The organism is Pseudomonas sp. NFACC04-2, assembly GCF_900119265.1.
In the GTDB taxonomy this organism is placed as follows: domain Bacteria; phylum Pseudomonadota; class Gammaproteobacteria; order Pseudomonadales; family Pseudomonadaceae; genus Aquipseudomonas; species Aquipseudomonas fluorescens_AA.
Window position 1 is genome coordinate 1 of sequence record NZ_FPJC01000003.1, and the last position, 115,343, is coordinate 115,343.

The 115,343-nt window shown below is 61.6% G+C and carries 93 protein-coding genes (1 of these 93 running past the window's edge); 54 read left to right on the forward strand and 39 right to left on the reverse strand.

What is annotated here, in order from left to right; genetic code table 11:
* The 3 genes from BT125_RS04640 to BT125_RS04650 form a co-directional block, all read left to right on the forward strand.
* On the forward strand, positions 1-6,068 hold a 6,068-nt coding region (locus tag BT125_RS04640), incomplete at its 5' end, for a non-ribosomal peptide synthetase (RefSeq protein WP_139271680.1).
* A gap of 78 nt (positions 6,069-6,146) precedes the next feature.
* The gene (gene macA, locus BT125_RS04645) at positions 6,147-7,298 is read left to right on the forward strand and encodes a macrolide transporter subunit MacA (protein WP_072405395.1); all 1,152 of its coding nucleotides are present in this window, start codon (positions 6,147-6,149) and stop codon (positions 7,296-7,298) included.
* Positions 7,299-7,300: 2 nt separating this feature from the next.
* Entirely contained in the window at positions 7,301-9,262 is a 1,962-nt protein-coding gene (locus BT125_RS04650; protein ID WP_072405396.1) for a MacB family efflux pump subunit, read from the forward strand.
* 85 nt (positions 9,263-9,347) lie between these two features.
* Here BT125_RS04650 and BT125_RS04655 read toward each other — a convergent pair whose 3' ends face one another.
* Positions 9,348-10,688 (reverse strand): diaminobutyrate--2-oxoglutarate transaminase family protein, encoded by a 1,341-nt coding sequence (locus BT125_RS04655; RefSeq protein ID WP_072405397.1) that lies wholly within the window; start codon positions 10,686-10,688, stop codon positions 9,348-9,350.
* A 330-nt stretch (positions 10,689-11,018) separates the two neighbouring features.
* Here BT125_RS04655 and BT125_RS04660 point away from each other — a divergent pair, with 330 nt between their 5' ends.
* Genes BT125_RS04660 through BT125_RS04670 form a run of 3 tightly spaced genes read left to right on the forward strand, consistent with a single transcriptional unit; the run spans position 11,019 to position 16,584 of the window.
* Positions 11,019-12,413 carry an efflux transporter outer membrane subunit gene (locus tag BT125_RS04660; protein ID WP_256573723.1) on the forward strand — a complete coding sequence of 465 codons (1,395 nt, stop codon included), beginning with the start codon at positions 11,019-11,021 and terminating at the stop codon, positions 12,411-12,413.
* A complete protein-coding gene (locus tag BT125_RS04665; protein ID WP_371857789.1) occupies positions 12,410-13,513 on the forward strand; it encodes an efflux RND transporter periplasmic adaptor subunit in 1,104 nt (367 codons plus the stop codon). The genes BT125_RS04660 and BT125_RS04665 overlap by 4 nt, the downstream gene beginning before the upstream one ends.
* On the forward strand, positions 13,510-16,584 hold the full coding sequence (locus tag BT125_RS04670; RefSeq protein WP_072405399.1) for an efflux RND transporter permease subunit: 3,075 nt from the start codon (positions 13,510-13,512) through the stop codon (positions 16,582-16,584). The genes BT125_RS04665 and BT125_RS04670 overlap by 4 nt, the downstream gene beginning before the upstream one ends.
* 69 nt (positions 16,585-16,653) lie before the next feature.
* On the opposite strand, the gene BT125_RS04675 is transcribed toward BT125_RS04670, so the two are convergent.
* Positions 16,654-17,520, reverse strand: coding sequence for a helix-turn-helix domain-containing protein (locus BT125_RS04675; protein WP_072405400.1), 867 nt, complete (start codon positions 17,518-17,520; stop codon positions 16,654-16,656).
* A gap of 29 nt (positions 17,521-17,549) precedes the next feature.
* Positions 17,550-18,323, reverse strand: a complete 774-nt coding sequence (locus BT125_RS04680; protein WP_072405401.1) for an acyl-homoserine-lactone synthase — start codon at positions 18,321-18,323, stop codon at positions 17,550-17,552.
* A 625-nt stretch (positions 18,324-18,948) separates the two neighbouring features.
* On the opposite strand from BT125_RS04680, the gene BT125_RS04685 reads away from it, so the two are divergent.
* On the forward strand, positions 18,949-19,548 hold the full coding sequence (locus tag BT125_RS04685) for a LysE family translocator (protein WP_072405402.1): 600 nt from the start codon (positions 18,949-18,951) through the stop codon (positions 19,546-19,548).
* Positions 19,549-19,621: 73 nt separating this feature from the next.
* On the opposite strand, the gene BT125_RS04690 is transcribed toward BT125_RS04685, so the two are convergent.
* Positions 19,622-20,350, reverse strand: a complete 729-nt coding sequence (locus BT125_RS04690; protein ID WP_072405403.1) for a helix-turn-helix transcriptional regulator — start codon at positions 20,348-20,350, stop codon at positions 19,622-19,624.
* A gap of 387 nt (positions 20,351-20,737) precedes the next feature.
* Entirely contained in the window at positions 20,738-23,395 is a 2,658-nt protein-coding gene (locus BT125_RS04695; protein WP_072405404.1) for an excinuclease ABC subunit UvrA, read from the reverse strand.
* Positions 23,396-23,589: 194 nt separating this feature from the next.
* On the opposite strand from BT125_RS04695, the gene BT125_RS04700 reads away from it, so the two are divergent.
* The 9 genes from BT125_RS04700 to nahK all read left to right on the forward strand — a co-directional run bounded on the left by BT125_RS04700 (position 23,590) and on the right by nahK (position 36,931).
* On the forward strand, positions 23,590-25,068 hold the full coding sequence (locus BT125_RS04700; protein ID WP_072405405.1) for a hypothetical protein: 1,479 nt from the start codon (positions 23,590-23,592) through the stop codon (positions 25,066-25,068).
* A 209-nt stretch (positions 25,069-25,277) separates the two neighbouring features.
* A complete protein-coding gene (gene nosR / locus BT125_RS04705; RefSeq protein WP_072405406.1) occupies positions 25,278-27,428 on the forward strand; it encodes a transcriptional regulator NosR in 2,151 nt (716 codons plus the stop codon).
* Between the two features lie 53 nt (positions 27,429-27,481).
* Entirely contained in the window at positions 27,482-29,401 is a 1,920-nt protein-coding gene (gene nosZ, locus BT125_RS04710) for a TAT-dependent nitrous-oxide reductase (RefSeq protein WP_072405407.1), read from the forward strand.
* Positions 29,402-29,427: 26 nt separating this feature from the next.
* Complete coding sequence (locus BT125_RS04715) at positions 29,428-30,738, forward strand: nitrous oxide reductase family maturation protein NosD (protein WP_072405408.1); 1,311 nt, start codon at positions 29,428-29,430, stop codon at positions 30,736-30,738.
* Positions 30,735-31,652: an ABC transporter ATP-binding protein gene (locus BT125_RS04720; protein ID WP_072405409.1), complete on the forward strand. Its 918-nt coding sequence runs from the start codon at positions 30,735-30,737 to the stop codon at positions 31,650-31,652. Before BT125_RS04715 ends, BT125_RS04720 begins: the two co-directional genes overlap by 4 nt.
* The gene (locus tag BT125_RS04725) at positions 31,649-32,479 is read left to right on the forward strand and encodes an ABC transporter permease (protein ID WP_072405410.1); all 831 of its coding nucleotides are present in this window, start codon (positions 31,649-31,651) and stop codon (positions 32,477-32,479) included. Before BT125_RS04720 ends, BT125_RS04725 begins: the two co-directional genes overlap by 4 nt.
* Before the next feature lie 31 nt (positions 32,480-32,510).
* Positions 32,511-33,038, forward strand: coding sequence for a nitrous oxide reductase accessory protein NosL (locus tag BT125_RS04730; RefSeq protein ID WP_072405411.1), 528 nt, complete (start codon positions 32,511-32,513; stop codon positions 33,036-33,038).
* A 157-nt stretch (positions 33,039-33,195) separates the two neighbouring features.
* Entirely contained in the window at positions 33,196-34,359 is a 1,164-nt protein-coding gene (nosP, locus tag BT125_RS04735) for a nitric oxide-sensing protein NosP (protein WP_072405412.1), read from the forward strand.
* Positions 34,289-36,931, forward strand: a complete 2,643-nt coding sequence (gene nahK / locus BT125_RS04740) for a hybrid sensor histidine kinase/response regulator NahK/ErcS' (protein WP_083564455.1) — start codon at positions 34,289-34,291, stop codon at positions 36,929-36,931. The genes nosP and nahK overlap by 71 nt, the downstream gene beginning before the upstream one ends.
* Before the next feature lie 86 nt (positions 36,932-37,017).
* Here the strand turns inward: nahK and BT125_RS04745 are convergent, their stop codons facing one another.
* The 6 genes from BT125_RS04745 to BT125_RS04770 form a co-directional block, all read right to left on the reverse strand.
* On the reverse strand, positions 37,018-37,683 hold the full coding sequence (locus BT125_RS04745) for a response regulator transcription factor (protein ID WP_072405723.1): 666 nt from the start codon (positions 37,681-37,683) through the stop codon (positions 37,018-37,020).
* 60 nt (positions 37,684-37,743) lie between these two features.
* Complete coding sequence (locus tag BT125_RS04750; protein WP_072405414.1) at positions 37,744-38,277, reverse strand: PQQ-dependent catabolism-associated CXXCW motif protein; 534 nt, start codon at positions 38,275-38,277, stop codon at positions 37,744-37,746.
* Between the two features lie 189 nt (positions 38,278-38,466).
* A complete protein-coding gene (locus BT125_RS04755; RefSeq protein ID WP_072405415.1) occupies positions 38,467-39,258 on the reverse strand; it encodes an ABC transporter permease in 792 nt (263 codons plus the stop codon).
* Positions 39,255-39,986 (reverse strand): ABC transporter ATP-binding protein, encoded by a 732-nt coding sequence (locus BT125_RS04760; protein WP_072405416.1) that lies wholly within the window; start codon positions 39,984-39,986, stop codon positions 39,255-39,257. The genes BT125_RS04755 and BT125_RS04760 overlap by 4 nt, the downstream gene beginning before the upstream one ends.
* The gene (locus tag BT125_RS04765) at positions 39,983-40,972 is read right to left on the reverse strand and encodes a YVTN family beta-propeller repeat protein (protein ID WP_072405417.1); all 990 of its coding nucleotides are present in this window, start codon (positions 40,970-40,972) and stop codon (positions 39,983-39,985) included. The genes BT125_RS04760 and BT125_RS04765 overlap by 4 nt, the downstream gene beginning before the upstream one ends.
* A gap of 27 nt (positions 40,973-40,999) precedes the next feature.
* Entirely contained in the window at positions 41,000-42,166 is a 1,167-nt protein-coding gene (locus BT125_RS04770; protein WP_072405418.1) for an ABC transporter substrate-binding protein, read from the reverse strand.
* Between the two features lie 428 nt (positions 42,167-42,594).
* On the opposite strand from BT125_RS04770, the gene BT125_RS04780 reads away from it, so the two are divergent.
* Positions 42,595-43,848 (forward strand): HAMP domain-containing sensor histidine kinase, encoded by a 1,254-nt coding sequence (locus tag BT125_RS04780; RefSeq protein WP_072405420.1) that lies wholly within the window; start codon positions 42,595-42,597, stop codon positions 43,846-43,848.
* Entirely contained in the window at positions 43,848-44,486 is a 639-nt protein-coding gene (locus BT125_RS04785) for a response regulator (RefSeq protein ID WP_072405421.1), read from the forward strand. The genes BT125_RS04780 and BT125_RS04785 overlap by 1 nt, the downstream gene beginning before the upstream one ends.
* Before the next feature lie 74 nt (positions 44,487-44,560).
* Here BT125_RS04785 and BT125_RS04790 read toward each other — a convergent pair whose 3' ends face one another.
* Both BT125_RS04790 and exaA read right to left on the reverse strand, forming a co-directional pair.
* The gene (locus BT125_RS04790) at positions 44,561-45,205 is read right to left on the reverse strand and encodes a pentapeptide repeat-containing protein (RefSeq protein WP_072405422.1); all 645 of its coding nucleotides are present in this window, start codon (positions 45,203-45,205) and stop codon (positions 44,561-44,563) included.
* A 147-nt stretch (positions 45,206-45,352) separates the two neighbouring features.
* Complete coding sequence (exaA, locus tag BT125_RS04795; protein ID WP_072405423.1) at positions 45,353-47,218, reverse strand: quinoprotein ethanol dehydrogenase; 1,866 nt, start codon at positions 47,216-47,218, stop codon at positions 45,353-45,355.
* A gap of 253 nt (positions 47,219-47,471) precedes the next feature.
* Here exaA and pedF point away from each other — a divergent pair, with 253 nt between their 5' ends.
* From pedF to mqo, 10 genes are all read left to right on the forward strand, one after another.
* Positions 47,472-47,933, forward strand: a complete 462-nt coding sequence (gene pedF / locus BT125_RS04800) for a cytochrome c-550 PedF (protein ID WP_072405424.1) — start codon at positions 47,472-47,474, stop codon at positions 47,931-47,933.
* 5 nt (positions 47,934-47,938) lie between these two features.
* Positions 47,939-48,814: a substrate-binding periplasmic protein gene (locus BT125_RS04805; RefSeq protein WP_072405425.1), complete on the forward strand. Its 876-nt coding sequence runs from the start codon at positions 47,939-47,941 to the stop codon at positions 48,812-48,814.
* A 10-nt stretch (positions 48,815-48,824) separates the two neighbouring features.
* Positions 48,825-49,580, forward strand: coding sequence for a quinoprotein dehydrogenase-associated SoxYZ-like carrier (locus BT125_RS04810; RefSeq protein ID WP_072405426.1), 756 nt, complete (start codon positions 48,825-48,827; stop codon positions 49,578-49,580).
* Between the two features lie 16 nt (positions 49,581-49,596).
* On the forward strand, positions 49,597-50,535 hold the full coding sequence (locus BT125_RS04815; RefSeq protein ID WP_072405427.1) for a quinoprotein relay system zinc metallohydrolase 1: 939 nt from the start codon (positions 49,597-49,599) through the stop codon (positions 50,533-50,535).
* Between the two features lie 304 nt (positions 50,536-50,839).
* Positions 50,840-52,615 (forward strand): PQQ-dependent methanol/ethanol family dehydrogenase, encoded by a 1,776-nt coding sequence (locus BT125_RS04820; RefSeq protein WP_072405428.1) that lies wholly within the window; start codon positions 50,840-50,842, stop codon positions 52,613-52,615.
* Positions 52,616-52,882: 267 nt separating this feature from the next.
* Entirely contained in the window at positions 52,883-54,403 is a 1,521-nt protein-coding gene (locus BT125_RS04825) for an acetaldehyde dehydrogenase ExaC (protein ID WP_072405429.1), read from the forward strand.
* 251 nt (positions 54,404-54,654) lie between these two features.
* The gene (pqqA, locus tag BT125_RS04830) at positions 54,655-54,726 is read left to right on the forward strand and encodes a pyrroloquinoline quinone precursor peptide PqqA (protein WP_003243383.1); all 72 of its coding nucleotides are present in this window, start codon (positions 54,655-54,657) and stop codon (positions 54,724-54,726) included.
* Positions 54,727-54,858: 132 nt separating this feature from the next.
* Complete coding sequence (ercA, locus tag BT125_RS04835) at positions 54,859-56,016, forward strand: alcohol dehydrogenase-like regulatory protein ErcA (protein ID WP_092200644.1); 1,158 nt, start codon at positions 54,859-54,861, stop codon at positions 56,014-56,016.
* A complete protein-coding gene (locus BT125_RS04840; RefSeq protein WP_072405431.1) occupies positions 56,000-57,370 on the forward strand; it encodes a hybrid sensor histidine kinase/response regulator in 1,371 nt (456 codons plus the stop codon). Before ercA ends, BT125_RS04840 begins: the two co-directional genes overlap by 17 nt.
* Positions 57,371-57,857: 487 nt before the next feature.
* Positions 57,858-59,501, forward strand: a complete 1,644-nt coding sequence (gene mqo, locus BT125_RS04845; RefSeq protein WP_072405432.1) for a malate dehydrogenase (quinone) — start codon at positions 57,858-57,860, stop codon at positions 59,499-59,501.
* 113 nt (positions 59,502-59,614) lie between these two features.
* Here mqo and BT125_RS04850 read toward each other — a convergent pair whose 3' ends face one another.
* A complete protein-coding gene (locus BT125_RS04850; protein WP_072405433.1) occupies positions 59,615-60,082 on the reverse strand; it encodes an Rrf2 family transcriptional regulator in 468 nt (155 codons plus the stop codon).
* A 147-nt stretch (positions 60,083-60,229) separates the two neighbouring features.
* On the opposite strand from BT125_RS04850, the gene BT125_RS04855 reads away from it, so the two are divergent.
* Positions 60,230-61,123, forward strand: coding sequence for an NAD(P)/FAD-dependent oxidoreductase (locus BT125_RS04855; RefSeq protein WP_072405434.1), 894 nt, complete (start codon positions 60,230-60,232; stop codon positions 61,121-61,123).
* Positions 61,124-61,203: 80 nt separating this feature from the next.
* Here the strand turns inward: BT125_RS04855 and BT125_RS04860 are convergent, their stop codons facing one another.
* Together BT125_RS04860 and BT125_RS04865 are read right to left on the reverse strand one after the other, a co-directional pair.
* Entirely contained in the window at positions 61,204-62,055 is an 852-nt protein-coding gene (locus BT125_RS04860; RefSeq protein ID WP_072405435.1) for a CAP domain-containing protein, read from the reverse strand.
* Between the two features lie 194 nt (positions 62,056-62,249).
* Positions 62,250-63,023, reverse strand: a complete 774-nt coding sequence (locus BT125_RS04865) for an L-iditol 2-dehydrogenase (RefSeq protein WP_072405436.1) — start codon at positions 63,021-63,023, stop codon at positions 62,250-62,252.
* Positions 63,024-63,277: 254 nt separating this feature from the next.
* Between BT125_RS04865 and BT125_RS04870 the strand changes: the two genes are divergently transcribed.
* Positions 63,278-64,198 carry an AraC family transcriptional regulator gene (locus tag BT125_RS04870; RefSeq protein WP_072405437.1) on the forward strand — a complete coding sequence of 307 codons (921 nt, stop codon included), beginning with the start codon at positions 63,278-63,280 and terminating at the stop codon, positions 64,196-64,198.
* A 207-nt stretch (positions 64,199-64,405) separates the two neighbouring features.
* Here BT125_RS04870 and BT125_RS04875 read toward each other — a convergent pair whose 3' ends face one another.
* Positions 64,406-66,181 (reverse strand): sigma-54-dependent Fis family transcriptional regulator, encoded by a 1,776-nt coding sequence (locus BT125_RS04875; protein WP_072405438.1) that lies wholly within the window; start codon positions 66,179-66,181, stop codon positions 64,406-64,408.
* Between the two features lie 285 nt (positions 66,182-66,466).
* Here BT125_RS04875 and BT125_RS04880 point away from each other — a divergent pair, with 285 nt between their 5' ends.
* From BT125_RS04880 to BT125_RS04905, 6 genes are all read left to right on the forward strand, one after another.
* Positions 66,467-67,939, forward strand: coding sequence for a benzaldehyde dehydrogenase (locus BT125_RS04880; RefSeq protein ID WP_072405439.1), 1,473 nt, complete (start codon positions 66,467-66,469; stop codon positions 67,937-67,939).
* A 70-nt stretch (positions 67,940-68,009) separates the two neighbouring features.
* A complete protein-coding gene (locus tag BT125_RS04885) occupies positions 68,010-68,777 on the forward strand; it encodes a coniferyl-alcohol dehydrogenase (RefSeq protein ID WP_072405440.1) in 768 nt (255 codons plus the stop codon).
* Positions 68,778-68,868: 91 nt separating this feature from the next.
* Complete coding sequence (locus BT125_RS04890; protein WP_072405441.1) at positions 68,869-70,518, forward strand: DUF1302 domain-containing protein; 1,650 nt, start codon at positions 68,869-68,871, stop codon at positions 70,516-70,518.
* 15 nt (positions 70,519-70,533) lie between these two features.
* Complete coding sequence (locus tag BT125_RS04895) at positions 70,534-71,895, forward strand: DUF1329 domain-containing protein (protein WP_072405442.1); 1,362 nt, start codon at positions 70,534-70,536, stop codon at positions 71,893-71,895.
* A gap of 69 nt (positions 71,896-71,964) precedes the next feature.
* On the forward strand, positions 71,965-73,068 hold the full coding sequence (locus tag BT125_RS04900) for a WD40/YVTN/BNR-like repeat-containing protein (RefSeq protein WP_072405443.1): 1,104 nt from the start codon (positions 71,965-71,967) through the stop codon (positions 73,066-73,068).
* A gap of 52 nt (positions 73,069-73,120) precedes the next feature.
* Positions 73,121-75,541: an efflux RND transporter permease subunit gene (locus tag BT125_RS04905; protein WP_072405444.1), complete on the forward strand. Its 2,421-nt coding sequence runs from the start codon at positions 73,121-73,123 to the stop codon at positions 75,539-75,541.
* A 56-nt stretch (positions 75,542-75,597) separates the two neighbouring features.
* Here the strand turns inward: BT125_RS04905 and mhpT are convergent, their stop codons facing one another.
* A complete protein-coding gene (gene mhpT / locus BT125_RS04910) occupies positions 75,598-76,821 on the reverse strand; it encodes a 3-(3-hydroxy-phenyl)propionate transporter MhpT (protein WP_072405445.1) in 1,224 nt (407 codons plus the stop codon).
* A gap of 312 nt (positions 76,822-77,133) precedes the next feature.
* On the opposite strand from mhpT, the gene BT125_RS04915 reads away from it, so the two are divergent.
* The gene (locus tag BT125_RS04915; RefSeq protein WP_072405446.1) at positions 77,134-78,441 is read left to right on the forward strand and encodes an OprD family porin; all 1,308 of its coding nucleotides are present in this window, start codon (positions 77,134-77,136) and stop codon (positions 78,439-78,441) included.
* A gap of 75 nt (positions 78,442-78,516) precedes the next feature.
* Here BT125_RS04915 and BT125_RS04920 read toward each other — a convergent pair whose 3' ends face one another.
* Complete coding sequence (locus tag BT125_RS04920; protein ID WP_072405447.1) at positions 78,517-79,002, reverse strand: MarR family winged helix-turn-helix transcriptional regulator; 486 nt, start codon at positions 79,000-79,002, stop codon at positions 78,517-78,519.
* A gap of 213 nt (positions 79,003-79,215) precedes the next feature.
* Here BT125_RS04920 and BT125_RS04925 point away from each other — a divergent pair, with 213 nt between their 5' ends.
* From BT125_RS04925 to BT125_RS04935, 3 genes are all read left to right on the forward strand, one after another.
* Positions 79,216-80,046: a p-hydroxycinnamoyl CoA hydratase/lyase gene (locus BT125_RS04925; protein ID WP_003202420.1), complete on the forward strand. Its 831-nt coding sequence runs from the start codon at positions 79,216-79,218 to the stop codon at positions 80,044-80,046.
* 105 nt (positions 80,047-80,151) lie between these two features.
* Positions 80,152-81,600, forward strand: a complete 1,449-nt coding sequence (locus BT125_RS04930; protein WP_072405448.1) for an aldehyde dehydrogenase — start codon at positions 80,152-80,154, stop codon at positions 81,598-81,600.
* Between the two features lie 141 nt (positions 81,601-81,741).
* Positions 81,742-83,619, forward strand: a complete 1,878-nt coding sequence (locus BT125_RS04935) for a feruloyl-CoA synthase (RefSeq protein WP_072405724.1) — start codon at positions 81,742-81,744, stop codon at positions 83,617-83,619.
* Between the two features lie 132 nt (positions 83,620-83,751).
* Here the strand turns inward: BT125_RS04935 and BT125_RS04940 are convergent, their stop codons facing one another.
* Positions 83,752-84,069 carry an ElaB/YgaM/YqjD family protein gene (locus BT125_RS04940; RefSeq protein ID WP_072405449.1) on the reverse strand — a complete coding sequence of 106 codons (318 nt, stop codon included), beginning with the start codon at positions 84,067-84,069 and terminating at the stop codon, positions 83,752-83,754.
* Between the two features lie 165 nt (positions 84,070-84,234).
* Here BT125_RS04940 and BT125_RS04945 point away from each other — a divergent pair, with 165 nt between their 5' ends.
* The gene (locus BT125_RS04945; RefSeq protein ID WP_003181187.1) at positions 84,235-84,489 is read left to right on the forward strand and encodes a hypothetical protein; all 255 of its coding nucleotides are present in this window, start codon (positions 84,235-84,237) and stop codon (positions 84,487-84,489) included.
* Between the two features lie 3 nt (positions 84,490-84,492).
* On the opposite strand, the gene BT125_RS04950 is transcribed toward BT125_RS04945, so the two are convergent.
* Complete coding sequence (locus BT125_RS04950; protein WP_072405725.1) at positions 84,493-85,401, reverse strand: LysR family transcriptional regulator; 909 nt, start codon at positions 85,399-85,401, stop codon at positions 84,493-84,495.
* An 85-nt stretch (positions 85,402-85,486) separates the two neighbouring features.
* Here BT125_RS04950 and BT125_RS04955 point away from each other — a divergent pair, with 85 nt between their 5' ends.
* On the forward strand, positions 85,487-86,410 hold the full coding sequence (locus BT125_RS04955; protein ID WP_072405726.1) for a carbon-nitrogen hydrolase family protein: 924 nt from the start codon (positions 85,487-85,489) through the stop codon (positions 86,408-86,410).
* A 1-nt stretch (position 86,411) separates the two neighbouring features.
* Here the strand turns inward: BT125_RS04955 and BT125_RS04960 are convergent, their stop codons facing one another.
* Positions 86,412-86,882: an LEA/WHy family protein gene (locus BT125_RS04960; RefSeq protein ID WP_072405450.1), complete on the reverse strand. Its 471-nt coding sequence runs from the start codon at positions 86,880-86,882 to the stop codon at positions 86,412-86,414.
* A 292-nt stretch (positions 86,883-87,174) separates the two neighbouring features.
* Between BT125_RS04960 and BT125_RS04965 the strand changes: the two genes are divergently transcribed.
* The 4 genes from BT125_RS04965 (at position 87,175) to BT125_RS04980 (ending at position 90,186) form a co-directional block, all read left to right on the forward strand.
* Positions 87,175-87,891: a helix-turn-helix transcriptional regulator gene (locus BT125_RS04965; RefSeq protein WP_060742566.1), complete on the forward strand. Its 717-nt coding sequence runs from the start codon at positions 87,175-87,177 to the stop codon at positions 87,889-87,891.
* Between the two features lie 51 nt (positions 87,892-87,942).
* On the forward strand, positions 87,943-88,284 hold the full coding sequence (locus tag BT125_RS04970) for a nuclear transport factor 2 family protein (RefSeq protein WP_003202401.1): 342 nt from the start codon (positions 87,943-87,945) through the stop codon (positions 88,282-88,284).
* Between the two features lie 228 nt (positions 88,285-88,512).
* On the forward strand, positions 88,513-89,634 hold the full coding sequence (gene zapE / locus BT125_RS04975) for a cell division protein ZapE (RefSeq protein ID WP_072405451.1): 1,122 nt from the start codon (positions 88,513-88,515) through the stop codon (positions 89,632-89,634).
* Between the two features lie 57 nt (positions 89,635-89,691).
* A complete protein-coding gene (locus tag BT125_RS04980) occupies positions 89,692-90,186 on the forward strand; it encodes a GNAT family N-acetyltransferase (protein WP_072405452.1) in 495 nt (164 codons plus the stop codon).
* Between the two features lie 24 nt (positions 90,187-90,210).
* Here BT125_RS04980 and BT125_RS04985 read toward each other — a convergent pair whose 3' ends face one another.
* Entirely contained in the window at positions 90,211-91,950 is a 1,740-nt protein-coding gene (locus BT125_RS04985; protein ID WP_072405453.1) for a phosphoethanolamine transferase CptA, read from the reverse strand.
* Between the two features lie 251 nt (positions 91,951-92,201).
* Positions 92,202-92,375 (reverse strand): DUF6026 family protein, encoded by a 174-nt coding sequence (locus BT125_RS29420; RefSeq protein WP_013693491.1) that lies wholly within the window; start codon positions 92,373-92,375, stop codon positions 92,202-92,204.
* Between the two features lie 251 nt (positions 92,376-92,626).
* Here BT125_RS29420 and gnd point away from each other — a divergent pair, with 251 nt between their 5' ends.
* From gnd to BT125_RS05000, 3 genes are read left to right on the forward strand one after another with little or no spacing between them, the layout of a single operon-like run.
* Entirely contained in the window at positions 92,627-93,631 is a 1,005-nt protein-coding gene (gene gnd / locus BT125_RS04990) for a phosphogluconate dehydrogenase (NAD(+)-dependent, decarboxylating) (protein WP_256573725.1), read from the forward strand.
* Positions 93,628-95,148, forward strand: a complete 1,521-nt coding sequence (gene zwf, locus BT125_RS04995) for a glucose-6-phosphate dehydrogenase (protein ID WP_072405455.1) — start codon at positions 93,628-93,630, stop codon at positions 95,146-95,148. Before gnd ends, zwf begins: the two co-directional genes overlap by 4 nt.
* Positions 95,145-95,966 (forward strand): Cof-type HAD-IIB family hydrolase, encoded by an 822-nt coding sequence (locus BT125_RS05000; protein WP_072405456.1) that lies wholly within the window; start codon positions 95,145-95,147, stop codon positions 95,964-95,966. The genes zwf and BT125_RS05000 overlap by 4 nt, the downstream gene beginning before the upstream one ends.
* A gap of 150 nt (positions 95,967-96,116) precedes the next feature.
* Here the strand turns inward: BT125_RS05000 and nhaB are convergent, their stop codons facing one another.
* The 3 genes from nhaB to BT125_RS05015 form a co-directional block, all read right to left on the reverse strand.
* Positions 96,117-97,619, reverse strand: coding sequence for a sodium/proton antiporter NhaB (nhaB, locus tag BT125_RS05005; protein WP_072405457.1), 1,503 nt, complete (start codon positions 97,617-97,619; stop codon positions 96,117-96,119).
* Between the two features lie 95 nt (positions 97,620-97,714).
* Entirely contained in the window at positions 97,715-99,004 is a 1,290-nt protein-coding gene (locus tag BT125_RS05010) for a hypothetical protein (RefSeq protein WP_072405458.1), read from the reverse strand.
* Between the two features lie 184 nt (positions 99,005-99,188).
* Positions 99,189-99,455: a hypothetical protein gene (locus BT125_RS05015; RefSeq protein ID WP_013693488.1), complete on the reverse strand. Its 267-nt coding sequence runs from the start codon at positions 99,453-99,455 to the stop codon at positions 99,189-99,191.
* A 341-nt stretch (positions 99,456-99,796) separates the two neighbouring features.
* Here BT125_RS05015 and BT125_RS05020 point away from each other — a divergent pair, with 341 nt between their 5' ends.
* Entirely contained in the window at positions 99,797-101,122 is a 1,326-nt protein-coding gene (locus BT125_RS05020) for a sigma-54 dependent transcriptional regulator (protein WP_072405459.1), read from the forward strand.
* Positions 101,123-101,281: 159 nt separating this feature from the next.
* Here BT125_RS05020 and BT125_RS05025 read toward each other — a convergent pair whose 3' ends face one another.
* The 9 genes from BT125_RS05025 to BT125_RS05065 all read right to left on the reverse strand — a co-directional run bounded on the left by BT125_RS05025 (position 101,282) and on the right by BT125_RS05065 (position 109,539).
* Complete coding sequence (locus BT125_RS05025) at positions 101,282-102,565, reverse strand: transporter (protein WP_072405460.1); 1,284 nt, start codon at positions 102,563-102,565, stop codon at positions 101,282-101,284.
* A gap of 46 nt (positions 102,566-102,611) precedes the next feature.
* Entirely contained in the window at positions 102,612-103,358 is a 747-nt protein-coding gene (locus tag BT125_RS05030; RefSeq protein WP_072405461.1) for a hypothetical protein, read from the reverse strand.
* A gap of 58 nt (positions 103,359-103,416) precedes the next feature.
* Positions 103,417-104,097, reverse strand: a complete 681-nt coding sequence (locus tag BT125_RS05035; protein ID WP_072405462.1) for a C39 family peptidase — start codon at positions 104,095-104,097, stop codon at positions 103,417-103,419.
* Positions 104,098-104,236: 139 nt separating this feature from the next.
* On the reverse strand, positions 104,237-105,220 hold the full coding sequence (locus BT125_RS05040; protein WP_072405463.1) for a heme utilization protein: 984 nt from the start codon (positions 105,218-105,220) through the stop codon (positions 104,237-104,239).
* Positions 105,221-105,279: 59 nt separating this feature from the next.
* Positions 105,280-105,873, reverse strand: a complete 594-nt coding sequence (locus BT125_RS05045) for an adhesin (protein ID WP_072405464.1) — start codon at positions 105,871-105,873, stop codon at positions 105,280-105,282.
* A gap of 1 nt (position 105,874) precedes the next feature.
* Complete coding sequence (locus BT125_RS05050) at positions 105,875-106,321, reverse strand: hypothetical protein (RefSeq protein WP_072405465.1); 447 nt, start codon at positions 106,319-106,321, stop codon at positions 105,875-105,877.
* Positions 106,322-106,641: 320 nt separating this feature from the next.
* Positions 106,642-107,166, reverse strand: coding sequence for an AAA family ATPase (locus tag BT125_RS05055; RefSeq protein WP_072405727.1), 525 nt, complete (start codon positions 107,164-107,166; stop codon positions 106,642-106,644).
* Positions 107,163-107,726, reverse strand: coding sequence for a nicotinamide riboside transporter PnuC (gene pnuC, locus BT125_RS05060; protein ID WP_072405466.1), 564 nt, complete (start codon positions 107,724-107,726; stop codon positions 107,163-107,165). The genes BT125_RS05055 and pnuC overlap by 4 nt, the downstream gene beginning before the upstream one ends.
* Before the next feature lie 178 nt (positions 107,727-107,904).
* Positions 107,905-109,539, reverse strand: coding sequence for a methyl-accepting chemotaxis protein (locus BT125_RS05065; protein WP_072405467.1), 1,635 nt, complete (start codon positions 109,537-109,539; stop codon positions 107,905-107,907).
* 273 nt (positions 109,540-109,812) lie between these two features.
* Between BT125_RS05065 and BT125_RS05070 the strand changes: the two genes are divergently transcribed.
* Both BT125_RS05070 and BT125_RS05075 read left to right on the forward strand, forming a co-directional pair.
* The gene (locus tag BT125_RS05070) at positions 109,813-110,643 is read left to right on the forward strand and encodes an undecaprenyl-diphosphate phosphatase (protein ID WP_072405468.1); all 831 of its coding nucleotides are present in this window, start codon (positions 109,813-109,815) and stop codon (positions 110,641-110,643) included.
* A complete protein-coding gene (locus tag BT125_RS05075; protein ID WP_072405469.1) occupies positions 110,640-111,068 on the forward strand; it encodes a DUF1294 domain-containing protein in 429 nt (142 codons plus the stop codon). The genes BT125_RS05070 and BT125_RS05075 overlap by 4 nt, the downstream gene beginning before the upstream one ends.
* Positions 111,069-111,138: 70 nt before the next feature.
* Here BT125_RS05075 and BT125_RS05080 read toward each other — a convergent pair whose 3' ends face one another.
* Positions 111,139-111,489 carry an MmcQ/YjbR family DNA-binding protein gene (locus tag BT125_RS05080; RefSeq protein ID WP_060742546.1) on the reverse strand — a complete coding sequence of 117 codons (351 nt, stop codon included), beginning with the start codon at positions 111,487-111,489 and terminating at the stop codon, positions 111,139-111,141.
* The gene (locus BT125_RS05085) at positions 111,486-112,394 is read right to left on the reverse strand and encodes a LysR substrate-binding domain-containing protein (RefSeq protein ID WP_072405470.1); all 909 of its coding nucleotides are present in this window, start codon (positions 112,392-112,394) and stop codon (positions 111,486-111,488) included. The genes BT125_RS05080 and BT125_RS05085 overlap by 4 nt, the downstream gene beginning before the upstream one ends.
* Before the next feature lie 130 nt (positions 112,395-112,524).
* Here BT125_RS05085 and BT125_RS05090 point away from each other — a divergent pair, with 130 nt between their 5' ends.
* Both BT125_RS05090 and BT125_RS05095 read left to right on the forward strand, forming a co-directional pair.
* The gene (locus BT125_RS05090) at positions 112,525-113,133 is read left to right on the forward strand and encodes an FMN-dependent NADH-azoreductase (RefSeq protein WP_072405471.1); all 609 of its coding nucleotides are present in this window, start codon (positions 112,525-112,527) and stop codon (positions 113,131-113,133) included.
* A 184-nt stretch (positions 113,134-113,317) separates the two neighbouring features.
* Positions 113,318-114,355, forward strand: a complete 1,038-nt coding sequence (locus BT125_RS05095; RefSeq protein WP_072405472.1) for an alpha/beta hydrolase family protein — start codon at positions 113,318-113,320, stop codon at positions 114,353-114,355.
* On the opposite strand, the gene BT125_RS05100 is transcribed toward BT125_RS05095, so the two are convergent.
* Positions 114,349-115,343 carry the 3' portion of an MFS transporter gene (locus tag BT125_RS05100; RefSeq protein WP_072405473.1) on the reverse strand. Its footprint extends 199 nt past the window's final position, so only the last 995 of its 1,194 coding nucleotides appear in the window; its start codon lies off the right edge, out of view — the gene reads right to left on this strand; its stop codon occupies positions 114,349-114,351. The genes BT125_RS05095 and BT125_RS05100 overlap by 7 nt on opposite strands.

Here is a 115,343-nt window from a genome sequence, read left to right on the forward strand (position 1 = left end):
TGCGCGAAGTGATCCAGGCCCAGGGCATCACCACACTGCACTTCGTGCCGTCGATGCTCGATGTGTTCCTGGCCCATGGCGAGGCAAGTCAGTGCGAAGGTCTGGTGCGGGTGATGTGCAGCGGCGAGGCATTGCCGGGGCATCTGGTGCGGCGCTTCAAGACGCAATTGCCGCACACCAGCCTGTACAACCTGTACGGTCCGACCGAAGCGGCGGTGGACGTGACGGCGTGGGACTGCGCGGGGGCGGAGACGCCGGACAGCACGCCGATCGGCAAGCCGATAGCCAACACCCGGATCTACCTGCTCGATGGCCATCGACAACCGGTGCCCATGGGCGTGGCCGGGGAGATTTACATCGGCGGGGTGCAGGTGGCACGAGGTTACCTGAACCGTCCGGAACTGACCGTCGAGCGCTTCCTGCGGGATCCGTTCAGCCGTGGGGCGAATGCGCGGATGTATCGAACCGGGGATCTGGGTCGGTACTTGCCGGACGGCAATATCGAGTACCTGGGGCGCAACGATGACCAGGTGAAGATTCGCGGTTTCCGCATCGAGTTGGGCGAGATCGAAGCCCGGTTGGCGCAGCATGCCGCGGTGAAGGAAGCTGTGGTGCTGGCCCGTGAGGATGCACCGGGCGAGAAGCGCCTGGTGGCTTATTTCACGATGCATTCTGCCGATGAGACTGCCGACATCGAAACCTTGCGGGCCCATTTGCAAGGGCAACTGCCGGAATACATGGTGCCGACCGCCTACGTGGGGCTCGATACGCTACCGCTGACCCCTAACGGCAAACTTGACCGCAAGGCGCTGCCGGCGCCGGACCTGGACGCGGTGATCACCCGCGAATACGAGGCCCCGCAGGGCTCCGTGGAAACTACGCTGGCACAGCTGTGGGCCGATTTGCTCCAGGTCGAGCGGGTGGGGCGTCACGACCACTTCTTCGAACTGGGTGGGCATTCCCTGCTGGCGGTCACGTTGATCGAGCGCATGCGCCAGGTGGGCCTGAGTGCCGATGTGCGCGTGCTGTTCGGCCAGCCGACGTTGGCGGCCCTGGCGGCGGCTGTAGGCGGCACAACGGAGATTGTGGTGCCGGCCAACGGTATCCCGGCCGGTTGCACAGGCATCACGCCGGACATGCTGCCGTTGGCTGATCTGTCGCAAGGGGAGATCGAGCGAATTGTCGCGGCGGTGCCGGGCGGCGCGGCCAATATCCAGGACATCTATGCCCTGGCGCCGCTGCAGGAAGGCATCCTGTACCACCACCTGGCTTCGCAGCAGGGCGATCTCTATGTGCAGCAGGCCACCTTCAACTTCAAGGACCGTGCCCGGTTGGATGCCTTTGTCGATGCGTTGCAAGGTGTCATCGACCGGCATGACATCTTGCGCACAGCTGTACTTTGGGAGGGCTTGCGCGAGCCCGTGCAGGTGGTCGTTCGCCAGGCGCAACTGATTCTGGACGAGTGTGTTTTCGAACCGGGCCACGACGTCACCGCGCAACTGCTCGAACGTTTCGAGCGGCAACATGTGCGCCTCGATATACGCCAGGCACCGCTGATGCGCTTGGCGTTCACCCACGATGCCGCCAACCAGCGTTGGATCGCCACGCTGCTGTTCCATCACATGGCCCTCGACCACACGGCGCTGGAGGTGGTGCAACACGAAATGCAGGCGCACCTGTTGGGTCACGCCGATCAGTTGGGCGCAGCGGTGCCGTTTCGCAACTATGTGGCCCAGGCCCGCTTGGGCGTGAGCCGCGAGCAGCACGAAACCTTCTTCAGCGACATGCTCGGCGATATCGACGAGCCGACGTTGCCGTTCGGCTTGATGGATGTCCGTGGCGATGGCAGCGATATCGAAGCCGCAGGGCTCAACCTCGCCGCCGACCTGAGCCGCCGTCTGCGGGCCCAGGCTCGTCAGTTGGGCGTGAGTGCCGCGAGTTTGCATCACTTGGCGTGGGCGCAGGTCCTGAGCAAAGTGTCCGGCAGGCAGGATGTGGTCTTTGGCACCGTATTGATGGGACGGATGCAGGGCGGCGAGGGCGCCGACCGGGCGCTGGGCATGTTCATCAATACCTTGCCGTTGCGGGTGGATGTCGGTACCCAAGGCGTGCGTGATGGGGTGAAAGCCACCCATGCTCGCTTGACCGATCTGCTGGGGCACGAGCATGCCTCGCTGGCGTTGGCCCAACGTTGCAGCGCCGTCGCCGCGCCAATGCCGCTATTCAGCGCCTTGCTCAATTATCGGCACAGCGCAATGGGCACCGCTTCGAGCGAAGCGTTCGCCGCTTGGGAAGGCATCGAGGCCCTGGGCAGTGAGGAGCGCACCAATTACCCATTGACCTTGTCGGTGGATGACCTGGGCGAAGGTTTCAGCGTATCGGCGCTGGCGGTGCCGCAGATCGGTGCGCAGCGGATGTGCGTCTACATGAACATTGCCCTGGAGCGGCTGGTGGAGGCGTTGGAGCAAGCGCCGCACACACCTTTGAACAGCGTCTCGATCCTGCCGTCCGCCGAGCGTCGGCAATTGCTGGTGGATTTCAATCGTACGGATGTGAATTACCCCGATCCCGTGACGATCCATCAACGATTCGAAGCGCAAGCAGCCATGCATCCCGAGACAGTGGCGGTGGTGTATGGCGCGCAACAGTTGACCTACGGTGAGCTGAACCGCCGGTCCAATCGCTTGGCGCACCACTTGCTGGCGCTTGGCGTACAACCTGAAGACCGTATTGCCATCTGCCTGCAACGCAGTCTTGAGACGTTGATCGGCCTGGTGGCGATCCTGAAGTCCGGAGCCTGCTACGTGCCGCTGGATCCTTCCTATCCCATGGATCGCCTGGCCTACCTGCTCAAGGACAGTGCTCCGGTAGCGCTGCTGACCCAACAGGCCCTGCAAGAGCGGTTGCCGACCTCGAATATGCCGGTGCTGTTGCTCGACACCGATCTGCCTCAGATAAACGCTTGTTCAGAAGACAACCCGGTGCTCGCGGCGCTGACGCCGCAATGTCTGGCCTACATCATCTATACCTCTGGCTCCACCGGAGCGCCCAAAGGTGTGATGGTCGAACATCGTAACCTCGACAATCTGGTGAACTGGCATTGTCAGGCCTTCGACCTGAAGCACGGCAGCCGTACTTCAAGCGTGGCCGGTTTCGGTTTCGATGCGGCGGCCTGGGAAATTTGGCCCGCACTGAGTTGCGGCGCCACGCTGTTGTTGCCACCGGCCCATGCGGGCAGTGAGGACGTTGATGCGCTGCTCGATTGGTGGCAAGCCCAGGCGTTGGATGTCTGTTTCCTGCCTACGCCCATTGCCGAGTACGCGTTTGGCCGCGATCTGGGGCACGATCACTTGCGCACGCTTTTGATTGGTGGTGACCGCCTGGGCAAGCGGCCTGTCGAGCTGTCCTTCAATCTGATCAACAATTACGGCCCGACGGAAACCACCGTGGTCGCCACTTCGGGACTGATCGAGGCTTCGCAGGCGGTGTTGCATATCGGTAAACCGGTGGCCAACACCCGGGTTTATTTGCTCGATGAGCAATTGCAACCGGTTCCGCTCGGCGTGGCAGGGGAGCTTTATATCGCCGGGGCCGGGGTTGCGCGGGGCTATCTGAACCGTCCGCAGTTGACCGCCGAGCGCTTCGTGAAAGACCCGTTCAGCCCGGTAAAAGACGCCAGGATGTACCGCAGCGGTGACCTGGGGCGTTATTTGCCGGACGGCAATATCGATTATCTGGGGCGCAACGATGCTCAGGTAAAGATCCGCGGTTTGCGTATCGAGTTGGGTGAAATCGAAGCCAGACTGGCTCGACACGAGGCGGTAAGAGAGACCGTGGTGCTGGCCCGTGAGGATGTACCGGGCGAGAAACGCCTGGTGGCTTACTTCACGTTGCATCCTGCGTACGCGACCACCCGGATCGAGGACCTGCGTGGACATCTGCACGCACAGTTGCCCGACTACATGGTACCGGCGGCGTACGTGCGACTCGATGCACTGCCGCTGACCGCCAACGGCAAGCTCGATCGCAGGGCGTTGCCGGTACCGGACCAGGATGCCGTCGTCAGCCGTGTCTACGAGGCCCCTCAAGGCGAAGTCGAAACCCTGTTGACGCAGATCTGGCAGGAGGTGCTGGGCCTGCAACAGGTCGGTCGCCACGACAACTTCTTCGAATTGGGTGGGCACTCGCTGCTGGCGATTCGTTTGCTGGGGCTGATGGCCCAAGCCAACTTGACGATGTCGCTGGCCGAGTTGTTCCAGCATGAAAGCGTCGCGTCCATGGCGTTGTTGTTGCAGACCCGCGGCACCGAAGTCCAGGCACAGGAAGCTTTTGTACCGGTACGCACCACCGGCCAGCAGAACCCGCTGTTCCTGGTGCACGAGTTCAGTGGCCTGGATCTTTACTTCCCGATGCTGGGCAAACACATCGATCCGGATATTCCGGTCTATGGCCTGCCGGCCATCCCGTGGGGTGAGCCACAGTTGCAGACGATGGAGTGCCTGGCCTCGCGGCTGGTGGGTGTCATCCGTTCGGTCCAGCCCCAAGGCCCTTATCGCCTGGCCGGCTGGTCGTTCGGTGGCGTGTTGGCCTACGAGATCGCCATTCAGCTCATTGGCCTGGACGAAGAGGTCGAGTTCGTCGGCCTGATCGACAGCTATCTGCCGCGGTTGGTGGACCAGGGCCGGGAGCGCTGGTCACCGGGTGAGGCCCACACACGGCATCTGCTGGACCGCTGCGAGGTGTTCTGGAGGGCCGGTGCCGTGGGTGAGGCTGACCTGGCGTCGGTACTCGAAAAACTGGCCCGCCTGCAGACCCGACTGAGGGACTTCGGCTTCGAAAGCCTGGTGCAACAGTGCGCCGACGAAGGCTTGCTGCCGCCTGAGCTGGCTGAGTACAGCGCGGCCCAGCTCTGGCAGTACCTGGACCGAGAGGTCGCCCACGGTCACGCGTTGGCCCATTACTCGGTGTATCCGATTTCCGTACCGGTGCACCTGCTGGTCGCCGAGGAGCGCAAGGACGATGCGCCTGAGCATTCCGGCTACCTGGGTTGGGACGCCGTCCTGCCCAAGTCGCAGATGCACTGCGTCAAGGTGCCGGGCAACCACCAGACGATGATGCAGGCCCCGCAGGTCAAGGCATTGGGCAAGGCCATTGACGATGTGCTTCGCATCATCGCATTACGCCCGGCGCCCGCGCCCAGGAAGAATTACCAACCACTGCTGACGATCCAGGGCGGGCGTGCCGATCGGGCGCCGATCTTCTGCGTGCCGGGAGCGGGTGACAGCGTGACCGGTTTTATCGGGTTGACCGATGCCTTCGGTCCTGACTGGCCTATCCATGGGCTGCAGCACCGCGGGCTGGACGGCAGCACAGAACCTTTCAGCCTCGTGGAGACGGCCGCCCAGGTGTACCTCGATGCGATCGACAAGGTACAACCGGAGGGACCGGTGCATCTGCTCGGCCATTCCTTCGGCGGCTGGATCGTGTTCGAGATGGCGGCCCGCCTGCATGCCCGGGGTCGCAAGGTGGCTTCGTTGACGCTGATCGACAGTGAGTCGCCGGGCGGCAACGGCGTGGTGGGCAAGCCCTATACCGCGACGGGGGTGCTGAATCGACTGATCGAGGCGATGCAGTTGGCTTCCGGCAAGTCGTTGGGGATCGATGCCACGGTCTTCGGTACCCAGGACGATACCGCGCAGATGCGCTTGCTGCATGCGGGCATGGTACGGGCCGGCATGCTGCCGCAGCGTTCGGCGGTGGATTCGATGCGCGGTCCGGCGCGGACCTTCGGTACGGCCCTGCGCACGGTTTATCAACCGCAACATCGCTACACCGGGCCGGTGCGGTTGGTGCTGGCCGATGATCCAACCCTGGACACAGCCGGTAACAAACGCGAACAGGAACAAATGATCGAAGGATGGCGCAAGCATATCCCCGACCTCAGTATCTGGTACGGTCCGGGCAACCACTTCACGATCCTCAAGGCCCCTCACGTACACAACCTGGCAGCCTGGTGGCAGGACGGCCTTCCCATGCTCGACGAGGAGGCCGCCAGTGATTACGTATGACTGTCCTTCCTTGACGCGCATCCATGGAACCCGGCGCCACGTTGGCCGGGTCTGAAATCAACGCACTCATGGTTATTTATGGAAAAGTCGAAGTTTCGCAAAATCGCTATCGTGCTCGTACTGGTCGTGGTGGCCGGTCTGATTTTCTACAGCGCGCAATCGCCGGGCAAACCGCCGGAGTACCTGACTGCCATGGTCGAGCGCACGGACATCGAGAACGCAGTGCTGGCGTCCGGCACGCTGCAGGGGGTCAAGCAGGTCGATGTCGGCGCCCAGGTGTCGGGCCAGCTGAAATCGCTCAAGGTCAAATTGGGCGACAAGGTCAAGAAGGGCCAGTGGCTGGCGGAAATCGACCCGATGCTGGCGCAGAACTCCTTGCGCCAGGCGCTGGTCAACGAAGAGAACCTGGTGGCCAAGCGGCAGGCCACGGCGGCGCAACTCAAGGACGCCAAGGCCACCTATGATCGCTACAGAAAACTGCAACCGGACGACGCGATTTCCAAACAGGAGTATGAGACCGCCGAGTCCAACTACAGGGTGGAAGAGGCGAACCTGCTCTCCCTCAATGCACAGATCAAGGACGCCCGCATCCAAGTGGAAACCGCTCGTGTCAACCTGGCCTACACCCACATCGTCGCGCCGATCGATGGCTATGTGGTGGGGATCGTCACGCAGGAAGGCCAGACCGTGATCGCCGAGCAACTGGCGCCGGTCCTGCTCAAGCTCGCCGACCTGGACACCATGACGGTCAAGGCGCAGGTGTCGGAAGCCGACGTGATTCACATCGTGCCTGGCCAAGAGGTGTATTTCACCATCCTGGGTGAGTCGGAAAAGCGTTACTACGCCAAGCTGCGCGGCACTGAGCCGGCGCCACAGAACTTCCTCGAAACCCAGAACGCCGGGACGCCGAAGCAAAACACCGCGGTGTTCTACAACAGCCTTTTCGATGTGCCGAACCCCGATCATCGCCTGCGCATTTCAATGACGGCCCAGGTCCGTATTGTCCTGGACAAGGCCAAGGACGTGTTGACGGTTCCCGTCGCTGCCCTGGGTGCGAAAAACCAGGATGGCAGCTACGTGGTCCGGGTGCTGGATGCCGAAGGCAAGGCTCAGCCGCGTAACGTGCGCATGGGCATCAACAACAACGTCAGGGCCGAGATCAAGGATGGCCTGGCCGAAGGTGACAAGGTCGTCATCGGCGAGCCGACCCCGGCCGTGGCGGGAGCCTGACCATGACCCGACCATTGCTGGAACTCAAGGGCATCACCCGCAGCTTCTTGGCTGGCGAAAAAGCCTTCATCGCCCTCAAGGACATCAACCTGACGATCAATGCCGGCGAGGTGGTCGCGATCACCGGGGCGTCCGGTTCCGGCAAGTCGACCTTGATGAACGTGCTCGGCTGCCTCGACCATCCGAGCGCCGGAAGCTACAAGGTAGACGGGCGCGAAACCGGTTCGATGAGCGACCAGGAACTGGCGATGTTGCGTCGCGATCACTTCGGTTTCATTTTCCAGCGCTACCATTTGCTGCCGCACCTGAGCGCCTTGCACAACGTCGAGATGCCGGCGATTTATGCCGGTGCCGCCGAGTCGCAACGGCACAGTCGTGCCGGAGAGTTGTTGAAACGTTTGGGATTGGTGGGGCACTTGAGCAATCGGCCCAACCAGCTCTCGGGTGGTCAACAGCAGCGGGTGAGTATCGCCAGGGCCCTGATGAACGGTGGCGACATCATTCTGGCGGACGAACCCACCGGGGCGCTGGACACCACCAGCGGCAAGGAAGTGATGAAGATCCTGTTGGAGCTCAACAGGGCGGGGCACACGGTCATCATCGTGACCCACGATGAGAAAGTGGCGGCCCACGCCCAGCGCATCATCGAGATCCGCGACGGCGAGATTGTCAGTGATCGGCCCAATCCGCAGCCACCGCTGGAGGATCAGTCGCCGCAAGGCACACGTCCGGCCAAGGCCAAACCAGCCAATGGCCTGCTTGCCAGCTTCGGCCTGTTCAGCGAAGCGTTCAACATGGCTTGGGTGGCGCTGGTTTCCCATCGCATGCGCACCCTGCTGACCATGTTGGGCATCATCATCGGCATCACCTCGGTGGTCTCGATCGTGGCCATCGGCGAAGGGGTCAAGCAGTATGTCCTGAAAGACATCCAGGCGATCGGCAGCAATACGATCGAGATCATGCCCGGGGCCGACTGGGGGGACAGTCGCTCGACGGCGATCGAAACCCTGGTGTTGTCCGACGTCACGGCCCTGAGCGATCAGTATTACATCGACAGTGCGACCCCCAACGTTGGGCGCAACCTGTTGTTGCGTTATGAAAATATCGACCTCAATGCGACCGTCAACGGGGTGAGCGAGAGCTATTTCCAGGTTCGCGGGATCAAGATCGGTTCCGGTGTCGCGTTCAGCAAGGACGATGCCCGGCGGCAGTCACAAGTGGTGGTGATCGACCATAACACCCGCCAGCGACTGTTCGGCCCGAACACCGACCCATTGGGCAAGGTAATTCTCATCGACAACCTGCCTTGCACGATCATTGGTGTGACCGAAGACCGCAAAAGCGTGTTCAATACCAACAAAAGCCTGAACATCTGGATGCCCTATGAAACAGCGGCCGGCCGGCTGCTGGGCCAGCGGTTCCTGGACAGCATCACGGTCCGGATAAAGGACGGGCAGCCGAGCAAAGTCGTGGAAGACAACGTTGTCAAGCTCTTGACCCAACGCCACGGCATCAAGGACTTCTTCACCTACAACCTCGACAGCGTGCTGCAGACGGTGCAAAAGACCAGCCAGTCCCTGGCGCTGTTGCTCTCGTTGATTGCGATCATCTCGCTGGTGGTGGGGGGCATCGGAGTGATGAACATCATGCTCGTCTCGGTGACCGAACGTACCCGAGAGATCGGTATCCGCATGGCCGTCGGTGCACGTCAGTCCGATATACGCCAGCAGTTCCTGGTGGAGGCGGTGATGGTGTGCCTGATGGGCGGCACGATTGGCATCGCCTTGTCGTTTGGGATCGGCTACGTCTTCTCGATCTTCGTCAAGGAATGGCAGATGGTGTTCTCGATGGGATCGATCGTCGCTGCTGTCGTCTGCTCGACCCTGATCGGTATCGTGTTCGGCTTCGTGCCCGCGCGCAATGCCGCGCGGCTCGATCCGATCAATGCATTGGCACGGGACTGATTCGGGCTACTCAGGCTTGAAGCCAGTCATGGACCCTTGTGGCGGGGGAGCTTGCTCCCTCGCCACATAAGGTGTGCCTGGCGTCTTATACCGCCACGCGTGCCGCATGCGGGCGAGTCTCGCCAACCTTCCTCACCGCCTGTTCGAAGCGGTCCAGCACCATGCCCACCTCGGTCTCGGTGATGGTCAGGGGTGGCAGGAACCTGAGCACTGCGCCATGGCGCCCGCCGGTTTCCATCATCAAGCCGTTGTCGAAACAGTTGAGCTTGATGGCGTGCGCCCGGGCGCCGTCAGCCTGGCCGGCGCGCTGGTTGTCGGCCGGCTTGGTGATTTCCACGCCGATCATCAGCCCGCGACCGCGGATGTCGCTGATGAAGGGGAAACGCTGGGCGATGTCCCGCAGGCCGCTTTCCAGTCGTTCGCCCATCCGGGCGGCGTGGGCGACGAGATGGTCTTTGCGGATTTGCCCCATGGTGGCAGCGCCGGCAACCATCGCTATCTGATTGCCGCGGAAGGTTCCCGCATGCATGCCGGGGCCCCAGGTATCCAGATGTTCGGCGTAGACGATCACCGCCAGTGGGTAGCCACCGCCGATGGCTTTGGACAACACCAGGATGTCAGGGACGATGCCGGCGTGCTCGATGGCGAATGTGCTGCCGGTGCGACCCAGGCCGGTCTGGACTTCGTCGACGATCAGCAAGATGTCCTGCTCGAGGGTGATTTCCCGTAGCGCCCGCAGCCAGTTGGCCGAGGCCGGGATGCAGCCGCCTTCGCCTTGCACCACCTCGACGATGACCGCCGCCGGTTTGGCGATGCCGCCTTCGGGGTCGGAGAGGACGGTCCGGATGTAGTCGATGGACAGTTGATCGGTATGCTCGCCATTGGTGCCGAACGGGCATCGAAACCGATAAGGGAAGGGCAGAAAGTGCGTGCCTTGGGCAATCAGGCCATCGCCGGTCTTGGGAGATAGCTTGCCCATCGCCGACAGTGCGCCGGCCGTCATGCCGTGGTAGCCGCCGTGGAACGCCATCAATGGCGAGCGTTTGGTGTAGTGGCGGGCCAATTTGATGGCGGCCTCGACGGCATCCGAACCGCTGGGTCCGCAGAAGAGAATCTTGCTGGTGTCGCGCATTTGCGCAGGCAGCATCGAGAACAGCTCCTGCACGAACGCATGCTTGGCCGGCGTGGCCAGGTCCAGTGCCTGCTGCAGGTGATCGCTGTCGAGGAAGCGCATCACCGCGTCCCGGACTTCGGGCGGGTTGTGCCCCAGGGCCAGTGTCCCGGCGTTCGACAGGCAATCGAGGAACTCCTGGCCGCTGGCATCCTTGATACGCATGCCCCTGCCGCTGACGAACAGGCGCTGGAAAGTCTGCGCATAGGTACGTGCGTTCGACTCGATATTTTCGAGGTAAGTAAGTGCTTCCATATTCGATCATCCATTGGCTATGGAACGTGAACCGAGCGGGGGCCATTCATGCTCGACAGCAAGTGCAGCCATTACTGGGCAGGTCGGGCTCATTTCAACAGGCCCCCGTCTTTATCGCGAGTTTTCCTGGCGGCACCTGTCCCCAATTTCCACGCCAGACATCGGAACGGGCGCAAGGTTAAATAACTGCCACACGAGCCTCATCAAGCCATCGTTAATAATCCGCCATCTCCCTGAGTTGTGCCGGTGCCGGGTGCCTTGCTGTTTTCACCTTTGACACCCCTAGAGAACCCTATGCATGTCTTCAAGCCCCCAGAGAGCATATTGCTGGTGACACTGTGTGCGGTGGCCTTGAGTGGCTGCGTATTGGGCCCTGACTATCGGGTACCAGACGTCCCGATCGCCGCCAAGTGGCAGGCACCAGTGCCCCATGGCGCGTCCGTGGCCGCGTTGGCCGACTGGTGGCGGCAATTCGATGACCCGGCATTGGCCGAGCTGTTGCGCCTGGCCGAAGCCGATAGTCCGTCCATGGACCAGGCCTGGGCGAATATCTCGCTGGCCCGTGCGACCGCCGACAGCGATGCCGCCGATGCCTTGCCCAAGTTCGACGGCCGGGTGTCCGGTGGCCGAGGTGGGCAGCAGACCGGTTCAGAGCGCTTGGGGGGCTCAGGCTCCTCTGCAACGATGGATGCCGTCTGGGAACTCGATCTGTTTGGCAAGTTGCGCCGCAACAGTGAAGCGGCCAACTCCCGCGTCGAAGCACGGGTGGATGACTGGCATGACGCGAGGGTTTCCCTGGCGGCCCAGGTGGGTGATTACTACGTGCAATACCGGGGCTGCCAGAAGTTGGTATTGGCTTACCGTGATCAGGCCCAGTCACAACAAGACACTGCGCGCATGACGCGCCAGTCGTTCGGGGCGGGCTTCACGTCCTCCGCCGACGCCGCGTTGGCCGATGCCAGTGCCGCCAGCAGCGTCGCGGCCCTGGTCCAGCAGCAGAGTGAATGCCAGGTGCTGCTCAAGAGCCTGGTAGCACTGACAGGCAGTGAGGAAGGGCGACTGCTGGAAGTGCTGGGCCACACGCCCGCGCAACTGCCGAAACCGGCCGAACTCAACGTGCAACAGGTTCCGGCCGACTTGTTGCGCCAGCGACCGGACATCGCCTCCGGCGAGCGCGAGCTGGCGGCGGCGAATGCCGAGATCGGCGCGGCTCAGGCTGATCGCCTGCCGAGCCTGAGTCTTTCCGGGACGATTTCCGTGGGAACCATGGTGGGCCAGCGCAACCGTTCCTGGTCGCTGGGCCCGGTGCTGTCGATTCCGCTGTTCGACGGTGGCAAGCGGCGCGCGGCGGCGGAGGGTGCCAAGGCCTCGTATGACGCGGCCCTGGCGGTCTATCGCCAAACGCTGCGCACCGGTGTGATGGAAGTGGAGCAGGCCCTGGTGCGTCTCGATGCGGCACGTCGCCGGGAGTCGGATGTAGAGCGTTCCACCGCAGGTTTCCGGGAGTCTTTCGAAGCCATCGACCGCAGTTGGCAGGCCGGCAATGTCAGCCTGCTGGACCGGGAAACCGCACGCCGCCAGGCGCTGACAGCCGAGATTGAATTGATCACCTTGCAGCAGAATCAAGTGCGCTACTGGATTGCCCTGTACAAGGCGCTGGGAGGCGGCTGGCAAGCCGGTCAGCCCCTTGCAGGCAGTCGGGCATCGGGCGGGGACGGCGCGTGAAGTCGCGATCAGGCAAGTTTGCGTTGGCGATCGCGGTGTGCGCGATCGTGGTGGCGCTGATCTATTTTCGCCGGGGCGCTGAACCGGTCGAGGCCGCCCCCCAGGTCAGCAGCTTGAGCGTGGAAGTCGTCCAGGCGCAACGTCAGGTCTGGCCGCAGTTACTGTTCGCCAATGGCGCGCTCGCTCCCTGGCAGGAAGCGGTCATCAATGCCGAGACCAGCAACCTGCGCATCGCCAGCATCGAGGCCGATGTGGGCAGCCGGGTGAAGAAAGGCCAGTTATTGGCCACGCTGGCCAGCGAAACGGTGGTTGCCGAAGAGAACAAGCAGAAGGCGCTCGTCGCCCAGGCCGGCGCCAACCTGGAGCAGGCCCGCTCCAATGACCGTCGGGCACGGGTCGTCGGGCAGGGCGGGGCTTTGTCGGAGCAACAGCGTGAAGACTACCGGATCAAGGTCGCGCTCGCCGAGGCTGACCTCGCCGGCGCCCGTGCCGAATTGCAGAGCACGCGGATCAGGCTCGGACAAACCCGCATCCTCGCCGTGGACGATGGGATCATTTCGGCGCGCACGGCGCTGCTTGGCAAGGTGCTCTCCGCCGGCGACGAGCTGTTTCGCATGGTGCGTGACGGCCGCATCGAATGGCAGGCCGAGCTGGATGCCCGCCAACTGGCCCAGGTTCAGCCTGGCCAGGTTGCCCGTATGACGTTGCCCGACGGCCAAAGCCTGGAAGGGCGTGTGCGGTTGGTATCGCCCACGTTGAATACCAAGACCAGCCGGGGATTGGTGTATGTCTCCCTGCCCACCGACAGCGCCGCCCAGGCCGGTATGTATGCCAGCGGCCAGATCGAGCTGGCGCCCCGCGAGGCCGTCACGGTGCCAGACACTGCCGTCATCCTGCGGGACGGGCGTTCCTATGTGTTCACGCTCAATGACGACATGCATGTGGTCCAGCGACCGGTGGTGGTCGGCCGGCGTTTGCATCAGGCGGTGGAGATCCTCAGCGGTCTCGATGAGCCTGCCCGAATCGTGCGTGCTGGAGGTGCGTTTCTCAACGATGGCGCAAGTGTGACCCTCGTTCAATCCCAGGTCGCCCAGCCATGAACATTTCAGCCCTGTCGATCCGCCATCCGGTCCCGGCCGTCATGCTGTTCATTCTGCTGACGCTCTTTGGCCTGTCGGGTTTCGAGAAGCTCGCCATCCAGGATTTCCCGGACATGGACCTGCCAGTGGTGGTGATCAGCGCCTCGCTGGAAGGCGCGGCCCCGGAGCAACTGGAAACGGAAGTGGCGCGCAAGATCGAGGACAAACTGACTTCCCTGCGCCTGCTCAAGCACGTGACGACGGCCATCACTGAGGGTGCCGTCAATATCAGCGTCAGCTTTGACATCGACAAGGATGGCAACGAGGCGCTCAACGAAGTGCGTAACGCGGTCGACAGTGCCATGGCGCAGTTGCCGGCGAACCTGGACACACCCTCGGTTTCCCGGCTGACCACCAGCGCCTCGGCATTGCTCACCTATGTCATCGACTCCGATAACCTGGATGAAGAAGCGTTGTCGTGGTTCGTCGACAATGAGTTGAGCAAAGAACTGCTGGCGGTGCCTGGGGTGGCAATGATCGCGCGCATGGGCGGTGTCGACCGGGAAGTCCAGGTCAATCTCGACCCGGCCCTGATGGCGGGCCTGGGCATTCGCGTCGCGGACATCGCCAACCAGTTACGGGCGATGCAAAAGGACAACTCCGGCGGCCAGGGCAATCTGGGCAGCGGCCAGCAAGCCATGAGGACCTTGGGTGCCATCGACGATCCGGCTGCGCTCGGCGCCATCGACATTCCCAGCGGCGACGGTCGCCTGCTCGCCCTGGGGCAGTTGGCCGACATTCGCGACACCCATGCCGAACGCAGCACCCGAGCGTTTCGCGATGGCAGGCCTGTGATCGGCTTCCAGGTCACCCGTTCCCTGGGCTTCTCCGATGTCGGCGTCGCCAATGACGTGCGCAAGGCCATGACCGCGTTTGAAAAGCTGCATCCCAACGTGCAGATCGTTGAAGCCAGTGACACGGTCAAGGCCGTGCTTGCCAACTATCACGATTCAATGAATTTGCTGTACGAAGGCATGTTGCTGGCGGTGCTGGTGGTCTGGTGGTTCCTGCGGGACTGGCGCGCCACGCTCATCGTCGCCACGGCACTGCCGCTGTCGATCATCCCCACCTTTGGCGTAATGTACCTGGCCGGATTCACCCTCAATGCCGTTTCCCTGCTGGCCCTGGCGCTAGTCATCGGTGTGCTGGTGGACGATGCCATCGTCGAGATCGAGAACATCGCTCGGCACTTGCGCATGGGCAAAACCCCGCTTCAGGCCGCCACCGAGGCTGCGGATGAAATTGGTCTGGCGGTGCTCGCCACAACGGTCACCTTGGTTGCAGTGTTCCTGCCCACGGCGTTCATGGGGGGGATCGCCGGGAAGTTGTTCCGCCAGTTCGGTGTGACGGCGTCGGTGGCGTTGCTGTTTTCACTGCTGGTGGCGCGGCTGCTGACGCCGATGTTGGCGGCTTACTTCCTCAAGGCCAGGAATGAAGCCGACCACGACGGCCCGTTGATGACCCGCTACCTGGGCTGGATCCACGCCAGCCTGACTTGGCGCAAGACGACGATGGGCCTGGCCGGCCTGTGCTTCGTCGGGGCTCTGGCGTTGGTCCCGTTGCTGCCTACCAGCTTCCTGCCAGCGCAGGACACCGGTCGCAGCAAGATAACATTGGAGCTGCCGCCAGGAACGACACTGGACCACACGACCGCGATGGTCTTGCAGGCCAGCGAACGGCTGCGCGAACTCCCGGACGTCACGCATGTGTTCAGCTCGGTGGGGACCGCCAGCAGTTCGGGCGTCGGGCCTGGCGATATCACTGGCGCCGGTGATGCGATCCTGACGGTGGAGCTGGCGCCTCGAAATGTACGCGATCGCACGCAGGTGGAGGTCGAAGCGCAGATGCGCCAGGTGTTGCGCACACTTGCGGGAGTACGCATCAATGTTGGCGGCGATGGCAGCGGAGAGAAGCTCAATATCGTGCTTGCCAGCGATGACGGCGATCTGCTGGAGCGCACGGCCAGCGCCCTTGAGCCCCAGTTGCGTGAGTTGCGCGGGATCGGCAATGTCTCGTCCAGTAGCGCCTTGCAACGACCGGAAATCCAGATGCGGCCGGATTTTGCCCGGGCAGCGGAATTGGGCATCACCAGCCAGGACATCGCCGATACCCTGCGCATGGCGACTTACGGCGAATACTCCTCGCAACTGGGCAAGATCAACTTGTCCCAGCGCCAGGTGGACGTGCGGGTGCGCATGGATTCGTTATTGCGCGACGACTTGCAGGCGATCAGCCAATTGCGGGTAACCGGTCGAGACGGCCAGGTCGCCCTGGCCTCGTTGGGAGAAATCAGCATGGGCAGTGGACCGGCGCAAATCAGCCGACTGGACCGCCTGCGCAATATCACCCTGTCTGTCGAACTCAACGGTCGCAACCTGGGTGAGGTCATGGCCGAGGCCCGCCAACTGTCGGCGATGCGCAACTTGCCAGCCGAAGTGAAACTGGTGGAGCAGGGTGAGTTGCAGTTGATGACGGAGTTGTTCGCCAGCTTCGGGCTGGCGATGGCCATCGGTGTGTTTTGTATCTATTCAGTCCTGGTGTTGCTGTTTCACGACTTCTTGCAACCGGCCACGATTCTTTCGGCCTTGCCGCTCTCGCTGGGGGGCGCATTGTTGGCCTTGCTGGTGTGCAACTTCAGTTTTTCCCTGTCATCGGTCATCGGTTTGTTGATGTTGATGGGCATCGTGACCAAGAACTCCATTCTGTTGGTGGAGTACGCCATCATGGCTCGCCGCGATTATGGCCTGGGTCGATACGATGCGTTGGTGGATGCTTGCCACAAGCGTGCCCGCCCGATCCTGATGACCACCATTGCGATGGGGGCCGGGATGTTGCCGACGGCGATGGGTATGGGCGAGGACCCGAGTTTCAGGCAGCCGATGGCTGTGGTGGTCATGGGTGGTTTGCTGACGTCGACGTTGTTGAGCCTGCTGGTGGTACCGGTGATTTTCACTTACGTGGACGATGCGCTTGAATGGCTGAAGCGTCGTACTCGATCGCCAATGGAAGAAGGGGTGGTGGAGGACGTTTGAGGGGGGAACCAATATTCCCCCAACAAGTACTCGACTCGATCAGCGAGCGAGCAATCGTTGGGGGTAGGTTTATACGGCTTGTTGGATCGGGCTGTTGCCATTCCATTCCATGTGAGCCGGTGTGGCATCCATCGAATGCATCCAGCGGATCAGCGAGCGACGCCCACCAATCCCCATCTTTATGGCCGCGCGCTTCAGATAACTTTCGACTGTATTGACTTTCAGGTTCAGTTGCTCGGCAAGTTCGGGGGCAGTGCGTCCGGCCAGCAAACCTACGCACACTTCCGTTTCCCGAGAAGACAGACTCAATCCCGACAGTAGCAATCGATCAGCGAACCTTTGGCGCAGTGCTTCCATGCCGCCGTTTTCCGAAGCGTCCAATGCCAGGAAAGGGTCCTGCCGAGTGGATTCCGGTGGAACAAGGGCTGCCACGTGCTCCTCGACCATGGGCAATAAAAGACAGGAGAAATCTTTCAGTAATGCATGTTCTTGTGCGGTAAATCCCTTTGAAAGAGACGATCGATAGATGGACAGTACATAACGGCGACCATTCTTGCGGGTCGACAGATGTAATTGCGTCGTTGCGTTGTGGCCGGGGGATTTTTCCGGACGCTCGCATTTAAGCAGGCAGCGGGAAAAGTTGGGTATTTTCTGCGATGCCGCATCTTCAAAGAGTATGTCGTCGGCCAGGAAAAAGGGCTTGGCGGTGTGCGTGTCCATGAGCGCACCGACGCAAGCGTTGTCCAGGCCGACGCAACCGATGCTGGAGGTGCTGGGTTCAGACATATTACTTGTGCCGATCCGTTGTTCGGTAATGTGTGTTGCATCCACGGGTATTTCCGTGAGTATCAGGTCGTGCAACATACGCGGAAAATTGCGGCTACCTGTACTGGCAATGACTTTACCAACGTGCGGGAATAATCGTTGTAGGTTCATCCTTTCTCCAAAATCGTCCAATTATTTGATTAGAGCTGGAGCTCAGTGTGCATGGGTATCTTTGCCGGAATATTTCGAACGGGGAGTATCTGGGTAGTATCCAAGGATTTATGGAGTGTATCTGACGAGCGGTGCGTCATGTGGGGAGTGGCAAGTATCGTTGTTCGGTTGATGGCGTTCTTGCTGAGGACCTCTTCATAAGTTTTAAGCGTGCATGGCAAAGTGCCGTAAATTATGTGTTCGCCCTTTGAACCCAATGCCGTATTAAGTCTTTCAATTGGCCAGCCAGAACGTTTCAGGATTTTTTCCATCAGGGTGTCTACGACGATTTCATAGGCGTGAATTTTTTGTTGTTGGGCGAACTTAATCATTGACAGGAAAAGTGCTGCTGTGCGAATGTCTACATTAGCTCGGGTGAGTTTTCCCGCAGAGAAATTATTGCTTGAAAGTGCAAATCTTGTGGCCTCCCAACAGTACCCCAAGTGCGGTCTGGTTTTTTCGGTTGGAAGGATAAAACTCAGCGGGCCGCTCATCAGCGTGGGTTTGCTGGAGGGGCGTAGTCGAACACAGCCGGTGACGCGGTCGTTTTCATGGGCGTAGATATAGATCGCATCAGGGTCGTCGTATTCATCCCACTCATAATCACTGCCTTGATAACTTTCAATGTCCCACTTCTTTCGATCGATGAAGGCGAGTTTGCGAATGGACAGTATTTGTTCGAGGGTGTTAAGAGGGATTTTTGAGTAGCTTACGATGCTGGTGGATACGTCGGAAAATCCATAGGTGCATGGGGAGTAGTTCATGGATGCGACTTCGTGGCTGCAGGTGAAGCTACTGTTAACTTTGCACTACGGTATTTCAACTGTCCTAAAGTACAGTCTTTGAGTTATAGAGTGTGCAGCCTAATTAGAGAGTGCGGTTTTGTGAGCGGCTTAAAATTATTGGCGAGCTCGTTAGTTGTGGGTTTGTATCGCTATGAATCCAAAAAAGTATAGGTGCGGCATGATGGCGAACTGGTGTTAATCGAGTGGACTTGCATGAGTCGAATTAGGCTTGATCTGTTGTTTTTTTGACGATGATAAAAGCGTATCTCGTAACTGGTTGATTTGGTGCTGTTCAAAAAATTGACACGACCATATAGAGTCCGGTGTCTATAAGCAAACGGTCATCTGACATGGGGTATGATGACTTTCTTTCACGGGTTGACTCACCGACGGTGAATCCAAGGGATATGGAGTGAGCGGGGGGAGTTTAGTATGTGGCACATTGATGTTGGGCTAGTGTGATTGCTCTATTTAAGTTGGTTGTATGATCTCGTATGACTGAAAGGGCTGACTTCATGTCACTGGCTTGAAGTCATATGGAAAGATGATGGATTGATCTGACCCTGAAAATGAGCCGTACAGGCTTCTGATATGGATGGATGCTATGAATTATATTGCGCTTTCGTTGTTGACCGTGTTGTTGGTTCCGGGACCGACGAATTCATTGTTGTTGCAAGCAGGCATCAGTAGAGGGTTCAACACGCTTTCGATGCGCTTCGTCGCAGCCGAGTGGTTGGCATACGTTATTCAGATGACGATGTGGGGGGTGTTCATTGACTTACTGATGACCGATCACTCGTGGGTGGTGATCGCTACCAAGATTTTTGCTGTGTGTTTTCTGTTTTATATTTCCTTGAAACTTTGGTTCTCGGTCAAAGAGCATGCGCCTGGCGCAACGGCGGGTATTACCGTTGCGGATTTGTTTGTGGCAACGCTGACAAATCCAAAGGGGCTGTTTTTTGTTTCCTTCGTTGCGCCGGCGGGCACATTCCTGTCGCTGGATAACTGGCTGTCATTCATTCTGCTATTTACAGCCATTATTTTTCCGGTAGGGCTTGTGTGGATCGCAGTAGGTGCTTTTTGTGGTCGAAAATTTCACGCAATTGTATCTGGACGATTTTTAAATCGAGCGATTTCTTTGGTGATTGGGTTGTTCGCCTGCGGCATGCTTTTCAATATCGCATCCCAGGTGAATTTCGTCTGATTGTGCCTGGTATTGAGGTTGAGGGCGTCGAGTGCGAATTTGGGGAAAGTAGGAAAGCTTTAACGTAAACCTTTTAGATGAGGTTCAACTGCGCCGCTTTGAACATGGCTTGCTTGACATTGGTGCAATCCATTTTTTCGGTCATTTGCTTGGCATGAAATTTCACTGTTCGCTCGGTGATATTCATGATCAAACCGATCTCCTTATAGTTTTTGCCAAGCGCAAGCCAGCGCAGGAATTCAATTTCCCTGGGCGATAGCTTGAGTGTGCTCTCGACAATGGGCTCAACCGGGCGGTGCTGGTTGGCGATGATGCTGAGCGTTTGAATAATGAATATGTTCTCCCTGACAATGGTTGGGAAATCGGGATCATTTTCTTCCGAAGATAGGTGAACGGAGCCGAACGATCTGCCGGGCTCATGAATCGGAACAGTGAACCCTTGCTTGATGCCATAGGATGCGGACTGATCAAATATTTCCGGATTATTGTCGATTTCTTGCGGGATTTCATCCCAGAAAAAAGGAATGGCAGTAATGGCTGTGTTGGCCATTACAGGGTCTGATTCGTGCAGTGAGTTCTTGCGGTAGGTGTCCAGCCATTCGGCGGGATAGTTGCTGTGGATGGAGACTTTTGAACTATCGAAGGGCATGGGCTCCAAGTGAACATAAGCAAACTTATCAAGCCCTAGCTTAGAGAATATCCAGCCTAGTATCTCGGTGTACTCTGCGTGGCTTTTTCCTGGGATATTATTCTCCACCTCTTGAATTAAGTTGAGTAGTTGGCTTGAAATGGGCTTGAGCATAGTGGACGCGCTCGAAAAATATTAATGTGAATACCTGTATGTAGCAAAGGTTTCACCTTGATATTCGTCCAGCGAAGGAGGGAAGTTTCATAGCGTTGACAGCAACACCCGCACACTGCTTTGTAACCGCTGTCGGGATCGCGAAAGGGATTGGAGTATCGGGTGGGGTTTTCCAGTTCGTCGGGGTTCGCTTCGGCGCGTGATAATACCCCCTCATGTCACCGTGTAATGCTTGCTCTCTCAATTGAGATGATTTCATTTTGCATCCTTGCCTGTGTAGCCTCAGCCCTTTGCCCCTGAGGTTGTAGTTAATTACGACTACTGAAACGATTAACTGGAGGACAGTATAGACAGCTTTTTCGCAACAGCGAGAAACATTGGCAACCTTTATTTTTCACCTCGCAAAGCCCTTTTCAGGAACGTTGCCGTTCGACTCTCCCGGCATTTCGTCACGGTCTCCGGAGCCCCGCAGACCACCACGTTTCCGCCCTGGGTGCCAGCTCCCGGGCCGATATCGATGACCCAGTCACTCTGCGCCGCCACCCGCATGTCATGTTCCACCACAACCACCGTATGACCTTCCTCCACCAGGCGATTCAACTGCACCAGCAAGCGATCCACATCCTGGGGATGCAGCCCATTGGTCGGCTCATCCAACACATACAAGGTTGCCCCCCGGGCCTTGCGCTGCAGTTCTGTCGCCAGCTTGATCCGCTGGGCTTCGCCGCCGGACAGCTCCGTGGCCGGTTGGCCCAGGCGCAGGTAGCCCAGTCCGATGTCTTGCAGCACTTGCAACGAGCGCCTGGCCGCCGCTTGTTCGGCAAACACCTCGAGTGCCTGGTTCACGGTCAGTTGCAACACCTGGGAAATGTCCAGGCCCTGCCAGCGAACTTCCAGTGTCTGTGGGTTGTAGCGGGCGCCGTGGCAGGTGGGGCAGGGGGCGTACACGCTGGGCATGAACAACAACTCCACGCTGACAAAGCCTTCACCTTCGCAGGTTTCACAGCGCCCCTTGGCGACGTTGAAGGAAAACCGCCCGGCATCGAATCCCAGCGCCTGCGCCTGTTCTGTGGCAGCAAACAGTTTGCGCACGTGGTCGAATAACCCGGTGTAAGTGGCGAGGTTGGAGCGCGGGGTGCGGCCGATGGGTTTCTGGTCCACCTGGACCAGCCGCTTGACCGCATCGAGCCCGGCGACAACGCGCCCAGTGCTGGTTTGCACGGGTTCGTCTTCCAGGCTTTGCTCGTCGGGTTCGATGTCGGGGCTGGCCTGACCCAGGTGCGCGCCGACCAGATCCAGCAGGGCCTGGCTGACGAGGCTGGATTTGCCTGAGCCAGAGATGCCGGTCACGGCGGTGAAGCAGCCCAACGGGAAGGCCGCGTTCAGGTTGGCGAGGTTGTTGCGGGTAATGCCTTCCAGGCGCAGCCAATCCTTGGGTGCTCGTGGGCTGCGTGTCGCAGTGTGTTCTTCGCCAAAAAGGTAGGCGCGGGTGCGTGATTCATGCACCTGGCCAAGGCCTGCCGGCGGGCCGCTATAGAGGACTTTGCCGCCTTGTTCACCAGCGTCCGGGCCCACGTCGATGAGCCAGTCGGCGCGGCGCATGGTGTCGAGGTCATGTTCGACCACAAACACGGAGTTGCCCGCTGCCTTGAGGCGTTGCAGGGCGCCAAACAGCGCTTCGCTGTCGGCCGGATGCAGGCCGGCGGAGGGTTCGTCCAGCACGTAGATCACGCCGAACAACTGGGAATTGAGTTGGGTCGCCAGACGCAGGCGTTGCAGTTCGCCGGACGAAAGCGTCGGCGTGCTGCGTTCCAGGGCGAGGTAGCCGAGGCCCAGGTCGATCAGGGTGGTGATCCGTTCCAGCAGCTCGGCGGCGATGCGTTGGGCAGCCAGGCGTTTTTCCAGGGAGAGGTTGGGTGTATGGCGGGCGTCGGGACCGCCCGCATGGGGATTGTCGCCCCTGGCGGCGCGTTGCTCACGGGCCTCGCGTGTTTGTCGGTGGCTGAGGACATTGCCCGTTTCTTCGGCCTGTGCAAGGTAGTCCGGTGCCAGGACCAGCTTGAGCACCTCGGCCAGTTCGAGCAGCGGCAGGTGCGACAGCTCGGCGATGTCCAGGCCGGCAAAGGTCACGGTCAGCGCCTCGCGTTTGAGGCGTTTGCCCTCGCACACCGGGCATGGACTGGCACGCATGTATTGCGCCACGCGTTTGCGCATCTGGGCACTTTGGGAATGCATGAAGGTGTGCAGCAGGTAGCGTCGGGCGCCGCTGAACGTGCCTTGGTAACTGGGTTCGAGCTTGCGCTTGAGGGCGGCGCGGGTCTGGGACGGCGTCAGTCCGGCGTAGACGGGAACGGTAGGGGTTTCTTCGGTGAAGAGAATCCAGTCCCTTTGCTTTTTCGGCAGGTTGCGCCAGGGGATGTCGACGTCATACCCCAGAGTCACCAGAATGTCCCGCAGGTTCTGGCCTTGCCAAGCCATGGGCCAGGCAGCCACGGCGCGTTCGCGGATAGTCAGCGATGGGTCAGGCACCATGGAAGCTTCGGTCACTTCATAGACCCGACCCAGGCCGTGGCATTCCTGGCAGGCGCCCTGGGGCGTGTTGGGCGAGAAGTCCTCGGCGTAGAGCATGGGTTGGTCGGCCGGATAGCTGCCGGCGCGAGAGTAAAGCATGCGAATCAGGCTCGACAGGGTGGTGACGCTGCCCACGGATGAACGTGCACTGGGGGTGCCACGTTGTTGCTGCAAGGCGACTGCTGGTGGCAGGCCCTCGATGCTGTCCACGTCCGGTACGCCCACCTGGTCGATCAGGCGCCGCGCATAAGGCGCGACGGATTCGAAATAACGACGCTGGGCTTCGGCATAGAGCGTGGAGAAGGCCAGCGACGACTTGCCGGAACCCGACACGCCAGTGAATACCACTAGGGCATCGCGAGGGATGTCCACGTCGACATTCTTGAGGTTGTGTTCGCGGGCGCCACGCACCCGGACGAATCCGGTGGTTTGCGGCAATGGAGAGACGGTGGCGGGGCCGGAGCTTGCGGGCATGGAGCGTTCCTTGTGGGCGTCTGCTTAACGCGTTGGGGCTTTCAGGTGAAGCGGCGTCACGCAGAGAATGGAACCTGGGTCACAGCGTTGACAATTATGCGACCGGGTTCGTCCATTCTCGTGCGATAAAAATTTACTCCGGACAAAAGAGATGAGAAAAGCTTCGCAGTTTTCCCCCGGATACGGACCTCCCCATGCCTCGTTCAAAACTGCTCTCTAGATTATTTGTCGCTCTGCTGGCCGGCGTGGCGCTGTGGTACATGTGGATGATCACGAGTGCCAAGCTGGAGTGGGGTGGCGACAGCCCTGATCAGCAGCAAGTGGGCGCCGTGAAGGATACCCGCTTGCGCGCGATGACTCAGTATTGCACGGGCGTGACGGTGACTCCGCAGGGAACTTGGCTGGTGGGGCGCCTGGAGGAAGAGGCCCAGGCCCTTGAACCGTCCGCTGATGTCGTGGACCTGGATGCGGTGGTCTATGGCAAGCCCGCTGAGGCTGAAGAATCGGGGGAGCCCGGGACCTTTGCCCGATTGTTCTCTCGTGCCGAAAAGGAAACTTCCTTCATTTCCCGCCTGGATGCCCAAGGGCAATTTCAGCTCGTGGCCCATGTCAGCGGCGCCGCTTGTCTCGTGACCAGCCCCGACGGGAGCAGTGTATTCCTGCTCACGGGCCTGCGTCGGCCTGAAACTGCGAATACCCATGAGCCCGATCAAACCGTGGTCCTTCGCAGTGATGATCAAGGTCAACGCTGGACTTGGTTGACCAAAGGTTGGTTTCCCGAGGCCGATTCGTTGGCCTGGAACCTGGTTCCCTATTTCCACGGCTCGAATGAAGTCTGGGTCGTGGGCACACCGGACGTGGCGGACGAAGACAGCGATGAGGTGAAACCGACAGCCGTTTCCACCGGCGTCTTTTACTCGGCCGATCGCGGTGCGAACAGCTCGCCGATAATGGCGGCCGAGTCGCTGCTGGTGTCCGCCGAATACGCCCGTGGCAAACGTCCTGACATCACTGATTGGGGCACGAACGCAGGCGAACAGGGGGAAATCCAGACCCATGTCCTGCAGTTCGATGCACAGACGGCCTTTATCTGGGTGTCCCAACGCTTCTGGGGTGGCCATCCCGATGGCGTCAGCCACAATATCGCGGTCAATGTCACGACACGGGCCCGATTGCAGGCCAAGGCAGGGCAGTGGCAGGTGGTGGACAGGCAGCGCGATGACAACCTGTTCGTGAGCAGGCTGCTACAGAACGATGCCGGGCGGGTGATTGGGCTGATTGACCAGGGGGCTCGCGGGCAAGATGTGGTCGCCGAATTGGATACCGCCGCGCTGACCTGGATGCCGTTGAGCGACCTGCCCAGTGCGTTCGCGCCATTGGCGTCGGATAGCCAGGTGCGTGGCAGCAACTTCTGGATGGGGCAAAACACCCTGCTGATCAACACCACCAGCAATCACCATCCACCGCGCTGGCTCTACTGGTGGTCGGACGCGAACATCTCCGCCGATGGGGTGTTCTATTCCCAGGATTGGGGCCGCTCCTGGCAGCGCCTCGCCATCGGCGGTTACCTGGGCATTCTCGGTTTTCAACCGGCGCAGGATCGGGTGTTCTGGGCCAACGGCAACTGGTACGACAATCATGACGGTCGCATCTATTCCTATGGGTTGCGCTGAGCAAAGATAGTCCCGACATTGCTGAACTGCTTGTGTGGCGAGAGAGCTTGCTCCCTCGCCACACATGATGTCTTCATCTGTCTGCTCACTGATTCAGGGTTAAGTCTTCCAAGTTGATTTCAATCAAGGGGCCAAGCCAGGGACAGCCCCCACAATGACCGCCAAGATCCTGTCTTCAAGCCCTGGCGCTCATGACCCGTTCCTCTGCGATGTTGCACCCATCCCGCTCCTGGCTCCCCGGGCTGTTCGTTCTCCTGCTGATGTTCGCCGGAATCGCCCAGGCCAAGGACTACGGTGACATCCCGCAACAGCGTATCCAACACGTCCTGAACCAGACCGACTCGATCTCCGAGCCCGAAGGCTCCTTCAAGGTTCGCAAACTGTCCGCCGCCGGCAAGGTTGTGGGCTATGTGTTCCAGAGCCTGGATGTGGTGGACATTCCCGCTTATTCCGGCAAGCCGATCAATGTCCAGGTCATTCTCGATCCCGCTGGCGTGATCCTCGACGCCTATGTGCTGGAACACCACGAACCGATCCTGCTGATTGGCATCGCTGAAGAAAAACTCCACGCTTTCAGTGCGCGCTACAGCGGCATCAAGGTCAACCAGCGGGTGGTGGTGGGCCATTCCAGCGACCCGAATGCGGTGACTGTCGATGCGATCGCCGGCGCGACCGTGACGGCGATGGTGGTCAACGAAGTGATCATGCGCGCCGCCCACGAAGTCGCGGTGTCCCTGGGCCTGGTCAAGAGTGACGCAAGGTTGGCCGTGGCGCCGGCGCGCGTGCGCGCGGATATCTACGAGCCCGCCGACTGGAAGACCCTGACCGGCAACGGTGCTGTCCGTCGCCTGCACCTGACTCGTGGCCAGGTCGATGCGTCCTTCAAGGGCACCGAAGCCGAGCAGGTCGAAACCGCCAGCGGCGACCAAGTGAACGACACCTTCATCGACCTCTACACCACCCACCTCAACCCGCCCACCATTGGCCGCAACCTGCTGGGCGAGGCGCAATACCGCACGCTGATGGCCGAGCTCAAGCCGGGCGAACAGGCCATTGCGGTGATGGGCAGCGGGCGTTATTCCTTCAAGGGCTCGGGATATGTGCGTGGCGGTATTTTCGACCGGGTGCAGTTGCGCCAATCGGGTGACACCATCAGCTTTCGCGACCTGGATTTCCAGCGCCTCGATGATGTGGCCCTCGACGACATGCCGGACTTCGATGAAATGGCGATTTTCATCATCCGCGCCTCCCACCGTTTCGACCCCGGCTCGCCCTGGAACCTGGAGCTGCTGGTGCGCCGCCAGACCGGCCCGGTCAGCGGCACCTTCAGCAGTTTCGAGCTGGCCTATCAACTGCCCGAATCCTACCTGGAACGGCCATTGCCCACCGCCGAGCAACTGGCGGCCGCCGAGGAGGCCAGCCGGCCGATGTGGCTGACGCTCTGGTACCAGAAAGGTGTGGAAATCAGCGGACTTGGCGCGGCCCTGCTGGTGCTGACGGCCATCCTGTTTTTCCAGGACTCACTGGCCCGGCGGCCCAAGCTGCTGCACTGGGTTCGCCGCGGTTACCTGCTCTTCACGGTGGTGTTCCTGGGGGGCTATGGGCTGGCGCAGCTGTCGGTGGTCAATGTACTGACCTTCGTCCACGCACTGTTCGAAGGCTTTCGCTGGGAGCTGTTCCTCACCGATCCGCTGATATTCATTCTCTGGGTGTTCACCGCCGGCAGCATCCTGTTGTGGGGACGCGGGGTGTTCTGCGGCTGGCTGTGTCCGTTCGGCGCGTTGCAGGAATTGATCAACGAACTGGCGCGCAAGCTCAAGGTGCCCCAATACGAGCTGCCGTTCGCTGTCCATGAGCGACTGTGGGCGATCAAATACATCATTTTACTGGTGCTGTTCGGTGTCTCGCTGGAGTCGATGGCCACCGCCGAACGGCTGGCCGAAGTGGAGCCCTTCAAGACCGCCATCACCCTCAGGTTCGACCGCCAGTGGTGGTTCGTCGCGTACGCCGTGGGCCTGCTGGTGATCAACCTGTTTACCCGCAAAGTCTATTGCCGCTACGTCTGCCCGCTGGGCGCGGCCCTGGCGGTGCCGACCCGGTTGCGCCTGTTCGACTGGCTAAAACGGCGCAAGGAATGCGGCAACCCTTGCCAGCTGTGCGCCAAGGAATGCGAGATCCAGGCGATTCATCCCGATGGCCGGATCAATGCCAACGAATGCCATTACTGCCTTGACTGCCAGATGACCTGGCACAACGAAAACAAATGCCCGCCGCTGATCAACAAGCGCAAGAAGCGCGGCAAGGCGACCGTGACCGATGCGCAACTGATTCCCGTGGTGCAGGTAAACCCGGCGCCTTGAGGCACCCCAATGGCCTGTCCCTTGACCGTTTCATTCTTCATGGAGCACACAGCATGAGCGACAAAAAAGACCAAACCCCTGGCGCGGTAGAAGAACCCCGGGGGGTCAGCCGGCGCAGTTTTCTCGGCACCGGAGCGGTAACCGGGGCGGTGCTGGCCGGCGCGACGGCGCTGGGGGCCGGAACGTTCACCCGTGAGTCCTGGGCTGCGGCGGCCAAGGAGGCCAAGTCCAAGATCCACGTCGGCCCCGGTGAACTCGATGAGTATTACGGTTTCTGGAGCGGCGGTCATCAGGGCGAGGTGCGGGTGCTGGGCATACCGTCGATGCGCGAGCTGATGCGCATCCCGGTGTTCAACGTCGATTCGGCCACCGGTTGGGGCCTGACCAACGAAAGCAAGCGCATCCTCGGTGACAGCGCCAAGTACCAGAATGGCGACTGCCACCACCCGCACATCTCCATGACCGACGGCAAATACGACGGCAAATACCTATTCATCAACGACAAGGCCAACTCCCGGGTCGCGCGCATTCGCCTGGACATCATGAAGTGCGACAAGATCCTCACGGTGCCCAACGTACAAGCCATCCATGGCCTGCGCCTGCAAAAGGTGCCGTACACCAAGTACGTGTTCGCCAATGGCGAGTTCGTGATCCCGCACCCTAACGACGGCCATACTTTCGACCTGCAAGACAAGAACAGCTTCACGATGTTCAACGCCATCGATGCCGAGAAGATGGAAATGGCCTTTCAGGTGATCGTCGACGGCAACCTGGACAACACCGACGCCGACTACACCGGCAAGTATGCCGCGAGCACCTGCTACAACTCCGAGAAGGCCTACGACCTGGGCGGCATGATGCGCAACGAGCGCGACTGGGTGGTGGTGTACAACATCCCGCGCATCGAAGCGGCGATCAAGGCCGGCAAATTCATCACCCTGGACGGCTCCAAGGTGCCGGTCGTCGATGGTCGTAAAACCGATGGCAAGGATTCCGAATTTACCCGTTACATCCCGGTACCGAAGAACCCCCATGGGCTCAATACTTCCTCCGACGGCAAATATTTCATCGCCAACGGCAAGCTGTCGCCGACCGTCTCGATGATCGCCATCGACCGCCTGGATGACCTGTTCGCCGACCGCTTCAAAGACCCGCGCGAAGTGATCGTCGCCGAGCCGGAATTGGGCCTGGGCCCGCTGCACACCACTTTCGACGGGCGCGGCAATGCCTACACCACTTTGTTCATCGACAGTCAGGTGGTGAAGTGGAACATGGACGAGGCCATCCGCGCCTACAAGGGCGAGAAGGTCAATTACATCAAGCAGAAACTCGACGTTCAGTACCAGCCCGGCCACAACCACGCGTCCCTGACCGAGACCAGCGAGGCCGACGGCAAATGGTTGGTGGTGCTGTGCAAATTCTCCAAGGACCGCTTCCTGCCCACCGGCCCGCTGCACCCGGAGAACGATCAGTTGATCGACATTTCCGGTGAAGAAATGAAGCTGGTGCACGACGGCCCGGCTTTCGCGGAACCCCATGACTGCATTCTCGCGCGGCGCGACCAGATCAAGACCCAGAAAATCTGGAACCGCAACGATCCGTTCTTTGCCGGCACCGTGGAATTGGCGAAGAAGGACGGCATCAACCTGGAAACCGACAACAAGGTCATCCGCGACGGCAACAAGGTCCGGGTGTACATGACCTCGATGGCGCCGGCTTATGGCCTGACGGAATTCACCGTCAAGCAGGGTAACGAGGTGACGGTGACGATCACCAACATCGACCAGATCGAGGACGTCAGCCATGGCTTTGTCATGACCAACCATGGCGTGAGCATGGAGATCAGCCCGCAACAAACCTCATCCATCACCTTCACCGCCGATAAGGCTGGCTTGCATTGGTACTACTGCAGTTGGTTCTGCCACGCCCTGCACATGGAAATGGTCGGGCGCATGCTGGTTGAAAAGGCCTGATTCGGCTCAACGAGGAGGCAGCTGCAATGACCGGGAAAAAGCCACAACATGCCCGCCAACCGGTCATTGCGCTGCTGCTTTGCCTGTTACCGGGCGGCGCGTTCGGCGCGCCGCAACCGATCACCGATTTGCCTCTGCAGGCCGAAGGCGACCAGCAATGGCGCCTGCCTGCGGGGCAATACCCGGGCTCGTTCAGCATTGATCAGCCGATGACCCTCACCTGTGCGCCGGATGCGGTATTCCAGGGGCAGGGCGAGGGCAATGGGTTGATCATTCGCGCCCCGAACGTCCAGGTCCAGGGCTGTACCTTCCTGGACTGGGGCCACGACCTTACGGCCATGAATGCTGCCGTGTTCATCCAGCCTGGGGCAAAAGGCGCCGTGGTGCGCGGGAGCAGGATGCAGGGCCAGGGCTTCGGTATCTGGGTCGATGGCACGCGGGACGTCAGCCTGATCGACAACCGCATCCAGGGCGACCCCAGCCTGCGCTCCCAGGACCGGGGCAACGGCATCCATCTCTATGCAGTGCACGGTGCCCGGGTCATCGGCAACCAGGTACATGAAACCCGCGACGGCATCTACATCGACACCTCCAGCGGCAACCTGCTCCAGGGCAATGTCCTGGAAGATTTGCGTTACGGCGTGCATTACATGTTCGCCAACGATAACCGCTTGCTGGACAACGTCACCCGGCGCACCCGCACCGGTTATGCCTTGATGCAAAGCCGCCAGTTGACGGTGATCGGCAATCGCTCCGAACAGGACCAGAACTACGGGATTCTGATGAACTACATCACTTATTCCACCCTGCGTGACAACTACGTCAGCGACGTGCGCGACGGGTCCACCGGCGACACCATGATCACCGGTGCCGAGGGCAAGGCCCTGTTCATTTACAACTCGTTGTTCAACCGCATCGAAGGCAATCATTTCGAGCGCAGCGCCGTGGGCATCCATCTGACGGCCGGCTCGGAGGACAACCGCATCGCCGGCAATGCCTTCGTCCACAACCAGCGCCAGGTCAAATACGTGGCCACGCGGTTGCAGGAGTGGTCGGCGGACGGGCGCGGCAATTACTGGAGCGACTACCTGGGTTGGGATCGCAACGGCGACGGCCTGGGCGATGTGGCCTATGAACCCAACGACAACGTGGATCGCCTGCTGTGGCTGTATCCCCAGGTGCGGCTGTTGATGAACAGTCCGGGAATCGAACTGCTGCGCTGGGTACAGCGGGCTTTCCCGGTGATGAAATCCCCCGGGGTGATGGACAGTCATCCGCTGATGGAAACCCCTGTCCAGCCCCCGCCACGCAACAGTGCCGAGGAGGACGCGTCTTGAACGTCGTCGAGATCGAAGGGGTCAGCCAGCGCTATGGCGATATCGCCGTGCTACGCGGGCTGGACTTGAACCTGGCCCAGGGCGAGGTGCTCGGGCTGTTTGGGCACAACGGTGCGGGCAAGACCACCACCATGAAGTTGATCCTCGGTTTGCTGCGGGCCAGCGAAGGCGAGGTCCGTGTCTTCGGTCGCGCGCCCAGCGACCCGAGCGTGCGGCAGATGCTCGGTTACCTGCCCGAGAACGTCATGTTCTACCCGCAATTGAGCGGGTTGGAAGCCTTGCGCCATCTTGCCCGGCTCAAAGGTGCTGCCCCGGAGCAAGTGGCGCGTTTGCTGGAAGAGGTCGGGCTGGCGGGTGCCGCGACACGGCGCGTGAAAACGTATTCCAAGGGCATGCGTCAGCGTCTCGGCCTGGCCCAGGCCTTGCTCGGCCAGCCGCGCCTGTTGCTGCTGGACGAGCCGACCGTGGGCCTGGACCCCATCGCCACCCAGGACCTCTATCAACTGCTCGACCGCCTGCGTTGGCAGGGCACCAGCATCATCCTCTGCTCCCACGTCTTGCCTGGCGTGGAAGCTCACATCAACCGCGCCGCGATTCTCACCCAGGGGCGGCTGTTGGCCTTGGGCAGCCTGGCCCGGCTGCGGGAGGACGCCGGGTTGCCGACGCTGATCCGCGCCTCGGGCCTGTCGCGGGCCGACTGGCTCCGCCAGCATTGGCGCAGTGAAGGGCACGCCACCCAGGGCTGGGGGGCGGAAGGGATACAGGTGTCCGCGCCGGACGGCAGCAAACTTAAACTGCTACGCCAGTTACTGGCCCAGGATGACCCGACGGATGTCGAGATCAAGCCGCCGTCGCTGGAGGATTTGTACCGGCATTACATGCTCCGTGCCGCAGCCGAGGAGGCTAGCCTATGAACCCGGTCTGGAACATGGCCCGCAAGGAATTCAGCGATGGCCTGCGCAATCGCTGGTTGTTGGCGATCAGCCTGCTATTCGCGGTGCTGGCGATCGGCATCGCCTGGCTCGGCGCGGCGGCGTCCGGTCAACTGGGGTTTACCTCGGTGCCCGCCACGGTAGCGAGCCTGTCCAGCCTGGCGACGTTCCTGATGCCGCTGATTGCCTTGCTGCTGGCCTACGACGCGATTGTCGGTGAGGACGAGAACGGCACCTTGCTGCTGTTGCTGACCTACCCGTTGGGGCGCGGTCAATTGCTGCTGGGCAAGTTTGTCGGCCATGGCCTGATCCTGGCCCTGGCCACCTTCATCGGTTTTGGCTGCGCCATGCTGGCCATTGCCCTATTGGTGGACGACGTCCAGTTGAGCCTGCTGCTTTGGGCCTTCGGTCGGTTCATGCTGTCCAGCACGCTGCTGGGCTGGGTTTTCCTCGGGCTGGCCTATGTGCTGAGCAGCCTGTCGGCAGAGAAATCCACCGCCGCCGGATTGGCGCTGGGGGTGTGGTTTTTCTTCGTGCTGGTGTTCGACCTGACGTTGCTGGCGCTGCTGGTGCTGAGCGAGGGGCGGTTCAGCCCGGAGCTGCTGCCATGGCTGCTGCTATTCAACCCTACCGACGTCTATCGGCTGATCAACCTGTCCGGGTTCGATGCGGCGTCCAGCGGTGCCGCGGTGCTGACCCTGGGCAGCGACCTGCCGGTGTCGGGGCCTTGGCTCTGGTTGTGCCTGGGCCTGTGGATGGCGGTCCCGCTGTGGCTGGCCTACCGGTTGTTCAGTCGCCGGTGCCCATGATTTCTAAACTTGAACAAGGGAGCATGCAACGATGAACAGGGTGTCCTTCAAGACCGGCCGCCTCTTGGCCGGGTTACTGATGTGCGTGGCGCTGGCAGCTTGCGACAAGGCCGAACCACTTGCGGCCAGCGAGGCGGCGCTGGCGTTCCATCCCGGTGACGAGTGCCATGTGTGCGGCATGGTCATCACTGACTTTCCCGGGCCCAAGGGCACGGCAGTCGGGGCAGGGGGCGTGAAGAAGTTCTGCTCGCCGGCGGAGATGCTGGGCTGGTGGCTGCAACCGGAAAACCATCGGGCCGACGTCAAGCTGTATGTCCATGACATGGGCCGCAGTCATTGGGACACGCCGGATGACGCCCACCTGGTCGACGCCCGCACCGCCTACTTCGTCATCGGCAGTGGGCTCAAAGGCGCCATGGGCGTGATACTGGCCTCGTTCTCCGATCCCCAGGCGGCACAAAAACTCGCCAGCGATACCGGCGGCCGGGTGCTGCGCCTGGAAGACATCGACCAGAAACTGCTGGGGCAGGCAAGCGCGATGGCGCCGATGAGTCACTGATATGGCCTGGGCCCTGAACCGCTCTTTTTGTGGCTAGGGAACTGGTGGGAGCAATCTCATCCCATGGAAGCGTCCACCCACTACCCAAGTAGCATTCGTCGAGCCGGCGCGGCTTCGTACACTCAGGGCTCCTATCACGCACCCGCCGGAGGCGACGATGCAGCAGGCCCAGAGCGAAGGTGTGGTGAGCGCCATGTCCCAGGCGACCGACGTCCAGCAGGTGGCCCAGGCGCTGGCGCGGCAGTTGCTGCACCCGCACCTGGGGTTCGTGCTGTTTTTCTGTTCCGCCGAATACGACTTGCCGGCCCTGGGCCAGGCGCTGTCCCAGAGTTTCGGCGGGATTCGCCTGGTGGGCTGCACCAGCGCCGGGGAAATCACCCCCCAGGGCTACGGCCGCAACTGCGTGACGGCGGTGGGTTTCGACCATCGACACTTTTCCATTTCCGCCGAGCTGATCGGGGAAATGGAACACTTCAGCCTGATCGACGCCCAGCAAATGGTCGAGCGCTTGGCCAGCGGTTGTCGCAGCAACGCCTTGGCGCCGATCAAGGGCCATAGTTTCGCCTTGACCCTGCTCGATGGCCTGTCCAGCCGCGAGGAGATGGTGCTGGCGGCCTTGAGCGCCGCCCTGGGGGACATCCCGCATTTTGGCGGTTCGGCCGGCGATGACAACTACCTGACCCACACCCACGTCTACTTCGAAGGCCAATTCCACAGTGGCGCGGCCGTGGTGGTGCTGATCAACACCTGGCTGGAGTTCGAAGTCTTCACCACCCATCACATCCTGCCTCGACAAGAGAAGCTGGTGGTGACCGGTGCGGACAGCGCCTCGCGACGGGTCTATGAGCTCAACGCCGAACCCGCCGCCGAGGAATATGCCCGGCACATCGGCGTGCCGGTGAGCGCGCTCGATTACCGGGTCTTCGCCGCCCATCCCTTGGCGGTGCGCATCAATGACCAATACTACGTACGGGCGATCCAGCAGGTGCACCCGGACTTGAGCCTGAGTTTCTACTGTGCGGTGGAGAACGGCATTGTTCTCACCGCGATGACTCCCGGTCCCTTGCTGCACAACCTGCAAACGCTGTTCGACGGTTTGCAGGCGCGCCTCGGCGACCTGCTGCTGACCATCGGCTGCGATTGCTTCCTCCGGCGCCTGGAGTTGGAAGATCGTGGTGGCCTGGAGCAGATCGGCCAGTTCCTGCGCGAACAACGGGTGATGGGGTTCAACACCTATGGAGAACAGTTCAATGGCATGCACATCAACCAGACGTTCACCGGAGTTGCCATTGCCCGACATCGCGTCCCCGGCCATCGCTGACCTACAGGCTCAGCTCGCCAGCCTGCAGCACGAAAACCGTAAATTGCGGCGCATCAACGAGGCGCTGATCGAGCGGGTGGAGTCCGGCGTCACCCGGGGCAACGACCCCTATGCGGCATTCCAACACTCGGTGGTGCTGGCCGAGCAGGTGCGTGAGCGCACCGATGCCCTGAACCAGGCCATGGCCGAACTCAAGGCCGGCAATCACTTGCTGGGCGAGGCGCGGCTGCGAGCGGAAACCGCACATCGACACCTGATCGATGCCATCGAAAGCATCTCCGACGCGTTTGTGCTGTTCGACGAGCAGCAACGCATCGTCCTGTTCAACAGCCGCTTCAAGGCCTTCTGGGCCAACAGCCGGGTACGGATCATCGCCGGCATGCGCCTGTCCGAGGTCAAGCGCCTGATGACCGCCAACGGGCTGTTCAGCGAAGAACCCCGGGGCCAGGCCGACGAGCACGTGTTGTATCGCTTGCAGAACGGGCGTTGGCTGCAAGTCAGCGAGCGGCCGACCCAGGAAGGCGGGCGGGTGATCCTGTTTACCGACATCACCGACGTCAAGCTCAGCGAAACCGTGCGCCGCGAGCAGGCCATCGCGCAGAAATCCCATTTGTTGCAGCGGGCGGTGGACAACCTGTCCCAGGGCGTGGCGATGGTCAATGCCCAAGGCGTGCTGGAGCTGTGGAACCGGCGCTTCCTCGAACTCAGCGGCCTGGCGCCGGTGGCGGCCCACAGGCCGTTCAACGAAGTGATTGCCGACAGTGAGTTGCAACTGCTGACCCCGGCCAGCCGCGACAGCAACGGCCGGTTGATCCACGAATGCGAGCAGCGGCTGTCCGATGGGCGGGTGCTGGAGATTCGCACGCATCCGTTGCCCACCGGCGGCTACGTCAACACCTTCACCGACATCACCGAGCGCTACCAGCATGCCGAGGCACTGAGCGAAAGCGAGCGCTGGATCCGCCTGATCACCGACCATGTGCCGGCGCTGATCGCCTACCTCAACGCCGACCTGGTCTACGAGTTCACCAATAAGGTCTACGAGCAATGGTATTGCTGGCCCCGTGGCGTGATGCTCGGCCAGAGCCTGCGCGAAGCCCATAGCGAGCAGCATTACCAGCGCCTGGAAGCCTACGTGGCCCGGGCGTTGGCGGGTGAGAGCGTGACGTTCGAATTCGCCGAGACCAACATCAACAACCAGGAGCGCTATATGCTGCGCTCCTACGTGCCGAACCGTTTGGCCAATGGCGAAGTGGTCGGGATTTTCGTGTTGATCCGCGACATCACTGAACGCCGTCGCACCGCCGAAGCCTTGCACCAGGCTTACCAGAACCTGGAACAGCGGGTCCAGGAGCGCACCGCCGAACTGACCACGCTCAATGATCAGTTGCTGCGCGAAATCGACGAGCGCAGCCGGGTGGAGTTGCGCCTGCGGGAGGCCAAGCGGGAGGCCGAGCAGGCCAACCTGTCCAAGACCAAGTTCCTCGCGGCCGTCAGCCATGACCTGCTGCAACCGCTCAACGCTGCCCGGTTGTTCACCAGTGCCTTGCTTGAGCGCCGCGAGCCGGTCGCCAACGCGCAACTGGTGCGCAACGTCAGCAATTCGCTACAGGACGTGGAGAACCTGTTGGGCACCCTGGTGGACATCTCCAAGCTGGACGCCGGGGTGATCAAGGCCGATGTCGCGCCGTTCGGCCTCAGTGAGTTGCTGGACAACCTGGCCGCCGAATACGCCCAGATCGCCCGCAGCGAAGGGTTGGAGTTGCACTTTGTCGGCTGTTCGGTGCTGGTGCGCAGCGACATGCAACTGCTCGCGCGGATCCTGCGTAACCTGCTGAGCAACGCCATTCGCTACACCCCCAGCGGGCGGGTGGTGCTGGGCTGTCGCCGACATCGCCAGCGCGTGTCGATCCAGGTCTGGGACAGCGGCATCGGCATCGCCGAGAACCGCCTGGAGGAAATATTCCAGGAGTTCAAGCGTGGAGACGTGCAGCGCCCGAACCAGGACCGTGGGTTGGGCCTGGGCCTGGCGATTGTCGAGAAAATTGCCGGGATCCTCGGACACCGGATCCAGGTGCGCTCCTGGCCGGGCAAGGGCTCGATGTTCGCCATCGACGTGCCGCTGAGCGCCACCGCGCCCAAGCCGTTGCCGTGCCTGGACATGAGCGAGCCAATGCTCGAGCGACTGCGTGGGGCACGGGTCTGGGTGCTGGATAACGATGCGGCGATCTGCGCCGGCATGCGCACCTTGCTGGAAGGCTGGGGTTGTCGAGTGGTGACCGCGCTGTCGGAACAGGATCTGGCCCGCCAGGTGGACAACTACCACGCCGAGGCGGACCTGCTGATCGCCGACTATCACCTGGACCACGATCAGAACGGCGTCGATGCCGTGGCTCGGATCAACGCCCGTCGGGCCTCACCGATCCCTGCGATGATGATCACCGCCAACTACAGCAACGAACTCAAGCAGCAGATCCGCGAGCGCGGACACACCCTGATGCACAAGCCGGTGCGGCCGATGAAGTTGAAGATTGCGATGAGTCATTTGTTGAGCCAGCCCCGCAATCATTGAGCCGGTCCCCATTGTGGCGAGGGAGCAAGCTCCCTCGCCACAGGGGCCCCATGGCGCCGGGCCCAGCAGGTAGTTGTGTTGCCTGTTCACCGCCGCAGATAAGCCCCGAAATCGATATCCCCGGCACTGAGGATCGCCTGTACCCGGTTGTGCACATTGAGCTTGCGCAGGATCGCCGAGACGTGGGCCTTGACCGTGGTTTCGGCGATGTCCAAGGTGTAGGCGATCTGCTTGTTCGACTCGCCCTTGGTCATGCGTTCGAGCACCAGCAGTTGCTTGCGGGTCAAGGCCTGCAGCAGTTCCGGCGGGAACGCCGGGGTTTCGTTCAGGCGCCGGCCCACCGGGCTCTTTTGCGTGCGGATGATGTCCGGCGGCAGGTACACGTTGCCGTTGAGGATCTGTTCGATGGCGTCGGTCATCTGTGAGCGTGGCGAGGATTTGGTGATGAAACCCACCGCGCCATAGGTGATGGCCTGCAACACCACTTGCTTGTCCTGCTCGGCGGAGACGATGACCACGGGAATGGTCGGTGCCTCGTTGCGCAGGTTGATCAGGCCATTGAGCCCGTGCATGCCGGGCATGTTCAGGTCCAGCAGGATCAGGTCCAGGTCGTCGTGTTCGGCGGTCAAGGCCAGGGCACTGTCCAGGTCGGCGGTTTCCATGACCTCGCTGCCAGGAAACCCGTCGCTGATGACGTTGTGGATGGCTTCGCGAAACAGTGGGTGATCGTCGGCTATCAGGATTTTATACATGGCCATTCACCTCGTTATTGTCGTGTGGGGCAGGGCAGTTGCGCGCATTTCTTTGCAAAATCAGGGGAAGGGTTCGGGGCGGGCCGCTTGCAGGGGCAGGTTGGCCGCCTCCCAGGCATCGAGGCCATCGCGATACCAGTACACTTGCTTATAGCCCATGGCAGCGGCGCGTTTTACCGCGTTCCAGCTCAACCAGCAATCGGAGCGGCAATAAAAGACCAGTGGTCGATCCGTCTGCCCGGCGGTGGCCTTGCGCAAGTGATGGGCGAAATAGTCTTGCCAGGCCGGCGTGAGGTCACCGTCGCCGGTATTGGCCAGCCACAGGCTGCCTGGGAGGTTGGCATGGGGCTCGTTGTCGATGAACTGCCCCTGGACCCAGGGCCGGCGGTACACGTCAATCAGCAGAGGAGGCGACGCTTGCCCGAGCAGCCTTTGCAACGCCTGGGTGTCCAGGGTCTGCGCACCGTCGACAGTGGCGGGCGTCGGGCTGCGGTATTGGGCGATGCGGTAGCCCTGCGCTGAAAACAGCGGGGTCTCGGCCTGGGCGACATTCAGCGCCAGGCCCAGCAAGAGGATCGCCAGCAAACGGGGCATAGGATTTATCCTTTTTGTTATGCGCCCCATTACATGCCAGGGTCGAGATCTTGTGAATGCGACCATAGACAGGAAAACCGGTACTAAAGTAGTAATTTTAGCCATGGAGTCCTGCGCAGAACCCCTGTGGGAGTGAGCAAGCTCGCTCCCACAGGGGTTCCACCCATAGGAGATTGGAATAGGGCAGGATCAACTGGCCTTGCGCAACGCCGCATGCTGCGGATTGAACGTCCACACCGCCATCAGTGCGAACACCAGGGTCAAGCCCACGCATACCGCCATCGCCAGCAGATTGAACTGCTCATACAGCGCAAAACGCACCAATTCCACGCCATGGGTGAATGGGCTCACCGCGCAGAGCCAGTACAGCCAGGGGCTGGCTTCCTGCATTTTCCACAGTGGGTACAGCGCCGAGGACAGAAAGAACATCGGGAAGATCACGAAATTCATCACCCCGGCAAAGTTCTCCAGTTGCCGGATGGCATTGGACAGCAACAAACCCAGGGCGCTGAGCATCAGGGCCACCAGCAGCAAGGCTGGCAAGGCCAGCAGCAGGCCCATGGCCGGTGGCTGGATGCCGTAAAGCCAGGCGATGGCGAGAAAGGCATAGACCTGTAACAGCGAGATCAGCGAGGTCGCCAGCAACTTGCTCGCCAGCAGGAAAGCCCGGGGCAGGGGACTGGTGAGCAGGACGCGCATGCTGCCCATTTCCCGGTCGTAGACCATCGACAGCGAGCCTTGCATGCCGTTGAACAACAGGATCATGCAGGCCAGCCCCGGCACGATGTACACCTCGTAGGGAATGTAGGTGTCATAGGGCGCGATGATGGCGATGCCCAGTGCCGCGCGAAAGCCGGCGGCGAACACCAGCAGCCACAGCAATGGCCGGACCAGGGCGCTGAGCAGCCGGGTGCGTTGCAGCACGAAGCGCAGCCATTCGCGCACCACGATGCCGCTGAAACAGTGCCAGTAGGCGTTCATGGCCGGCCCCCCGAGGCGGTCAAATGGCTGAAGGCCGAACCGAGGGTGCCACCGTGTTCCAGGCTCACTGCGTCGGCCTGGCCGCTGGCGACCAGGCGGCCCTGGTGCACGATCAACAGGTCGTCGCTGGGTTGCACTTCGTCCAGCAGGTGAGTGGTCCAGAGCACGCTGATGCCTTGTTCGCTGCACAGTTGTCGAATGTGCAGGCCGAGGGCAAGGCGGCTGGCCGGATCGAGGCCGACGCTGGGTTCGTCCAGCAACAACAGGCGCGGTTCATGGAGCAGCGCGCGGGCGATTTCTACCCGGCGCCGATGGCCGCCATTGAGGTCGCGCACCCGCTCGTGGCGGCGCTCGGTCAGGTGCTGGCGGGTCAGTTCGGCATCGATGCGGGCGCAGCCTTGGCGCCGCGAAAAACCATGCAGCGCCAGGTGATAGCGCAAGTTCTGTTCGATGCTCAGGTCCAGGTCCAGGGTGCTTTGTTGGAACACCACGCCCAACTGGCGCAAGGCCGGTCGTGGTGACTTGTGCAGGGAGTGGCCGCCGACGCGGATATCGCCGCGTTGCAGGTCGTACAGGCGGGTGAGCAGGGCGATCAGCGTCGACTTGCCAGCGCCGTTTGGCCCCAGCAGCGCGGCGAAACGGCCGGCGGGAATGCTGAAACTCATCTGCTTGAGGGCTTCGCGTGGGCCATAGGCAAAGCTCAGGTCGCTGACTTCCAGGGCGTTCATGGCGTGACCACCACGCCCCAAGGGTAGCGCCCGACTTTCACCGACTTCAGGACTTTGCGGCTCTCTACATCGATCACCGAGACATCGCCACTGACGCCATTGGTCGCCAGCAGTTGCTTCTGGTCCGGGGTGAACGCCAGTTGCCAGACCCGTCGGCCCACTAGCAGGTAATCCAGCACTTCGAAGGTCTTGGCGTCGATCACCGCCACATGGTTGGCCGGGCCCAGGGCGACGAACGCCAGCTTGCCGTCGGCGCTGAGCTTGATGCCCACCGGCTGCACCTTGTCCGGATGCACGCCCTTGATCTGGAACGTCAGGGTCTTGAGCACCTGGCGGGTGGCGACGTCGAGCACGGTCAGGGTGCCGCCGATCTCCGCCGAGGCCCAGAGCTGCGTTCCGTCGCGATTGAACTCGACGAAACGTGGCCGTTGGTCCACCAGGGTGTTGTCGGCCAGGGTCTGGGTGCTGGTGTCGATCCAGTGCAGCATGTTCGTGGTTTCACTGGTGTTGACCGCCCACTTGCCGTCGGGGCTGACGGCCATGCCTTCGGGCTCGACACCTACGCCGATCTGGCCCAGCACTTCGGAGGTCTGGGTGTCGATCACCGTGACCAGGGCGTCGTCTTCGTTGGAGACATACAGCCAGCGGTCGTTGGGGTGCAGGGCGAACTGCTCCGGGTCCTTGCCGGAGGGCAGCTCCTTGATGATCTTGCGGGTGGCGACGTCCATCACCTGGACCCGGTCCGAGTCGCTGGCGCAGATGTAGAGCAGGCGATTGTCATGGGACAGCAACAGGCCGCGGGGGCGTTGGCCCACGGGCAAGGTCTCGATGACTTCCAGGCTCTGCATGTCGATCAGGCTCAGGCTGTTGTCTTTTTCGTTGGAGACCCAGGCGATACTGGCAGCGGCGGGACCGGCGGCCAGCAGAACAGCGCCCAGGGCAAGGACTTGGCAGAGCTGGGTCGGTTTGAACAGCGGGCGGCGCATGGCGGTTTTCCTTATTGTTGTTATCGATCAGGGGTAACGGCAGCTCACTTCGGGCCGGTCATAGCCCAGGCTGTCCATTTCATTGGAGGGGTGCAGAAAGCCGTCCTGGGGCGAGGTGCTGACCAGCGCCCGGGGCTGGACCAGGGGAATCGGTTGGCGCAGTTGGCCGTTCCACGGCCGGTAGCTGAGCTTGCGGCCCTTGAAACCGTCCAGGGGCAATTGGTCGCTGAGGGCCAGTTGGCGGATGGCGAACGGGTCGGCCTGACGCAGTTTGCTCACCGCGCTGGCGATGCTGCGCACGGCGATCCAGGCGGCGAAGTCACGGTCGTTCATCCAGCGTCCGGCCAGGGCTTCGAAGCGTTTTTGCAACTGTGCCGCGCCGTAGGTTTCCACGGTCTTGTGCCAGCCGGTGGGCGTCAGCCCTTGGGTGCCGGCCACCGGGCGTGGGTACCAGGTCTGGTAGGGCAAGTATTCGCCGAAGTCGCCGCGCTCGTCGGCCACCAGCACCACGTCGTACTCGGCGGTCTGGGTGAACAGCGGCATGTCGGCCTGGGCGCTGCGGCGCTGGTCGTTGTCGAACTGCCAGGCCTTCTCGGCGACGATCTTCATGCCGAAGCGTTTCATGGCCCGGCGCAATGCGGCGGCATAGGCCTGGTCCTCGGGCGTCTGGCCAACGATCAGCAGGGCCTGCTGCCATTTGCGCACCACGCTGAACTGCACCAGGGCATCGGCGAGCATGGCGCGGTCGGGCAGGCTGTGCAGCACGTTGCCCAGGCAATCGGTGGTGCGCAGGCTGTCGTCGGGGCTGCCGGCGTTGAACAGCAGGCTGTCGGGCAGGGCGGCGCTGAGATCGCGCAGGCTGGTGGCTGGTGCATTGACCACGAACAGCCGCAGGCCTTGGTCGTGTTGGGCGCGGGCAGCCTGGAGCAGGGCTTCGGGACTGTCGACGCTGGCGCTTTCCAGGCGATAGTCGTGCTGGAGAAAACGCCCGGTGCTGTTGCTGTCGACGATCGCCAGCTCAGCGCCGCGCAACCCGGCATCGGCCGGTTCGGCAATGACGTTGGACAGCAGCGGCCCCGGGTCGGGGTGATAACCCAGGTAGCCGATGCGCACTTGCAGCGGCGTGGCGTCGCCCGCGTGAGCGGTCGCCGCTGCCAGCAGAAAAACCAGGGCGTAACTGACGAGCCGGCGCATGACGTCCTCCATTGCGGGTAGCGCCAGCATAGGAAGGCTATGGCCCAGGGGAAATATGCAGAAAGTACCGCCGGGGCAGTACCAAGGTAGTAACTCGCCTCGGAAGCCGGGGTTTTAGGATGCAGGCAATCGTCATCGACCAGGAGTGGACAGACTGTGCGGATTTTCAAAGCCCTGCTGTTGCCGTTTCTGCTGATCCTGAGTTTGATCGGGGTTGATCGGCTGCCTGGAAAACAAGGAATGTGTAATGGACACAAAACCTGTAAACAACCGGGGCCTCCTGTGGGAGCGGGCTTGCTCGCGAAGACGGCAGTACAGTCTACAACGATGCAATCTGGTCCATTGCTTTCGCGAGCAAGCCCGCTCCCACAGGGGGTTTGTTTTCGGCGCTGGGAATGTGAGTTCATCCCGGCCATGGAACACTAGCCATGTCAGCCCTCTGGCGCATCAACCTCTGGGTGTCAGCCTTCTTCGCCCTGGTCACCCTGGCCTGTGCCGTCTTGCTGTTGCACCAGGCCATGGCCGATGTGAAGCGAGAATTGCAATCGGCCGAGTCGGTGGTGCATTACCTGCGTGAAACCGCCGAGCGCGATCCGGCCAGTCTTCAGCCGCGGTTGACCGGCAGCCTGCGTCATGTGCGGGTCCGTTGGCTGGCCCCAGGGGAACGGTTCCCTGCGGACGAAGACGGGATGAAAGCTTGGCTCGGCCGCCAGCTACTGGACGACGGCCCCGCGGCCCAGGTGGTGGAGTTGCCCGACGGTCGGCGGGCCTGGATTGCCGTCGATCCGCGGGATGAGATCGACGAGATTCTCGATTCGTTGGTGCAACTGTTGTACGTCTGCGCCTTGGCGCTGTCGCTCAGCCTGTTGGTGATTCGCTGGGCGGTACGCCGGGGCATGGGGTTGCTCGATGAATTGCTGCAGGCTCTGTGTCAGGTGTCTGCCGGAAACCTGCAGGTGCGCCTGGGCACTGAAGGTGTTCCGGAAGCGCAGCAACTGGCGGGGCATTTCAATAGCATGACCGCCGCCCTGGCCGAGGCCCAGGCCGATAACGCCCGACTCACCCAGGCCTTGCTGGCCGTGCAGGAGCAGGAGCGCACCCGGCTGGCCCAGACCCTGCACGACGACCTGGGCCAATACGTGGCTGGCATTCGTGCCCGCGCCTGCCTGTTGCGCCTGGTGATGGATCAACCGCGGGCGCTGGAGCAGACCGTCAGCCAGCTCGAAGACCATTGCGAGCATTTGCAACAGGGTTTCCGGGCGCTGGTGCATGACTTGTACCCGGTGGTGTTGCAGCACCTGCCGTTATGCGAGGCCATCGGGCTATTGGCCGGGCAATGGCAGGCCAGCCAGGGCATCGCCTGTCAGCTGCGGATCGACGAAGCATTGCCGCCCATGTCCGGATCGGACAAGACTCACCTGTATCGCTTGCTACAGGAAGCACTCACCAACGTTGCCCGGCATGCCGGTGCCACGCAGGTACGGATTCGCTTGCAACATCGCGCCGGGCGCCTGCGCTTGCTGGTGCGCGACAACGGCCGCGGTGCGACGCAACCACCGCACGCCGGTGTGGGCTTGCACTCGATGTCCGAACGGGCGCGCAGTCTGGGCGGGGAGTTGCGCATCATCAGCCAGCCTGGCGCCGGTTGGGCGCTGGCCTTGAATATTGCTCTGGAGGCGTGATGAACATTTTGTTGGTGGATGACCATGCGGTGGTTCGGCAGGGCTACGCCAGCCTGTTGCGGGTGCTGATGCCGGACCTGCAGGTCCGCGAAGCGGCCACCGGTGAAGAGGCGCTGAGCCAGGTGCAGGAGCAGGTGCCTCACCTGGTAATCATGGACTTCGGCCTGCCTGGTATCAGTGGTCTGGAAACCACCCGCCGGTTGCGCCAGCGCCTGCCGCAATTGCGGGTGTTGTTCTTCAGCATGCACGACGAGCTGCCGCTGGTGCGCCAGGCATTGGACGCCGGCGCCGCAGGCTACCTGACCAAGAACTCGGCGCCCCAGGTGCTGGTGGAAGCGGTACGCCGAGTGCTGGCCGGCCATGCCTACATCGAACAGTCCCTGGCCACGCAACTGGCCTGCGCCAGCTCCCGGCAGGATGTCGACCCGCGCCTGCAATGCATGACCCAGCGGGAGTTGGAGATCTTCGTCATGCTCGCCAAGGGCACTCCCGCCCGCACCATCGCCGAACAGCTGTGCATCAGCGCCAAGACCGTGTCCAACCACCTGACGTTGCTCAAGAGCAAGTTGCAGGTCAGCTCCCATGCCGAGCTGGTGCACTTGGGGATTGATATGGGGGTGGTGCGGGTAGCGGGGTGAATCCCAGGTTCCACTGCGATGGTCAACGGTGGTGAGGGGATTTATCCCCTCGCCACAGGGTTCTGTGGCAATCCTTACTGATCCCAAGAAGTCGGGCAGCCGGTGCAGCCTTCCATGTTCGCATCCTGGAAATTTCCATAGTGCTGGCGAGAATCGCTCAGGTTGGCCTGTTCCAGGTTGCTTTCGCCGAGCTTGGCCTCCTGCAGGTTGGCGTCGCGCAGGTCGGCGCCCTTGAGGTCGGCCTTGCTCAGCCAGGCCATCTCCAGGTCAGCGGCCTGCAGGTTAGCACCCTGCAGCCGCGCGCCGGACAAGCGAGCGAACTGAAGGTAGGCGGCGCTCAGGTCGGCACGCTGGAATTGCGCCCCCTGGGCGAACAGCCCCCAGCCCTGGATCGCCTTGAGCGTGGCGCCGCTGAAGTCCGCCAGGCGCAGGTTGCTTTGTTGCAGGCTGGCGCGGGTCAGGTTGGCGCCCTGCAGCTGAGCTTTCTCTAGGTTGGCCAGGTCCAGCCGCGCGTGCCGCAGATCGGCATCACGCAGGTCGGCACCGCTGAGGTTCATTTTGCGCAGGTCCTGGTTCGCCAGTTTTGCGCCACGCAGGTTGGCGCCGGGGCATTGACTGGCTTCGGCGATGACGCAGCCGTTGAGGGTGAGCGGGGTGTCGAGGTCGTCGGCGTTGGCAAAGGCGCCAACGAACAGGAGCAGCAATGACAAGCATCTCATGACATGAACTCAGGCAATTGTGGGTGCGAGCTTGCTCGCGATGGCGGTGGTTCAGCCGGCATTGATGTTGACTGACGCGGCGCCATCGCGAGCAAGCTCGCTCCCACAGGGGATTGTTGTATCGATCAGGATTCAGGTGGGATCGGGCTATTTCTGCGCGGTTGCCTTGTCCCAACTCGGAATCTTGAACACCCAGAACGAGCCACCCTGGGCTACGGGCTTGGTCAGTTCGGCCATGTCGCCACCCCACAACGGTACGGCGCCGCCGTAGCCGACGGTCACGCCGATGTACTGCTCGCCGTCCTGTTCCCAGGTGATGGGCGGGGAGACGATGCCGCTGCCGGTCTGGAACTTCCACAGCTCCTTACCGGTTTTCGCATCAAAGGCCTTGAAGAATCCGTCGCCAGTGCCGGTGAACACCAGGTTGCCCTTGGTCGCCAGCACGCCGGCCCATAGCGGCAGCGCTTCCTTGTGCTCCCACACCACCTTGCCGGTGGTGGGGTTCATCGCCCGCAGGCTGCCGACGTGATCGTCATACATGCGCTTGATACGAAAGCCCATGCCGAGGTAGGCCGAGCCTTTCTTGTAGTTCACCTCTTCGGTCCAGTATTCCTCTTTCCACTGGTTGCCGGGGACGTAAAACAGGCCGGTGTCCTGGCTGTAGGCCATGGGGTTCCAGTTCTTGCCGCCGAGGAACGGAGGCGAGACTTCCACCGGCTTGCCCTTGGTTTCGCCGGGCAGTGGCTTGGCTGGGCGCTGGCCGGGATTCTCCACCGGGCGGCCGGTCTTCAGGTCGATGTGGCTGGCCCAGGTGATGTTATCGACGAAGGGGAAGGCGTTCTGCAGCTTGCCGTTGTTGCGGTCCACTACGTAGAAGAAACCGTTGCGGTCGGCGTGGGCGGTGGCCTTGACCACCTTGCCGTCCTTGTCCTTGTAGTCGAACAGCACCAGCTCGTTGTTGCCGGAGAAGTCCCAGGCGTCGTTGGGCGTGTGTTGGTAGAACCACTTCACCTCGCCCGTGCTTGGGTCGACACCGACCTGGCCCGAGGTGTAGAGGCTGTCGTAGTCGTGGGGATTGCCGTCCTTGGCCGTGCGCGCCCAGGTGTTCCAAGGGCCGGGGTTGCCCGCGCCGACGATGATGGTGTTGGTCTCGGCGTCGAAACTGGCGCTCTGCCAAGGTGCGCCGCCGCCATGACTCCAGGCTTCGACCTTGCCGGTTTCAGTGGTCTTGTCGTCGGGCCAGGAGGGCGCCTTGACGTCGCCGGTCGGGGTACTGTCCTTGCCGTTGAGGCGGCCCATGTGGCCTTCGACGAACGGGCGCATCCAGACTTCTTCGCCGGTGTCCGGGTCGCGGGCGAACAACTGCCCGACCACACCGAATTCGTCGCCGGAACTGCCGTGGATCAGCAGCACCTTGCCACTGGTCTTGTCTTTGATCAGCACCGGGGCGCCGGTCATGGTGTAGCCGCCGGCGTGGTCGCCGAACTTCTTGTTCCACATCACCTTGCCGGTGTTTTTATCCAGGGCGACCACGCGTGCGTCCAGGGTGCCGAAGTAGATCTTGTCGCCATAGATCGCTGCGCCGCGGTTGACCACATCGCAGCATGGGCGAATGTTGTCCGGCAGCCGGTGGTTGTAAGTCCACAGGCGCTTGCCGGTCCTGGCGTCGAGGGCGAATACCCGCGAATAGGAACCGGTGACGTAGACCACGCCGTCGCTGACGATGGCCTGGGACTCCTGGCCGCGCTGCTTCTCGTCACCGAACGAGTAGGACCAGGCCGGGGTGAGCTTGAAGACGTTCTTGTCGTTGACTTGGGCCAGCGGGCTCCAGCGTTGGGCGTTGGTGCCCATGCCGTATTGCAGCACGTCCTGGGTGGTCAGGTGGTCGTTGGCAATGTCTTCCCAACTGACCCCTGGCGTCGCGGCATTGGCCAAGGGGCTCAGCGACAGACTGCCGGCCAGCAGCAAGGCAACAGTCAGGGCGGAGAGGGCGGGTAGCGTTTTTATTCTCATGGTGGCAGTTCCCAGTGAAGGTTTTGGCCTGACTAGGTTGGGTCGCGCCGGTGCCTGGCCGATACGGAAAAAGTCCCGCCCTTGCCGGGAAGACTTCCCGAACCGCCTGTCTTTGCGACTTGCGTCGGATGGCCTGCTACCAAGGAACTACACCCCGGCCACCAAAGCAGCATTCGGCTGGCGCCCCAGGGTTCCTAAGATGACGGCACGGCCTCTGCCAAGAGGTCTTGCGTGCAATCCAGAGGGCATAACAATGACAACAAAACGCAACGCCATCATCGTTACCGCATTACTGATGGGGCTGACCGGCGCAGGCTCCGCGTGGGCCCATGGCAACGTAGTGCCCCAGGCAGTGGAAACCAAGGGGCTGACCCCGATCAAGGACAGCAACTTGCCATTGGACGCTGATGGGTGGGCTGCCCAGAACCCGTATCGCAATTCTCCCGAGCGTGAAAAAGCCGTGGAAATCGGCGCCTCGGCCTACAACCAGAACTGCGCGGCCTGCCATGGCCTGGAAGCCAAGTCCGGCGGGATCGCCCCCGACCTGCGCATGTTGGACGCCGCCGAAGCCGGAGACGAATGGTTTGTCGAGCGCGTGCGCCACGGCGCGGTGCGCGACGGTCGGGTCTACATGCCGAAAATGGCCGATTACCTGAGCCAGGAAGCCTTGTGGGCGGTGCGCACCTATCTTGACAGCGTGCACGTCGAGGAGTGATCGCCATGCGCTGGTTCACCTGGGTAATCTGCTGCGTGTTGCTAGGTGCCCAGGCGGTTCAGGCCCAGGTGCGCAGCTACGACCAGATGATTGCCGCCGGGGAACTGAAGGTGGCGGTCTACAAGGACTTCGCCCCTTACAGCTTCGAAGACCAGGGCCAGCCCAGGGGCGTCGACGTCGAACTGGCCCAGGCCTTGGCGAAGGCCCTGGGTGTGCGTCTGACGCTGATGTGGGCACCGCCCGGCGAGAAGCTCGATGACGATCTGCGGGATTACATCTGGCGCAGCAGCCCGCTGCATGATCGACAACTGGCCGACTTGATGATGCGTGTGCCGTACGATCACGACTACGTGCAAAAGCGCAACGACATCGGTGAGCTGGAAAACGCCCAGGTGGTGATGTTCGGGCCTTATCAGCAGGAGTGCTGGCAGGTGGCGTATGACCGCCGCCGGCTGGATTCGGTGGGCAGCGTCGCGGTGTTCCAGCAACACCCCATCGGGGTGGAAGTCGACAGCGTGCCGTCGTTCTACCTGACCTCGGTGTTCAACGGCATGCTCAGTGCCAAGACCCGCCATTACCCCAGCGTCGCCAAAGCCTTCGGGGCCATGCAAGCCGGGGAGGTCGACGCCGTCATGGCCATGCGCGGGGAAATCGACTGGCAAGTGCATGAGGCGGCTGATCCGCAATTGGCACTGGCGGAGAATGCCTATCCGAACATGGGCAAGCAACGCTGGGAAATCGGCATGGCGGTGCATGAAAGCAACCGTCAATTGGCCTATGCGGTGGAAGAGGCACTGGAAGGTTTGATCCGCGACGGCAGCGTCAAGGCTGTCTACGCCCATTACGGCCTGCGTTACGAAGTGCCCGAGATGTACCAATAGGAGCGCAGGGATGAACTGGCGAGCGTATGGCCTGCTGTTGTGGTGCCTGCCGTGGCTGGCGATGGCGGTCGAGTCAGGAAAGGATCCGGTGCCGTCGGTGATGTGGGCCTTTTATCACAAGCAGTTGTTGGGGGACGCGCCGTTCGTGTTCGACGAGCGGGTACGGCTGCTGGCGCCTCCCTTTGCCGAAGACGCGCGCCAGGTACCACTGGAAATCGATGCCCGGGCCTTTGCCGGCGACGTCGTGCGGGTGCTGGCCTGGGCCGAGCTGAATCCGTTGCCGAAAATCGTCGACTTCCAACCGGGGGAGCGGGTGCTGCCCTGGTTGTCGATCCGTATTCGCATCGAACAAGCCACGCCGTTGCGGGCCGCCGTACAGACCCGCGATGGCCGCTGGCACGTCGGTTCGACCCTGATCGACGCGGCGGGTGGTGGCTGTACCGCGCCCAGCGTGGTGCGCACCCAGCCGGGTTGGGAGGAGCATCTGGGCGAGGTGCTGGGTGGTCGTTACCCGCGAGGGGATTCGAGTCGCTTGCGCCTGCAAATTGCCCACCCCATGGACAACGGCCTGGTGAGCGGCATCCCGGAATTCTTCATCAACCAGGCGCAACTGTTGGACGCCGACGGCAAGCTGCTAGCGCGCCTGGAGCTGTTCCCGGCGGTCAGCGAAAACCCCAACCTGGGCTTCGATATCCAAGGCTCGGGACAGACCCGCCTAGTGCTGCGCGACAACAGCGGCAACGCGTTCGAGGCGGCCATTCCCTGACCAGAAGGAACGCGCCATGCGCTGGCTGTTACTGATCTGTCTTGGCCTGTGCCTGCCGGCATGGTCCGCCACCGATTATTCACTCAAGCCCCGGCAGATTGCCGAAGGCACCTGGCTGCTGGAAGGCAGCACCGAGAACTTTGCCAAGGCCAACGGCGGCAACATCGTCAACACCGGCTTCATCGTCACCGATGCCGGGGTGGTGGTGATCGACACCGGGCCGTCGAAGCGCTACGGCGAGGCGCTGCGCCAAGCCATTGCGGCGACCACCGATAAGCCGGTCGTCCAGGTCATGCTGACTCATCATCACCCCGACCATGTGTTGGGCAACCAGGCGTTCAGTGAAGTGCCCATCGGTGCCTTGGCGGGGACCACGGAGTTGCTGCGGCAGCAGGGCGATGCCATGGCGGAAAACATGTACCGCCTGGTGGGCGACTGGATGCGCGGCACCGAGGTGGTGCTGCCCACCCAAGTGTTGACGCCCGGTGTGCTCAAGGTGGGCAATCACACCTTGCGACTGTTGCAACTGGCCGGGCATACCGGGGCCGACCTGGCAATCCTCGACGAAACCACCGGCGTGTTGTTCGCCGGCGACCTGGTGTTCTACGAACGGGCCCTGACCACCCCTAACAGCCCGGGGCTGGAGGTCTGGCTCAAAGACCTGGACATCCTGCAGACCTTGCCCTGGAAGCAGATCGTGCCCGGTCATGGCCCCGTGGCGGCTGACGCCCGACCCTTTGCGCAGATGCGCGATTACCTGGGCTGGCTCGACCAACTGATGCGCGACGGCGCGGCCCGGGGCGACGACATGGCCGAGATGATCCGCAGCCCCATCCCCGAGCGCTTCGCCGGGATCAGCCTGAGTCGGTATGAGTTGATTCGTAGTGTCAGTCATCTCTATCCGCGCTATGAGCGGGCTGTCATGAAGCGGATGGATGCCCATGACCCAGGCTGAAGACACACCCCTGTGGCGAGGGGATTTATCCCCGCTGGGCTGCGCAGCAGTCCCATGAGCCAGTCCAGTCACCCTGATCGTCAGCAGAAGATAAAGGACCGCTTCGCGCCCCAACGGGGATAAATCCCCTCGCCACAAATGGGCCCGTCGCAGGAATTGTGGACACAGGCAACGGCCCCACATGTACCAAGGAACTAGAAAACTCAACACAGCGGGCAATTGTTGGCAGCGGCCCTGAGCCCAAGAATCAGTGGCAGACCGGGAAAATTTCCCGGGTATAACAATAACCGCAGAGGTAGCCGTCATGAGTCATCCCGCACGTCGCCAACCCTTCGCCGTGAGCCTGCTGCTCAGTGCCATGCTGCTGTCCGGTTCGGCCCTTGCAGCCGTGACCGATCAGGAAATTCTCCAGGATCCAAAGAACCCCGAGCAGATTGTGACCAATGGCCTGGGCGTCCAGGGCCAGCGCTACAGCCCCCTCGACACGCTCAACGTCAGCAACGTCAAGGATCTGCGTCCGGTCTGGGCGTTTTCCTTCGGCGGTGAAAAGCAGCGCGGCCAGCAGGCTCAGCCGATGATCAAGGACGGGGTGATGTACCTCACCGGTTCCTATTCGCGGGTGTTTGCCGTGGATGCGCGCACCGGTAAGAAACTGTGGCAGTACGACGCTCGCTTGCCCGATGACATCCGTCCTTGCTGCGACGTGATCAACCGCGGCGTGGCCTTGTATGGGGACCTGGTGTTCTTCGGCACCCTCGACGCCAAGCTGGTGGCATTGAACAAGGACACCGGCAAGGTGGTCTGGAGCAAGAAGGTCGCCGACCACAAGGAAGGTTATTCCATCAGTGCCGCTCCGCTGATCGTCAACGGCAAGCTGATCACTGGCGTGGCCGGTGGCGAGTTCGGCGTGGTGGGCCAGATCAGCGCCTACGACCCGAAGAATGGCGAACTGCTGTGGACCCGTCCGACCGTGGAAGGTCACATGGGCTACGTCTACAAGGATGGCAAGGCGGTCGAGAACGGTATCTCCGGCGGCGAGGCGGGCAAGACCTGGCCGGGCGATCTCTGGAAAACCGGCGGTGCCGCACCCTGGCTGGGCGGTTACTACGACCCGGAAACCAACCTGTTGCTGTTCGGCACCGGTAACCCGGCGCCCTGGAACTCCCACCTGCGTCCTGGCGACAACCTCTATTCCTCCTCGCGTCTGGCCCTGAACCCGGACGACGGCACCATCAAATGGCACTTCCAGAGCACGCCGCACGACGGCTGGGACTATGACGGCGTCAACGAACTGATCTCGTTCAACTACAAGGAAGGCGGCAAGGACATCAAGGCGGCGGCCACCGCCGACCGTAACGGCTTCTTCTACGTGCTCGACCGCACCAACGGCAAATTCATCCGCGGCTTCCCGTTTGTCGACAAGATCACCTGGGCCACCGGCCTGGACAAGGACGGACGGCCGATCTACAACGAGGCCAGCCGTCCGGGTGCGCCGGGCAGCGAAGCCAAGGGCAGTTCGGTGTTCGTGGCGCCGGCCTTCCTTGGCGCGAAAAACTGGATGCCCATGGCCTACAACCAGGACACTGGCCTGTTCTACGTGCCGTCCAACGAGTGGGGCATGGACATCTGGAACGAAGGCATCGCCTACAAGAAAGGCGCGGCGTTCCTCGGCGCTGGCTTCACCATCAAGCCGCTGAACGAAGATTACATCGGCGTGCTGCGGGCCATCGATCCAAAGACCGGCAAGGAAGTCTGGCGCCACAAGAACTTCGCGCCGCTGTGGGGCGGAGTACTGACCACCAAGGGCAACCTGGTGTTCACCGGCACGCCTGAAGGTTTCCTGCAGGCCTTCAACGCCAAGACCGGGGAAAAGGTCTGGGAATTCCAGACCGGCTCCGGCGTGCTCGGTTCGCCCATCACCTGGGAAATGGACGGCGAGCAATATGTCTCCGTGGTTTCCGGCTGGGGCGGCGCGGTGCCGCTGTGGGGCGGCGAAGTGGCCAAGCGTGTGAAGGACTTCAACCAGGGCGGCATGCTCTGGACCTTCAAGTTGCCCAAAGAGCTTGTCGCCAAGCGCTGAGCCAACCTTGGCAAATAGCGAACCTGTGGGAGCCAGCTGGCACGCGATAGCGGTCGATCAGCCACCCTCCATGCTGGAGGTGCCGACCTCATCGCGAGCCAGCTCGCTCCCACAAAAAAGCCCGGTTCATCTTCGGATCGCAGCAAAACCTACGACCAAATAACGAGAGTCCCCCCTGCCAACGACGCATTCGTCCGGCCGGCGGGGCTCTCTACCATCGGCCTATCGCCTGTCCCGTGACAGGCATCGACCAGGCAGAGGCCCATCATGATCTATGCACAACCCGGAACCCCAGGCGCCGTCGTTTCCTTCAAGCCGCGCTATGGCAATTTCATTGGCGGCGAATTCGTCGCACCGGTCAACGGCGAGTACTTCACCAACACGTCCCCGGTCAATGGCGAAGTCATTGCCGAATTCCCGCGCTCCAACGCCGCGGATATCGACAAGGCCCTGGATGCCGCCCATGCTGCCGCCGACGCCTGGGGCAAGACCTCGGTGCAGGACCGTTCCCTGGTGCTGCTGAAAATCGCCGACCGCATCGAGCAGCACTTGGAAGCCCTCGCCGTTGCAGAAACCTGGGACAACGGCAAGGCTGTACGCGAAACCCTCAATGCCGACGTGCCGCTGTCGGCTGACCATTTCCGTTACTTCGCTGGTTGCATCCGTGCCCAAGAAGGTGGGGCTGCGGAGATCAACGAACTGACCACGGCCTATCATTTCCACGAGCCGCTGGGTGTGGTCGGGCAGATCATCCCGTGGAACTTCCCGCTGCTGATGGCTGCCTGGAAACTCGCCCCGGCCCTGGCCGCCGGTAACTGCGTCGTGCTCAAGCCGGCGGAGCAGACACCGCTGTCGATCACTGTGTTCATCGAACTGATCGCCGACCTGCTGCCACCTGGCGTGCTGAATATCGTCCATGGTTTTGGCCGCGAAGCCGGTGAAGCCCTGGCCACCAGCAAGCGCATCGCCAAGATCGCCTTCACCGGTTCCACCCCGATCGGCTCGCACATCATGAAATGCGCCGCCGAGAACATCATCCCGTCCACCGTGGAGCTGGGCGGCAAGTCGCCGAACATCTTCTTCGAAGACATCATGCAGGCTGAGCCAGCGTTTATCGAAAAAGCCGCTGAAGGCCTGGTGCTGGCGTTCTTCAACCAAGGCGAAGTCTGCACCTGCCCATCCCGGGCGCTGGTACAGGAGTCGATCTACGTACCGTTCATGGCCGAAGTCATGAAGAAAATCGCCAAGATCAAGCGCGGTAATCCGTTGGACACCGACACCATGGTCGGCGCCCAAGCCTCCCAGCAGCAGTACGACAAGATTCTTTCGTACCTGGAAATTGCTCGGGAAGAGGGTGCCGAATTGCTCACCGGCGGTGCGGCCGAGCACCTGGAAGGGGACTTGTCGAGCGGTTACTACATCCAGCCGACCCTGCTCAAGGGCCACAACAAAATGCGCGTGTTCCAGGAAGAAATCTTCGGCCCGGTGGTGGGCGTCACCACCTTCAAGGACGAAGCCGAAGCCCTGGCCATCGCCAACGACACCGAATTTGGCTTGGGCGCCGGCCTGTGGACCCGCGACATCAACCGCGCCTACCGCATGGGCCGGGCGATCAAGGCCGGTCGTGTGTGGACCAACTGCTACCACTTGTACCCGGCCCACGCCGCGTTCGGTGGCTACAAGAAGTCCGGCGTGGGGCGTGAAACCCACAAGATGATGCTCGACCACTATCAGCAGACCAAGAACCTGCTGGTGAGCTACGACATCAATCCGTTGGGGTTCTTCTAACCCGATAACACAGCACTACATCCTGTGGGAGCGAGCTTGCTCGCGATAGCGGCCGATCAGTCAACATCAGTGTTGAATGCCCCGACCTCATCGCGAGCAAGCTCGCTCCCACAAGGGGTATGTAGTGGCATGTCATCCACTCCCATACCAACGCACCCCATCCACCGCTTCGAAAGTAGCATTCGAACCCCAGGCGTGGCGTGCATTAATGACCTTGCCGGAATGGCCCGGTACAAGAAGAGGAAAGACCCATGTGGACTAAACCCGCGTACACCGACCTGCGTATCGGCTTTGAAGTGACGATGTACTTCGCCAACCGATGAGTGCCGGCCCGGCCTGGGACATTCAGGCCGGGCTACCCATTGGTCTGATTGCATTCACAGCGGGATGCTTTAGGCTCAAGGTATCCCCTGACAATAACAACAGGCTTACCGATGAGCCACGTAACTGAAAAGATGAGCCTCAGCCCGCTGCGCAAGTTCGTTTCTCCTGAAATCATGTTCGGTGCCGGTTGTCGGCACAATGTCGGCAACTACGCCAAGACCTTCGGGGCACGCAAAGTGCTGATCGTCACCGATCCCGGAGTCATCGCTGCCGGTTGGGTGGCCGACGTCGAAGCCAGTCTCCAGGCCCAAGGTATCGATTACTGCATCTACAGCGCGGTCTCGCCCAATCCGCGGGTCGAGGAAGTGATGCTCGGGGCCGACCTTTACCGGGAAAACCATTGCGATGTCATCGTCGCGGTGGGCGGTGGTAGCCCGATGGATTGCGGCAAAGGCATCGGCATTGTCGTTGCCCACGGTCGCAATATCCTCGAGTTCGAAGGCGTCGACACCCTGAACGTGCCCAGCCCGCCGCTGATCCTGATACCCACCACGGCGGGGACGTCGGCTGACGTGTCGCAATTCGTGATCATCTCCAACCAGCAAGAACGCATGAAATTCTCCATCGTCAGCAAGGCGGCGGTACCGGACGTGTCGCTGATCGACCCGGAAACCACCCTGAGCATGGACCCGTTCCTGTCCGCCTGTACCGGCATCGATGCGCTGGTGCATGCCATCGAGGCGTTCGTGTCCACCGGTCACGGCCCATTGACCGACCCCCATGCCCTGGAAGCCATGCGCCTGATCAATGGCAACCTGGTGCAGATGATCGCCAATCCGGCGGACATCGCCCTGCGGGAAAAAATCATGCTGGGCAGCATGCAGGCCGGGCTCGCGTTCTCCAACGCGATCCTCGGGGCCGTGCACGCGATGTCCCACAGCCTGGGCGGGTTCCTCGATTTGCCCCATGGCCTGTGCAACGCGGTATTGGTGGAGCACGTGGTAGCGTTCAACTACAACTCGGCACCGGAGCGTTTCAAGGTGATTGCCGAGACCCTGGGCATCGATTGCCGGGGGCTCAATCACCGGCAGATCCGCACCCGGCTGGTGGAGCACCTTATTGCCCTCAAGCACACCATCGGCTTCCACGAGACCCTGGGCCTGCACGGCGTGAGCACCTCGGACATCCCGTTCCTGTCGCAACATGCGATGCACGACCCATGCATCCTCACCAATCCTCGGGAGTCGAGCCAGCGGGATGTCGAGGTCGTCTATGGCGAAGCACTCTGACGAGCTGCAAAAAGCCTTGGAGGGACTGCTGGGGCTGGGCAATCACTCGACGCGCAAGAGTCATTATCCGGAACTGACGGCGCGCCTCGACGAGCTGGAACAGGCCCGGCAACACCTGCAACAGCTCAACGACCAACTGGAGCAGCGGGTGGCCGAGCGCACCGATGCGCTGTTGGAGGCCAACCACAACCTGCAGCAGCAGATTGCCCAGCGCGAACGGGTAGAGCAGCAATTGCGCGATGCCCGGGATGTCGCCCAAGCCGCCAACCGCAGCAAGGACAAATACCTGGCCGCCGCCAGCCATGACCTGTTGCAGCCACTCAACGCGGCTCGCTTGCTGATCTCTACGTTGCGTGAACGCGAACTGCCTGCCGCCGAGCATGTGCTGGTCGAACGCACCCACCAGGCGCTTGAAGGCGCCGAAGACCTGCTCACCGACCTGCTGGACATTTCCCGGCTGGATCAGGCCGCCGTCAAACCCGACCTGGCGCCATATCGGCTGGATGAGTTGCTGGGACCGCTGGTGTCGGAGTTTCAATCGGTGGCCGGTGCCGCCGGGTTGGAGCTGCGAGTACGGTTTGGGGACGAAGCGGTGCTGACCGACCTGCGATTGATCAGTCGTATCCTGCGCAACCTGCTGAGCAACGCCTTCCGCTACACCGACCGGGGCGGCATTCTCCTGGCGGCCCGGCGCCGGGGAGGGCACTTGAGCCTGGAAGTCTGGGACACGGGGCGGGGGATCGCCGCCGATTGCCTGGAATCGATTTTCCTCGAATTCAACCAACTGGACGTCGGCCGGGCGGCGGATCGCAAAGGCGTGGGCCTGGGATTGGCGATCGTCGAACGCATCGCCCATATTCTCGGCTACCGGGTGCAGGTGCGTTCGCGGCCGGGACGGGGCTCGGTATTCAGTATCGAGGTGCCGCTGTCCAGTGAAAAACCACTGCCCGTGTCGCAGGCCCCGGTACAGGCGGTCGCCGGGAACCCGCTGCCTGGGCGGCGCTTGTTGGTGATCGACAATGAGCTGAGCATCCTGCAAAGCATGGCCGCGCTGTTGGGGCAATGGGGCTGCGACGTGTTGACCGCCACCGACGAGGCGGGCGCCCTTGATGTGCTGCAAGGCCGGGCGCCGGAGCTGATCCTGGCGGATTTCCACCTGGATCATGGGGTCGTGGGTTGCGAAGTGGTCAAGCACCTGCGCGAGCATTTCCACCAGACGATTCCGGCGGTGATCATCACCGCCGACCGCAGCGACCAGTGCCGCCGCGCCTTGCGCAAGCTGGATGCACCGCTACTCAACAAACCGGTCAAGCCTGGCAAGTTGCGGGCGGTGTTGAGTCAGATGCTCGGATAGGTTTGTGTTGTAGATACTCTGTAGGAGCTGTCGAGTGCAGCGAGGCTGCGATGCTTTAATTCATCCGCTTAGGACTCAAGCGGCCAGGGCAAGATCGCAGCCTCGTTACACTCGACAGCTCTACACGAATCCGTCGCGAGGGCCATTAAAATGCCGTCATTTGGTCGGCGTTTTTGCCAAGAATGTAAAAATGCGCTTCGGTCTGTTTATTTCCTTATGTAAACTCCCCCCCGCTGCGACAATCGGGCACGGCCACGCCAAGCCCGATGAGCACCGTTTACCGCGTCCCTCACCCAGCTGAAGCCAAGACCTACAAGAAGTCAGCGCCGGAGAGACATAAACGAGAGGCCGACGAATCTGCTCGGCCCTGTAGGTCCATCCTCCAGTCCGTCTCGATCCCATCCCCCTGGCTTTGCTGGCCGTGGATGTGGTCTATCCTTGATCAGGACCGGAGGGCGGAATGGCGTTCCATCCTAGGGATACACACATGTTGAAGAAAACACACACGGCGCTACTGGGCCTGGCGATGGCGATGGGTCTTGCGACCACGCACGCCGCCGAGCCAAAAAAAGTGGATGTCTTGCTCATCGGTGGGGGCATCATGAGCTCGACACTCGGCGTCTGGCTCAATGAGCTGGAGCCGGGCTGGACCATGGAAATGGTCGAGCGCCTGGACGGTGTTGCCGAAGAGAGCTCCAACGGCTGGAACAATGCCGGTACCGGTCACTCTGCGCTGGCTGAACTGAACTACACGCCGGAAGACAAGAACGGCAAGGTCGATATCTCCAAGGCCATCGAAATCAACGAAGCCTTCCAGATCTCCCGCCAGTTCTGGTCCTGGCAGGTCAAGAGCGGTGTGCTGAAAAACCCGCGCTCGTTCATCAACTCCACGCCGCACATGAGCTTTTTGTGGGGCGACGAGAACATCGCGTTCCTGAAGAAGCGCTACGAAGCCCTCCAGGCCAGCCCGTTGTTCGCCGGCATGCAGTATTCCGAAGATCGCGAGCAGATCAGCAAGTGGGTTCCGCTGATGATGCAAGGGCGTGACCCGAGCCAGAAAGTCGCGGCCACCTGGAGTCCCCTGGGTACTGACGTGAACTTCGGCGAAATCACCCGTCAATTCGCGGCTTACCTGCAAACCAAGCCGAACTTCTCCCTCAAGCTGTCCAGCGAAGTGGAAGACATCACCCGCAACGAAGACGGCACCTGGCGCGTTTCGTACAAGAACCTGAAAGACGGTACCGAAACCGAGACCGACGCCAAGTTCGTGTTCATCGGCGCCGGTGGCGGTGCATTGCACCTGCTGCAGAAGTCAGACATCCCGGAAGCCCGTGAATACGCAGGTTTCCCGGTGGGTGGTTCGTTCCTGGTCACCGAAAACCCGACCGTTGCCCAACTGCACCTGGCGAAGGCGTATGGCAAGGCTTCGGTGGGCGCACCGCCGATGTCGGTTCCACACCTGGATACCCGTGTGCTCGATGGCAAGCGCGTGATCCTGTTTGGCCCGTTCGCAACGTTCTCCACCAAGTTCCTGAAGAACGGCTCGTACTTCGACCTGCTGACCAGTACCACCACCCACAACATGTGGCCGATGACCAAGGTCGGTATCGAACAGTATCCACTGGTCGAATACCTGGCCGGCCAGCTGATGCTGTCGGATGAAGATCGCTTCAACGCCCTGAAAGAGTACTTCCCGGAGGCCAAGCAGGAAGACTGGCGCCTGTGGCAGGCCGGCCAGCGCGTGCAGATCATCAAGCGTGACGAAGAGAAGGGCGGCGTCCTGAAACTCGGCACCGAAGTGGTTGCCTCCCAGGACGGCAGCATCGCCGGCCTGCTGGGTGCTTCGCCTGGCGCCTCGACCGCTGCACCGATCATGCTGACTGTGCTTGAGAAGGTCTTCAAGGACAAGGTCGCCAGCCCGGCCTGGCAGGAAAAACTGCGTCAGATCGTGCCGAGCTACGGCACCAAGCTCAACGACAGCCCAGAGCGTGTCGCCCAGGAATGGGCCTACACCAGCGAGGTCCTGCAACTGGACCCGCCACCGGCCATCGGCAAACCAGGCGCCCCTGCGGCACCGGCCAAGCCGGCCGCTGCCCGTGAAGCCAACCCAGCGGCTGACATGGCGCTGTAAGCCGGACATTGTCTGGTGAGGTACAAAAACGCCGCTCATCGAGCGGCGTTTTTTTTGGTCCGGTTAACCCTGTGGGAGCGAGCTTGCTCGCGATAGCGCTACACCCACCAACATCAATGCCCCATCCGCGAAAGGTTAGCCCCGTCCTCTGCGCAAACCTGTCGAAACCGCACATCAAAATCCTCCGCCAACTGCGCCAGGCTAATCGCCCCCAAACGCTTGAGCAGCAACGCCTGGGCCTCATCGAACGCATCCGTCAACGCCGCGTTCACCGCTTGCTCCACCAGGCATTGCGGATGATCGGTGGACAGGCCGATGGCGAAGATCGACGTGCTGCCCAAGGCCTGGTGGATATCGAGTAACGTCATCTCCGACAGCGGCTTGCTCAAGGTCCAGCCGCCGCGATGGCCTTTTTCCGACGTGACATAGCCTTTTTCCTTGAGCAAGGCCATGGTCCGACGCACCACCACCGGGTTGGTGCCGAGCATCTGCGCAATGGTATCGGAGGTGGCGGATTGCTGGTGGCGGTCCATGTGGATCAGCACATGCAGCATGCGGGACAGGCGGGTGTCGGTTCTCATGATCGTTGCGGTATTCCGTGGCGGAGGCGGGTGTGAGTATCGCCTGTAATTGCAAAAGTTACGAGATCGTTGACAGACCCTTTTCAAGAAACTTACGATGTGTCGTGACTTTGCCGCACCCATCGAAATCTTTCTTGGAGAATGATCATGCGCCATGACGTCATCATCGTAGGCGGCAGCTACGCCGGTTTGTCCGCAGCCCTGCAACTGGCGCGTGCCCGGCGCAAGGTATTGGTGATCGATGCCGGCCAGCGTCGCAATCGCTTCGCTGCCAGCTCCCATGGCTTTCTCGGCCAGGATGGGCGGGCTCCCGGGGACATCACCGAGGATGCGCGCCGCCAACTGATGGCCTATCCGACCGTGGAATGGGTATCGGACACCGCGATCAGCGCCAGCCGGATGGCGGACGGCTTTACTCTGGCAACGAGCGACGGGCAGCGTTTCGATGCCCGTCGGCTGCTACTGGCCACCGGTGTGATCGATGAGCTGCCCGACGTGGAAGGGCTGGCGCAGCGCTGGGGCAAGAGCGTGTTTCATTGTCCGTATTGCCATGGCTATGAGCTGGAGCAAGGGCCCATCGGCGTGCTGGCGACCTCGGAAATGTCCTTGCATCATGCGCTGATGCTTCCGGACTGGGGCCCGACCACGTTCTTCACCCGCGGCGTGTTCGAGCCCGACCCTGAGCAGCGCGCCAGCCTGGAACGACGCGGGGTCACGCTGGTGCCCGAGCACGTCGAGCGCATCGAAGGCGACCGGGCCGACGTGGTGCTGGCCGATGGTCGAGTGGTGAGCATCGATGGCCTGTTTGTCCTGCCTCGCACCCGCGTCGCCAGTCCGTTGGCCGAATCCCTGGGTTGTAAGTTCGAGGACGGGCCGATGGGGGCGTTCATCCAGAGCGACATGACCCGGGAAACCAGCGTGCCAGGGGTGTTCGCCTGTGGCGACGCGGCCATGCCCTTCGGTTCGGTGGCGCTGTCGGTGGGAGACGGGGTGAGGGCGGGCTCAGGCGTGCATCGGTCGTTGATCTTCGGGGGGCATTGAATCGCGAGCAGGCTCGTTCCCCTATTGAGGCACTGAGCCCTGTGGGAGCGAGCTTGCTCGCGATGGCGCCGGTGCCGGTGCTACTGGGTGCCAAACATCGCCGTCCAATAAATCCCGGCATCGCTTTTCGGATCGGTCGCATACCCGGCGCCCAATTCGCGGAACTGCGGGTTCATCAGGTTGGCGCAATGCCCCGGACTGGCCAGCCAGCCGTCCACGACCTTGAGCGCGGTGTCTTGTCCGGCGGCGATGTTCTCGCCGATCAATTGGCCCAGATAGCCCGCCAGTTCGGCGCGGTCGCCCGGCGTGCGGTTGTCGCGGTCCTTGTGGTCGAAGAAATTGTTGTTGGCCATGGCCCGGGTGTGAGTGACGGCGGCCAGGGCCAAGGTGGCGTTCCAGGCCAGCGGCGTGGTGGCGGCGAAGGCTTCGGTGCCGCAGCGACGTGGTTGGGCGCGGGCGCTGTTGATCAGCTTCAGCAGTTTCTGGCCTTCGGCTTGCCAATCACCCAGGCGCGCCGACAACAACGGGCGCGCTAGCACGATGCGCCATTCGCGATCCAGGCGGCTGACGCCGATGTCGACGAACTGCGGGTCGAGCACCACCTGGCAGAAGCTTTCCTGCACGGCTTTCATGGCCGATTGCGCATCGCGCGGCCCGGACAGGCTGATGGCTTGTACGTTGACCATGGGATAGGCCGCCCGCGCCAGCGCCTGTTGCAGGTCGCCGATGCCACTGGCCGACAGGATCAGCCGGGAGTCCATGGCCAGCGGCGGCAACTCCAGCGAGGCCTGGCCGGCACAGCTTTGGGATTGGCTGCGATAAAGGTTGATGGACTCGACCAGTTGCGTCTCTTCGGTGGCCGTGGCGCTGGTAGCGAAGACCAGGCCCAGCGACAGCACGACAAGACCCATGACGGATGAAATGGCACGCATGTAAATCTCCCTTGAGCGGACGGCGCCTATGATGCGCAATTTTTGCCCCGCTGGGGCAACGGTATTCACGCTCTCTTGAAATCCCTAGGAACGGCACCGTTGGGTACCGTTCGGGACAATCCTCAAGTAGTGGGATCAATTTTCAAGCGAATAGGTCCATTTCCGTCGTTTCAAGGCCATAAAAACCCGGATTATTAGCTCATCCAGTTACCGCCGTCGACGTTGTACGTCTGCGCCACCACGTATTCGCTCTCCGCCGAGGCCAGGAAAATCGCCATTCCGGTGAGGTCCTGCGCAGTGCCCATCCGGCCATAGGGCACCTGTTGCCCGACCTGGCGCTTTTTTTCTCCCTGCGGCAGGTTTTCGTGGCGGGCGAACAGCGCGTCCACGCCATCCCAATGCTCGCCGTCCACCACGCCGGGGGCGATGGCGTTGACGTTGATCCGATGCTTGATCAGATCCAGCCCGGCGGACTGGGTCAGGCTGATCACCGCCGCCTTGGTGGCGCAATAGGCCGCCACCAGGGCCTCGCCCCGCCGGCCGGCCTGGCTGGCCATGTTGATGATCCGTCCGCCATGGCCCTGGAGGATCATCTGCCGCGCCGCCGCCTGTAGCGTGAACAGCGTGCCGGCGACGTTGATGGAAAACAGCCGCTCGTAGCTTTGGCGGGTGATGTCCACGATGGGCGCCAGATCGAACAGCGCGGCGTTGTTGATCAGGATATCCAGCTTGCCCGCCCGGGCCACCACGGCCGCGATGGCCTGGTCGATGGAAGCTTGATCGGTCACGTCCGTTTTGACCGCGTAGGCGCTGTCGCCCAATTCGGCGGCGGTGGCTTGGGCGCGCTCAAGGTCGATGTCGGCAATCGCCACCGTGGCGCCTTCTTCGATGTAGGCCTGGGCAAACGCCCTGCCGATACCCCGGGCGGCGCCGGTCACCAGGGCACTTTTTCCTTCCAGTCGTTTCATGGGGCTTGGTCCTTGCTGCAATGGCATCAGAGGGTAATCAGCTTCGTAATCATCAAATGGCGATGGCAGACCGATTACAGCAGTGCCGTTGAAAACCGACAAATCCGCGCAGGATGGTGAGGTGGTACTTTTTTAACTTGTGCTGGTGTCTCCTGTCCGGGTTAAAAAAGTATCGGTGGGCGGGCAGGCCGAGGCTGGCGAAGCGCTGCGCACTCGGCGTAAGGTGCCCGGTATAACGATAAAAGAGGCGCGACATGCCTGATCACAGAACGCCCCTGTTCGAGCTGCGACCGGCCGAACTGGAAGTCATCCTGCCCGAGCCCGAACACAGTTTTCGCTGGTACGAGCACGACTACCCGTACCCGTTGGCGCGCTGGAACCATCATCCTGAATTTGAAATCCACTTGATCCGCCAGGGCAGCGGCAAACTGTTGGCGGGGGATTATATTGGCCCGTTCGGCCCAGGCCATGTGGCGATGATTGGTCCGGACTTGCCCCACGATTGGATGGGCGACCTGGCGCCGGAGGAGCACTTGGCCGGGCGCGACGTGGTGTTGCAATTCGACGGCGCCACGCTGCTGGCCTTGCGTCGCACCCTGCCTGAACTGGGGGACCTGCAGGGGCTGTTCGAACGCGCCCGACGTGGCCTGGCCTTCGCTGGCAATACGGCAGGGCAGGCCGCGCACCTGCTGGAGGCCATCGGTCCGGCCCAAGGGCTGGCGCGATTGACGTTGTTCCTGGAACTGCTCCACACCCTCAATCAAGCTCCCGGCGACGAGGCCCTGAGCCTGGCGAGCCCTTGCTATGCGCCGACCCTCGATGCGCGCAGTTCCGAGCGCATTCACAAAGCGTTCGAGTACCTGCACGCCGAACTCACCGGCGACCTGCGCCTGTCGGTGATCGCCCGTCAACTGGACATGAGCGAGCCGGGCTTCTCGCGGTTCTTCAAGCGCATCACCGGGCACGGTTTCATCGACTTGATGCGCAAGCTGCGGGTCCAGCGCGCCTGCCGTTTGCTGTTGCAGAGTGAGATGCCGGTGACCGACATCTGTTTTGAAGTGGGCTATAACAACCTGTCCAATTTCAACCGGCATTTCCGCATCGAGATGAACCAGACCCCCAGCGAGTATCGGCGGGGCGCTTTTGCCCTGTTTGACGGAGCCGCCACCCGGTAACCCCTGTGGGAGCCGAGCTTGCTCGCGATGACGACGGCACATTCAACTTCAATGCGGCCGACCCACCGCCATCGCGAGCAAGCTCGCTCCCACAGGTAATGTCGTTCACTTAAGGCCGTCCACACACCCGTGGCGAGGGAGCTTGCTCCCGCTGGGTCGCGATGCGGGCCCAAGACCTACCTTTGCAGCATCTCCCAGGTTCGGTGTTTAGTCTGGGGCACCTTTTTGATGCTTCTTCAATCGATACGCGAACTGCGCCCGGCTCAGCCCCAACGAGCGTGCGGCCGCCGCAAGGTTGCCGTTGCTCAGTTGCAGGGCTTCGTTGATCAGGCGTGATTCCAGGCCGTCAATGGAGAAGTCCGCGTCCAGTTGGCTGAGGGACTGGAGCAGCGCCGGTTTTTCCCCGGCATCGTGGGCGGCCAGGCCCATCGGCGAGAGGCCGCCGAGATGGTCCACCGAGTAGGCGTCCACCGGCAATTGCTCATTGCGAAACAGGTGGACCAGGTCAATGGCCTGGCCTTCTTCGCTGGCGATCAGGCCCCGTTCGATGAGGTTCTGCAATTCCCGCACGTTGCCCGGAAAGTCATAGCGCAACAGCACCTTCAAGGCGCGCATGGTCAGGCCCATCGGCGTGCGGCCGTATTCCTGGCAAAAGCGCGTGAGAAAGGCGTTGATCAGCAACGGTATGTCATCGCGGCGTTCGCGCAAAGGTGGCAGGGCGATGGGGTAGACGTTGAGCCGGTAGAACAGGTCTTCACGGAATGCGCCGTCCGCCACGGCCTTGCGCAGGTCGATGTTGGTGGCTGCCACGACCCGTACGTCGACCTTGATGCCGTGGCCACCGCCGACCCGTTCGACTTCCCGCTCCTGCAAGGCACGCAGCAACTTGCTTTGCCCGGCCAGGCTCAGGCAGGTGATTTCATCCAGGAATAGCGTGCCGCCGTGGGCGCGCTCGAAACGACCGGGGCGTGAATGAGTGGCGCCGGTATAGGCCCCGCGCTCGACGCCGAACAGTTCAGCCTCGATCAGGTTGTCGGGGATGGCCGCGCAGTTGAGGGCGATGAACGGCCCCTCACGTCGGCGACTCAGCTGGTGCAATTGGCGGGCGAACATCTCCTTGCCCACGCCGGATTCGCCGCTGACCAGCACGGTGGCAGGGGTCAAGGCCACCCGTTGCAAAGCCTGGGTCGCGGCGTTGAAGGCGGCGCTGGCACCGATCAGTGGCTGTTCGCTGTCCGGCAACGGGACGGTTCCGGCCACGCTGTCGGATGGCGTGTCGGCGCGGGCGACGATGGTCGGCGGAGAGGCGTTGAGGTAATTCAGGTCCTGCTCGATGTCACCCCATTGTTCAGCGGTCTTGCCGACGACTCGGCAGCGTTCGTGGCCCATGCCCCGGCATTCCACTTCGCGAAAGACCACCAGTTGTCCGAACAGCCCGCTGACGAAACCGATGGCGTAGCCCAGCTCGGTCCAGCACACCGGATCCTGCCCGGTGCCATAGGCGGCGACATGTTCGTCGGCCTCGCAGGAGTGATGCCAGAGAAACTCCCCCTCATAGAATCCCGAATCGGCGTCGAACTTGAAATGCAGCGGCTCGACCTTGGTCATGCCTTCGAGTGTATGCAGATGCGTGCCGGCGCGAAACACCGCCGCGGCGTCGGCGTGGGGCCAGCGTTCGCGAATCAGCCGGGCGTCGCGGGCGCCGGAGGAATAACCGGTGCGGGTGAGCATGCCTCGGGCCTGCTCCAACCCCTGGCGTTCGATGATTTCCCGGCGCAACGCACCGAAGGAGGAACTGTGCAACAGCAGCATGCGCTGGTCGTTGAGCCAGATGCGGCCATCGTCGGGGGAGAAAAACAGGCATGCGGTGAGTTCTGCCGGCGTGGGCGAACTGCTGTCGCTCAACTCGTTGCTATCACCCCGTGGATGGAAATGTTCGGTGGCGATCCGGTGATCCGGCAACTGGCAGTGGGGATTATTCATTGTTATGCCCCTGATGACGGGGTGATCGAAATGATCACCTGGCGAGATAGTTATTAAGCATAACTTTATCAAATGAACAAGCGGCCGCTGGCCAACGGCCAGGTCTGCGGAGGCGCCCTGTGCGTCATGCCTGGCGAAGAACCTTGAGCCAGAGCCTTGCACCAGGTTTATCAAGGCCCGTGGGTAAAATCGGCACAGCGCTTGCTCAAGCACTTGCACGGCGTTTGCGTCGATACCTTCCAGGTGCGGCAAACGATGACAACAACAAAGAGCCGGGAGTGTTAAATGTCTGCACCCAAAAGCCACCTGCTGTCCCAGGTGATCGAATCGGAATGTGTCTTCAACGGTGACTGGGTGCCTGCCTCGGGCCCGCTGCAATCGATCATCGAACCGGCCACCGGTGAACGGCTCATGCGCTGTGCCATGGCCGACACCGCCGACATTGCCAAGGCCAGTCGCGACGCCGCCCTGGCGCAGCCGGCGTGGGCGGCGCTGGGCCCGCGGCAACGGGCGGCGATTTTCCGCAAGGCCGCCGACGCGGCTGAGCAGTCCTTCGACGAACTGGCGCTGTACGTGGCCCGGGAGACCGGTGCCGCGCTGTTCAAGGGCCAGCATGAAGTGCGCGAAGCCATTGTGCTGTTGCATCAGGCCGCCGGCCTGCTGTCCCAGGCCCATGGGGTGGTCCTGCCCAGCGAGGCAGGGCGCCTGTCCTATGCGCGGCGCCAGCCCCATGGCGTGGTTGGGGTGATTTCGCCCTTCAACTTTCCCCTGGTACTGTCCATGCGCTCCGTCGCGCCGGCCCTGGCCGCGGGCAACGCGGTGGTGCTCAAGCCGGATCCGCAGACCCCGGTGAGTGGCGGTTTCCTCATCGCCCGGCTGTTCGAAGTGGCAGGCCTGCCCAAGGGCTTGTTGCAAGTGTTGCCCGGCGCGGCGGATGCCGGGGAGGCGCTGTGCCGCGACCCTAATGTGCGGATGATCGCCTTTACCGGGTCCACCGGTGCCGGTCGCAAGGTCGCTGAAGTGGCCGGGCGCAACCTGAAGAAGGTCGCCCTGGAGTTGGGCGGCAAGAACCCACTGATCATTCTCGAAGACGCCGATCTCGACCTCGCGGCCCGGAACGCGGCCTGGGGCGCCTGGCTGCACCAAGGGCAGATCTGCATGGCCACCGGGCTGATCCTCGCCCATGAATCCATCGCCGCCGAGCTGACCCGCAAACTGGTGGAAAAGGCCCAGGGCATGACCCTCGGCAACGCCGCCCGGGAAGAAGCCGCCATGGGGCCACTGATCAATCAACGGCAGTTGCAACGGGTGCACGACATCGTCAGTGACACCTTGCTCGCCGGGGCTCGACTGGAGGCCGGCGGCGATCACGATCGGCTGTTCTACCAGGCCACGGTGCTCAGCGGTGTGAAGCCAGGCATGCGCGCCTTCGACGAGGAGGTCTTCGGGCCGGTGGCAACGGTGGTCAGCTTCGCCACCGATGACGAAGCCATCGAGTTGGCCAATCGCACCGAGTACGGTTTGGCGGCGGCGATCATTTCACCGTCCGTGGGCCGGGCCATGGCCATCGGGGAGCGGTTGCAGTGCGGCATGTTGCACATCAATGACCAGACCGTCGCCGATGAGTGCGTCAACCCGTTCGGCGGGCGCGGCGCCTCGGGCAATGGCGGCAGCGTCGGTGGCCCGGCGGATTGGGACGAATACACCCAATGGCAGTGGGTGACGGTCAAGGATACCGCGCCGATCTACCCGTTCTGACAGGCCGGTCTTTACCGGGCCCGATGAGCGAGGGCCCTGCGAGTACACAAAAATAATAAGAGGACTCAACATGAAACTCGACAACAAGATTGTGCTGGTGACCGGTGTCTCGTCGGGTATCGGTGCTGCCACGGCGAGCCTGCTGCGTGCTCACGGCGCCCAGGTGATTGGCGTGGACCTCAAGGCGCCGCACCTGACCCTGGACGGTTTTGTGCAGGGCGACTTGAGCAGCGCCGAGAACATCGAACGGTTGCTGCCACAGCTGCCCGCACGGCTCGACAGCCTGTGCAACATTGCCGGCGTGCCGGGCACTGCCAACCCGCGACTGCTGGCGCGGGTCAACTACCTAGGGCTGCGGCACTTGAGCCGTGCGCTGCTGCCGCGTATCAGCGCGGGTGGCAGCATCGTCAATATCGCCTCGATCCTCGGTGCCGAGTGGCCGTTACGCCTGGAACAGCACAAGGCGCTGGCGCGCATCGAAGATTTTACCGCCGCGCAAGCCTGGCTGGCCGACCACCCGGTGCCGGACCAGACCTGCTACCAGTACTTCAAGGAAGCCTTGATCGTCTGGAACTGCCTGCAGGCCCAACCCTGGTTCCTTGAGCATTCGGTGCGCATGAACAGTGTCGCGCCAGGCCCGGTTTTCACGCCGATCCTCGACGACTTCGTGAGCATGCTCGGCGAGGCCCGGACCCAGGCCGATGCCCATCGCATGAAACGTCCCGCTTATGCCGATGAGGTGGCGGCGGTGATCGCTTTCCTGTGTGCCGACGAGTCGCGCTGGATCAACGGCGTCAACCTGCCGGTCGATGGAGGATTGGCCTCTACCTACATCTGAAATGCGCACCCGCGCAAAGCGGCACGAGCCGCGACCTGAGCGTGTTGGCTGGCAAAGCCATGCCCAAAAATAACAATAATGAGAAGCGTCCATGGATAACCTCAAAGATAGCTTTCGTTTCAAGCATTGCGCCCTGTTCCTGGCGTTGTGCAGCACCGGTGTGATGGTCGATCGGGTCGAGGCCATGCAAATGGACCTGGGTGACTCCGATTGGAAACTGCGCTGGGACAACACCATCAAGTACAGCCAGGCCTGGCGCCTGCAAGGGCAGGACAGCCGCTTGGTCAACGCACCAACAGCCAACGGTCTGTATCCCTCGATCCAGAGCCAGGGCGATAAGAACTTCAGCAGCGGCCTGGTCTCCAACCGCCTGGATCTGTTTTCCGAAATGGACCTCAGCCGGCAAAACTACGGGCTGCGGGTGAGCGGCGCAGCCTGGTACGACGATATCTACAACCAGGACACCGACAGCAGCGAGCAACCGCATTTCCTCAGCGAAACCCGCAAGCTCCACGGTCGTGACGCGGAAATTCTCGATGCCTTTGTGTTCTTGCGCGGTGACCTCGGTGAGGACTCCCAGGGCGTGGCGCGTCTGGGTCGACACAGCCTGATCTATGGGGAAAGCCTGTTCTACGGCGGCAACGGCATTGCCAATGCCCAGGGCCCGACCGACGTCGTCAAGTTGCTCAGCGTGCCGGGGACTCAGTTCAAGGAGATCCTGCGTCCGGTCAATCAAATCTCTGGGCAGTTGCAGATCAACCCGCAGTTGTCGGTGGGCGCTTACTACCAGTTTGAGTGGGAACGTTCCAATCTGCCCGGCGCCGGCAGCTACCTGAGCGATGTCGATGCCATCGGTTACGGCAGTGGTCCGTTACGCGAAGTGTTCGGCAACGACACGGTCAATGGCGGCGATCTGAAGCCGCGCAATTCGGGGCAGGGCGGCATGCAGATCCGCTTCAAGCCGAGCGGCACCGAGTTGGAGCTGGGTTTCTACGCGGCCCAGTATCACGATAAGGCACCGATCGGGTTGTACGCATACCTGGACGGTCCGGCGGCAGCGGCCACCGGGTTGCCCATTCTGGGTTCCTATCGGCAGGTCTACGCCGAAGACATCAAGACCGCTGGCGTCAGTTTCTCCACCGCCTACGGTCCGTTCAACTTCGCCGGTGAAACGTCGGTGCGCTGGAACGCACCGCTGGTGAGCAACCTGCAAGTGGTGACTCCCGGCATGGAGGCCGATGGTGGCGACAATGAGTTGTTCGCCAGGGGCAAGACCGCTCACGCCAACCTGTCGGCGATTTACCTGTTATCGCCCACCGCGTTCTGGGACGGCGGCTCGGCCCTGGCCGAACTGGCCTGGAACCGCACCCTGAGCGTGACCAAGAACGCTGCCGCGCTGGATTCCAACACCACTCGCGATGCCACGGCACTGCGGGTATTGATCGAGCCGGCGTATTTCCAGATTGTCGACGGAATTGACCTGACCGTGCCGATCGGCATGGGGGTGGTACTCGATGGGCGTTCATCGGCGGTCAACAAATCCGGCTTCGGCAACACCCATTCCGGTGACTGGAGTGTCGGGCTCAAAGCCACCTATCTGCAACGCTGGGATGTCGGCCTCAACTACGTGAACTTCTTCGGCGCACCGAAAGCCGGGCTGCGCGAAGACGGCAATTTCAGTTACGGACAGTCGTTGGCCGACCGCGACTTCGTCTCGCTCTACGTGAAAACCTCATTCTAATAAGGTGGATTCGCCATGCAGAACACAGCATTCCTGAATACGTGCGTCCTGACCCTGGCCCTCGCCGGCATGGGGCTGGCGCAAGCGGCGGTGTCGCCTGAACAGGCCGCACGTCTGAAAACCGATCTGACCCCCCTGGGTGGCGAGCGTGCTGGCAATGCCGATGGCAGCATCCCGGCTTGGCAGGGCGGTTATACCCAGGTCGCGCCCGGCTACAAACCGGGAGACAAGCGCCCCGATCCATTCGCCAGCGAGAAACCGCTGTATTCGATTAAAGCCGCGAACATGGAGCAGTACGCCAGCGAATTGGCCGAAGGCACCAAGCTGCTGCTCAAGAAATACCCGGACTATCGCCTGGACGTGTACCCGACCCATCGCTCGGCCGCCGCGCCGCAATGGGTGTACGACAACACCAGCAAGAATGCTACTCGCGCCACATTGGACGTGGACAGTGAGAAAGTCTCCAACGCCTACGGCGGCATCCCGTTCCCGATCCCGGAAAACGGTGCGCAAGTGCTGTGGAATTATCGGTTGTCGTGGCAGGGCGGCGACACCATCAGCTCGCCTTTCGATACCTGGTTGATGACCGCCGGCGGCAAGAAAGTCCAGGCGACCCGGGCCCAATACACCTATCAGTTTCCCTACTATGTCGAAGGCGGCAGCCTGGAAAACTATTCGGGCAAGTATCTGCTGGGCAAGCTGTTCACTGAGTTGCCGTCGTCCAAGGCCGGCGAAGGCCTGATGACCCATTGGGACCTGGACCCGGCCAATCGGGCGGCCTGGCAGTATCTGGTCGGCCAGCGCCGGGTTCGTCGGGCGCCGAACATTGCCTATGACACACCGGACTTCGTGACCTCCGGCGTCGGTCTGTTCGACGAAGCGTTCATGCTGTTCGGGCCGACCGATCGCTATGACCTCAAGCTGGTGGGCAAGAAAGAGCTGATCGTGGGCTACAACAATAACCGCGCCGCGCTGGCCAAGAGCGACGACCTGGTCAAGGCGAACTTCCTCAACCCTGATCTGGTGCGTTGGGAGAAGCATCGGGTCTGGGTGGTCGAGGCCACGCTCAAGTCCGGCAAGCGCCATGTCGTGCCGCGTCGGACCTACTACGTCGACGAAGACTCCTGGCAAATCCTGATGGCCGACGGTTATGACGCCCAGGGCAAGCTCGGCCGGCAGATGTATTCGTTGACGCTGCTGGCACCGGACCTGCCGGCCCTCACCGCACAGGTCATGTGGGGCAGCTACAACCTCGACACCGGGGCCTACTTCCTCAACTCATCGAGCAACGACCTGGCGGTTCAGTACCAGAAGGTCGCGAAACCTTCGGCGTCCTACTTCACACCGGATGCCATGGCCAACGAAAACATGCGTTGAACCTGTGGCGGCCGTGGCGAAGAGGAGGTTCGTCGCGGTCGCTTACGATTTTCCAGGCGGAATAACGATATGAACGTTGAAAGAATCTTTGCGCGCCGCGGTCCGCTATGGGGTGTTTGCGCCCTGATGGGGTGCCTGTTGGCGAGTGTGCCCTGGGCCGCACAGGCCACGACATTGGCGGTGCTGCAGCAACCTGCACTGCCGACGACCAAGGCCCCGCGCGCGGTATTGCTCGGGCTGGCCCGGGCCGGCGAGCGCCTGGTGGCGGTGGGCGAGCGCGGGATCGTGCTGCTCTCGGATGATGCTGGCGTGAGTTGGCGCCAGGCCAAGGTACCGGTCAGCGTCAGCCTGACGGCGGTGCAATTCGTCGATGCGGAGCAGGGCTGGGCGGTCGGTCATCTGGGGGTGGTGGTTCACACCCAGGACGGCGGGGAAACCTGGCAAAAACAACTCGACGGTGAGCGCGCCATCGCCCTGGCGGTGCAAGTCGCCGAGCGCGACGCCAATCAACCCGACGGTGCGGGCCAGTTGGCACAGGCACGGCACATGCTCGATGACGGACCGGATAAACCGTTTCTCGACCTGTACTTCAGTGACCGCCTGCACGGTTACGTCGTGGGCGCCTACAACCAGATCTACCGGACCGATGACGGCGGGCGAAGCTGGCAACCGTGGATGCGGCATGTGGACAACCCCCAGGGCTTGAACCTGTATGGCATCCGCGCCTTGGGCAAGGATTTGCTGCTGGTGGGGGAGCGCGGTCTGCTGTTGCGTTCGACCGATGCCGGACAGTCATTCCAGGCCTTGAAGTCACCTTATGAGGGCAGCTTTTTTGGCCTGCTCGGCACTCGCGATGGGGCCTTGATTGTCTATGGCTTGCGCGGAAACGCCTGGTGGTCCGATGACCGTGGCGGCAGTTGGCGACGCCTCGACACGGGTATCGAATCAACGCTGGCGAGCGCCCTTGAACTGCGCGATGGCGGCCTGTTGTTGGCCAGCCAGAGTGGTGAGCTTCTCTTCAGTCATGACCAGGGTCGCAGCTTTGACAAGCGTCAGAGCCGCAGCGGCGGGACGGTCGCTGCCGTGCAACAGGCGGTCGACGGCAGCTTGGCCAGCGTCGGTTTGACCGGCGTGGCCGCTGACCAGGACCCGCGGGCCTCCGGTAAACCATGAAACTTCACGGTGTAGCGCTATCGGGCCACGGCTCGTGCAACAGGAGTCAAACTTGAAAGACGACAAAATCCAAACCGTGATCGGCCGCCAGGAAGACTTCGACCGGGCGTCGGGCAACTTCACCGAGCGGGCGATCTTCAACCATCGACCGCTGGTGATCCTGCTATGCCTGCTGGTGACCTTGGTGCTTGGTTGGCAAGCCACGCGCATCGGCATCAATGCCAGTTATGAGAAGACCATTCCCACAGGGCATCCCTATGTCGCCAATTTCCTCGAGAACCGCAGTGAGTTGAGCGGCCTGGGCAACTCGCTGCGCATCGCCGTGGAGGTCAAGCAGGGGAGTATTTTCACCAAGGATTACCTCGACACCCTGGCCAAGCTCAACGACGAGCTCTACCTGCTGCCGGATGTCGATCGACCCTACATGAAATCGCTATGGACGCCGACCACGCGCTGGACCGCCGTGACCGAAGAAGGGCTCGACGGCGGAACGGTGATTCCCGACGACTACGATGGCTCGACCACCAGCATCGAACAGGTGCGGACCAATGTGGCCCGCTCCGGGGAAGTCGGTCAATTGGTCGCTGGCAACTTCAAGTCCAGCGTGATCTTCGTGCCGTTGCTGGAAATCAATCCGCAGACGGGCAAGGCGCTGGACTACGGCGAGTTTTCCCGGCAATTGGAGGCGTTGCGGGACAAGTACCAGACCGATGACCTGCGGATTCACATCACCGGCTTTACCAAGATCGTCGGCGACCTGATCGAGGGGATGACCCAAGTCCTGCTGTTCTTCGTGGTGGCGGTACTGGTGACGGTACTGGTGCTGTTTGGCTACACCCGTTGCGCGCGCAGTACCCTGGTGGTGGTGACCTGTTCACTGGCGGCGGTGCTGTGGCAACTGGGGCTGCTGGCCCTGCTCGGTTATGAGCTGGATCCCTACTCGGCACTGGTGCCGTTTCTGGTGTTCGCCATTGGCATGAGCCATGGCGCGCAGAAGATGAACGGCATCATGCAGGACATTGGCCGTGGCACCCACCGGGTGGTCGCCGCGCGCTACACCTTCCGCCGGCTGTTCGCCGCCGGCATCACCGCTTTGCTCTGTGACGCGGTGGGCTTCGCGGTGTTGCTGCTGATCGACATTCGAGTGATCCAGGACCTGGCGATCACCGCCAGCCTCGGGGTGGCGGTGCTGATCTTCACTAACCTGATTCTGCTGCCGATCCTGCTCAGCTATATCGGCGTCAGCCCGGCGGCGGCGCAACGCAGCCTGAGTGCGGAAACCACCGAGCAACAGGCGCAGGTCAAACATCCACTGTGGCGCATGCTTGACCTGTTCACCCAACGGCGCTGGGCCATTGGCGCCATGTTGGCGGGTTTGCTGTTGGCCGCATTTGGTTTTGCCGTGAGCCTGCACCTGAAAATCGGTGATCTGGACCCCGGCGCTCCAGAGTTGCGTGCCGACTCGCGCTACAACCGCGACGCATTGTTCATGACCCAGAACTACGCGGCCAGCTCGGATATCTTCGTGGTCATGATCAAGACTCCGGAGGATCAATGCACCCGTTACGCCAGTCTGTCTGCGGTAGATGTGCTGGCTTGGCAACTGGAGCAATTGCCCGGTGTGGAATCGACCACCTCAATGGCGGCGCTGAGCAAGATCGCCACGGCCGGTTACAACGAAGGCAACTTCAAATGGTATGAACTGATCCCCAATGACGGCGCACTGGGTGCCGTGCAGACCCGTGCTCCGCGAGAGTTGTTCAATCAGGGCTGCTCGATGCTGTCGCTGTACGTCTACCTAGCCGATCACAAGGCTGACACCTTGAACCGGGTGGTGGAAGCCAGCGAGCAATTCATTGCCGGGCACCCGATGCCGGAGGTCAAGTTCATGCTGGCGGCCGGCAGCGCGGGGATCGAAGCGGCAACCAATATCGTGGTGAAGAAGTCCATGCGCGAGATGCTGTTCTGGGTCTACGGTGCGGTCAGCCTGCTGTGTTTGCTGACCTTCCGCAGCTGGCGCGCGACCCTGTGCGCGATGCTGCCGCTGATGCTCACTTCGATCCTGTGCGAGGCGCTGATGGTGGGGTTGGGCATGGGGGTGAAAGTCGCGACATTGCCGGTCATTGCGCTGGGCGTGGGCATCGGGGTCGATTATGCGCTCTATGTGTTGAGCGTGATCCTGGCGCGGATGCGTGCCGGCGACACCCTGGCCCAGGCGTATTACCAGGCGCTGCTGTTCACCGGCAAAGTGGTGTTGTTGACGGGGATGACATTGGCGGTGGCGGTGTCGACCTGGGCTTTTTCGCCGATCAAGTTCCAGGCTGACATGGGGATTCTGCTGGCCTTCATGTTCCTGGTGAACATGCTCGGGGCCTTGATCTTGTTGCCCGCGTTGGCCTGGTGGCTGCTGCCGCAGGAGGTCTTCGTAAAAAAGCCTGAGTCGAGTCGGCAGGCGGGATGGGTGAGGGGCTGAGACGCTCTAGGATGGGGGCGCATATCCGTCACCTGATGACGGATATGCGCAGCCACTCAGGAGTTCTCTACAACCGGGGTCGATGCCCTCAACCGCGGCCCCGTCGAATGGCGAATCACACTGAGAACAGCCAACGTCGCCACCACCAACCCAGGGGAAGTCGCCAGCAATACAGCAGTGGTTCCACCCCCGGCCGCCAGGATCTGCCCGGCGGCCAGAGGCCCGGCCACCGACCCCAGGCGTCCGATGGCCACCGCGGCACCAACCCCCGTCGCACGCACGGCCGTAGGGTAGGAGGGCGGTGCCAAGGCATAGAGAACCAGCTGCGCGGCCATGACAAACAACCCGGCGGCGAATCCGGCAAGGGCCATGGGCACGATACCAACGGACAACCCGACCCCGGCCAGGGCGCTCAGCAGGCCGGCATAGACGAACAGCACCACCTTGATGCCATTGCAACGGTCCAGCAACAGGCCGCCCAGCAACGAGCCAAGGGCGCCACCAATGTTGAACAGCATCTGCACCAGGCCCGCCTGGGGTTTGCTAAAGCCCTGTTCCAGCAACAATGACGGCAGCCAGTTGAGCAACATGTACATCACTGTCAGGGTGAAGAAGTAGCTCAGCCACAGGGCCAAGGTGGTACGGCCGCGACCTTCACCGAACAGCGCCTGGACCGTAGAGCCGCGCCGTTGGCCGCCATCCTGTGCCTGGCGAAAGGCGCTGGATTCGGGAAGCCACAGGAGCATCAGCGGCACCACCAGCAACGGCGCCAATCCACCGATGAAAAACGTCATCTGCCAGTGCTCGCCAAACAGCATGGCGACCACGGCGGCCAATGCACCGCCCAACGGCACTCCCGCATACATCACACTGATGGCCGTGCCTCGGCGCTGCTCACCCACGGCTTCGGCACACAGGGCAATGAGGTTGGGCAGGGCGGCGCCCAGGCCCAGGCCGGTCATGAAACGCACCAGCAACAGGCTGGAGAACTGCTCGACATAAGCGGTGCTGAGGGAAAACACGCCGAAGAGCAAGACAGCGGCGATGAGGATTTTCTTGCGCCCGATGCGATCAGCGATCCAACCACCGAAGAAGGCGCCTGGCAGCAACCCGATGATCCCGGCGCTGAACACCCAGCCCATCATTTTCGGGTCAAGGGCAAACGTCTGCCGTAGGCCTGCGGCGGCAGTACCGGCTGACTGCAGGTCGAAGCCCTCGATCAACGCGACGATGAAACATAAGGCAATGGTCAGCGTCGCACGACGCGCCGGACGGTCCATGGCAAATCCTCTTATTGTTTTTGTGAGGGGGACACCGCTCGGAGGAAAACCGGCGGGTGGGTTCAAGATTAACAAAGCTAACTAAAAAATGAAGGGCGCCTGAAGGCCGTCAATAAGCGGTCAGTTCAGTATGAAAATCAGAGGCTTGGCAAAGATTTACGGATGAATTAGTAAATTAGTTAATTATATTAATGTTCGATTATCGGACGTTGATGATTGACGAAGCACCCGTGCCGTTTCCATTCTTTGTCCGCACGGCCCCCTGGCCAAGGTTGGGCCGATCAAAACAACAACAATAAATGGACACCGAACATGCCAAACCTTGCTCGGGACACGCTGACCGCGCGCCCTGTTTCATCCCTCGTCCCTCTGCTGGCCTGTCTCGGGCTGAGCCTCGGTTCTCCCGTATCGTGGGCGGAAGGCTTCATCGACGACAGCCACGGTACGCTGACACTGCGCAACTACTACATGGACCGCGACTACAAGGATGACGGCGCCAAGACTGCAGCGCGGGAATGGGCTCAGGGTGTGTTCATGAACATGGAGTCGGGGTTCACCCCAGGCACGGTCGGGTTCGGCCTGGATGTCAGGGGGCTGCTGGGCATCAAGCTTGACTCGTCGCCGGATCGCAGCGGCACTGAACTGTTACCGGTGTCCGCCAGCGACAAGCGCGCGGCGGATGAATATTCGCGCCTGGGCGTGACCGGCAAGCTGCGTTTCGCTCAAACCACGGTGAAGACCGGCGATGTATCGATCTTCCTGCCGTTTGCCTTTGCCAGCCCGTCACGGCTGCTGCCGCAGACCTTTCGCGGGACGACGCTCAGTTCCAAGGATTTCGACGGTTTGACGTTGAACACCGGTTATATCGATCGCATCGCCCGCCGCGATTCCACCGATTACCAGCCGATGAGCATCGCCTCGCCCAACCGGCGATTCAACGGCGCGGCGACCTCTTCCCATATGGCGTATGTGGGCGGTGACTACCAGGTCAATAAAGACCTCAGCCTGCGGGTCTACCACGCCGAAGTGGCGGATCTGTACCGGCAGGACACCCTGGCGTTGTTGCATAACCTGCCCCTGGGCGATGGCGTCCTGACCACCGACCTGCGCAGTTTTTTCAGTGACGAAGACGGCGCGGCCAAGGCTGGAAAAGTGGATAACCGCAATATCTCGGCGCTGGTCGGCTATCGCCTGGGCGGGCATCGCGTGAGCTTGGGCTACATGCACGCCAGTGGCGATACGGCCACGCCTTATGTGTCCGGCACGGAGTTGATGGGCTTGAGTGAAATGACCATGAGCTCGGACTTCCTCAATGCCAAGGAACGCACCTGGCAGGCGATCCATGACTATGATTTCGCCGCCATGGGTGTGCCGGGCCTGAGGACCCGACTGCGTTATGTGCGTGGCGATCACATCGAGTTGGCGGCCCTCAATGCCGAGGATCGCAAGGAGCGTGAGTTCCAGATGGAGTTGGGGTACGTGATCCAGGGCGGCCCACTGAAGAACGTCGGGTTGCTGGCGCGCAAATCGATCTATCGCAACAACTTCCCGGGTACGGCGGCGTTTCGTGACGAGAACCAGACTCGGTTTCTGGTGACGTACAGCGTGCCGATCTGGTGAGTTCGAGCCGGTTGGCTAGCGCTTGTGGGAGCTTGCTCCCACATGGCGGTGCCGCAGGGACCCGCGCCAGGCTCGCTACTGGTAAACCTTCTTCAACAACCGCAGCAACTCCTCGCGCTCATTCCCCGAGAGGGCAGCGGTGGAGTCAAGGTCGCTCTGGGCGGCGATTTGCTTGAGTTCCTTGAGCAGGGTTTCGCCGGTCTTGCTCAGGAAGATCCCGTAGGAGCGCTTGTCCGGCTTGCAGCGCACGCGCACCGCCAGGGCTCGGCTTTCCAGCTTATTGAGCAGCGGCACCACTTGCGGCGGTTCGATCGCCAGGGCCTTGGCCAAATCGGCCTGCATCAGGCCGGGATTCTGGTCGATGATTGCCAGCGCAGAGAACTGGGCCGGTCGCAGATCGTGGACGGCGAGCCGGCCAATCAGGTTCTGGAACAGTTTCAACTGGGCGCGGCGCAGGGCGTAACCGATCAGGTCGTCCAACGCGGAGTCCAGCGGCACCTGTGCGTCGGTACCGGCGACCAGGGGCTCGGCGGGTTCGGCAAGCTTGGAAGACTTGGCCATCGAAGTGAGTGTCCTCAAGGTAAGTGGTTAACAAGGCTATCCAGTTTGCCGGGGTTGCGACGCTCTGGCTACGGGCTTGTGCATATTCGAATTTTTTAACTTTCGATTCAGTCTCTGAAAAATACAGATAAACCGATTAATAGTTAATTGACATAACTAAATTTCCGGTTTAGTTTTTGATCATCTTCAGCCAAGAACAAGAGTGCACGCATCATGAGCAATTACGAAGGTCGCTGGAAAACGGTCAAGGTCGATATCGAGGAGGGCATCGCCTGGGTCACCCTCAATCGCCCGGAAAAACGCAACGCCATGAGCCCGACCCTCAACCGCGAGATGATCGACGTGCTCGAGACCTTGGAGCAGGATCCGGCCGCAGGAGTATTGGTGCTGACCGGGGCCGGTGATGCCTGGACCGCTGGCATGGACCTCAAGGAATACTTCCGCGAAGTGGATGCCGGGCCGGAAATCCTCCAGGAAAAAATACGTCGCGAGGCGTCGCAATGGCAGTGGAAATTACTGCGCATGTACGCCAAACCAACTATCGCCATGGTCAATGGCTGGTGTTTCGGTGGCGGTTTCAGTCCGCTGGTGGCGTGCGACCTGGCGATCTGCGCCGACGAAGCGACTTTCGGTCTCTCGGAAATCAACTGGGGCATCCCGCCGGGCAACCTCGTCAGCAAGGCCATGGCCGACACCGTGGGCCATCGCCAATCGCTGTACTACATCATGACCGGCAAGACCTTCGGTGGGCAGAAAGCCGCCGAAATGGGCTTGGTCAATGAGAGCGTGCCCTTGGCGCAGCTGCGTGAAGTCACCGTGGAACTGGCCCGCAACCTGCTGGAAAAGAACCCGGTGGTACTGCGGGCGGCCAAGCATGGTTTCAAGCGCTGCCGCGAACTGACCTGGGAGCAGAACGAAGATTACCTGTACGCCAAGCTCGATCAGTCGCGCCTGCTCGATACCGAGGGTGGCCGCGAGCAAGGGATGAAGCAATTCCTGGATGACAAGAGCATCAAGCCGGGCCTGCAGACCTATAAGCGCTGAGACAGCCGCGCGGCGGGCGCCATCGTGCGTCCGCGGGCTGTTCGCCCAAGGCCCTCGGCGCTACTGTGAACGTGTTCCCGATAAAGATAATAAAGAGGAATCACCATGCTGGACGTGCCCCTGTTGATTGGCGGCCAGTCGTGCCCGGCCCGCGACGGCCGGACCTTCGAGCGCTGCAACCCGGTGACCGGTGAAGTGGTGTCTCGTGTGGCCGCCGCCACCCTGGAAGATGCCGATGCCGCCGTGGCCGCCGCCCAAGCGGCGTTTCCCGCCTGGGCTGCGTTGGCACCCAACGAACGCCGTACGCGTCTGCTGCGTGCAGCCGAGCAGTTGCAGGCCCGCAGTGGCGAGTTTATCGCCGCGGCCGGCGAGACTGGCGCCATGGCCAACTGGTACGGTTTCAACGTGCACTTGGCGGCGAACATGCTGCGCGAAGCGGCGTCCATGACCACCCAGATCAACGGCGAAATCATTCCTTCCGACGTGCCAGGCAGTTTCGCCATGGCCCTGCGTCAGCCCTGTGGCGTCGTGCTGGGCATCGCGCCCTGGAACGCCCCAGTGATCCTCGCCACCCGCGCCATCGCCATGCCCCTGGCTTGCGGTAACACCGTGGTGCTCAAGGCTTCCGAGATAAGCCCGGCGGTGCACCGGCTGATCGGCCAGGTGTTGCAGGACGCCGGGCTGGGTGACGGTGTGGTTAACGTGATCTGTAACGCACCGGCGGATGCGCCGGCCATTGTCGAACGGTTGATCGCCAATCCAGCGGTGCGCCGGGTCAATTTCACTGGTTCGACCCACGTCGGACGCATCGTCGGCGAACTGTCGGCACGCCATCTCAAACCAGCGTTGCTGGAACTGGGCGGCAAGGCGCCGTTGCTGGTACTGGACGACGCCGACCTGGACGCAGCCGTGCAAGCGGCAGCCTTCGGGGCCTACTTCAACCAGGGCCAGATCTGCATGTCCACCGAGCGATTGATCGTCGATGCCCGCGTGGCGGATGCGTTCAGTGCCAAGCTGACCGCCAAGATCTCCACCTTGCGTGCCGGTGATCCGGCGGCTGGCGATTCGGTGCTGGGCTCGTTGGTCGATGCCAGTGCCGGCCAGCGCATCAAGGGACTGATCGACGATGCCTTGGCCAAAGGCGCAACGCTGGTCACCGGCGGCCAGTTGGAAGGCAGCATCCTGCAGCCGACCTTGCTCGACGGCGTCACTGCGCAGATGCGCCTGTACCGCGAAGAATCCTTCGGACCAGTGGCGGTGCTGTTGCGCGGTGAGGGCGATGAAGCGCTGTTGCGCTTGGCCAACGATTCCGAGTTCGGCCTGTCGGCTGCCATCTTCAGCCGCGATACCACCCGCGCGTTGGCCTTGGCCCAACGGGTCGAGTCGGGTATTTGCCACATCAACGGGCCGACCGTGCACGACGAGGCGCAGATGCCCTTCGGCGGAGTCAAGTCCAGTGGTTATGGCAGCTTTGGCGGCAAGGCGTCCATCGAGCATTTCACCCAATTGCGTTGGGTGACCTTGCAGAACGGCCCCCGGCATTACCCAATCTGAAACCCATCGCATCATGGGCGGTCGAGCCTCGAAAGCCGCCGCCCGGATGCAGGCCAGAATAACAATGACAAGGCCGCAGCCCCGCGCTGCCACGCTCCGCTCGCATCGCGACCCGAGCGTGCCTTGGTGGAGGAAATGTACGTGAGTTCCGAGTCCAGATCGTCCTCCCGACCCGAGGCCGGGCGTTATCGCCAGGTGTCGATTGGTCATCCTGCCGTCGAAGTCCGCGAAGAGCGCGGCATTTTGCACATGCGCTCCCTGGAATCCCTGGCCCCGCTGCCGGCGCGTTTGCTCGAGCGCCTGGTGCACTGGGCCGAGGTGCGCCCGCAGCAGACGTTTATCGCGGCCCGTGAAGCGGGCGGTGACTGGCGTCGGGTCAGCTATGCGCAGATGCTCGACAGTGTCCGGGCCATCGCCCAGAGCCTGCTCGGTTACGGTTTGTCAGCGGAAAAACCCTTGGCGCTGCTTTCCGGCAACGACATCGAACACCTGCAAATGGCCCTCGGCGCGATGTACGCCGGCATTCCCTACTGTCCGGTGTCGCCGGCATATTCATTGCTGTCCCAGGATTTCGCCAAGCTGCGCCACGTCTGCGATCTGTTGCAGCCGGGGTTGGTGTTTGTCAGCGAAGCCGCCCCGTTCGAACGAGCGATCAATGCCGTATTGCCGGCGAACGTTCCCTTGATCACAGTGCGCGGCGAGATGGCGGGCCGGTCCAGGACAAGCTTCGCCAGCCTGTTGGCCCAACCCGGCGGCGCGGAGGCCGAGCAGGCGTTCGCCGCCACCGGCCCGGATAGCATCGCCAAGTTCCTGTTTACCTCGGGCTCCACCAGGCTGCCCAAGGCCGTGATCACCACCCAGCGTATGTTGTGTGCCAATCAGCAGATGCTGTTGCAAACCTTTCCGGTGTTCGGCGAGGCGCCGCCGGTGCTGGTGGACTGGCTGCCGTGGAACCACACGTTCGGCGGCAGCCACAACGTCGGCATCGTGCTGTACAACGGCGGTACGTTCTACCTGGACGACGGCAAACCCACCGCCCAGGGCTTCGCCGAGACCTTGCGCAACCTCAAGGAAATTTCGCCCACCGCCTACCTGACCGTACCCAAGGGTTGGGAAGAACTGGTCAGCGCCTTGGAACAGGACGGTGAATTGCGCGAGCGTTTCTTCAAGCGCATCAGTCTGTTCTTCTTTGCCGCGGCGGGCTTGTCCCAAAGTACCTGGGACCGGCTCGACAAGGTCGCCGAGCAGCATTGTGGCGAACGTATCCGCATGATGGCGGGCCTGGGCATGACCGAAGCGTCGCCGTCCTGCACCTTCACCACCGGGCCCTTGTCCATGGCCGGCTACATCGGTCTTCCGGCACCCGGCTGCGAGGTCCGGCTGGTGCCGGTGGACGGCAAGTTCGAAGGGCGTTTTCGCGGGCCGCACATCATGCCTGGCTACTGGCGTTCACCGCAGCAGACCGCCGAAGTGTTCGACGAGGACGGTTTCTATTGCTCGGGGGATGCGATCAAACTGGCCGATGCCAGCAATCCGCAACTGGGGCTGATGTTCGACGGGCGGATTGCCGAGGACTTCAAATTGTCTTCCGGTGTCTTCGTCAGCGTCGGGCCGCTGCGTAACCGGGCGGTGCTGGAAGGTACACCCTACGTCCAGGACCTGGTGATCACCGCACCGGATCGCGAGTGCCTGGGTGCGCTGGTGTTTCCACGACTTGCTGAGTGCCGGCGCCTGTCAGGCCTGGGCGCGGATGCCAGCGACGCCCAGGTCCTCGCCAGTCCGCCGGTACGCCAATGGTTCGCCGACTGGCTGCAACGCCTGAACCGCGAAGCCAGCGGCAACGCCAGTCGCCTGGAGTGGATAGCCTTGCTCGATGAACCGGCGTCCATCGACCGTGGTGAAATCACCGACAAGGGGTCGATCAACCAACGGGCGGTGTTGCAGTGGCGGGCGGGGAAGGTGGAGGCGTTGTACCGAGGAGAGGATGCGTCGATCCTGCGGGCGGGCCCCGCCGTTTAAGGCAATAACAAGTCCCTGTGGGAGCGAGCTTGCTCGCGATGGCGGTGGTTCAGCGGCAGAGATGTTGTCTGACACACCTTCATCGTGAGCAAGCTCGCTCCCACATCAGGTCCGGGGGCTGGTTGCTATTGTTTAACGCCGTCCCAGCAGCAAACCCACCACCAGCCCGAACCCCGCTGAAATCGCCACGGTCTGCCAGGGGTGGCCGCCAATATAGACCTCAGTGGCATCGACCATGGGACGGGTACGTTCCCGGGCGCTGGTGACCGAGTCGCGCGCCTGTTGCAGTTTCTGGGATATCTGGTCTCGCAGGTTTTCGGCCTCTTCGCCCACCAGCGAGGCACTGCTTTTGAGCAGCTTTTCCGATTCTTCAATCAGCGCGGTCAATTCGCTGAAGGCCTGATCCTTGATTTGCTCTCCGTTCGCTTGCACGGTGCCTTTACGGGCCATGGAAATACTCCTTGTGTGGATGATGATGGCATTGAACAATGGAGTGCCGCGCCGGTTAAAAAGTTGCAGCACTTGGCCTTGGCAGAGCAGTCCATCGCAAATCGTGGTTAAGACGTTTCCCTGCAAGGTGTAAGATGGCGTCTATTTACGCAACAGGTAATTCCCATGAGCTTCAATCTGGCTGACAAGCCCCTGGCCGAGCGCGCCGCGCTGGAAGACGAAAAATCCCGACTCTTTGAACTGTGGCAAAACAACCTGGGCAAGGCCAAGGGGGATGCCGCCCGCCTGTTCGGCGAGCGCTCCAAACGCAAGGGCAAGTGGGCCGAGTGGGTGCGTGCCGAGCTGGACGGCATGTCGCCGCCGGAATACGCCAACATGGTGCGCAGTGAAGTCAATCGACTGATGGCCGCCAACAAGTAAACCTCAAGTAAACGTCGCGCTAATGGCCTCACGCACCTTGAGCACTGCCGGATCCATTTGCGTGTGGGTCCGCCAGCCCAGTTCGATAGGGTAGCGGGGCAAGGCCAGGGGGCAGGGCAGCAAGGCCAGGCCACTGAGGTCGGCGATGGCCCGGGCGGCGTGGGCCGGAATCGTCGCTACGGCCTGGCTGCCCTTGAGCAGGAATGGCAGCGCGGCAAAATGGGTGGTCGAGGCACAGACTCGCCGACTCAGGCCAAGCCCGGCCAGTCCTTCGTCGGTGATGCCGATGAAGCCCCCCGAAGATACCAGCAGATGCTCGCGGGCCACGAACGCCTCCAGACTGAGGGATTGCTGGCCGTGCGTCAGGCTCGCCGCGTCCAACAGGCAGGCGTAATCGCCTTCACCCAATACCTGGCGGCTGAGCAACCGCTGCGCGAAACCACCCGCCGTGATCGCCAGGTCGAGATCGCGCTCCATCAAGGCCCGGCCGACGATCTGGCTGTGGGTCTGACGGAAAATCAAGCGCAGGCCCGGTGCACGTCGGGCCACTTCGTCGATCAGGCGCCGCCCATGGGCAATCTCGAAATCGTCCGACAGGCCGATGATGACCGAGCGGCCGTCATAGTGGCTGGCATCCGGGTCGACCATCGCCAGGCTCTGGCGACATTTGTCCAGGGCTTCGCTGATCACCGGTTTCAGCTGGTTGGCCCGCAGCGTCGGCGCCAGACCCCGGCCCGTGCGTACGAATAATTGATCGTCATACAACCCCCGGAGCCTTCGCAATGCGGCGCTGATGGCCGACTGGGTCACGCCCAGGCGCACGGCGGCGCGGCTGGCGCTGGATTCGTCATGCAGGGCTTCGAAAGTCTTGAGCAGATTGAGGTCGAGGTCGGCGATATTCATGAGACTCATATCATTTAGCAGCATTCGGGGCTTTATTCATGATCGGCCGCTCCTTGAGAATCAGCAACATCTGATGACCAAGGAGTTGAAAACCATGCCCAAATCCATTGTGTCTGCCCTGCAGATCGGTTCGTTGCCTGGCGGCAAGGGCGAGACCCTGGCGCAGATTCTTTCCTACGAAGATGCCATTCGCCAAGCCGGCGTACGCTTGGTGGTGATGCCTGAAGCGTTGCTCGGTGGCTATCCCAAGGGCGAGGGGTTCGGGACGCAACTGGGTTACCGGCTGCCGGAGGGGCGTGAAGCGTTCGCCCGCTATTTTGCCAACGCCATTGATGTGCCCGGCGTGGAAACCGAAGCGCTGGCGGGGCTGTCGGCGCGTACGGGGGCGAGCCTGGTGCTGGGTGTCATCGAGCGGGTCGGCAGCACCCTCTATTGCACCGCGCTGTATTTCGAACCCGATGCGGGCCTGGTGGCCCGGCACCGCAAGTTGATGCCCACCGGCACCGAGCGGCTGATCTGGGGCAAAGGCGATGGTTCGACCTTGCCGGTGATCGACAGCCAGGTTGGCCGGGTTGGCGCGGCGGTGTGCTGGGAAAACATGATGCCGCTGCTGCGCACCGCGATGTACGCCAAGGGGGTGGAGGTCTGGTGTGCGCCAACGGTGGATGAGCGGGAGATCTGGCAGGTGACCATGCGGCATATCGCCCACGAAGGGCGTTGTTTTGTGGTCAGTGCCTGTCAGGTCCAGGCCTCGCCGCAGGCGCTGGGTATCGACGTCGCGCACTGGCCGGCCGAGCGGCCGTTGATTGCCGGTGGCAGCGTGATTGTCGGGCCCATGGGCGATGTGCTCGCCGGGCCGTTGAAAGACACCGCCGGGCTACTGACCGCCGAAATCGATACCGATGACCTGGTGCGGGCGCGCTACGACTATGACGTGGTCGGCCACTACGCCAGGCCGGATGTGTTCGAACTGGTGGTGGACGAGCGCGCTAAGCCTGGCGTGCGCTTCATGGCATGATTCACCATGTTGCCGCGGAGCCCGGTAGTTCGAGGGTCCCGCGGTCGACGAAGCGCATGGTGCCGAACACGCCGCCGGCGAGTTTGCCCTTGAGCACATAGGGCAGGTTGTCCAGGCTTTGGGTCTTGCTCAGGCCCAGAGTCTGGCGCAGCACGGAAAACGCCGAAATGCTCACCGGGACGCTCAGGATCGCTTCGGAAAAGCGCGGGATCGAGCCGGTCTGGTCACTGACCCCGGTCGCCAGCGTACGGCCGTTGACCTCCAGGTCCAGCGCCACGCCGTTGTAGTCGATGGTCGTTTCGTTGGGGTTCTGCACACGCAGCTTCACGGCGAAGCGCACCTCCAGGCCCTGGTTGGGCAGCGGTTCGATGCCGACCACGTTGATGTTCAGAGGGTCACGGTGCGGAAAGAGGGCGCAGGCGTTGAGGCTGAGCAGGATCAGGAATACGGAAAGGCCAAGGATTCTGCGCATGGATTGACTCTCAAAGAATAAAAAACCGGAAGCGATTGAGCACGATACCCCACAGGTGCCCCACGGCGACCCACGAACCCTTGGATAGGGCGCTTTTGTGGCGAGGGAGCTTGCTCCCGCTCGGTTGCACAGCAACCGCAGAAGCTTGGGGCCGCTACGCAGCCCAGCGGGAGCAAGCTCCCTCGCCACAAAAGCCCATGCCACAGCGATTGGATAGTAAGGGGGCTCCTGACAGTTTCTGACACCAGCCTCTGCTAATCTGCGTCATCTTTTTCTTTGCGGACAGTCCATCGTGTCACGTACCACTCGGCTGCTCACTTTACTGCAAGTCTTGCGGGGCAAGCGTTGCCCGGTCACCGCTGCGACGTTGGCGGGTGAACTGAATGTATCCGAGCGTACCTTGTACCGCGACATTGCCGAACTCACGGCCCTCGGCGCGCCGATCCAGGGCGAGGCGGGCATTGGTTATGTATTGCGCAGCGGCCTGTTCCTGCCGCCACTGATGTTCACCGCCGATGAAATCGAAGCCATTGTGCTGGGCTTGCGCTACGTGGATCAGCGCGCCGACGAGGTGCTGGGCAAGGCGGCCGCCGACGCCCTGGCGAAGGTTGCCGCAGTGCTGGCCCCTGATGTGCGGGATGCGTTGCGCAACCCTACGGTACTGCCTGGCCCACCGGGTTATGGCTATCCGCAGAACACCGTGGAGCTGAATGTCTACCGCCAGGCCATTCGTGCCCAGGCCAAGCTGCACATCGACTACGCCGACGTCAACAAGACCCCGAGTCAACGCCTGATCTGGCCGCTGGCCCTGGGCTTTTTCAATGAGGCGCGGGTGGTGGTGGCCTGGTGCGAATTGCGCGGCGCCTATCGCACCTTTCGCACCGACCGGATTGCCTCGGCCACCGAGCAGGGCGAGCGGTATCCGGGCCGGCGCAGCGATTTGTTGCGGGACTGGTTTGCGTTGATGAAGTTGGACGAAACCGGGCGCTTCACTCCTGACAAAAACTGACACAACGCTGTTCTAGCATGGTGCCAGATCGATAAAACAAGGAGCCGTACCATGTCCAATCCCGTCTCTTCCCTGGCCCCGGCCATCGCCGGCTACATTGCGGCTGCCAATGCCCGTGACAGTTCGGCGGTGACGCGTTTTTTCGCCGAGGATGCCAACGTGTTCGATGAAGGCCAGCACCGTGTTGGCACCCAGGCCATCGCCCAATGGATGGAAGACACCGCCCAGCGATTCCAGCCGCGGGTGGAAGTCCTCAACGTGCAGCAGCGCACTGGCAAGGTGCTGGTGCAGAACCTGATCTCCGGAACATTCCCCGGCAGCCCGCTGGAGCTGCGTTATACCTTTCGACTCGATGAGCAGGGCAAGATCAGTCGGTTGGATATCTCAATCTAAGTTCTGCAGCCGGGCTGTTGTGGCCCCGCTCGGTTCGTAGGAGCTGCCGAAGGCTGCGATCTTTTGATCTTTTGCTTTCTTTCGCTTGAGATTCAAGTGCCCGGGGAAAGATCGCAGCCTCGTTGCACTCGACAGCTCCTACACAGCTCCTACAGCGCGCCGCGGCGGGAGCAAGCGCCCTCGCTGTCATGGCATACTCCCCACCTTCGTTTTCCGGACCCGGGCCGTATGACTTTCGACTCCCCCTTGACTGCCTGGCAGCATGCCATCGAACACCACGGTTTCGTCCAGGACGAGGCCCAGGAATTGGCCATCATGGCGCTGGAGCAATGCCACCAGGCCTTGCATGAAGGGCGCAAGTCGATCAAGGGCGTTTATCTCTGGGGCCCGGTGGGGCGTGGCAAGACCTGGCTGATGGACCGCTTTTATGAAAGCCTCAAGGTGCCGGCCCGCCGTCAGCACTTCCATCATTTCATGGCGTGGGTGCACCAGCGTTCGTTCCAGCTCACCGGCACGCCGGATCCTTTGCAAGCCCTGGCCCGGGAGTTGAGCGCAGAAGTACGGGTATTGTGTTTCGACGAGCTGTTCGTCAACGACATTGGTGATGCGATCATCCTCGGGCGCTTGTTCCAGGTGATGTTCGAACTGGGCATGGTGATGGTGAGCACCTCCAACCTGCCACCGGAAGAACTCTATGCCAACGGCCACAACCGTGAGCGTTTCCTGCCGACCATCACCGCGATCAAGCAGCACATGCAGATCGTGCCGGTGAACGGTTGGCAAGACCATCGCCAGCACCCAGGCCAATTGCAGCAGCGTTACTGGCTGCGCGATCCCGGGCAACCCGATCCGCTGGGTGATGTCTACAACCTGTTGACCGCTGGGCAGGTGTCGAGCCGCGCGCCGATTGACGTGGGCCATCGTCTGCTTGAACCGGTCCAGGCCAGCGATACGGTGCTCTGGAGCCGTTACGCCGACCTGTGTGAGCAACCATTCTCGGCGTTGGATTTCATGGCGCTGTGTGACCGCTTCAACGTCATCCTGCTCAGTGATGTGCCCTGCCTGAGCGCCGAACAGCGCGAAGGGCGCATTGCCCGTGGCACCGAGGACGGCGTTGAACGGGTCGTGGCCGGTGACCGTGAGTTGCCGCAGTTGTCGGTCCACGACGATGGCGTGCGGCGGTTCATCGCCCTGGTCGATGAATGCTACGACCGCAAGGTACCGTTGTGCCTTTCGGCTGCGGTGCCGGTGGATGAGTTGTACACCGAGGGCTATCTGCAATTCCCGTTTCGCCGTACGCTCAGTCGCCTCCAGGAAATGCAAATGCAACGTTTTGGTCAGCCAGCCTGACCTGTATCCCGCCGACGGCGTCGAGCCGCCGGTACTACCGAAATGAGATCGAAGGTCATGGAAGAAGCCAAGGACATTCTTGTTCTGCAAGCCAGCTACACCAACCCGGTCCACGCCGAAGCGATCTGTCATGTGCTCAACGGCTATGCGCAGGACCCGATGGGCGGAGGACATCCGTTGCCGGCCGAGGTCCTGTTGCACCTGCCCGAAGAACTGGCCAAGCGTCCTCATGCTTTCAGCGTGCTGGCTTTCGTCAACGGCGAGCCGGCGGGGCTGGTCAATTGTTTCGAAGGTTTTTCTACCTTTGCCTGCCGGCCGTTGGTGAACATCCACGACGTGGCGGTCATGCCGGAGTTTCGCGGCCTCGGGTTGAGCCAGAAGATGCTGCAGAAGGTCGAGGATATTTCCCGCCAGCGCGGTTGCTGCAAGATTACCCTGGAAGTGCTCCAGGAAAATGCCGTGGCACAGGGCAGCTACGCCAAGTTCGGCTTTGCCCCCGGCATGTTCGATCCAGCCCACGGTCCTATGCAGTTCTGGATCAAGCCCCTGTAAAAGCGGGCATCCGGTCGGTTTCGGTTATTTCTGCACGACTTCGGCCAGTGGTGCCTTGGGCTGCATCAGGCTGAAGTCGATCAGGGCCTTGCGTGGGGTTTGATACGGGTTGCCGATCAGCAGCGGGCGGGCCTTGAAGTCATCGCTGACCAGGCTCTTGCTGTGGTCCAGCTCGTCAAAACTCAAGCCGGCGAGGTCCGCCCAGGTGTGGATCAGGTGTGAACTGCTGTAGGGCCGTGACAGGTCGCCGGCAAAGTTCCAGTCATGGTTTTCGCGCCACTTGGGCGAAGCCCAGGCCATGAAGGGAATGGTGTACATCGGTGCGGTCGGTTTGCCTTCGTTACGACCCAGCGTGCCGTGTCCCGGCGAGTCGAACACGTCTTCGCCGTGGTCCGAGAGGTACAGCAGGAAGCCGTTGGGATCGGTCTTGGCGTAATCCTTGATCAGGCTCGACACGACAAAGTCGTTGTACAGCACGGCGTTGTCGTAGCTGTTGTAGGTCGGGACCTGATCGTCACGCAGGCCCGCCGGTACGCCCTGGCGGTCAGTGAATTTGTTGAACGTCGGCGGATACCGGTACTGATAGCTCATGTGGGTGCCGAGCAGGTGCACCACGATCAGCTTGCGCGGGGCACTGTCGCCCAAGGCCTTGTTGAACGGCTCGATCACGTCGCCATCGTACTGCGCGGCATTCTGGTTGCGGTTGTTGTTCAGGTACACCTGTTCGTCGGCCTGCTGGGAAAAGGTCGTGAGCATGGTGTTGCGCTTGGTCATGGTCTGCTGGTTGGTGATCCAGAAGGTCTTGTAGCCGGCCTGCTTCATCATGCTCACCAATGATGGCGTACTCAGGTACAGGTCTGGATTCTCCTCGTCGGCGAATGTCAGCACCTGTTGCAGCGCTTCGATGGTGTAGGGGCGCGGGGTGATGACATTGTCGAACACCGAAAGCTGGTCCTTGAGCTTGTCCAGCTCCGGCGTGGTTTCCCGCGGGTAACCGTACAGGCTCATGCGCTGGCGGTTGGTGGATTCGCCGATCACCAGCACCAGGGTGGCCGGCTGTTCTGCCATTGCATCCTTGAAATTGCTCAGGGGAGCAATCTTGCTGGCGCTGTGGAGCATGCCTTGCATGTTTTCCAGCTGTTCACCGTAGCGACGATAGGCCACCAGCATCTGCCACGGCACGGCCGGCTCGATGCGATCTTCGAATTTCTCCAGGCCACCGGCGAAGCTGCCGGTGCGCAGGGTCTGCTTGACCAGCGGATAACCGACGACGGCGAGCACGATGACGGCTGCGGCGACCATGGCCTGGCCCCGAGGCAGGTACACCGGACGCAGGCGGGACCAGAGCCAATAACCCACGGCGGTGTGGGCCAGGAACGCCGCCACCATCCACCAGGCAAAATATTGGGTCAGGTACTCGCCGGCTTCAGACACGTTCGATTCGAACATGATGAAGATGACGCTCTGGGAAAATTCCTGCTGGTAAATGAAGAAGTAGCCCAGGCTGGCCATGGAGCAGGCCCACAGCACCACACCGATCAATGCCGCGAGCAAGCGTGTACGGGCGGGGAAGAGCAGCAGGGGCGCCAGCCACACCGCACTCATCACGAACGCTTGGCGAAAGCCGGTGAAACCGGAGGTGTCGCTCAACAGGATGAGCAGTTGGGTGATACCCGAGAAGTACCAGAAGAACAGAAACAGCCAGCCGAGTCCGGCCCAGTCGAAACCTTTCGCAGTCGTTTTGCTGCGTTTGAACAAGCTCATCAAGCGCTCCAGCCTTATATCGACGAAGCTGCCGGCACCGGATTGGTGACCGCAGGCCTGCGCCGAGCAACCCTAAAGGCGGGGAGTATTGCGAGCCGGTTGTGAAAACTTTGTGAGTTTTTCGGATACAAAACGCAAGGAAGGCCGCGATGACAAGACAGAGGACGAGGTGCCCATCTTGCGGCGCGGGAGTATCAGTGACACCGGCTTGGAGCCAGTGCCACTTTTCTGGTGCTGTGCCTCTGGGGCGGTTACCGAGCCAGGGACTGGCTCTGGTGGGACAGCTGTGCGTGTTGCAGCTGCATGCGCAACTGCGTCACTTCATCGAGCAGCAGATCGCGTTCTTCCTTGAGTAGGCGCAATTCATCGCGACGAATGGTCACATAAAGGGTTTGGGGAGGACGTGCGGTAACGACAGGGCCCATTGCTCACCTCGCAAATGGCGTACATCAACTATAGAGATGTCGCCATGATTTGGTCGACACCTCTACTATCGGCGCCGATTCTGATTTCTTTTGCTTGTGATTGGAACTTTTTTATTTTTCATGGTCGGCTGTGTCTTGGGCCGGATCTTGAGCGTTATCCCTTGTGGTCGCTCGAATTACCCGGAAACTATGCAGCAATGCTCTGGACTAACCTCCATTAGTCGATAGTGTTAAATCTTTGACACACCTTTATTTGTAGTAGGGAGCATCAGCACATGCAACTCGGGATCATTGGACTGGGCCGCATGGGCGGCAATATTGCGCGGCGCCTGATGCTCAATGGGCACACCACCGTCGTCTATGACCGCAATGCCGCTTTTGTCGAAAACCTGCGCCAAGAAGGCGCCACGGGCGTCGCGGACCTGCAGGCGCTGGTTGCCGGCCTGGAAAAACCACGGGCGGTCTGGGTGATGCTGCCGGCCGGCGCACCCACCGAAGACACCATCAACGTCCTCAGCGAGCTGCTCGAACCGGGCGATGTGATCATTGACGGCGGTAACACGTATTACAAGGACGACATCCGTCGCGCCCAGGCCCTGTCGGAAAAAGGCCTGAGCTACGTCGATGTCGGCACCTCCGGCGGTGTCTGGGGTCTGGAACGCGGTTACTGCATGATGATTGGCGGCGAGGCCGAGGTGGTGAAGCGCCTGGACCCGCTGTTCGACAGCCTGGCGCCGGGCATGGGCGACATCCCGCGCACCCGTGACCGCAAATCCGACGATGACCGTGCCGAACGTGGCTACATCCACGCGGGCCCGGCGGGTTCGGGGCATTTCGTGAAGATGATCCACAACGGCATCGAATACGGCATGATGCAGGCCTTCGCCGAGGGCTTCGACATCCTCAAGACCAAATCCAGCGAAAGCCTGCCACCGGAGCAGCGTTTTGACCTGAATGTCGCCGATATCGCCGAAGTCTGGCGGCGCGGCAGCGTGGTGTCGTCGTGGTTGCTGGACTTGACCGCTGACGCGTTGGCCAGCGATCCGAAACTGGACGGCTTTTCCGGTAAAGTCGCCGACAGTGGGGAAGGGCGCTGGACCATCGAGGCCGCCATCGAGCAAGCGGTGCCGGTTCCGGTCCTGTCCAGCTCGCTCTTCGCCCGTTTCCGCTCGCGCCAGCAAAGTACCTACGGCGACAAAATGCTCTCGGCCATGCGCTTCGGCTTTGGCGGCCACGTGGAGACGCCGAAGAAATGACCTCGATCGCCAGCAAATCCAAGGCAGAACCCGCGCCGCCGACTACGTTGTTCCTGTTCGGCGCCCATGGCGATCTGGTCAAGCGGCTGCTCATGCCGGCGCTTTACCACCTCAGCCGCGACGGTCTGCTGGATGATGGGCTGCGCATCGTCGGAGTTGACCACAACGCCATCAGCGATGTGGATTTTGCCAAGAAGCTCGAAGACTTCATCCGTAACGAAGCGGCGAGCAAGGGCGGTGATGCCGACCGCGCGCTCGATCCGGCGCTGTGGGCCAAGCTGGCCCAGGGCATCAGCTACGTCCAGGGTGATTTCCTCGATGACGGCACCTACCAGGCGCTGGCGGCGAAAATCGCCGCCAGCGGCACCGGCAACGCGGTCTTCTACCTGGCGACCGCGCCGCGTTTTTTCAGTGAAGTGGTCAGCCGCCTCGGTGCGGCCGGGCTGCTTCAGGAGCAGCAGGGGGCTTTCCGGCGGGTGGTGATCGAAAAACCGTTCGGCTCCGACCTGCAAACCGCCGAAGCGCTGAACGCCTGCCTGCTCAAGGTCATGAGCGAGAAACAGATCTATCGCATCGACCATTACCTGGGCAAGGAGACGGTGCAGAATATTCTGGTCAGCCGTTTCTCCAACAGCCTGTTCGAGGCGTTCTGGAACAACCACTACATCGACCACGTACAAATCACCGCCGCCGAAACCGTCGGTGTGGAAACCCGTGGCAGTTTTTATGAACACACCGGCGCCCTGCGGGACATGGTGCCCAACCATCTGTTCCAATTGCTGGCGATGGTGGCCATGGAGCCGCCAGCGGCATTTGGGGCTGACGCGGTGCGTGGGGAAAAGGCCAAGGTCGTCGGGGCGATCCGGCCCTGGTCGGTGGAACAGGCCCGCGCCAACTCGATCCGCGGCCAGTACACCGCCGGCGAGGTCGCTGGCAAGGCGGTGACCGGTTATCGCCAGGAAGCCAACGTCGCCGCCGACAGCAACACCGAGACGTACGTGGCCCTCAAGGTCATGATCGATAACTGGCGTTGGGTGGGCGTACCGTTCTACTTGCGTACCGGTAAGCGCATGAGCGTGCGGGACACGGAGATCGTCATCTGCTTCAAGCCGGCGCCTTACGCGCAGTTTCGCGACACTGAAGTCGACGAACTGCAACCCACGTACTTGAGAATCCAGATTCAGCCCAATGAAGGCATGTGGTTCGACCTGCTGGCCAAGCGGCCGGGGCCGGCGCTCGACATGGCCAATATCGAATTGGGCTTTGCCTATAAGGACTTCTTCGAAATGCAGCCGTCCACGGGTTACGAAACCCTGATCTACGATTGCCTGACCGGTGACCAGACCCTGTTCCAGCGCGCCGACAATATCGAAAACGGCTGGCGCGCCGTGCAACCGTTCCTCGATGCATGGCAGCAGGACGCAACGGTCCAGCCCTACAAGGCTGGCGAAGATGGCCCGGCGGCGGCCGATGACTTGCTAACCCGCGACAGTCGCGTCTGGCATGGCCTGGGATGAGTGATCTGGTGAAGCGCCCCATCCGGTTTTTACTCAGCGACATGGACGGCACACTGCTGTTGCCTGATCACAGTCTCAACCAGCGTACCATCGAAGCGGTTCGCTCATTGCGTGAGGCCGGTGTGCTGTTCAGCCTTGCCACCGGGCGGCCGCCGCGGGCCATGTTGCAGCAGATCGAGGCCCTGGGCGTCGACCTGCCCACGGCGGCGTTCAACGGCGGCACCCTGGTTCATCCCGACGGCAGCTTCCTCGCAGTCCATTATCTGCCGCCCGAGGCGGCACTGGCCACACTGGCGCTGTACGCCGATCAGCCGGGCATCGAAGTCTGGGTATTCGCTGATGGCGACTGGCTCGTACGCGACGCCCACGGGCCGATGGTGCCGGTGGAGACGCGTGGCCTGGGCTACCCACCGGTTGAAGTCGAGAGTTTCGAGCCTTACCTGGAGCGGATCGACAAGATCGTCGCCACCAGCGCCAACACCGATCTGCTGGTGGAGCTGGAGGCTCGACTGCATCCGCTGCTCAAGGGCCAGGCCCAGGTGTCGCGTTCGCAACCGATCTACCTGGATGTGACGGCGATGAAGGCGAACAAAGGGGAAGCGCTGTCGACCCTGGCCGCCTTCCTCGACGTGCCGCTGGAGCAGACCGCGGCCATGGGCGACGGTGGCAACGACCCGGCGATGTTTCATCGGGCGGGATTGTCGATTGCCATGGGCCAGGCGGAGGAGGCGATCAGGCGCCAGGCGGATGTGGTGACCGCCGCCGTGACCGAAGACGGCGCAGCCCTGGCGATCGAGCGGTACATCCTGTCGCGATAGACCGCCCTGGCTTTTGTGGCGAGGGAGCTTGCTCCCGCTGGGGCGCGAAGCGCCCCTCAAGCCAGCGAGTCCTATGTGTCAGGCTTCAGATTGCAGCGATGAGGGCTGCTGCGCAGCCCAGCGGGAGCAAGCTCCCTCGCCACGGGTTTTCTACAGCCAGTACGTCACCGCATACCAGCCCAAGCCGCCCATCACCACGGTATAGGGCAGGGCCATCCAGACCATCCGGCCATAAGACAGGCGAATCAGCGGTGCAATCGCCGAGGTCAGCAGGAACAGGAACGCAGCCTGGCCGTTGGGTGTCGCGACGCTCGGCAGGTTGGTGCCGGTGTTGATGGCCACCGCCAGGGTCTCGAACTGTTCGCGGCTCATGTGGCCGGAGATGAAGGCCTGCTTGACCTCGGTGATGTAGATGGTCGCCACGAACACGTTATCGCTGATGGCCGAGAGCAGGCCGTTGGCGATGAACAGCATGCCGGGCTGCTGGTCGGCGGGCAAAGCCAGGACCCATTGGATCAGCGGCGTGAACAACTGCTGGTCGTGAATGACCGCGACCACTGCAAAGAACACCACCAGCAGCGAGGTGAACGGCATGGCGTCCTTGAACGCATTGCCCAGTCGATGCTCGTCGGTGATGCCGGTGAAGGCGGTAATCAACACGATGACCATCAAGCCGATCAGGCCGACTTCGGCAATGTGCAGGGCCAGGCAGACGATCAGGATAAGCGCGGCAAGACCCTGGACGATCAGGGCTGCGCGCTGGCGTGCGGTGCGCTCGCGATTGTCCTGCTCAGCGTAATCGGCCAGCACGGTGCGAACGTTGTCCGGCAGCAGCGTGCCGTAACCGAACCAGCGCAGCTTTTCCAGGGCCACACAGGTCACCAGCCCGGCCGCGAGCACCGGCAGCGACACCGGCGCGACTTTCAGGAAAAAGTCAGCGAAATGCCAGCCCATCTCATGGCCGATCAGCAGGTTCTGCGGTTCGCCTACCAGGGTGCAGACGCCGCCCAGCGCCGTGCCGACGGCACCATGCATCAGCAGGCTGCGCAGGAATGCCCGGAACTGGTCCAGGTCGCCATGATGCAGCGATGGCAAGTTGTGGTCTTCATCGACGCTGCTGTCCTGGCGCGGATCGTTGCCCGATGCCACGCGGTGGTACACCGAATAAAAACCCACCGCGGCGCTGATGATCACCGCCGTGACGGTCAAGGCATCGAGGAACGCCGACAGAAATGCCGAGAGGAAGCAGAACATCAAGGCCAACAGCGCCTTGGAGCGCACACCCAGGAGCAGGCGCGAGAACAGAAACAGCAGCAGGTCCTTCATGAAGTAGATTCCGGCCACCATGAACATCAGCAGCAAGATGACCGGGAAGTTATGCAGCAATTCATCGTACAGCGCCTTGGGTGTGGTCATGCCCAACAGCAGGGCTTCGACCAGTAGCAGACCACCGGGCATCAGCGGGTAGCATTTGAGGGCCATGGCGAGGGTGAAAATGAACTCCACGACCAGCATCCAGCCGGCGACTACCGGACCGAGGGTCCACAGCACCACGGCGTTGAGAACCAGAAAGGTGATGATGCACGCCTTGTACCAGCGCGGGGAATGCCCAAGAAAGTTGTGCGCGAAAGCTTGAGCCATCGAACCGGACATTGGCTGCTCCTTTTAATTAGAAGCGCGCAACTTGCCGTAACAAATGGGGAATATCAAGCGTAGGCATGAATACCGTTCGCCTACGACGACCTGACTCAGGCCCAATACCGCGCAATCACCGCTCGATAATGCCCCTGGAGCGAGTAGCCACCCACCAGGATTCTGCCATCAGCCTGCACCGCAAGGGCGGTTGCGGTGTCCAGACTGTAGCCGAGTCGCGTGCGGACCCAGCCTTTGCCTTCACCGAAATCCGGATCGAGGCTGGCATCCGGCAAATGCCGGGCGAGCACGAAGTCGGCTTCGATACCACCAATGGTCGCGCCAGCGGTCACCAGCTTGCCGTCCGGTTGAAGCTGGGCGGCGGTCCACTGGCTGGCGTTGCGCCCGATCGCCATGAGCTGGCACTGGCCCTGATTGCAATGACGATCCGGCGTGCCGTCCCGGCGCACCTTCAGGGATAGGCTATGCATCGGATCGCGGCTGCTGCCAAAGGCTTGTAAATCGCCGTTCGCATCTTGAACGATCTGGCTGACCATCACGCTATGACCCTGCGCCAGGATGGACAGAAAGCCCTCTTCGCCGAAGCTGTCATCGAGCTTGCCGCTGCTGTCATAGCGGGCGATCAAGACATGCTGGGGCAAGTCAATGGCGCCGCCGACGACAATATGGCCGTCAGCCTGGAGCATCAGGCAGCCGAGCCAAGTATTTTTCAACGCGCGTCGGACCATCACGAAGCCGCGACCGTTGAACGAGGTATCCAGGGCCCCGTCCGGCAGGAGCCGGATCAGTACGCCGACATGGTCGGACAATTGGTAGTGATGGTTGGCGAGCAAGAGGATCCGGCCATCGGCCTGCACTTGCATGTCGCAGGCTTCGAGCCCCGGCACACCGGGCGGTAGCCAGGGATCGCGCAGGCCTTGGGAGAGGTGGCCGCAGAGCCGGATGATGTGTCGGCCAGCGTTGCCGAAGCTCTGGACGGCATGGCCCTGTTGATCGAACAGCGCCAGGGCGGGAAGGGTGTGTTCGTTGTTTTCGTAGTGTAGGCCGGACAGCAGGATATGCCCGTCGGGCAGCTCGATCACGTTGCCCGCCGTCGCTTCGAAGCCCTGTTCGAACGCACCGATCACACAGCCGTGGCTGCCGAAACCCGGATCGGTCGAACCGTCGTGGTTGAGTCGCGCCAACCCGAACCGGCTGCCATGGACGGTTTCTATCCTGGCCGCGACCAGGATTCGGCCGGCACGGTCGAGGGTCAACCCGGTGATCAGGCTCGAGGTGCTGTCTTCGAAATGAACCCAGGCTTTGCCGTTGGCGGCAAAGCCTGGGTCAAGTTGCCCGGCACGGGTCATGGCCTGGGGGAGTACAAACGCGAACTGATCGAGCATGCCTGCCTCTCCTTGCGTGTCGACCGGCCCGAAGGGGCGATGACTGCATGAGGGCAACATTCAATCCCTGAATGTGACAATGCACAACTGGCAGGTACTGCAGTTACAGGGGCGATGCGTGCCATAACAATGGCTTTACAACCCAATGCCAAGCCTGCAATCGATAACAGCCTCTACCGGCGTTTTATTCAGGCATCGACCAGGATTGCAAGGTGTAGCCTTCCTGGCTCAATTCGGCACGGGCCTGTTTCAACAGATCGGCCAGTTGGACCGGGTCGGTATAGGCGCTGCTTGGAATCTGCGTGCGGCCAATATGGGTATTGGTGCGGTCGATGACGGTCAGGCTAAGTTCACCGTTACCGTCTTGTGGAGCCCAGGCCACGCATTGGAAAGGACGGAATGCGCGGTCGGCAATCAAAAGAGCTTCGTTGATACGGAGCGGGGCGTTCATGGCATTTTCTCTTAAGTGTGCCCAAACAAATGATGTGCCGTCGGTTGGGCGTACCGTGCGGCTGGTTACTTGTACTGATGTCCCGAACCCGTAGGCGGGTCACACATTATTTAAATAAATTTCGATTTTCTTTCAGACCAGGCTTTTGGTCTTTTGTTTGAAAGCGCCATGAAAGAAAAGCGCCTGGGACAACTAACGAAACACTCGCTTATAACCAGTTTGAGGTGATCTCGATAATCAATTGATACAAGGGTGCGTCAACTTCTTGCTACTGTTACATGCAGGTTTGCCAAACGACTGTTTCTACTCATATTTCTTTATTTTGGCGCCAAGGATCAGTCATGGTCGAAGCCAGTACGTCACGTCGTCTGCTCGTGGTTGATCCCTGCGATGATTGTCATCGCCTATTGCCAGGTCTACGCGCCATTGGTTGGGACGTGGACAGTTGCGCCCTCGAACACGCCGGCGATCGGACCTGTGACGTCGGCCTGTTGCGCTTGCAGCCTTTTCACCTGGAGCGTCCGGAAGCGGTCAAGGAGTTGATCAGCCGCAGCGGCACCGAATGGATTGCCGTGCTCAGCCAGGAAGTGTTGCGCCTGCAAAACGTCGGTGACTTTGTCTGCGAATGGTTTTTTGACTTCCATACCTTGCCGTTCGACGTGTCCAGGGTCCAAGTGACCCTGGGCCGGGCGTTTGGCATGGCGCGTCTGCGGGGGCAGGGCTCGATTCACATCGATCAGCCCGAACATGAACTGCTGGGCGACAGCAAACCGATCCGCGAGCTGCGCAAGTTATTGAGCAAGTTGGCGCCTGCCGAGTCGCCGGTGTTGATTCGCGGTGAGAGCGGCACCGGCAAGGAGCTGGTGGCGCGGACCCTGCATTGTCAGTCTCATCGGCGTAACAAACCGTTCATTGCTATCAACTGCGGTGCGATTCCGGAGCACCTGATCCAATCCGAGCTGTTCGGTCATGAAAAGGGCGCATTCACGGGAGCGCACCAGCGCAAGATCGGACGGATCGAGGCGGCCCATGGTGGTACGCTGTTTCTCGATGAAATTGGCGACCTGCCGTTGGAGTTGCAGGCCAACCTGCTGCGTTTCCTGCAGGAAAAGCACATTGAGCGAGTCGGTGGCAGCCAACCGATTGCGGTCGATGTGCGGGTCTTGGCGGCCACCCATGTAGACCTTGAGGCGGCCATTGAGCAAAAGCGTTTTCGCGAGGATCTCTACTACCGCCTGAACGTGTTGCAAGTGGCGATGGCGCCCTTGCGCGAACGCCATGGCGACCTGGCGATGCTCGCCAGTCACTTTTCCCATTTCTACAGCCAGGAAACCGGCCGTCGCCCCCGCAGCTTCAGCGAGGATGCATTGGTGGCGATGGGCATGCACGACTGGCCCGGGAATGTGCGGGAGCTGGCCAACCGCGTCCGTCGCGGGTTGGTCCTGGCCGAAGGGCGGCAAATTGAAGCCCGGGACCTCGGCCTGGCCAGCCAGCAGGGCGTCGCTGCGCCAATGGGCACGCTGGAGGATTACAAGACCCGCGCCGAGCGCCAGGCCCTGAGCGATGTGCTCAACCGGCACAGCGACAACCTGAGCGTGGCCGCCCGGGTGCTGGGCGTATCCCGGCCGACGTTCTACCGTCTGCTGCACAAGCATCAGATTCGCTAGAAGCCTACACACAACCCATTGTGGGAGCGGGCTTGCTCGCGAAGGCGGTGTGTCAGGTTGATCCATGTCACTGACACACCGCCTTCGCGAGCAAGCCCGCTCCCACAGTAGTTTTGCAGTGCCCTTGAAATATGTGTCCATCACATACCCCTGAGGGCATCAGAAGTAATACGGGAATTTCAGGCTAAAGGTGAAATCCGGCGCATCGTCGGTCAGCCCGATGGACAGGTTGGGCACGATGGTCAGGTTGTCGGATGCGGCGACGGTCATGCCGATGTTGAAGTAACCGGCGTTGGCGTCGCTGGAGGTCACCGACTCCCAGTCGCCACCGTCCTGTTTGAGCTTGCTTTTCTTTTGGATCAGGTCAGAGACCGAGAACGACATGCTCATCTTCTCGTTCAAGGCAAAGGCAATGCCCGCACCGAGCTGGAAGCTGTCGCCGATCCGCACTTTGCCCGGTACCTTCTGGTTGACGGTGGAGCTGATGTCGTCGAACGATTCTTCGAAATTATGGGTGTAGGACAGGGTGCCGAACAGGACTGCCGGGTCGAAGGTCTTGACCAGCGAGAGCCCGGGCGTGATCGACCACACGCCGTTGCCGGTTGGCAAGTCGTCAGGTACGAACAGGTTGGTGTTGGCCTGGGATTGGCGCAGCTTGATGCCAAACGGGTCCTTGCCGGTGGGCGCCTTCACCCGCAGGGTGACGACCGCGTCCGGAGAGTTGATCGACTCATCCATGAACTTGTAGGCGATGCCGAAGTTGACGTCGCCGATGGTGGGATCGCGGGTCACGGTTTCTTCGCTGGTGACCCCGGCCGCGCCGTTGTTCGCGCCGCCTGACTGATACGTGGATTCGCGGTAGACCACTGGCACATTAAGGTCGAACTGCCAGCGATTATCGAAGTTATAGCGGCCGGTGAGGTCCAGCGTCCAGGTATCGGCCTTGATCCGGTCGAGGTTGATGTTGCCCAGAAAAATCGAATCCAGGGCCAGGAAGCCGTTGAGGATCAGTTGCCGCGTGTCGTAGCGCGAATAGGTCACGCCGGTCTCGAAACTGAACTTGCCACCGCCGAAGAAGCCGCTGGCCTCGTCATAAAGATTGGAGACACTCTGGGCCGGCTGGGAATCCTCGGCCAGGGATTGCCCATAGCCGCTGCCGCCGGCCGCTGCCGCACCGCTGCCGGCCACGGTCTGGTTGCCTTTCATGTCGGCCGGGGATTTGGCCAGGCGCTTGGGCTGTGGCGTGGTGGGTTGGTCCTCTACCTGGCGGACCCGTTGTTCGAGCACCGCCAGGGCTTTCTGCTGGACCTCGTATCGTTGCTTGAGCTCAAGAAGTTCCTGTTTCAGGGCCTCGATGTCGGCGTCCGGGGCCGCCTGCAACATGGCCGCCGGGAACAACGTGCTTAAACACATCACAGCGCGCAACGATACGGATCGATACATGAAATATGCCGTCCCTATTTGCCCAATGGTCGGAAAACAGCGTAGTTCAATAACCGAGGTTACGGAGGCCGCGCAGTTGGGTCAGGTTGCAGTCCAATGCCCCGGCACTGGGGCCGTTGTTGTTCAGCACCACGTTGAGCTGCGTCATGTTGTTGACCAGGTTGCTATTGCCCAGCAGGCGAGTGTTTTGCAGCAAGCCGCCCTGGGCCACTTGTTGCAGGGTGCCGCCCTGGTTGTGGCTGGCCTGGATCGCCATTTGCACGCCGTTGCCGGTGGCGGTGACCGCGACGCTGCCGGCGCCGTTGCTGCCGCTGATGGTCTGGCCCTTGGTCAGCAGTTGGCCCTGGGAAGGCACGAGCGCCGGTGCCTGGTTGCTCTCTTTCACATTGATGCTGACGTTGTTGTAGGCCGTGTTGCCGTCGCCGGCGGCACGCACGCTCTGGGTCACGCCCTGGCCCGCGCCAAGGCCGGCGCCACCGGTAATATTGCCGCTGCCCTGTTCCGGGACGCTGCCATTGCCGGTCTGCTTGATGGTGGAGACATAGAACTCGGGTTTGACGGTGGCGGCCTGGATCTGCATGGTGCTGGTGGCGCCGATCAGGTCGCCGCTGGCGTTGCGCCAGGTACTGCTCATGACGATGCCGAAGCTGATGACTCGGCCGGGCATGACATAACGACCGCGAAGCTCGGCAAGCTCTTGGTCCTTGACTTCAATAGGTTTGAAGCCGGCATGGGCATAGCCCGAGGCGGTCGCGAGCAGGCAGGCCAGCGACAGCCAGTGTGACGTTTTCATGTGCTGCTCCCGGAGCGTCCTGCTCCTTTTTGTACTTATTGTTGGCAGTGGTCGGCGATTAGAAAAAGTCGCTCTGTATGAAGCCGAAATCCATCAGTTCCGCATCCCTGACCGGGTTGAAACCGTCCAGCTTGTTACGGGCTGTCAGGGGTTGAGGAGGGCTGCGTAATGCATTGGTCTTGTCATAGCCCGGGCCGACGATCGCAAAGACGATGCCGTTCCAGCCTTTGACGAACTCATCGTGGGCGTAGCGCTTGTGCCCCAGCACCGGGTCGCCGATGTAGACCCATTGCTTGTCGGCCCGCTGCAACACCACGAAGTGCTTGTAGCCGCGTATTTCCATCAGGACCACCACCGGAATCGTCACCGCTTCGAGTTTCTCTGGCGGTATGCGGTAGCCTCGGGCACGCATGCCGATGGTCTCCACGTAGCGCTTCATGTCCAGCATGGAAAACCCCTGGGTGCGAACCAGGTCCTGGTCGGCATTGACCAGCATGCCTTTGATGACGTGCTCCTCATCGACGTCAAGCCAATAGGCCTGGCGCAGCACCGTGGCCAGCGCGGCGGCGCCGCAACTGAAATCGGTTTTCTGCTCGACGATGTCGCTGAATTTACGTTCGCGTACGCTTTGCACCGGTTTGTAGACCAGCATGCCGCCAGGCAGGGCGGCGACCGGCATCTGCGCCGCTTCGGCCATACAAGCCAGGCAGAGCAGCAGGGAAACGGCAGTGACACGCATGATCAATACGCCTAGTGGACGTCCAGGAAAAAGCCCCCCTGTGGGAGCGAGCTTGCTCGCGATAGCCGTGTGTCAGGCAACACAAAGGTCACTGATCCAATGCCATCGCGAGCGAACTCACCCCCACAGTGGTACTTTTTTACATGCAAGCCTTGCAGCCGGCCGCGATGGACAGCGAGTTGCTTTGCTGGTTGCCTACGCCCGCCGACACGTTCGCGCCGCCGTTACCGGAGAAGCCGTTCATGGAGTTGGTCATGGTGGCGTTGTTGATCACAGGGTTTTTCCAACCGTCGCGGGTCAGCACCTGCTGGGTGTTGCTGCCGGCCAGTTCGAAAGTCCCCACGGCGGAGAACTTGAACTTGTCGTCATCATGACCGCCGCCGTAGCCGCCTCTGTTGTCCCAGCCGCCATGATCGTTGTCTTCGGCGGTACCGGTACCTTTGGCCTTGAACGTGCCTGAGGCGCTGTAGGTGCTGGTGAGCGTGTCGGTCTTGTAGGTCCGCACGCCTTTGTTGTCGACCACAAGGCCGGTGGAGGACTGGTCGGCCGAGGCCGAGGCCTGTGCGACACGGCCCCCGGATACGGCGATGGCCAGGTTGTTTTTCTGCTGGTTGAAGTTCCCGGCGGTCACGTTGATACCGATGTTGCCGGAGCCGTTGTTGCCCGCATTGGTGAGCGAGGCGTTGTTTTGCGTGGAGTTGTTCTTGACGTAGTTGTTGTTATTGACCTGCGTGGCGCTGGAGGCGGCGACAGCCGAGCCGAAGATGAAGCTTTCGTCGGCGGTGGCCAGGGCGGCGGCGTTGTCCTGCTGGTTGCCGTCGCCGCCGGCAATGTTGGCGCCCATGTTGCCGTTGCTGCCATTGAGCGAGTCAGTGGCTTCAGCGGTGTTGCGGGTGGCTTGGTTGGTCACGACGTTACCGTCGCTGTTCTGCTCATCCAGCACGGTCGCGCCGGCCCCGGCAGTGATCGAGAGCAGTTGCTCAAGCGACGGACCTCTTGGGCCTTGGTTGCCGTGACCGTTACCGTGGCCGTTGCCCCGCCCGTTACCATCGGCTTGTGCAGCCATTGCCATGACAGCGGCGAGAGCGAAAACCAATGGTTTAAGTGCCATTGTAGGTTTCATGGTGTTTCTCCTTGCGTGTCGTTGGTTAAGTGTCGGTACTTTCTTATGTAGCCCCCGGGTCAATCAGCGACCCGGATGCTCAGGGTGTTAGCCATGCGGTTCCCCACCCCGGCGCTCTGGTTCACCTGGATTACCCCTCGGCTGCCGGTGAAGGCCTGGTCGCTGGTAACGACCTGGCGACTGCCGGTTGGGGCGCCAGTTGCTCCTGAGTTCGGTAGCAACGCCACGTTCTGTTGAGACAGGGCGCTGTCGTCCATGCTCTGCGGATGAGCACTGATGCCGACCCGCATGACATTGGCCATCTGGTTGTTGGCCCCGGCGGACTGGTTGACGCCCAGCACGCCGTTGCCGTTGCTGAAGGAGTGGCCACCGATGCGGGCGGTGGCGTTCATGGAAGGGTTGGCCTGGGTGTCGACACGTTGCCGCACGTGGGTGCTTGCCTGGGCGTGGCTGCCAATGGCGATGGCCCGGGTGTTGGTTTGCTGGATCTGGCCGCCGGCCGCCTGGTTGACGTTGAAATTGCCGGTGTAATGGCTGCCGGAGTCCTGCAGGTTGGCGCTGCTGACCACCGCAGCACTCGAATCGGCGAATACGGTGAAAGAGCTGAGCAGGGAAAGCATGATCAGGGCGAGTAGAAACAGAACGGGCTTCATGTCACTGACCTCCCGCCAACCGACCCAGCGGGGCCAGGCCGGAACTCAACGAGCGGTTGATGGTGCCTGAGATCGCGCCACCACTCCCGCCACCGTGACCGGCATTCATGCCCGGCATGCCGTTGGGGTTGGTGACCACGTTCAAACCCTGAACACCGGTATTTGGCGTGACGATGTTGCGGATCGACGAGCCGCTGGCCACGCTGGCGAACTCGCCATCGCTCAATTCGGTGCTGGCGGTCGCTTGGTTGATTCGTTCGGAGGGGTTGGCATTGACGGTGGTCGGGTAGGGGTCTTTGCCGCCGTTGCGACCGATTGCGATGGGTTGTACGTCACGGCTGAGCACGATGACGCCGTTGCCCTCGGCCTGTACTGGCAGGCTGAGCGTTGAGCTGGCGGCGCAGCCGATCACTAGCAGACAGGTCAAACTTCTTTCGAAAGTCCCCACGGCATCGATTCCTTCTTCGGTGGGCTGGCCCTGGTCCAGCGTTGCGAAGTGGGGAAGAGCAGGTGTTGTGCCGTGTTTTGAAATACCCGCCAATTCAATGGGTTGGATTCAGGCGGGGAGCGTCGGGGAGGGATACTGTTTCAGTGCTGAGACAGGGCGCCGACGGCCAAATGGCCATCAGCCTTACAGGGCTCTGGATCCAGGCTTTTAGGCGGGTGTTTCAGCAGCTTTACAGTCTTGATGGCAAGAACATGAAGCGGGGTTGAGCCCGGGTTTCGTGCGCGTGCACTGTTTCATAAGTGAAACAAGTCAAGCGTCGGTCAGGCTTCTAGCAGTTGGGTAACGGCTGCAAACACTTGCTGCCGGCGTTGCCCCCAGCCGCCCCGAATAACTTGGAAGGGTTGCCGATGTCGCCTCAGCCAAGTCTCGATCGCCTGGAAAAACGCCAGCCGTTCTGTCAGCTCGGGCTGGCAACGCAAACCGTCGCCAGTCCATTCGACCTGCTCTGGGCTTAACAACAGGTGCAGGTCGTAATGACGGGCCAGCAGCGCCGGTTCGAGCCACTCCGGGCAATCGCCGAACAGGGTCTGGCTCCAGAGGATGTTACTCAACAGGTGAGTGTCGAGGATCAGCAGCGCCGGCCGATGGGCACGCGCCTGGTCTTCCCAGGCCAGTTGGCCGGAGGCGATGTCGGTGATGTCCGCCAGGCAGGTATCGCGTTGGGTCTGTTCCATGAAATGGCGCACGTACTCATCCACCCGCACGCCCCCGAAGTGTTCCTGCAATTGCGCCGCCAGCCAGCTCTTGCCGCTGGATTCAGGACCGGTCAGGACCACCACCTTCATGCGCGCAGGGCCGGGTCGGCGCGCCATTCGCGCCAGCCTTGCACGGCCAGCAGGGTGAACAGGGCATAGAGTGCGGCGGTCAGGTGCAAGCCCTTGTAGATGAACAAGCCAACGAAGATTACGTCCAGGGCGATCCACAGCGGCCAGCATTGCACGCGTTTTTGCGCCATCCACCACTGGGCCACGAGGCTGAACCCCGTGAGTGCGGCGTCGAGCCAGGGTTGGGCGGCGTCGGTCCAGTGGGCCATGGCGGCACCCAACATCAGGCTGCCCGCCGCGCCGATGGCCAGGCCGAGCAACACCGATGGCCCTCCGAGGCGGCTGACCTGGCGCCCATCATGATTGCGCCCGGTACGGGTCCATTGCCACCAGCCGTAGAGTTGCAGTACCGCGTAGACGACCTGCAGCAGCATGTCCGAGTACAACTTCACCTCGAAAAAAATCCAGCTGTACAGCAGCACCATGACCAGGCCGATCGGCCAGCACCAGGGGTTCTGCTTGACGGTCAACCAGACGGCGATCACGCCGAGGGCTGCGGCAAACAGTTCAAGCCCGGACATGGCGGTTCCTTGGGAAAGAGGAGAGGGCGGCGATTGTAAACGCTATGGTGTGGATAGCTCCACAAACCAATGTGGGAGCGAGCTTGCTCGCGATAGCGGTGGGTCAGCTTGCATCAATGCTGAATGTGCGACCGCCACCGCGAGCAAGCTCGCTCCCACAGGGATCATCCACCGATCTTTAGACTCGGAATTGCTTGAGCAGACCGTTCAACTGTTCACTCAGTGCCTTGAGGCGGACGCTTGCCTGGCTGGATTGTTCGGCGGCCATGGCGGTGCTGTGGGACAGTCCGGCGGCCTGGGTGACGTTTTGGTTGATGTCTTCCACCACATGGGCCTGTTGCAGGGTGGCGCTGGCGATGGAGGCGTTCAGGCTGTTGAGGTTGCGCAGGGCCTGGCCGATGGCGTTGAGGCTGGCACCGGCGAGGCCGGCCTGTTCGATGGTCAGTTGCGAGGCACGGCTGCTGTCGCCGATGACTTTCACGGCGGCTTCGGAATGGGTTTGCAGGCGCTCGATCATCGCCTGGATCTCGGCGGTGGATTTCTGTGTGCGCTGGGCCAGCAACCGCACTTCATCGGCGACCACCGCAAAGCCTCGGCCTTGCTCGCCGGCGCGGGCGGCCTCGATCGCGGCGTTGAGGGCCAACAGGTTGGTTTGTTCGGCGATGGAGCGGATCACCTCCAGCACACTGCCGATCTGGGTACTTTCACTGGCCAGGGTGCGAATCACTTCCACGGCTTGATCGATGGTCTGGGACAGCCGGTCGATCTGCTGCAAGCTGCCATCGATGTTGACCTGGCCTTGCTGGGCCTGGGATTCGGCGTCGCGCATCTCACTGGCCGCGTGCTCGGCATTCTTGGCCACATCCTGCACGCCATAGGTCACTTCGTTGATGGCTGTGGCCACCAGTTCCATTTGTTGCGACTGCTGTTGGCTGCGTTCCTGGGCTTGAGCCGCATCGTTACCCAATTCGCTGGAAGATTGCCCCAGTGCACTGGCCGAGTCCTGCAACTGGCTCACCACTTGGCGCAATTTGGCGGTAAAGGCGTTGAAGTGCCGGGCCAGTTGGGTGACTTCGTCCTGGCCGTGAGTGTCGAGGGTGCGAGTCAGGTCGCTCTCGCCACTGGCGATATTGGCCATGGCATTGACGGTCTCTTGGAGCGGGCGGACGATGCTGCGTACGATCAGGGTCAGCAGCAGGCCCATGACCAGGGTGATCGCCAAGCCAATCAACGAAGCCTTGATCAACTGGGACTGGAATTCTGCCTGGACGTCGTCCACGTAAACACCGGAACCGATGATCCAGCCCCACGGTTCGAACAATTTGACGTAGGAGGTCTTGCCGACTGGCGCTTCGGCGCCCGGCTTGGGCCAGAGATAGTCGATGATCCCGGCACCCTTGGCCTTGGCGATGGCGACCATCTCGTTGAACAGCGCAAAACCGTTCGGGTCGCGGATCGCCGAGAGATTCTGGCCTTCGAGCTTCGGGTTGGTCGGGTGCATGACCATGACTGGCGTCAGATCGTTGATCCAGAAGTAGTCGCTCTGGTCATAGCGCAGGCCTCGTACCGCGCTGAGGGCTTGCTTCTGCGCTGCCTCGCGGGTCAGGGTTCCAGCGGTTTCCAGGCCATGGTAGTAGCTCAGCACACCACTGGCGGTCTGCACCACATGCTGGGTCTTCTGCACCTTGGCCTGATACAGGTCCGTGTGGATCTGCTTGAGCATGAAGGCACCAAGCGTGAACAACATCACGACGGCCACCACCAGGATGAGCCACAAGCGTCGGCTGATCGACACACTGCGCAAGCTATTCATACGCTGTCACTCCGGTTTCTTATTCTTGTCATTAACGACGGCCGGCACTTTAGCGCCTGGCGGCTATCCATGATTGATCTGGGTCATAACGCGGCAGCGTTATCAGGGCTTGTCTGATAGGATTTCGGCCCCGCAGCGCAAAACCTGAGCCTGTTCTGATTTTTCATTGGTTTTTTTTGAAAGGTCGCGGTTATCGTGCAGCCGCTGCGGTACCTGCATGACACTTGAATATTGATAAGACCTGCATGAACAGCGTCTTTTTTTGGGGGATGAATGGATTTGTGGACCGCCTTTTCGGCACTGATTCTTGGCGTAGTGGAAGGCTTGACGGAATTTCTGCCGATTTCCAGCACGGGGCACCAGATCATTGTCGCCGACTTGCTCGAGTTCGGTGGCGAACGAGCGATGGCATTCAACATCATTATCCAGCTTGGCGCGATCCTCGCGGTGGTCTGGGAGTTTCGGCGCAAGATCTTCGACGTGGTACTGGGCCTGCCGACGCAACCCAGCGCCCGCCGGTTTACCGCCAACCTGCTGATCGCCTTCCTGCCCGCCGTGGTCCTGGGCGTGCTGTTTGCAGACTGGATCCACCACTATCTGTTCAACCCGATCACCGTAGCCGCCGCCCTGGTAGTGGGCGGTGTGGTGATGCTCTGGGCCGAGAAGCGCCAGCACCAGGTGCACGCCGAAACGGTGGACGAAATCTCCTGGAAGGACGCGTTGAAGGTCGGTCTGGCCCAGTGCATTGCGATGATTCCGGGCACCTCCCGTTCCGGTGCGACCATCATTGGTGGCTTGCTGTTTGGCCTGTCGCGTAAAACCGCTACCGAATTCTCGTTCTTCCTGGCGATGCCCACCATGGTCGGCGCGGCCGTCTACTCGGGCTACAAGTACCGCGAACTGTTCGTTCCGGCGGATTTCCCCGTGTTCGCCATTGGTTTCGTCACGGCGTTCATTTTCGCCATGATCGCGGTCAAGGGCCTGCTGCGGTTCATCGCCAGTCACAGCTACGCCGTGTTCGCCTGGTATCGCATCGCCTTTGGCCTGTTGATCCTGGCCACTTGGCAGTTCGGCTGGGTGGACTGGACCGCCGCCAAGCCATGAACGATTCACGCGCCCGTAAAAGCGCAGGTGGCAATGCCGGTGGGGCCGTGCAGCACCTGCGGCTCAAGCTGATGGTCTTTGCGCTGCTCTGCGCCTTGCCGCTGTTCGGCTCGCTGTTGTTCGGGCTGCGGGCGGTGTCGTGGGTGCCGATGGCAGCCTACGCAGTGGTGAGTGTGGTGGCGTTCCTGCTGTACTGGAGCGACAAGCGCAAAGCGCGCGCCGACGCCTGGCGCACCCCGGAGAACGTGCTGCATGCACTGGAGCTGGCCGGCGGTTGGCCTGGAGCCTTGCTGGCCCAGCAGCTGTTTCGCCACAAAACCCGCAAAGTCTCGTTTCAAGTGGTGTTCTGGTTCATCGTACTGTTGCATCAGGTGTTCTGGATCGACCAGTTGTTCCTGGGCGGTTACCTGTTGGCGTTGTCCTAGACAGCCAGTTCGACTTCAAACCTGTGGGAGCGAGCTTGCTCGCGATGGCGTTGGTTCAGTCGCGCCGCCACTACAGCAACAACCCAACTTGGGTACGCTTCGGTAACTTGCCGACCACCAATTGGTGCGAGCGTTGCAGCAGGCCACGCAGTTCTTCGGCCCCCAGCGGGTAGGGTACCTGCATGATGACCCACTGTGCCCTTGCCAGGTAAGGCGCGGGGTGAATGCCTGGCCGGTCGCAGTGGCCCAGGAACAGATCCTTGTCGACCTTGAACGCCAACGAGTCGCCCCGCAGGCCCTGGAGGGCGAACATCTTGTTCCCGGCAATGGAAAACACCCGCACGCCGCCCCATTTGTAGTCTTCCCTGGCACCGGGCAAGCCCAGGCAAAACTGCGCGACATCCTCTTCGCTCAAACTCATAGCGTTCTATCTCCACAGCCCTCGAAGGCTTCCACCAAATGATCGATCCAGGCGCGCACCGCTGGCAACATGCCGCGTCGATGCGGGTAGACCGCCTGTAGCCAGCCGTCGGGCAACGACCATCCAGGCAGCAGTTCCACCAGTGTGCCGTCACGCAATTCCTGCTCGCAATACATGCTCGGCAATAAAGTGCAGCCCAGGCCGGCGAGGGCGCAGGCCCGGCGCACAATGAAGTCATCGATGCCCAGGCGGGCCTCCAGACTCAGTTCCACACGCTGTCCATCGGTCTTGACCAGACGCAGATGCACCAGGCGATCGGCTTCCAACGCGCCCAGCACTGGCAACGCCTGCAGATCGTCCGGGGTCTCGATCCGCCGCCCCTCAACGAAGCCTGGGCTGGCCACCAGCATCAGTCGTGCCCGGCGCAAACGCCGGGTCATCAACAGCGGGTCTTCGTCCCCCAGGTCACGCACGCGCAACGCCACGTCGATGCCTTCGCCGATCAGGTCCACCCGCCGGTTGAGCAGGGTCATGTCCAGTTGCACCAAGGGGTATTTCACCAGGAAGGTTTCGATCACCACCGGCAGGAACTGGTGGGCCAGGCCCACGGGGCTGGACACCCGCAATCGGCCGCGGGGCTCGCTGGACATGCTCGCCACCGCTTCGTCGGCCATCTCGGCCTCCAGCAACATGGCCTGGCAATGGCGCAGGTAACGTTCGCCGACCGCCGTCAGTTTCAACTGGCGGGTGGTGCGCTGGAGCAGCCGGGCGCCCAGGCGCTCTTCCAGCTCAGCGATGCGCCGCGACAGTCGCGACTTGGGAATGCCCAGCAAGCGCCCGGCCGCCGCGAAACCGCCGGCTTCGACGACTTTGGCGAAATAGTACAAATCATTGAGGTCTTGCATGGTGAACTCGATTGTCCTGTCAGTGGGACAAACTATCGCATTTATGCTGACTTATCGATCATTGGCTACATATGTAGGATGGTCGCCAATTGATCGCCTGGTTGCGGTCCTCATTTGGAGAGCATTGATTATGAAACTACTGCACATCGATTCGAGCATCCTCGGTGACAACTCCGCTTCTCGCCAATTGAGCCGTGAAGTGGTTGAAGCCTGGAAAACTGCCGAGCCAGGCATCACCGTCACTTACCGTGACCTGGCCGCCGACGCCATCAGCCATTTTTCCGCTCAGACCCTGATCGCCGCCGGTACCAGCGCTGAACTGCGTGATGCTGCCCTGAAGCACGAAGCGGATCTCAGTGCGTCGGCGATGGCCGAGTTCTTGGCCGCTGATGCGGTGGTCATCGCCGCTCCGATGTATAACTTCAGCATTCCGACCCAACTCAAGGCCTGGATTGACCGCATTGCCGTCGCCGGCCAGACGTTCCGCTATACCGAAGCCGGTCCCGAAGGCCTGTGTGGCGGCAAGAAACTGGTGATCGTCTCCACCGCGGGTGGTTTGCATGCCGGCCAAGCGAGCAGCGTGGGTCACGAGGAATATCTCAAGCAGATGTTCGGTTTCCTTGGCATCACCGATATCGAATTCGTTCGTGCCGAAGGTCTGGCCTACGGTGACGACATGCGGACCAAAGCCATGAACGAAGCCTCGTTGCAGATCGGCCAGCAGTTCGCCGCTGCGTAAAACCTGCGTAAAGGCAGCAAGCGCTTCGGGCAACCTTCGCAAAACCCTGTATTCTCGTCGTCATTGGATGGCCGGGATGCAGGGTTTTGCTGCATTCGGCGCCGAGGATTCTGGCGCAGGTTATGCACGGCCAAGTGTGCGAGCGACGGGGCCTTCCCGGGCGCTGGTGAAGGTGGAAGATTCGATGACACGTTTTGGTGCAGCGCTGCTGCTTTGCTGGTTAGCCAGTCTCGGTTCCGTGCAGGCAGCACCGGGGCCGCATCCGCATTGGAGCGCCGGTTTCCATGAGCTGAGCTTTCTCGATCCGCTGGATCAGCAGCCGATGCACGCCATCGCCTTCTATCCGTCCACCGACCGGGAGCAATCCAGCCTGCTGGGTGGCTACCAGATCGATGCCGCTCCGGACGCCCAGATCGCCATCGGCCGCTTTCCGCTATTGATGTTGTCCCATGGCAACACTGGCACGCCGTTGGCCTTGCATGACCTGGCCACTTCGCTGGCGCGCAAGGGGTTTGTCGTGGTGGCGGTGATTCATCCCGGTGACAACGTCCAGGATCACAGTCGGCTTGGGACCCTGAGCAACCTGTATGGCCGGCCAATCCAGATTTCCGAAGCCATCACCGCAACGCTTAATGACCCGATGCTGTCGCCGTTCGTCAATGCCGGGCAGGTCGGGGTGATCGGTTACTCGGCCGGTGGCGAAACCGCGCTGATTCTGTCCGGTGCGACGCCGGACCTCAATCGTCTGCGCCGCTACTGCGTGGAGCGGCCGGACGACCATGACGCCTGTAACACCCAGGGCGAACTGATCGCCGACCGCGACGACCTGCAACCCGTGGCCGATCCCAGGGTCCGAGCGTTGCTGCTGATGGCGCCGTTGAGCCTGAAATTCGGTCGTCATACATTGGCCGATGTCCATGTGCCGGTGCTGCTGTACAGCGGCGATGGCGACAAACTGGTGGCTTTCGACAAGAATGCCGCCGCCTTGGCCCGTAAGCTGCCCACCGCACCGGATTTCAAGACCTTGGCCGGCGCGGGCCACTTTGTCTTCCTGGCGCCGTGCACCGAGGAGCAGATTGCCGCGATGCCCGCGCTCTGCACGGATGCCGACGGTGTCGATCGCAAGGACATCCACCGCACTATGATTTCCGAGGCCGGCCGCTTCTTTGGCGAGGCCTTGGGCAAGCCGACCCGGGCAGGGATGAAGACGGCGGATCAATAAAGGGCGTTTGTCGCTCGACGACGCAGCAGTAGAGTCAGGCCCAGTCCGCTGACTGACAGCAAGGCGGCACAGAAGAAGATCGACGAATAGCCCAGGTTCAATGCCACCGCGCCCATCAGCGGGCCGGCAATCGCCAGCGCCAGGTCAAAGAACACCGCGTAGGCGCTCAGGCCCGCGCCACGGCTGGTGTTGGGGACTTGCTTGATAGCCTCCACCCCCAGCGCCGGATACACCAGCGACAACCCGAAGCCGGCCAGCCCGGCACCGACCAGGGCGAACGGGGTGGACGGCGCCAGCCACAGCAATGCCAGCCCGAGGGTTTCGATGCTCATGCAGGCAATGGCCGAGTTGAAACCACCGAAGCGGGCGATGCTGGAAATGAACAGTAACCGCGCCAGGATGAAGCAGACGCCGAATACCGTCAGGCACCACGCCGCGCCGGTCCAGCCGCGGCTGATGTAAAACAGTGTGATGAATGTGGTGAGCGTGCCGTAGCCGATCGACGCCAGGCTCAGGCCCGCTCCGTAAGGCGCAATGCGCGCAAACACCGCCCAGAAAGGCAAGCGCTCGCCGCGAATGACCGGCACCGACGGTTTATTGCGAATCATCAACAGCGCAGCGCCCGCCAGCAACGACAACGCAATACCCAGGCTGGCGAAACCCAGTTCACTGACCATTACCACCCCCAACGGCGCGCCAATAGCGATGGCTCCGTACGAAGCGATGCCGTTCCAGGAAATCGAGCGGGCCGTGTGTTCAACCCCCACTTGGCCCATGCACCAACTGATGGTGCCCACGCCAATCAGCCCCTGGGCCACGCCGAGCAGCAAGCGGCCGGCGATCAGAATCAACAGACTGGGTAGCGCAAAGCTTTGCAGCAAGGTCGAGATCAGGGTCAGCACGCCACTGAGCACAATCCCCGATAGCCCGTAGACGATCGCCCGCTTGGTGCCGACGCTGTCCGATAACCGCCCGGCCATGGGGCGGC

Bases quoted from the DNA above. Each gene is read 5' to 3' on its own strand.
- macA (WP_072405395.1), top strand. From the start codon at position 6,147: ATGGAAAAGTCGAAGTTTCGCAAAATCGCTATCGTGCTCGTACTGGTC.
- BT125_RS04650 (WP_072405396.1), top strand. From the start codon at position 7,301: ATGACCCGACCATTGCTGGAACTCAAGGGCATCACCCGCAGCTTCTTG.
- BT125_RS04655 (WP_072405397.1), bottom strand. From the start codon at position 10,688: ATGGAAGCACTTACTTACCTCGAAAATATCGAGTCGAACGCACGTACC.
- BT125_RS04670 (WP_072405399.1), top strand. From the start codon at position 13,510: ATGAACATTTCAGCCCTGTCGATCCGCCATCCGGTCCCGGCCGTCATG.
- BT125_RS04675 (WP_072405400.1), bottom strand. From the start codon at position 17,520: ATGAACCTACAACGATTATTCCCGCACGTTGGTAAAGTCATTGCCAGT.
- BT125_RS04680 (WP_072405401.1), bottom strand. From the start codon at position 18,323: ATGAACTACTCCCCATGCACCTATGGATTTTCCGACGTATCCACCAGC.
- BT125_RS04685 (WP_072405402.1), top strand. From the start codon at position 18,949: ATGAATTATATTGCGCTTTCGTTGTTGACCGTGTTGTTGGTTCCGGGA.
- BT125_RS04690 (WP_072405403.1), bottom strand. From the start codon at position 20,350: ATGCTCAAGCCCATTTCAAGCCAACTACTCAACTTAATTCAAGAGGTG.
- BT125_RS04695 (WP_072405404.1), bottom strand. From the start codon at position 23,395: ATGCCCGCAAGCTCCGGCCCCGCCACCGTCTCTCCATTGCCGCAAACC.
- BT125_RS04700 (WP_072405405.1), top strand. From the start codon at position 23,590: ATGCCTCGTTCAAAACTGCTCTCTAGATTATTTGTCGCTCTGCTGGCC.
- nosR (WP_072405406.1), top strand. From the start codon at position 25,278: ATGTTGCACCCATCCCGCTCCTGGCTCCCCGGGCTGTTCGTTCTCCTG.
- nosZ (WP_072405407.1), top strand. From the start codon at position 27,482: ATGAGCGACAAAAAAGACCAAACCCCTGGCGCGGTAGAAGAACCCCGG.
- BT125_RS04715 (WP_072405408.1), top strand. From the start codon at position 29,428: ATGACCGGGAAAAAGCCACAACATGCCCGCCAACCGGTCATTGCGCTG.
- BT125_RS04725 (WP_072405410.1), top strand. From the start codon at position 31,649: ATGAACCCGGTCTGGAACATGGCCCGCAAGGAATTCAGCGATGGCCTG.
- BT125_RS04730 (WP_072405411.1), top strand. From the start codon at position 32,511: ATGAACAGGGTGTCCTTCAAGACCGGCCGCCTCTTGGCCGGGTTACTG.
- nosP (WP_072405412.1), top strand. From the start codon at position 33,196: ATGCAGCAGGCCCAGAGCGAAGGTGTGGTGAGCGCCATGTCCCAGGCG.
- nahK (WP_083564455.1), top strand. From the start codon at position 34,289: ATGGCATGCACATCAACCAGACGTTCACCGGAGTTGCCATTGCCCGAC.
- BT125_RS04745 (WP_072405723.1), bottom strand. From the start codon at position 37,683: ATGTATAAAATCCTGATAGCCGACGATCACCCACTGTTTCGCGAAGCC.
- BT125_RS04750 (WP_072405414.1), bottom strand. From the start codon at position 38,277: ATGCCCCGTTTGCTGGCGATCCTCTTGCTGGGCCTGGCGCTGAATGTC.
- BT125_RS04755 (WP_072405415.1), bottom strand. From the start codon at position 39,258: ATGAACGCCTACTGGCACTGTTTCAGCGGCATCGTGGTGCGCGAATGG.
- BT125_RS04760 (WP_072405416.1), bottom strand. From the start codon at position 39,986: ATGAACGCCCTGGAAGTCAGCGACCTGAGCTTTGCCTATGGCCCACGC.
- BT125_RS04765 (WP_072405417.1), bottom strand. From the start codon at position 40,972: ATGCGCCGCCCGCTGTTCAAACCGACCCAGCTCTGCCAAGTCCTTGCC.
- BT125_RS04770 (WP_072405418.1), bottom strand. From the start codon at position 42,166: ATGCGCCGGCTCGTCAGTTACGCCCTGGTTTTTCTGCTGGCAGCGGCG.
- BT125_RS04780 (WP_072405420.1), top strand. From the start codon at position 42,595: ATGTCAGCCCTCTGGCGCATCAACCTCTGGGTGTCAGCCTTCTTCGCC.
- BT125_RS04785 (WP_072405421.1), top strand. From the start codon at position 43,848: ATGAACATTTTGTTGGTGGATGACCATGCGGTGGTTCGGCAGGGCTAC.
- BT125_RS04790 (WP_072405422.1), bottom strand. From the start codon at position 45,205: ATGAGATGCTTGTCATTGCTGCTCCTGTTCGTTGGCGCCTTTGCCAAC.
- exaA (WP_072405423.1), bottom strand. From the start codon at position 47,218: ATGAGAATAAAAACGCTACCCGCCCTCTCCGCCCTGACTGTTGCCTTG.
- pedF (WP_072405424.1), top strand. From the start codon at position 47,472: ATGACAACAAAACGCAACGCCATCATCGTTACCGCATTACTGATGGGG.
- BT125_RS04805 (WP_072405425.1), top strand. From the start codon at position 47,939: ATGCGCTGGTTCACCTGGGTAATCTGCTGCGTGTTGCTAGGTGCCCAG.
- BT125_RS04810 (WP_072405426.1), top strand. From the start codon at position 48,825: ATGAACTGGCGAGCGTATGGCCTGCTGTTGTGGTGCCTGCCGTGGCTG.
- BT125_RS04815 (WP_072405427.1), top strand. From the start codon at position 49,597: ATGCGCTGGCTGTTACTGATCTGTCTTGGCCTGTGCCTGCCGGCATGG.
- BT125_RS04820 (WP_072405428.1), top strand. From the start codon at position 50,840: ATGAGTCATCCCGCACGTCGCCAACCCTTCGCCGTGAGCCTGCTGCTC.
- BT125_RS04825 (WP_072405429.1), top strand. From the start codon at position 52,883: ATGATCTATGCACAACCCGGAACCCCAGGCGCCGTCGTTTCCTTCAAG.
- ercA (WP_092200644.1), top strand. From the start codon at position 54,859: ATGAGCCTCAGCCCGCTGCGCAAGTTCGTTTCTCCTGAAATCATGTTC.
- BT125_RS04840 (WP_072405431.1), top strand. From the start codon at position 56,000: ATGGCGAAGCACTCTGACGAGCTGCAAAAAGCCTTGGAGGGACTGCTG.
- mqo (WP_072405432.1), top strand. From the start codon at position 57,858: ATGTTGAAGAAAACACACACGGCGCTACTGGGCCTGGCGATGGCGATG.
- BT125_RS04850 (WP_072405433.1), bottom strand. From the start codon at position 60,082: ATGAGAACCGACACCCGCCTGTCCCGCATGCTGCATGTGCTGATCCAC.
- BT125_RS04855 (WP_072405434.1), top strand. From the start codon at position 60,230: ATGCGCCATGACGTCATCATCGTAGGCGGCAGCTACGCCGGTTTGTCC.
- BT125_RS04860 (WP_072405435.1), bottom strand. From the start codon at position 62,055: ATGCGTGCCATTTCATCCGTCATGGGTCTTGTCGTGCTGTCGCTGGGC.
- BT125_RS04865 (WP_072405436.1), bottom strand. From the start codon at position 63,023: ATGAAACGACTGGAAGGAAAAAGTGCCCTGGTGACCGGCGCCGCCCGG.
- BT125_RS04870 (WP_072405437.1), top strand. From the start codon at position 63,278: ATGCCTGATCACAGAACGCCCCTGTTCGAGCTGCGACCGGCCGAACTG.
- BT125_RS04875 (WP_072405438.1), bottom strand. From the start codon at position 66,181: ATGAATAATCCCCACTGCCAGTTGCCGGATCACCGGATCGCCACCGAA.
- BT125_RS04880 (WP_072405439.1), top strand. From the start codon at position 66,467: ATGTCTGCACCCAAAAGCCACCTGCTGTCCCAGGTGATCGAATCGGAA.
- BT125_RS04885 (WP_072405440.1), top strand. From the start codon at position 68,010: ATGAAACTCGACAACAAGATTGTGCTGGTGACCGGTGTCTCGTCGGGT.
- BT125_RS04890 (WP_072405441.1), top strand. From the start codon at position 68,869: ATGGATAACCTCAAAGATAGCTTTCGTTTCAAGCATTGCGCCCTGTTC.
- BT125_RS04895 (WP_072405442.1), top strand. From the start codon at position 70,534: ATGCAGAACACAGCATTCCTGAATACGTGCGTCCTGACCCTGGCCCTC.
- BT125_RS04900 (WP_072405443.1), top strand. From the start codon at position 71,965: ATGAACGTTGAAAGAATCTTTGCGCGCCGCGGTCCGCTATGGGGTGTT.
- mhpT (WP_072405445.1), bottom strand. From the start codon at position 76,821: ATGGACCGTCCGGCGCGTCGTGCGACGCTGACCATTGCCTTATGTTTC.
- BT125_RS04915 (WP_072405446.1), top strand. From the start codon at position 77,134: ATGCCAAACCTTGCTCGGGACACGCTGACCGCGCGCCCTGTTTCATCC.
- BT125_RS04920 (WP_072405447.1), bottom strand. From the start codon at position 79,002: ATGGCCAAGTCTTCCAAGCTTGCCGAACCCGCCGAGCCCCTGGTCGCC.
- BT125_RS04925 (WP_003202420.1), top strand. From the start codon at position 79,216: ATGAGCAATTACGAAGGTCGCTGGAAAACGGTCAAGGTCGATATCGAG.
- BT125_RS04930 (WP_072405448.1), top strand. From the start codon at position 80,152: ATGCTGGACGTGCCCCTGTTGATTGGCGGCCAGTCGTGCCCGGCCCGC.
- BT125_RS04940 (WP_072405449.1), bottom strand. From the start codon at position 84,069: ATGGCCCGTAAAGGCACCGTGCAAGCGAACGGAGAGCAAATCAAGGAT.
- BT125_RS04945 (WP_003181187.1), top strand. From the start codon at position 84,235: ATGAGCTTCAATCTGGCTGACAAGCCCCTGGCCGAGCGCGCCGCGCTG.
- BT125_RS04950 (WP_072405725.1), bottom strand. From the start codon at position 85,401: ATGAGTCTCATGAATATCGCCGACCTCGACCTCAATCTGCTCAAGACT.
- BT125_RS04955 (WP_072405726.1), top strand. From the start codon at position 85,487: ATGCCCAAATCCATTGTGTCTGCCCTGCAGATCGGTTCGTTGCCTGGC.
- BT125_RS04960 (WP_072405450.1), bottom strand. From the start codon at position 86,882: ATGCGCAGAATCCTTGGCCTTTCCGTATTCCTGATCCTGCTCAGCCTC.
- BT125_RS04970 (WP_003202401.1), top strand. From the start codon at position 87,943: ATGTCCAATCCCGTCTCTTCCCTGGCCCCGGCCATCGCCGGCTACATT.
- zapE (WP_072405451.1), top strand. From the start codon at position 88,513: ATGACTTTCGACTCCCCCTTGACTGCCTGGCAGCATGCCATCGAACAC.
- BT125_RS04980 (WP_072405452.1), top strand. From the start codon at position 89,692: ATGGAAGAAGCCAAGGACATTCTTGTTCTGCAAGCCAGCTACACCAAC.
- BT125_RS04985 (WP_072405453.1), bottom strand. From the start codon at position 91,950: ATGAGCTTGTTCAAACGCAGCAAAACGACTGCGAAAGGTTTCGACTGG.
- BT125_RS29420 (WP_013693491.1), bottom strand. From the start codon at position 92,375: ATGGGCCCTGTCGTTACCGCACGTCCTCCCCAAACCCTTTATGTGACC.
- zwf (WP_072405455.1), top strand. From the start codon at position 93,628: ATGACCTCGATCGCCAGCAAATCCAAGGCAGAACCCGCGCCGCCGACT.
- BT125_RS05000 (WP_072405456.1), top strand. From the start codon at position 95,145: ATGAGTGATCTGGTGAAGCGCCCCATCCGGTTTTTACTCAGCGACATG.
- nhaB (WP_072405457.1), bottom strand. From the start codon at position 97,619: ATGTCCGGTTCGATGGCTCAAGCTTTCGCGCACAACTTTCTTGGGCAT.
- BT125_RS05010 (WP_072405458.1), bottom strand. From the start codon at position 99,004: ATGCTCGATCAGTTCGCGTTTGTACTCCCCCAGGCCATGACCCGTGCC.
- BT125_RS05015 (WP_013693488.1), bottom strand. From the start codon at position 99,455: ATGAACGCCCCGCTCCGTATCAACGAAGCTCTTTTGATTGCCGACCGC.
- BT125_RS05020 (WP_072405459.1), top strand. From the start codon at position 99,797: ATGGTCGAAGCCAGTACGTCACGTCGTCTGCTCGTGGTTGATCCCTGC.
- BT125_RS05025 (WP_072405460.1), bottom strand. From the start codon at position 102,565: ATGTATCGATCCGTATCGTTGCGCGCTGTGATGTGTTTAAGCACGTTG.
- BT125_RS05030 (WP_072405461.1), bottom strand. From the start codon at position 103,358: ATGAAAACGTCACACTGGCTGTCGCTGGCCTGCCTGCTCGCGACCGCC.
- BT125_RS05035 (WP_072405462.1), bottom strand. From the start codon at position 104,097: ATGCGTGTCACTGCCGTTTCCCTGCTGCTCTGCCTGGCTTGTATGGCC.
- BT125_RS05040 (WP_072405463.1), bottom strand. From the start codon at position 105,220: ATGAAACCTACAATGGCACTTAAACCATTGGTTTTCGCTCTCGCCGCT.
- BT125_RS05045 (WP_072405464.1), bottom strand. From the start codon at position 105,873: ATGAAGCCCGTTCTGTTTCTACTCGCCCTGATCATGCTTTCCCTGCTC.
- BT125_RS05055 (WP_072405727.1), bottom strand. From the start codon at position 107,166: ATGAAGGTGGTGGTCCTGACCGGTCCTGAATCCAGCGGCAAGAGCTGG.
- pnuC (WP_072405466.1), bottom strand. From the start codon at position 107,726: ATGTCCGGGCTTGAACTGTTTGCCGCAGCCCTCGGCGTGATCGCCGTC.
- BT125_RS05065 (WP_072405467.1), bottom strand. From the start codon at position 109,539: ATGAATAGCTTGCGCAGTGTGTCGATCAGCCGACGCTTGTGGCTCATC.
- BT125_RS05070 (WP_072405468.1), top strand. From the start codon at position 109,813: ATGGATTTGTGGACCGCCTTTTCGGCACTGATTCTTGGCGTAGTGGAA.
- BT125_RS05075 (WP_072405469.1), top strand. From the start codon at position 110,640: ATGAACGATTCACGCGCCCGTAAAAGCGCAGGTGGCAATGCCGGTGGG.
- BT125_RS05080 (WP_060742546.1), bottom strand. From the start codon at position 111,489: ATGAGTTTGAGCGAAGAGGATGTCGCGCAGTTTTGCCTGGGCTTGCCC.
- BT125_RS05085 (WP_072405470.1), bottom strand. From the start codon at position 112,394: ATGCAAGACCTCAATGATTTGTACTATTTCGCCAAAGTCGTCGAAGCC.
- BT125_RS05090 (WP_072405471.1), top strand. From the start codon at position 112,525: ATGAAACTACTGCACATCGATTCGAGCATCCTCGGTGACAACTCCGCT.
- BT125_RS05095 (WP_072405472.1), top strand. From the start codon at position 113,318: ATGACACGTTTTGGTGCAGCGCTGCTGCTTTGCTGGTTAGCCAGTCTC.